This window comes from Candidatus Poriferisodalis sp. (genome assembly GCF_965215815.1).
Lineage (GTDB): Bacteria > Actinomycetota > Acidimicrobiia > Acidimicrobiales > Poriferisodalaceae > Poriferisodalis.
The window spans coordinates 1,721,743-1,837,085 of record NZ_CBDCEO010000013.1 but is presented as its reverse complement, the minus strand read 5'-3'; the positions used below and the strand labels follow the sequence as shown (position 1 = coordinate 1,837,085).

The following is a 115,343-nucleotide window of genomic DNA, read 5'->3' as shown; positions in this document are numbered from 1 at the left end:
CAAGAGCACACTGATGAAGATTCTCTACGGGCTCGTGCGCCCTGACCGGGGAACCGTTTCGATTCACGGTCAGCCGATGCGGCTCCGCAGTCCCCGAGACGCCAAGGCAGCCGGAATCGGGATGGTGTCTCAGCACTTCGAGTTGGTGGACAACCTCACGGTCTGCGAGAACGTGGCCCTCGGGATTCCGTGGTGGCGGTCCAGTCGGCTCTCCCGGCTCGCGTCGGAACTCGCGGACTTCTCATCACAGCACAGTTTGGAGGTGAGCCCGCACGCCAGGGTTGGCGACCTCCCCATCGGGCTTCAGCAACGGGTCGAGATCGTCAAGGCCCTCTTCGGGGGGGCAGAGATCCTGATCATGGACGAACCGACCGCGGTGCTGTCACCGGTCGAGTGGACCGGCCTCCAACAGGTGATCAGGTCGCTGGTCACCGACGGCAAGTCCATCGTCTTCACCGATCACAAGCTCCATGAAGCCCTTGCCGTCGCCGACCGCTGCACCGTGCTGCGTCGCGGCCGCAAGATCGGAACCGCCGACGCTTCCGACGCCGATGAGAAGACCATCGCCAGGATGATGGTGGGCCGAGATGTCTCGTTGCTCTCAAGGAACGCCCCCAACACACCCGGAGATCCAGTCCTCGAGCTGAGATCGGTCTCCACCGCCTCAGCTGCGCACGACGCGAATCTCGACGATGTCTCCTTCACCGTGCACCGGGGTGAAATCTTCGGGGTCGCTGGCGTGGAGGGCAATGGCCAGAGCACGCTGGCCGACGTGTTGACTGGGCTGATAGTGCTGACCGAGGGCGAAGTACTGCACTACGCCTCGCCGGAGACGTCAATCCCGGGGGACGAAAAACGCTCAGCCACGGGGCTGATTCCCGCCGACCGGCATGCCATCGGCAGTGCAGTCGATCGCTCGCTTCGGGACAATCTGATGTATCGCGACTTTGCCGCAGCGCCGCTGTCGAAACGGGGGTGGCTGCAGTTCGGCGCTATCGATCAGCACTGCACGAGGCTGTGCGAACAGTTCGACATCCGCGCGCCTGGTTTGCACGCCGCCTTCTCTGACCTCTCGGGAGGGAACCAGCAGAAGGCAGTGATCGCACGCGAGATGCACAACCATCCGGAGTTGCTCGTCGCCGTCCATCCGACCCGAGGCCTCGACGTCGGCGCCATCGAGTTCGTCTACGAGGTCATACGGACCTTCCGGGGCGCGGGCGGCGCCGTAGCGCTCATTTCAGAGGAACTCGACGAGATCCTGGCTCTATCGGACCGGTTCGTCGTGTTGTTCAAGGGCAGGCCGAGCGAGGTGATCCGCCCCGACGAAGCGGACCTCACCGACATTGGCCTGAAGATGACAGGCGCGTCGGCGTGAGTTGGCAGCCGACTCGATCCGCAGCCTTTCGACCGGTCCTGGCCTCCGGCGTCGCGCTTTGTCTAGCGCTGTTGATATCGGCGATCATCCTGGTTCTCAACGACCACGATCTCGGCACAGTGGTCAACGCGGTGTTCCAAGGGGCCTACGGCGGGACTCGCCCGGCCGCGTCGACTCTGAGCAAACTCATCCCGATCATGCTCTGTGCCACCGGCTGGATCGTGGCCTTCCGGGTGAGGCGCATCAATATCGGTCTCGAGGGGCAGATCATCGCAGGAGGTCTGGCGGCGGGGTGGGTCGGCATCAATATCGAGGTGCCCTGGGGGCCGGCCCACCTGCTGATGGCCGTGGCGGCCGGACTCGTCGGCGGAGCGCTCTATGCCGGCATCGCTGCATGGATGTGGGCGCGAGCCGGCGCGAGCGAGATCCTCACCACTCTGATGCTCAACCTCATCGCCATCCAGGTGCTCGCCTGGGTCATCCGGGGTCCCATGCAGGACAAGGGCAGCGGGTTTGCCCGCAGCGAGAGCGTCAGGGACTCGGCCCAGTGGCCCGAGATGTTCGGAGGCACCGCACTCCATTGGGATGTCATCGGGGTGGTCGCGCTGATCGGCCTCACCTGGCTCGTGCTGGCCAGGACCACGTTGGGCTTCCGCTTCGACATGGTCGGCGCCAATCCCGAAATGTCCCGCCACATGGACGTGTCTCCGACTCGCTTCGGAGTGCTGGCCCTGCTCATCTCGGGCGCGCTGGCAGGCCTCGCCGGCAGCTCCCGGATTCTGGCTGGCGAAGTCACCACGGTGTCCGACAACTTCAGCGCGAACTATGGATATGACGGCATCGTCGTCGCTCTGCTCGCACGCAACTCGATTCCAGGCCTGCTTCCCGCTGCGCTCCTCATTGCCACCTTGCGCCAAGGCGGGGGTGCGCTGCAATCTCGAGCAGGGGTCTCCTCGGAGATCGTGCTGGTGGTGCAGGGTCTGATCATCCTCGCCGTGGCGGCCAGCGTTCTGCTCGAGCATCGCTGGGGACGCCAGCGGTCAGGCGTACCTGTACCCGAGGCGGTCGGTCATCCGACGGGAGGGTTGTGATGGAGCCCTTCGACGCGCTGTGGCTAGCAGCCACCATCCGCCTGGCGATCCCGTTGCTCTTGGCCGCGACTGGCGAGCTCATCTCCGAACGCTCTGGCGTGCTGAATCTGGGACTCGAAGGCATGATGCTGTCAGGCGCGTTCGTCGGCTATTGGGCCGCAGAAGGCAGTGGGAGCATCACCGCGGGCATTCTGGCCGCCGTTCTGGCCGGCGCTTTCGGGGGCCTCCTCATGGCTGCGGTGGCAATAGGTCTGCGTGGAGACCAGGTAGTCGTCGGGATCGGGCTCAACATCCTCGCCTTGGGCGCTACCAACTACGCGCTGGAGCGAGCCTTTCCCGGCGGTTCTCTGCCGATCGACCGGCTTGACCCGATCGCCATTCCCGTTCTCAGCGAGATCCCCTGGATCGGCGGGGCGCTCTTCGAGCAGAATCTGCTCGGGTATGTCGCATTCGGTCTGATCGGGGTGGTTGCCCTGATGCTCGGTCGAACCGGCCTCGGACTCGGGATCCGAGCGACGGGACAGAACCCGTCGGCCGCGAGCGCCGCTGGAGTGAGTCCCCTTCGCACACAGTGGGTGTCGACGACGATTGCGGGAGCCTTCGCCGGCCTAGCCGGCGCGTACCTGTCCATCGGCTCGGTCGGCGTCTTCAGAGAGGCCATGACCTCAGGACGGGGCTTCATCGCGATCGCGATCCTGGTGTTCGGCCGATGGCGGCCAGCGGGCGTGCTGGTTGGCGCACTGCTCTTTGGCGCGGCCGACGCCCTCCAGCTGAGACTCCAGGCCGAGTCAGCTGTTCCGGCGTCGGTGTGGATGTTGATCGGCATCATCGCCGCACTGCTGTTCTGGCGCAGTCTCAGACGCACCGAGGTGGTCGGGCTGCGAACCCTCGGCCCGCTGGCGGCAGTGTTTGTGGCCTCACTCGTTCTTCTTGTGGTCCGTCCTGAGGTCTCCATACCCAGCCAGATCTTGCTCGCTGCGCAATATGTCGTGGCGCTCGTGGCACTCCTTGCGAGCCGCCGTGAGACCAACATGCCGAGATTCCTCGCCACCCCTGTACCCCGCAACTGAAGGAACACAATCGATGCATAAGACAAGGAATGATGCCGGGTCGAGCGAAAGCGATTCTGTCGACATCGTGCTGCTAGGGCAGAGGATCCGCCTCGTCCGCACCGATCAGGGCATGACTCTCGCAGACGTAGCTCGGGAGACGGGGTTGTCGACTGGCTTCTTGAGCCAAGTCGAGAACGGGTTGACGAACGTCAGTCTGGGCGCGCTCTACAGAATCGCTGGCGCGCTCAAGATCACCGCACCCGAACTCCTAGCCCAGGGCGCGGAACCAATTGTGAGCGTTGTCCGGCGTGACGAGGGCGTGTGGAGGAGCGCTGACGAAGCGGATCCTCCGCAGCTTGCTCGGATGCTCACATCGACGCCACGTCGACGAATGGAGCTACGTGAATGTGTCGTGCCCCCCGGCTTCAGAAGTGATCCTGCATGGACACATGCTGGTGACGAGATCCTCTATGTCCTTGAGGGCACTGTTTCGGTTGAGCTTGAGGGTCATGGAGTTGAAACTCTAGAAACTGGAGACACCATGGTATTCGAGGCGAGCGTGCCTCACCGATGGATCGGTGGGGATTCTGAGGCCCGACTTCTCAATATTGTCGTTCTGCTTCCGGGGTTGTCGCCGACCCTCTCGCAGGATGTCCCGGACCACTTGGCCTGAGAATGTGTCGGGCACGAGTCGAAGAAAGAGAAACTTAATCCGATGAGTCTAGAGTTCTTTGGTTCCCCGCTCACCGATCGACTGTTTGCCTGCAGTCCCTTTACTGCTGCGGCTCGAAGGGCGAATGTGCAGGGCGCTTGGGCGACTTGGGGTGATAATGCGCTACCCGAGTTCTTTTCCAGTATCGCCCTAGAAACTGCTGCAATCCGCAATGCAGCAATGCTGGAGGACAAGTCACCTCTGGCCAAGATTCATGTTCATGGGCCCGATGCAGCACGTTTCATCAATCGACTCATTCCGAGAGATGCAACGCAGATTGCCATCAACCATGCGTACTACACACCATGGTGTGATGATCTTGGGAAAGTCATCGTTGAAGGCATGTTGCTTCGACTGAGCGAGACTGACTTCATCGTCACAGCAGGTTTGATGAATCGATGGCTATCGAGGCAGCGCGGACGCCTTGACGTTGTTTGCGAAGACGTCACAGATCTGTTTGGGATTCTCGCATTGCAAGGACCGAACGCTCTGTCGATTCTACAAGAAGCGACCGGACACGACTGGTCCGATCTAGGGTTCTCACGGGGACGCCGAGCAGAATTCTCCTCGGTGCCAGTACACGTTTGGCGTACGGGATTCACGGGAGTCAAGGGCTACGAACTCTGGGTTCCCCCGGAAGCCGGAAACAACGTTTGGGAGGCACTTGTATCTACGCCTTCTGGGGCCTCGATCGAGCCGTGTGGGCACGCGTCTCAAGACATCGTTCGCGTCGAGGCTGGTATGGTGCTTCCCGCCATCGATTATGCACGAGCGGGTCCAGATTCCGTACAAGCGCATAGCTATGGCTTGGTAGATGATGCGTACCATGCTTCGCCGTACGAGCTCAATCTCGGACGCTTTGTTGACTTCAGCAAGGGTGACTTTGCCGGAAGAAGCGCACTCTTTGCTGAGAGTCAAGCTGGAGGCATCGGACGTCGTATTTGGGCCATGAGAGTTGATTGGCGTCAGCTTGTGTCGTCATACTTGGAGCGCGACGAGATGCCCATCGTCAACGGAAAAATTCGGCGTATCCCCCCTATGGAGCTGCTCAGCGGGGGTGACGTGACTGGATTCGCGACAAGCATCGGGTGGAGTTCGAACCTGAAGGAAGTAATCGGATTCGCCCACTTGCCAGCTCACCTGGATCCTCATGAAGTTGTGTTCTTGAGGTGGGATGAGAGCGAACACCCGATCGATGTTCCGGTTTCGCTCTCGACACTGCCATTCGTGAAGCCGTCACGAAAATAGGAGACACGGTGTGAGAGACGCGCCGGTGTCCTCCGAAGACAGCCAAGACCGGTCGCTGAGCGGCGTCGCGATCAGCTTGCTCTGCGATGTCCAGATTGGCAGCGACCACCCGGGGACGGCTGTGGATGGCCGCATGAACCGCCACGGCTCGTCGAAGCTCCGCATGTGCCCGACGTCGGTGCAGTAAGGGCCGTGTGGGGTGTTGAAAGCGTCAGATTCTGAGGCTGAATCGCTTCGGTCAATCTCAAGGAGCACGAATGACTACAGAATCACCGTTCGGCACGTCTCCGATCGAAGTGGTGGACCAGTTCATCGCCGACATCAATGCCCAAGACCTCGACTCGGCACTGGGGCGCGTTGCCGAGGACTGCTACTACGACAGTCCCGATCAGCGATATGACCGGCCGCGACAAGATGCGGGAGTGGCTCGAGCCGACGTTTCGGATCGGCGGCAACGTCAAGTTCGAGGTGCTCCGTCAGACTGCGTCGGGCAATACGGTCATGAGCGAGCGAGTCGACCGCTTCAACACCCGCTCCGAGCGTCTCATTGAACTGCAGGTCATGGGCGTGTTCGAGATCAACGACGGGCTGATCACGTTCTGGCGTGACTACTTCGACAATGACGGCTACATGCGCCAGGTCCGCGGCAGTTGAGTGATCCGCTAGGGCTCGGCGGTCACGAGTCGCCGCGTCAGGGCACCGAGCGCAAAGTCCACGTTGGCGATGCCGTCACCCTGAAGCGAGCAGCGACGCGGTAGCGACATGGCCATCATCCGCACCGCTCGACGGCCAGCCGTGCGCACGGCTGCCGGCGAGAGCTGATTGTCGGCTAACGCTCGCCATTGTCGTACGTGTAACCGGGCACGCTCGTGACTCATGCCCTCATATCGCAGGAAATGACCTCGTCAGCCCACGCCAGTTCGGTGGCGCTGAACTCGCCGTGCTCGCACTACCCGCTCACGGGCCGGTTCCGTGATGAACTTCGTAGCCTCGCCGCCAGATGGCCGAGTTGGCACGGATCGTTGGTGCGGCATTGGTCGCAGGGCTGGTCCTGGGTTGCACCGGCAGCACTGCCGAACATCCCGAGGCGACAGATCAGCCCCCTCACCAGGTCGTCAAGTGCCTCGGCGTCATCGATGCGATCCCTGAGCCCGTTCCCGGCTACACGGCATACGGTTCGGGCGGCGGGTTCGTCGCGCTGCCCTCAGGGGTGTTGCAGCTCGGGCGATCCTGGTCGGGGGTCCCGGGCCATGCGGACTATCGGTTCGCGAAGTTCGGGCTGCTCGTGCGTCGCTCCCGCCAGGCATCGCTCGAGATCGTGAGAGCCCCGGACGACGCATTCCTTGACTACGGGCAGATCGAAATGGGGTCTGCCAGTGCACTGACGGTCGGTCCTTGCGACACGCACGGTCCCCTCTGCGAGGCCGACTCGGCCGGGAACACGAGCGGATGGCCGTGCGGGGCCGCTCGCGGTGAGTGGCTCGTCTGGGCGGGTGGCATCTGGGTGAACGAGCCCGGCTGCGTCGAGGTGCTGGCCCCCTCGGGTGACGAGGAGATTTCCGTATGGCTGGCCGCCGGCGCATCCTGCGACGGGCGGGCCTAGTTGTCCGATCAATCCTCGACGGGCTCCGCCGGCACCAGCGGAATCCAACGCGGCGTGATCTCTCGCCTGCCCATTCCCGGCCGACCGATTTCTGCGAGGCGCCACCGTGGTGACGACCTGAGAGACTTGGAGTGGGCAGACCTCAACGACCTCGAGGCCCACCGCTTCAGCGGCGACCCAGTCTGATCCGCGCACCGCAGACGCTCGAAAAACCAATGGCGGCCGCGGGCGTGTCGCCATAGATTGCATCTCAGCCTCGCCGCCGGGCTGAAACGGCGTGCCTGCCTCATCACACTGCCCACGAGACCGCTCCCCTGCCGAGCCTTGCCGACTCGCTCACAGTGGTCCAAGGGCGCCCGTCGGGGGGGCTGCCCGGCCCCGCGCCTGCACATGCTTACACTTGAGGAGAAACCCGTGGCCATCGACGAGATCGAACGGAATGCACTGGTGAACACGCTCATTACCACACTCGGCGAAGATCCCGCTGCCACCCTCATGAAGACCGTCTGGCCCCAAGGCACCGACAATCTCGCCACCAAAGACGACCTGCGCAAATTCGCCACCAAAGACGACCTGCACAATCTCGCCACCAAAGACGACCTGCGCAAATTCGCCACCAAGGACGACCTGCGCGCGCTCGAGGAACGCATGCGCGCCTACGTCGACAGCGCAATCGCCAGGCAAACCCGCACGATCATGCTGACCATGGCAGGGTTCATGACGGCCCTGATGGCGCCGCTGTACGCAGGGCTGCTCGCCTAGACCTTCCTATCGGGACTTCTTGAGGAAATGGGCCCCTCGGGCGGCGAGGGTGCTGCCACAGGATCTTGCGAGACCTGAGAGACTGGGCGCCGTGGCCCACAACGTTCTCGGCAGTGAGCTGCAGCCCTGCTCATATGACCCGCTCACCGGTTGGTTTCGGGATGGCTGCTGCAACACAGACTCCGGCGACCACGGAGTCCACACTGTGTGCGTCGTGATGACCGCTGAGTTCCTCGAGTTCTCCTCAGCGGCTGGCAACGACCTGTCTACGCCGCAGCCGGCGGGCGGCTTCGGTGGACTGTCCCCCGGCGATCACTGGTGCCTGTGCGCGGCCCGCTGGACCGAAGCACTCACCGCGGGAGCCGCACCCCAGGTCGTGCTGGAAGCGACCCATGCCCGCACCCTGGAGTGGGCTGACCTCAGCGACCTCGAGGCCCACCGCTTCAGCGGCGACTCAGTCTGATCCGAGCGCCGCGAACATCTTGCGCTGCGTTCTGTGCGCCGCGCCGCGGCAGTGGCAACGCCCGCAGGAACGTCGCTATCAGAAATGTTGCCAAACGGGTTTGTTGCGGTATATCTCGCGGTAGTAGTCGGCATGTCTCAGTTGCTGGCCGGCAGCTTCGTCGACGATGACCGTGGTGTGGGGGTGTAGCTGTAGAGCCGATGCTGGCATCATCGCAGTCACCGGTCCCTCCACAGCCTTGGCGATCGGTTCGCTCTTGGCCTCACCGGTGGCGATCAACACAACATGTCGAGCCTCGAGAATGGTGCCGATGCCCTGGGTGATCCCATGGTGGGGGACCATGTCCGGATCGTTGCCGAAGAATCGGGCATTGTCTTCGCGGGTTGCCGTGGTGAGTGTCTTCAGGCGTGTTCTCGACACCAGCGAGGACGGCGGCTCGTTGAATCCGATATGGCCGTTGCGGCCGATGCCGAGCAGCTGCAAATCGATTCCACCGGCGTTTGCGATGCGCCGCTCGTAGGTCTCTGCCGCCGTGGCGAGATCCGCTGGGGCGCATTGCGGAACGACCAGAGCGTTCGCTGGAACGTCCACCTGGTCGATGAACTCGCGCTCGATAAAGCTTCGGAGCAACTGTGGATGTTCGGGGTCAAGGCCCACGTACTCATCGAGCAGGAACATTCGCGTGCGAGCGAAGCTCACTCGCCCATTGCCGTGACGCTCGATGAGCTCGTGGTAGGTGGGAAGTGGGGAGCTGCCCGTGGCCAGCCCGATGACCGCACGATCGGCGCCCCAGAGCAGACGCTCGAAAGCGTCGGCCGCGATGATCGCAGCCTCCCGGGCGGAACCAGTGATGACGATCTCCATTGCGGCTACGAGACCTTTGCGAGCGATCCTCGGAGACGCTGCTGAGCTGCATCGTCGACGTATGAGACTTGACCACCTGGCGGTGGCGACAAGGTAGAGGATCTTCATGGCTGCTTGTTCGTTGGGGAAGTGTCCTCGATGGCGCACTGCTCTGCGGAAGCGGGCGTTGAGGCTCTCGACGGCGTTGGTATCGGGTATGAAATCTGGTGCTCCGTGTTCGGCGGCGGTCGGGTCTTCTAGGTTCGGGGTTGTCGGGTTCGGGGTGTTTTGGAGGAACAGCTAGGGCAGGCCGATCTACACGTTGAGCTGCGAGCTCGTGTTAGTACTTGGCCGCCCCTGCGACCGGCCCGATTGCGCTGTGAGCGCGAATCCGTTTTTGTCGTGTCCGCCCGGTGGTTCCTCGATCCGATGCTGGAGAGGAGACCTAGCTGTGGTGCGTCATATCGGGATGGATGTGCATCGTTCGTTCGCGCAGATCGCCGTTGTCGAGGACGGGCTGGTGCGCGACGAGGGCAGGATCGGGGTGCGTCCCGAGGACCTGCGCCAGTGGGCAGCGGAGTTCTGCGAGCCCGGCGACGAGGTCGCCTTGGAGGCAACGACGAACTCTGATGCGATCGCGGTGATGCTGCGCGACGTCGTGGCCAGGGTTGTGGTGTCGAACCCGCGCAAGACCAGAGCGATCGCTGAGGCGAAGGTCAAGACCGACAAGGTCGACGCCCGCATCCTCGCGCAGCTCCTCGCGGCCGATTTCTTGCCCGAGACGTGGGTGGCTGACGAGCGGACCAGGATGCGGCGCCGGCTGGTGGCGCGCCGGACCCATCTGGTGCGCCAGCGGACCCGGCTCAAGAACCAGGTGCACGCCATCTTGTCGCGCAACCTGGTGCCGACATGCCCGCACGCGGACATGTTCGGCGGCGTCGGCGGTCGCTGGCTCGCCCGACAGGCGCTGCCCGCTGATGAGCAGCGCAGCGTCGACGCGTTGTTGCGCCAGCTCGACTTCGCCGGCGACGAGCTCGCCCTGGTCGAGCGCGACATCGCTGCCGACGCCGTCGGGGACCCGGTGGTCGCCAGGCTGATGACCGTTCCGGGCATCAACGTCACCGTGGCCGCCTCGATCGTGGCCGCGGTCGGGGACTTCTCCCGCTTCGAGTCCGCGGACCGCCTCGTGTCCTACCTGGGCCTGAACCCCAAGGTCCACCAGTCCGGCAACGGCCCCGCCCGCCACGGCCGGATCACCAAAGCCGGCCGGGCACAGGCCCGAGGGATGCTCGTCGAAGCCGCCTTCAGCGCGTCGCGGGCCCCCGGTCCGCTGCGGGCGTTCCATCGCCGCATCAAGACCCGGCGCGGGTTCCAGATCGCGACCGTCGCGACCGCCCGCAAGATGACCGTGCTGTGCTGGCATCTCGTCACAAAGCAACAGGACTACGCGTTCGCCCGCCCCAGCCTGGTCGCCCACAAGCGCCGATCCCTCGAGCTCGCCGCGGGCGCCCCGTCGCGCCGGGGCCCCGCCGCCGGGCCCTCGCGGGACTACCACAACAAACCGCTGCGAGACGCCGAGAAGGCCATCGTCGAGCAGCAAGAACACGCCTACGAAGTCCTCGTCGCCCACTGGCAGCCCCAACGCCCCCACACCACGACTTGACAATTTCATCCGTGGTATAGACGACGCGGCGCAGCTCGGGCGGGAACTCCAGGAACGGGACGAACTCGTCCCAGGCCTGGCGCCAGGAGCCGATCATGGCGGGGTAGGTGCCTTCCCAGTCGCCGGCGAAGGCCTCGAAGCGTGCCTCGGCGGCCTCGACGGTGGGAGACGTGTAGATGTCGCGCATGGCCTTGGTGATGGGCCCCCAGTGCTTGGTGGATGCGTAGCGCAGGCTGTTGCGCACCATGTGCACCACGCAGGTCTGCACCGTCGCGTCGGGCCAGGTCGCCCGGATCGAGGAAGGCAGTCCTTTGAGTCCGTCGCAGCACACGATCAGCGCGTCGGCCAGACCTCGGTTGCGCAGCTCGGTGAGCATCGTCGCCCATTGCTTGGCGCCCTCGCCGCCGGCGGGGCCCAGCCACAGGCCCAGCACGTCGCGTTCGCCTTGAAGATCCACGCCGATGGCCACATACACGGGCCGGTTGGCGACCTGGGAGTCGCGGACCTTGATCACGATCGCGTCGAACCCAGCACCGCGTAGACCGCGTCGAGGGGCCGGTTCTGCCACACCGCCATGTCCGCGACGATCCCCTCGGTGATCTTCGAGATCGTCTCCCGGCTCACCGAGGTGTCATAGATCTCTTCAAGATGCGCCTGGATCTCCCCGGTCGTGAGCCCCTTCGCATAGAGGCTGATCACGTTGCCCGACAGCCCGTCGAGACGGCGCCGATGCTTGGGCACCGTCACCGGCTCGAAGGACCCAGCACGGTCACGCGGCACCGCCAGATCGACCTCGCCGATCTCGGTGGTCACCCGCTTGGGGGTCGACCCATTACGAGAGTTCGGGGTCCCGCGGCCCTCGACCGCATGGCGCTCGTAGCCCAGATGCTCAGTCATCTCGACCTCGAGACCGGTCTGGAGCACCTGGCGCACCAGCCCGGTCAACAAGCCGCCGTCGCCGGTCAGCTCCACGCCCTCGGCGCGTGCCTGGGCCACCAGCCGCTCGGCCCAGTCCTTCATCGCTGCCTCGTCGCCAGCTTCGCTTGCCGGCACAGCCGGCATGTCATGATCAGTCACAGACATGATCCTTCCTGTTGTGCGTCTGAGTTTGCCGCGGAGGGTCCACCGTGGAATGAACCAAGTCTGATCGTGTTCTCGCTGACGCGTGAAGGAGCATCAGATGACTGTCAGCGAGGGTCGGCGTCGACCGAAGAAGCTGTCCGCGGAGACGAAGTGGGAGATCTACTTGCAGGTCACGGGCGGAGAGATCACCCAGGCCGACGCGGCCCGGAAGTGGGGGGTCGATGTGTCGACGATCATCTCCATCCGCCGGACGGTGAAGGACGCGGCGCTGGCTGCGCTGGCCCGCAAGCCGGGTCGCCCGGCCACCGAACGGAACTGGGAGCTCGAAGCGGCCCGGGCAGAGATCGGTCAGCTCACCGAGGCGATCAAGGTCCAAGCGATCGAGTTGGCCATCGTCCGGGGAAAATCCGGCTGGGACTGAACGGACCGGTCCCGGCGAGAGTCCCCGCCGAGGCCAAAGAGCTGGTCCTCAACACCGTCGACGACGCCGTTGCCGCCGGGTTCTGGCACACATGGGCCACCGGTGTGTGGCAGGTCTCCGACGACCGGGTGCACCGCTGGCGGGCCCGCCGACGCGAGCTGGGCACGCTCAGCGACCTCGCCCCGGGCGGCGCGCCGGTGCATGCCTTGCTGGCCGACGAAGTCGCGGAGGTCCTCGCTGTCGCTGAAGAGTGGGGACCGGTCGACCGGTCGCACCGCAAGCTCGCCCACCGCGGTTCCTATGTGGGCCGGGTGTGGGTGGCCCCCTCGACGTTCCGGCGCGTTCTGGCTGCCCACGGGCTTGTGCTGCCCGAACAGCCGCCGACACCACGGCGGCCCCGCACGCCGTGGCCGCACTGGCTGGTCTGGGAACCGAACAGGATCTGGATCTGGGACGTCACCCACTTCGGGCAGGCCCGGCGCTGCGTGTTCGCCATCGTCGACATGGTCTCGCGCTACTGGATCACCAGCCTGGTCTCGACCGAGGAGACCTCCACCCAAGTGCGTGTCATCTTCGACCAGGCGTTGCTAGCCCAAGATCTCGACGAGCTGCTCACCGACGACCGCCTCGATCTCGACATCGACGACCCCGACCGGCCGATCCTGCTCGCCGTGTCCGACAACGGCCCGGCCATGACCAGCCCCCACACCCGCGCCTACATGGCGATGATGGCCATCGCCCAACACCACGGCCGACCCCGCACCCCCACCGACCAAGCCTGGATCGAGAGCTTCTTCGGGCACATCAAGCACGAATGGCCCCACCTCGACGAGATCACCGACCCGGCGTTGCTCGACACAGAGCTGGCACGCATCCGGATCGACTACAACGAAGTCCGGCTGCACGAAGCGATCGGCTACCTCACCCCCGACGACGAACACCACCAACGAGGAGAACCGATCCGCGAGGCCCGCCGGCAAGGCCTCCAACGAGCCCGCACACGACGGCTCCACCACAACCGCCGGACCACCACCAACAACCCCGAGAACACAGCATGACTTGGTTCATTTCTCAGCCGATCTCCGCGGAAGACTCAGACACACCTCACTTCCCAGCCCACAGCCCTCAGCTGCGGACCCTCAGATCACGCCCGATACACAAAAATTCCGACAGTCCCGCGGTCCACGATGCCCGCATAGGCGACACGCCTTTGATGTTCGTTGATTCACCCTGGGTTTCGCGCAGGCGTGTGACCTAGGCGTTTGCGCTCGCATGTGGGGGTCGTTGTCGCTAGTCCTGGAATAGTAGTTGCTATTACTGCAGCTCATAGCATTGGCGTGTATGTGGCGTCGTGTGTTTGTCTCGTTGGCGGTGGTGTGTCTGGCGGGTGTGGCGCCGGTGGGCGCGGTGGGTGCGTCTGAGCATTTGGGCGCGGTGGAGGTGGTGCGTTTGGGGGGTGCGGATCGGTATGGCACGTCGTTGTTGGTGGCCGAGGCGGTGGCTGCTGATGCGGGCGGTTCGCTGGAGTGGGTGGTGGTGGTTTCGGGCGAGAGCTGGCCTGATGCGGTGGTGGCGGCGGCGGCGGCGGGCGAGCTGGGCGCCGCGGTGGTGCTGACGCCTTCTGGCGGTGTGCGCGCGGACGCGTTGGAATTCTTGTCCGAGGCTGGTGTGTCGCGTGCGTTGGTGATCTCGACGGGCGATGCGGTGTCGTCGGGGGTGGACGCGCAGCTGGGGGCTGCGGGTGTGTCGGTGGAGCGTGTGGGGGGCGCGGACCGCTATGAGACGTCGGTGGCGGTGGCTCGCCGTTTGGGGGCGCCCGGTGTGTTGGGGACCCAGGGCCGCACGGTGCTGGTGGCCAGCGGCGAGGTGTTCGCCGATGCGCTGGTGGCAGGGCCGCTGTCGGCTCATGGGGGCCATCCGGTGCTGTTGAGCCCCCAGGACGCGTTGCATCCGTCGGTGAGCTCGTATCTGGGCCGGTCGGGGGCTGATCACGCGGTGGTGCTGGGCGGCACCGCGGCGTTGGCCGCGCAGGTGTCCGACGCTGTGGCGGCGCTGGGGATCGGTGTGCAGCGCGTGGCGGGCGCGACGCGTGTGGGCACCGCGACGCGCACGGCTGCGTTGACCGCCGCCCAGATGGTCGATGGCTGCCCGCGGCGCGCGCAGCTGGGCCTGGCACGTGCCGATGTGCCCTTCGACGCGTTCGCGGCGGGACCGCTGCTGGCGGGGCGCTGCGCGGCGCTGGTGCTCTCGGGGACCCACGAAGTGCCCAACCTGACCGCGAGCTACATCAACCGGGTCCGCTCAAAGAACCTCGACGGCGTCACCGTGTACGTGTTCGGCGGCAACGCCGCCATCGCACAGACCGCCGTCGACGACTACCTCGAAACCACCGAACAACCCGACAACGGAGGCGGCGGCGGAGGCGGAGGCGGAGGCGGCAGCAGCAGCGGCGGCAGCAGCAGCGGCGGCAGCAGCAGCAGCGGCGGAGGCGGCGGCGGCGGAGGCGGCGGAACCGTCGTCAACACCGATTTGCCCGGGGTGCCGTTGGCACCGACAGAGTCCACGGCGACGGCGACGTCGCTGACGATGATCTGGGCCGAGCCCACCAACACCGGCCCGCCGATCACTGGGTACAACGTGCGATACCGCCTCTTGGGCGCCACAACCTGGACCGAGAACGACTTGGGTACGACGAGCATCGAGGTCACAAGCCTCAGCCAGGACACCTGGTATGAGTTCCAGGTAAGAGCAATCAACGCAGAGGGGCAAAGCGGCTGGTCCAGCAGCGGCACGGCCAAGACACTGGAAACATCGGGACCGGTAAACAACTCGCCGGTTTTCGACACTCTCGCCGCCGGTCTCTTTCACGTGTGTGCCATCGCGACCGACGGCACCGTCTCCTGCTGGGGCAACAACGGCGAAGGCCGGGGCGACCCGCCGGCGGGGACCTACAAGCACCTCGACGCGGGAGCCCGCTACACGTGCGCCATCGCGACCGACGACACCATCGACTGCTGGGGCAGCAACGACATCGAGCAGATCGCCGCGCCGGCGGGCACTTACCAGACCCTCATCGCCGGAGACCGTCACGCCTGCGCCATCGCGACCGACGGCACCGTGGCCTGCTGGGGATACGACGCCTTCGGGCAAAGCGTCCCGCCGGCGGGCACTTTCACGGCTCTCGACATCGGCTGGGAGCACACGTGCGCCATCAAGAGCGACGGAACCATCGCCTGCTGGGGATACCCCCCGTCGCTGTCGCCACCGAGCGGCACATACAAGGCCCTGGCCGCCGGCGAGGTTCACACGTGCGCCATCGCGACCGACGACACCATCGCCTGCTGGGGAGTGAACTACCAGAGACGCGGAGCGACCAGAGCGCCCACCGGCACCTACAAAGCCGTCGACGCGGGTGCCTATCACGCGTGCGCCATCAAGAGCGACGACACCATCGCCTGCTGGGGATACAACCGCTACGGGCAAAGCGACCCGCCCGCAGGCACTTACAAGACGCTCGCTGTCGACGACGATCTCAGTTGTGCCGTCAGCACCGACGACACCATCGCCTGCTGGGGAGCCAACTCCTACGGGCAGGCCGACGCGCCCACAGGCACCTATGAGGCCATCACCGTGGCCGTCGAGCAGACCTGCGCCATCGCAACTGACGGCACCGTGGCCTGCTGGGGATACCACTACCTCGGGCAGACCGAACCGCTAGTAGGCACCTACCGATCCTTCGACGCGGGCTACAACCACACCTGCGCCATCAACAGCAACGGCACCGTGGCCTGCTGGGGATACGACGACGAAGGCGAGACTGACGGCCCCGAAGGCACCTACGAGGCTCTCACCTCGGGCTATGTCCACACCTGCGCCATCGCAACCGACGACACCGTCGCCTGCTGGGGCGGCAACTACGCCGGGCAGACCGACGCGCCAGCAGGCACCTACAAGGCCCTCGACGCGGGCTACGACCACACCTGCGCCATCAACAGCGACGACACCATCGCCTGCTGGGGATACAACCGACTCGACCAGACCGACGCGCCAGCAGGCACCTTCAAAGCCCTCACCGCAGGCACAGACCACACCTGCGCCATCAACAGCGACGACACCATCGCCTGCTGGGGATACGACTACCTCGGCCAGACCGACGCGCCAGCAGGCACCTTCAAGACACTTGCTGTCAACACCGATCACAGTTGTGCCATCAGCACCGACGCCACCATCGCCTGCTGGGGCAGCAACGATGCCGGGCAGACCGACGCGCCAGCAGGCACCTTCAAAGCCCTCACCGCAGGCACAGACCACACCTGCGCCATCAAGATCGACGACACCATCGCCTGCTGGGGCAGCAACGATGTCGGGCAGATCGACGCGCCAGCAGGCACCTTCAAAGCCCTCACCGCAGGCGCAGACCACACCTGCGCCATCAAGATCGACGACACCGTCGCCTGCTGGGGACAAAACGCCAACAGGCAGAGCGACGCGCCCGCAGGCACCTTCAAAGCTCTCTCGTTGGGCGAAACTCACACCTGCGCCATCAAGATCGACGACACCATCGTCTGCTGGTCACAGATGCCGGACGGGGTGCACTGGGTGTCTTGAACGCCGACCGTGCGACCTGTTGGCTCCCAAGACTCGGTCGTGGGCGTTGACCCCCCCCCCCCCCGTTGACCGGTCGGCACGGCCGTGGGGATCGTGACAGCCAACGCCTGGACGGCAGACACATGGGTGGTGATCGGCATGTCGTCATGCTTTGTGAATCCGAGCATCACGCACCCTGGCATTGCCCCGCGATAGTCCGGGATCTGCTGAAGATGTAGACCCTCTGGCGTCTCAGGCCTGCCGTGTGTTCAAAGTCACGCCGAGGGCCGCTGCGATGCGCCCAAGATCGCGCTCGTCGCTGGTGATCACGACGTCGCCCCGAGCGGAGGCCCCGACCACAACTGCGGCATCGACTACGTCATTGGTGCCCGCTGAGGCGCAGGCCGCGCCCGCAGAGCGAGCCCGAGTCTCATTGAGCGATTCGATCCGGCAGCCCGACAGCAGCCTCGACATCTGCGCCTGTGAACCGCCGCGCCAGCCCTGAGCCAACACTGCAGCGGGAACCGTCGGCATGATGCCATTCTCGAGCGCCCTCCGATGCATCGCCCAAAGGCGCCGCTCGCTGCGTTCAGCAGCAATCAGCGCGCCTGTGTCGTAGGTGAATCCGGGCACCACTAGGACTCATCCGGCCTCGTGACCGACGCGAGCACTTCGTCAGCCCACGCGAGTTCTTCGGCAGTCAACTCGCCGTGCTCGAGTTCCCACTCGCGCACCGCAGCAAGCCCTTCCTCGATACGGATCGCACGCTCCGCAGCATCATTCAGCCATGCAGACAGGCTGAGCCCACTCGCCGCTGCGGCACTGGCCGCGTTCTCGGCGACGGATTCGTCCAGTGCAATCGACAGCTTCTTCACGGCCACGAAACTGACGGTAGCACCGCATTCCTACCAAGCCGATTTCTGGCCGGTCGGGTTCGACTCCACGAGGTTGGCCGGGCCGGCGGCGGCGTGGTGGGTTGGGCCGCTAGCCGGAGCCCGGTTCTACGGGCAGGCCGGAGCCGGTGGCAATTTCCCACAGGAAGCCGTCGGGATCGGCGAAGTACCCGGAGTAGCCGCCCCAGAATGCGTCGGCGGCGGGCTTGACGATGCTCGCTCCGGCCGCCTCCGCCGCCCGCAGCACGGAGTCCACCTCGGCGCGTGTGGCCACGTTGTGGGCGATGGTGAATCCGTGCATCGCGGGCTGTGGTGTGCCCTTTTGGTCGGGCCATCCGATGTCGTCGGCCAGAGCGTCCCTCGGGTAGAGCCCCAGCAGTTGGTTGGCGAGCGCGAGGAAGGTGATCTCATCGCCTCCCGCCTCGTGCTCGGGGAATCCGAGCCCGTCGCGGTAGAACCGGGTGGACCGGTCGAGGTCCGAAACCCCGAGGGTGACGATGCTGATGCGGGGTTCCATCAGGTTGCTCCTCCGTGCGGTGCCTGTCAGCAACGGGCCGGCGGGACCCAAGGACCGCACGCGTTGCATGGCACCTAGTCGGCGGCGGTGGCCTCGACTTCGAACATGAGCGAGGGGATGGCGAGCCGGGTGACACCGACCAAGGTCATGGGAGGGGCGGCGTTTGTCGACCCGAGTCGGGCGCCGAGGACGTCGAAGTTCTTGAGGGATTCGTCCACGTCTGTGGTGTAGATGGTGAGCCGTGTGACGTTGGCGAGACCCATGTCGGCGGCGCTCAGGACGGCTTCGAGGTTGTCGAGGGAGAGCGTCATCTGGCCCCGCATGTCGCCTGCGTGCTGCGGCTTGCCTTCGGCATCGACCGAGGTCTGGCCTGCGCAGACCAGTTGCCGACTGGCTCCTTCGATGATTTCGGCTTGGTTGAAGCCGAAATTCAGCGACCAGGGCCATGGGTTGACTGGTGTTCTGTTCATTCGGTGTGTCTCCTTCTCGTCAATTTGCTTGTTGCGATTGATTTGGAGCCGCTCTTGTGGTCCTGCACGAACGAGACCGTCATTTTCGGGCCCTCATCCGCGCAGCGCATGACCCCACCGCGAGGCGACGCCAAGCAGCGACGCTCTAGCGGAGACATACCGTCGGACACCCAGACCGGGCGTACACCGACAGAACCACCACTCGTGCGGCAAAGGGTAACCGTGCACCCACTATCGGCGCGACGCTGACGGTCCCGGCGGGCTGTGTCGCCCAAGCGTGGCGCAACCCACGCCGTCAAGCACGACTCGCAGCACTGCTTCGCACGCCCGAGATCGACATCGTCCCGCTGGATGCGAGCGACGCGCGTCTGGTCGGCGTTCTGCTGGCATCGACGCAGACCACCGACACCGTCGACGCGCACGTTGCCATCTGCGCCCTGCGCTTGAGCCTGCCGGTGCTCACCAGCGACCCGGGCGACCTGTCACGCCTATCGGCTGAGATCCAGACTGTCCGCGTGTAGCCACCGAGTCACCCGGTGAGCCGCCGGGGTTCACTCTGCCTTCGGGTTCGTATTCGGCCTGGGTCTTGAGCGGAAGGAGTCGGCGCAGGTCCTTGGCGACTGCATTGCCGTCGGCGAACTCTTGAGCTTTGCGGGCGTATGCACGCACTTGGGCAGCTGACACGGGTCTTGTCCGAGACGACCTAGACATCGGCCATGTCCTGGAGCTCGTCGAGGGACGCACCGAAGACAGCTACGCCATCGCGTGCGATTTCTTCCCACACATGGCCGCCGTCCGACAGCTTCTCGACGGCTGCGGTCAGCCCGACCTCAATGACCTCGATGCCGTTCCCCGCGATCGCTCCGGCGTTCTCGCGCCACCGGTCCATCGCTTCGGTCCATGCGTCATCGTCGGGGTCCACCTCGTCGGGGCGCACCACGACGACATCGATGTCGCTTGTCCGGTCAGCCTCGCGGCGGGCGAATGACCCGAAGATGATGATGCTCGCAGGCGGCTGGGGCAGATTCCCTGCAGCGGTGCCGATTCGGTCGAGCACGCTGTCTCGCAATCGAGCCAGCTCGACGACGACTCGAGCGGCCTCGTTGTGGCGATTGAGGCGGAACAACGACGACGGCGGCACCTCTCGTCGCTCCACCAAGCCGAGTTCCACGAGGCCGGGAATCACACGCGACGCCTGTGATGCGCTCACGCCGGCCAGCCGAGCCACGGCGCGCAGGTTGAGTTCAGCAGATGTCTCCGCGAGCACAGCGAGCACTTGTCCTTGCGCTCCTGGGATCACGGCACTGACCGGATGCACGAAATCCATGCCGACACCCTAGTTCTATAGCCAGCACATATGCAACAATCGTTGCATATTTGAATCACCCCGGGTTTGGTAGAGGCTCGGGTTGTTGTGTCATGGCCGGGGTGGCTGTGGCGGTTTGACGGTAGTAGGCGGTTTCGTGTTCGGCGGGTGTGGTGTAGGTGCGTCGGCCGGGCAGGATGCTGCCGTGGCGTCGTCGCTGGTTGTACCAGTCGACGTATTCGAGGGTGGCGAACTCGACGTCGCTGAGTCCGTGCCAGGGCCCGTGGGGGTAGATGAGCTCCCATTTGTAGAGGCCGTTGAACGACTCGATCATCGCGTTGTCGTAGCTGTCGCCCTTCGAGCCGACGGATGCGACGATGTCGTTGTCCGCCAGCCGCTGCGAGTACCGGATCGACAGGTACTGCACTCCCATGTCGCTGTGATGTGTGAGCCCGGAGAGGTCTGCGCCGGCGCGGCGTCGGGTGAAGATGGCCATCTCGAGCGCGTCGAGGGCCAGGTCGGTGCGCAGCGAGACCGAGGCCTGCCAGCCCACGACCGTCCGTGAGAACGCGTCGATCACGAACGACACGTACACCCAGCCGCTGTGGGTGCGCACGTAGGTGAGGTCCGCGAGCCACAGCCGGTTCGGGGCCGAAGCAGTGAAGTCCCGCTTCACCAGGTCGGCGGGCCGGCAGGCGTCGGTGCCCGCGATGGTGGTGCGCACTGCCTGGCGGCGGGGGCGCACACCTTGAAGGCCCAACTGGCGCATCAGGCGCTCGGTGGTGCAGCGAGCCACCCCGATGCCCTCGACGTTGTTGAGGTGGTCCCAGACCTTGGCCGCCCCGTACGCGGAATAGTTCTCTGCGTGCACCCGGGCGATCACCCCACACAGGAAAGCGTCGCGCACAGCCCGGGCCGAAGGCTGCCGGGTCTTGGCCGCGTAATAAGTGGACGGGGCGATCCCGACGCCGTGCCCGCAAAGCACAGCGCAGATCGGCTCGACCCCGAACCGGTCCCTGTGGCCGTCGATGAACGCCACTACCTCGCCGACTGGCGGTCGAGCCCCTTACCCGAAAAAAGCCGACGCCGCCTTGAGGATCTCGTTCGCGCGGCGCAGCTCGGCGGGATATCTCCCATGTCCTGGCAAAGCTCCATCCTCTCAAGGAACAGAGCCTCCACGAAACTCGGGGCGATTCACTTCACAGACGAGAGCAGCCGTTAGCACGTACTCGGTGCTGTGAGTCAGGCTGAGGATGTCGAGCTTGACACCTTGATCGGTGACGGGGAAGAGATAGATCTCGTAGGTGGTATCGGGCTGCAGCCGATCGACGGTTCGTCTGCTGGCAGTGGTGGCGATCTCGGTCTCGAACCGATCGTCGACTGGCCCGTCGCCGGACTCGAACACGAACACGCGGTAGTGGTTTGGATCGATGCCGTCGGGCGGATCCCAATCCAGCGCGATGGTCGTGCTGGATTGGCCGGTGACCTGGAAGTTCTGTGCCGCGACATCTGGAACCGCGGTCTCCAAGGCCGCGGCTTCGGGAACATCGACACGCAGATTCCGCGAACGCCGGCTCAGCCCATTCGCGTTGCGCGCCTTGACCCGGTAGCCGTAGAAACCTGCTGGCTCCGCAGAACCGCTGTGTTCTCTGGCGTTTCGCAACCCACGATCAGAGCGCCCAATACGACTACGGCCAATTCAGCGGGAGGCGGAACAGGCACAGCTTGCTGGCGTGGGACCTTCGTATGGGGTGCTCTGAACGAATAGTCGCCAACTTTACCGATGACTGAATAATACGTATTATCATTGATCGCTTACGTCTCTGGAACGGGGCGGGTGGAGGTCAATCCTTGGGTGTCTGATGCGCGTGCGTCGAGTGGTTTCGGCAGGCGGCAAGCGAGTGACCAGGAGACGTGGCCGCCGCGATGGCGCAGGTTCTTCAAGGCTCCATTCGGGGGGGCTCATAGGTCTGTGCTAACCGTCGCATCGGCGTGCGCGATCCTCGGGGTTCTGTGGATGAGTGGGGCGGCAGCGACAAGCGCGCAAACGCTGCCGGAGGAGTCGGTGACCAGCAGTGCGGGCGCCACCGAGGCCGAGATCCGCGTGGCCACCGCGGACAGCGATGGCCTGCCAGCGTTGTCGTGGGTTCAGACCGCAGTGGATGTGGACGAGGGCGACGACGCATCCTTGACGGTGCTGCTGTCGTCGGCGAGCTCGTCTGAGGTGACGGTGGTGTACGCGACGTCGGTGGAGCCGGGTGACTCGGCGGTGTCGGGCGATTTCGCGGCGGCGAGCGGAACGTTGACACTTGCGGCTGGCGTGATGTCCACGACGGTGACGGTGGCCACCGCGCACGACAATGTGGACGAGTTCAGTGAGACGTTCACGGTGACGTTGGGCATGGCGACGAATGCGACAGTGAACTCGGGTACGACGTCGGCGACAGTGACGATCGTGGATGATGATCCTGTGCCGAAGCTGCGTATCGGTGATGTGCAGGCCGGCGAGTGCAATTGCGGTGTGACGTTCTCCGTGTCGTTGTTCGATGTGGACGATGCGCCGGTGGTGAGCGGCAAGACGGTGACGGTGGACTACTCCACTGCGGAGCTGTCGGATTCGCGTCTGATGGCGCTGTTGCCGTCGGATCTCGATGGTCGCTTCAGGGCGGACCACGCGGCTCGCGGCGATGTCGATTTCGTGGCGGTGCCGCCTGAGACATTGACGATCCGGCCCGGCAACGACACTGCGACGTTCACGGTCACGTTGCTCGAGGACGCACTCGACGAGTTCGACGAGTTGTTCGAGGTGGTGCTGTCTCTTGCGGTGGAGGCGTCCGTCGATGATGGTGCGGCGCTGGTGGAGATCCTGGACGATGATGCTTTGCCGCAGTTGGTGGTGGGGTTACCGGAACCGGTTGTGGCTGAGGGTGATGGCTCGTTGGCGGTGAATGTGGGGTTGTCGGCTGTCAGCGGGCGGACGGTGGTGGTGGGCTATGCCACGTCGAACATGACCGACGCCGAGTTGGAATCTGTGACGGGGTTGTCAGGGGTGGCGGCCCGTGAGCACGGCGCGGTCGGCGGTACGGACTTCACGGCGGCCTCCGGCAGCGTGGAGTTCGCTCCGGGGGAGGCCTCGGCGAGTGTGAGTGTGGCGTTGGCTGATGATGTGCTCGACGAGTACGACGAGTTGTTTGCGTTGGACCTGGACCCGGTCCCCTATCCCGATGGCACTGGTGTGGCCGCTGCCCAGGTGTTCGTGCCGGTGGGCGACGACGACGAGTTGCCGACGCTGTATCTCGGACCGGACTATCAGGACGCGAGCCCGTTCGAAATATTTGTCACTACTGCGCCGGAGAGCGCGGGGGCGCTGGCGTACCCGGTGACGCTGTCCGTGGTGAGCGGCCGGTCGGTGAGTGTGCATTACCGGGCGGACGGCTCCAATCCCTATCGGGCGCGGCCGTACGAGGATTTCGTGCCGGTTGCCGATCGGTGGGTGCTGGCGCCGGGCAACGACACTGGCAGCATCGTGGTGGAACTCGTCGACGATGTGCGGGAGGAGCCAGGCAACGCCGACGCTCTGGTCCTGTTCGTGAGCGACGCGGAGCACGCGGTGATCGTCGACGGCAACGGCGTAGAGATCACTGGAGGTTCGGTGAACGTGCTGGGCAACATCACCGACGACGACGAAGATCCGCTGTTGAGCATGGACGACATCGAGGTGACCGAGGGAGGCACGGCGCTGGCGACAGTGCAGGTGCTTGACACGCTCACTGAGGAGATCACGGTGCGCTGCACCACCCGCGACGGCACCGCCGTTGCAGGCTCGGATTACAGCGCGTACACCGAGGCGATCATGTTGGGCGCGGGCGATACCAGCTACGAGATCAACGTGGCCACCGCGAGCGACAGCATTGACGAGGACGACGAGACGCTCTCGGTCACATGTAGGCCCAAAAATGTGGGCAACCGCGGTGCTGCCGCCGCGACGGTAACGGTCCTCGACGACGACGACGCGCCGAGCGTGTCGTTCGCGTCGGGCTCTTACAGCGTGAGCGAGGCCACAGCGGCGGAGCGGTTGACGGTTCAGCTCTCTGAGGCCAGCGGACGCGATGTGGCTGTCGCCTACTCCACTGGCGACGGCACCGCGACCGCAGGCGACGACTACAGCGCCGCCGCCGAGTCGGTGGTGTTCGCCGCCGGGGAAACGTCTCGGACCTTCTCAGTGGCGATAATTGACGACGAGGTCGCCGAGGACGACGAGACCTTCACCGTGTCACTGGCCGTCGACGCCGACAACGCCGGCAAGGTCACGCTGCGCTCGCTGAGCACCGTCACGGTGACCGTCACCGACAACGAGGGCGACCCGGCCCTGTCGATCAGCGGTGGCGGTGGTGGCGGCGGTGGGGGCGGCGGCGGCGGTGGGGGCGGCGGCGGCGGTGGGGGACTTTCCGAGAGCACAGCGACATTGATTGTGGCGAATGGGTGGAGTCCGTCCGATATTGGTGTGGCTGCGGCGTTGGCGGCGCGCATGCCGGACTCTGCGGTGGTGTACACCGCTGGTGATCGTTTGTCGGTCGGGGCTCGCGAGTTGCTGGTCGATTATCTGCCTGCGGGCGTGATCGTGATCGGCGGCGAGGCCGCGGTGAGCGACGCGGTGCTGGTGTCGGCGCGTCGCGCGGCGGAGTCCGATTCGGTGGAGCGGATCACCGGCGCGACACGCGCGGACACCGCCGTGGCAGTAGCGCGGCGAATCTTGGGTGGGTCCTCGGCAGGCGGAGCGACAGTGATCGTGGCGAACGGCTGGAGTCCTGCTGACATCGGTGTGGCTGCGGCGCTGTCAGCGCGCACGCCTCGCTCGGCGGTGGTTTATGCGCGGGCGGACGTGTTGTCGGTGGCGACTGCTCAGCTGTTGCGTGACGAGCAGCCGACTCGGGTGGTCATCGTCGGCGGCACAGCCGCAGTGCATCCTGCAGTGGAATCGGAGATCCGCGCTGCTGTGCCCGGCGTTGCTGTCGAGCGCGTCAGCGGAGCCACACGCGCGGGAACAGCCGCCGTGGTGGCGCGCCGTTTCTTGGGTCCGCCGGAGTCGGGTGTGTTCGACGAGTTGACGATCATCGTGGCGAACGGGTGGAGCCCGCCTGACATTGGGGTGGCGGCGGCGCTGTCGGCGCGTACCGAGGGCTCGGTGGTGCTCTACACCGAAGCGGGGCAGCTGTCGCCGGAGGCCGAGGCGGTGTTGCGCGACTATCAGCCGGCGCGGGTGGTGTTCGTCGGTGGCCCGGCGGCGATCACCAGCATTGCCAAGAACCAGACCCGTTCGGTGGTGCCTGATGCCGCTGCGCCGCGCTACAGCGGGTCGACACGAAGCCAGACCGCCGCGTTCGTCGCCCGCCGCATCCTCGGCAACCCCTAAGAAGGCACTTCCCCCGTGGGCCGGTCAGTTGGCTAAGACGGGGGTGGTTCCTGCGGAGTGAACGCCACCTCACCCATCGTCGCAGCACCCCCAGGCCCCGTGGTCCCGCCGGTGGGTTGCGGACAGCGACTGGAGGTCATCGTGTCTGAGGAAGATCGGTCCCGGCTCTACGCTTGGTTCCGTGAACACACCGATGAGCCGCTCGCTGAATACCTGATGTCGTGCTTGGCCCCAGCGCCGCTCTCGGATCTGGTCACCAAGGCCGATCTGCGCTCGGTCAAGGCCCACCACTACACGGTGGTCGGCTTCATCGTGGCACTGTTCGTGGCAAATCTCACCATCTTGTAGATCTTTGTAACAAGTCTGATCGTGTTCTCGTTGACGCCATCGTCACCGGTAAGCCTGAATTCACCGATTGGTGGGTGTGTGGGGGTGGTCGCGTCCGCGAAAAAGGCTTCCTGATCTGCGGCGATTGTGATGTTGGAAGTCACGTTCGTCTCAAACACAGGAGGCACTTTTTGTGTCTGGATCATCGCGCAGGCTGGACCGGTTCGCAACGACGGTTGATCATGAGGGCCTAGTGGCCAACGCGGGCCTGATCCTGGCGGGAACGCTGATCGCCCGTTTGGGCCTGTCGGCGCTGATCGAGCGGTGGGTGCGCACGGGTTCGGCGAACCCGGGCCCCAAGATCCTCGACGCGGTGCTGTCGCGCACGCTCGCTCGTGCATGGGGGCTGGGCGCGGAGAGCGTCTGACACTCCCTCCCGTTCGAAGACATATACGGAATCCGCGAGAACGCCGAATCTGGCAACAACCACATCAAGGACGAACTCCGCGATCGCCGAGCAAACGTGGTCGGACGAACCAACTTCCTCTTCAAACTGTTGTGCGTCTGAGTTTGCCGCGGAGGGTCCACCGTGGAATGAACCAAGTCTGATCGTGTTCTCGCTGACGCGTGAAGGAGCATCAGATGACTGTCAGCGAGGGTCGGCGTCGACCGAAGAAGCTGTCCGCGGAGACGAAGTGGGAGATCTACTTGCAGGTCACGGGCGGAGAGATCACCCAGGCCGACGCGGCCCGGAAGTGGGGGGTCGATGTGTCGACGATCATCTCCATCCGCCGGACGGTGAAGGACTGTGATCGAAGACCTCATCGACGCCGACCCGGTCCCGGTCGCCGAGATCATCGCCGACACCCACTACGGATCGGGGCCCACCCGTCAAGCGATGGCCGACCGAGGCATCGACCTCGTCGCCCCCGCCCAGCCGATCCCGACCCGCGGCGACAAGCTCACCAAAGCCGACTTCGACATCGACCTCGAAGCAGCGACGGTCACCTGCCCGCAAGGAAACACCGCACCCATCCCGCCGCCGAACGGCGCCAAACGGCGCCAGGTGCGGTTCGCGGCAACGGATTGTTCAGCATGCGAGCTCAAGCCCCGATGCACCACACGCGACGGCGGCCGCATCATCGAGATCAACCCCCACGAAGAACTCCTCGCCCCCGCAAGAGCACAACGCCACGAACCCGAGTTTCTCGCCAGATACCGATTGCGATCCCAGGCCGAACGCAAGATCGCCCAGATCAAGTCCCGCACCAAAAACGTCCCCTGGCGCGGCCTCGACAAGGCCAACCTGTGGCTCGACCTGCGCATCGCCGCCCTCAACCTCGACCGCGCCGGCCGCCTCGGCATCATCAGGTAAAACACCCGCCCCGACCGGCGACCCCGGGCCCCACTGGCCGACCGACGATGTGCCTGGGCATCATCAGGCAGAACACCCGCGCCCAACCCACCCCGAACCACCAACCAGACAACCGCGCACGCTCAACAAACAACACACACCACACCCCAATTGCCGACCACCCTCCTAGGCCGCCAACCACCCGAACTAAGCTCCAAATCTCTCCAAGTGCCCGAATTTCGCACAGAATTTCGCACACTCGCCCCGCCCTCGAGCGGCTGTGCGAAATTGGGTTTCCCCAGGTCAGCGAGTTTCGCACATGGCTCCACAGAACGCGTTTGGCCTGTTTGCAGAACGCGTTATTGACAAAACCGCAGGTCAGGGTGGCGCGGAGGGCGAGATTCCGGTCGGTTTCGCTTGATTCCAGAGCATGGCCCGGGTGGCACGGCACCTGTGGGTGCCCGATATTCGGACGTGAGTGCTGACCAGGCACGATGTGCTGCGATTCTCGTGCCTCGTGTTTCGCATTCTGTGCCGCTTCCTCGCGGCGCTGGCCGGTCTGGCCGTGCGCTCGGGCCGTTCCAAGGATCTTGAGATCATCGTGTTGCGCCACCAACTGACGGTGCTGCGCCGGCAAGACAATCGGCCCCAGCTCAACCACAACGACCGGACCCTGCTGGGCGCGATCGCCGCTGAGGTTCGCCGGCTGGTCATCGACATGGCCACCGACAACCCCACCTGGCGACAACGCCGCATCCACGGCGAACTCACCGGTCTCGGCCACCAGGCGGGAGCATCCACCGTCTGGCGGATTCTCAAGTCCCACGGCATCCATCCCGCCCCGCAACGCGCCAACGTGAGCTGGAACCAGTTCCCACGATCCCAAGCCGCGGTCGCCTGCGACCTCGCGACCATCGACACAGCCCTACTGCGCCGCTACTACCTGCTGTTCTTCATCGACGCCTTCGACGAGATCTTCCGAACCGAAGGCCTCAAGATCCTCAAGACCCCCGCCCACACCGCCATAGGCGGACCACCCGCCGGCCGCGTCAACACTCATGCTGTTGGGGCTCTGACGTCGAGGATTCGGGACATCGGCCGTGTGGATGTCCAACCTCTGCGGCCTGCAAATGGCACTGCGGGTTTGCTGGCGCGGATTCCCGACTCTGTTGTCGGGCTAGCTGTCGGTACTGTGAGTCAGGCTGAGGATGTCGAGCTTGACACCTTGATCGGTGACGGGGAAGAGATAGATCTCGTAGGTGGTATCGGGCTGCAGCCGATCGACGGTTCGTCTGCTGGCAGTGGTGGCGATCTCGGCCTCGAACCGATCGTCGACTGGCCCGTCGCCGGACTCGAACACGAACACGCGGTAGTGGTTTGGATCGATGCCGTCGGGCGGATCCCAATCCAGAGCGATGGTCGTGCTGGATTGGCCGGTGACCTGGAAGTTCTGTGCCGCGCCCTCGGTGATGTCGACGACCACGATCTCAATTGTCTGATCGATGGAGACTTCACGGCCTTGGGAGGTCGCGGTGATCCGGATGCCGAGGGCGAACGAGCGTGGCGGGGGTCGTTCCTCGTAGTCGAGGCGATCGTAGGACACGATGAGACCGCCCGAGCTGGCGTCGAGGTAGTCCCAGTCGGTGTTGTAGCCCGCGCCGTCGCCCTCGTAGTCGAGAGGTTCGAAATCGTAGGTGACAGTGCCTGTGGCGCCAGTGTCCAGAGCTTCGATCTGATGGGAAAGGCTCGTGTTCTCATTGATGTAGACCGTCGTGGAATTCGTGACGCTCAACGCGCTGAGGGGCTCACCCTGTGCCGCGACATCTGGAACCGCGGTCTCCAAGACCGCGGCTTCGGGAACATCGACACGCAGATTCCGCGAACGCCGGCTCAGCCCATTCGCGTTGCGCGCCTTGACCCGGTAGCCGTAGGAACCTGCTGGCTCCACTGTCTCGTCGGTATAGGTGGTCCCGGAGACACCGCTCGCTATGAGGTGGAACACCCCGAGCGCGTCCTCGCTCCGGTCGCGGCGCAGCACGGCGTACCCGGTGACCGAGGAGTCCCCGGCGTCTGCCCACGAGATCGTGACCGAATTCGACGAGACCGAGTCGAGCACGGGCCGCGCCGGGCGATCCGGCGCGCCCGGGGCGGCCATCGCCGAAGATGCCGGCACCAGCAGCACCGCCGACACGCTCAGAAACCCAAACACGGCGATCCGACGCCGCAGACGCACCATGCGCATTGACCTGCACCTCCCCGAAGCGGGTGACACGCCGTCATTCCAGAGACGTGCCAATAATCATTACTACTTGACAGGGCGCACGTTACATCCCGCCCACCGTGATAGTACTAGTGACTATTCACCGGGCCGCGGCGGGGCCATGACGTATCTTGTAGCGACTACTCGCATTCGTAGTCTTGTTCTCAGATGACACGGAGCTTGCGATCCTCCACGGTGGCGCGAATTGTGTCGACTGTCGCCGTCGCGCTCATTCTCGCGGGCGTCCTGTATTGGCGTTCGCAGGCGTCGCAGCCTCCGGGCGAAGCCTCCGAGGGAGCCATCGTGCGGGCCGGCGCCCCACACGTCGCTGATGATCTCGAGGCGTTCGAGAGCCAAAGCACGACACTTGGGGCCGCCGATTCAGCCGAATTGCCGGTTCTCGCGACCACGAACCCCGCAGCAGCGCCTGGTGGGACATTGCCTGAGACAGACCTCCGTGACGAATCACGTGCCGTGCCTGACGCGGTTTCTTCGGGGTTGACCGATGCGAAAGACGACAAATTCGAGCCGCTCGATGCCGAGTCTGACGGCGCCGAGTCCAGGTCGCCTAAGCAGGAATTGGCGCCGTCTGCGCAATTGGAGACCTACACCTGGCATGACGGCGCCCGGACCATCAAGGTGTGGCTCGATCCGAACCTGGCCGTGGTGCCCGGCGGCGACGACGTGTCACGAGACGACATCGTCGCCAGCGTCGGTGAAGACGTCGTGGTGCGTGGCGAAGCCGCTGCGGCTGCGCCGGTGAAGGGCGACCCGGTGTTCTGGTCCGACTCGGGAGAGCTGATGGCACTGCCTGGGGGGGCCGTGGTAGTGCTCGATGCGAGCTGGGACACTGCTGCAGTCGATGGGTTCTTTGAGCGCAACGGCGTCGACACGGGTCGTCTCTCCGAATTGGACTTCGTTGCGAACGGCTTCTACATCACGACCGACCCGGGTCTCGCGTCGCTGGAACTCGCGAACGCACTGGCCTCCCATCCCGGCGTCGAGCTGTCGAGCCCCGACTGGTGGATCGAACGCGTCGCCAAGTGATGGTCACCAAGTGGTGCCAGTCCCCCGCCTGACAACAATGATTGCCCGATGCACCACCCTCGCCGACGGTTGACGTCGGGATGGTGCTGGGCTCTGGCCGAGGGTCGATACTGATAGTTACTACTATTTAAGTGTGACAGGCGCAGTTCAACTGTTCGCGTCCGCGCGCACACTGCGCAGACGCCGTCGGATGCTCGTGCTTGCCGCCGTGGTGGCAGTGGCGTGCTTGGCGAGTGTCACGCACTTGGCGGGCGCGCAAACGCAGACCGCGCCGAGCATCACTTCGGTCACCGCCGGCGACACAGCGCTGACCGTCAGCTGGAGCGCTCCGAGCGGCGTCGCCGAAGCCGACATCGTCGCCTACGACCTGCGATACATCGAGACCTCAGCAGACGAAACCGTCGATGCGAACTGGTCGACGCTCTTTCGCGCATGGACCGAAGGCCCGCTGCACTATGTGCTCACCGACCTGACGAATCAGGTCGAATACCAAGTCCAGGTCCGCGCAATCACCCCGACCACTGGCGAATGGTCCACGAGCGAGACCGGGCAACCGGCCGATCACGGCGACATTCGTGCCGACGCGACCACCATCGAACTCGAGGTGCCCGTCGGCGGCCGCATCGCCACGTCGACCGATGTCGAGTACTTCCGCATCAGAGTGAACAGCCAGATCAGCCTGCATATGTACTCGACCGGCACGACCGAGCTGGACGGAACGCTGCTGAGCTCTTCGGGCTCTGTGATCGCGTCCGGCATCCCGGCCGAGCATCTCAGCGGCGCCAACAACTTTCTTGTCGGCAGAACGCTGTCGTCAGGCACGTACTACCTCAAGGTGGAAAGCCGAGACGGCGACACAGGGGCGTACGTGGTGCACACGAGCCTCGTCACCCGCGGTGCCGATTTCGACAATGCCGTACCCGTCGAAGTCAACAGCGTCACCTACGGCGTGCTCGGGCCCAGCGGCACCACCCGCGACTACTACGAACTGAAGCTTGAGCGCTCGACGGATCTGCTCATCCGCGCTCCAGGACCTGCCTACGACACCTTCGGAGAGGTGTACAACAGCGACGAGGAACTCGTCGTCGACAACGACGACGGGGAGCTGACCGAACGCTTCGCATTCGCGATCCGCGTTCGACTCGACGCCGGAACTCATTTCCTTGCGGTACGCGGCTACGGCGACAACTACATCGGCACCTACGTGATGCATGTGCACGAAGTGGACGAGCCTGGCTCGACTCCCGACACTGCCAAATCTCTGGCACTCGGCGACGCCGCTGGGGGGACGATCGCATCGGCCACCGACGAGGACTACTTCCGCGTCGTGGTGCCGGAGACCACGATTGTGGAGTTCCGAGCCTTCAGCGAGGGCGTTGCCCTCAACGGCGCTGTCTTTGACGCCAGTCTCAACGTCGTGCCGGGCAGCACCTCTCAGATCTACTTCGGTTACGAAGACCGCCGGGGCGTGAGCATGAATCGCGAACTGAAGGCGGGCACGTACTACTTCCGTGTCGACACGCGGGGGTGGGAACCCGACGGCCGCGGTCAGAGCACAGGTGCCTACGCGGCCTCAGTATCCGAGAGCCTCAACTACCGAGCACTCCGCACGCGCTGCGGTTCGCCGCCGTCGGGTGTTTCCGATCCCCTCGTTGGGTGCCAGTGGCATCTGGACAACACAGGCCAATTCAGCGACACAGCAGGCGAGGACATCAACGTGCTCGATGCCTGGTCGGAGACGACCGGTTCGCAGGTGAACGTGGCGATTGTGGATTCCCGGGTCGACTTCGACCACCAGGACCTCTTCGCCAACGTCGACACGTCGGGGAGCCACGACTACGTCTCGACTGTCGGCGGCACGAGCAGTGCGGGCTACCACGGCACCGCTGTCGCCGGCATCGTCGCGGCACGTGACAACAGTTTCGGGGTGCGCGGGGTCGCGCCCAGAGCGAGTATCCGCGGTTTCAACCTGCTCAACGCGTTCTCCCTTCGCAACGAAGCCGATGCGATGTCCCGCAATGCCAGCACCACCCATGTGTCCAACAACAGCTGGGGGCCTAGCGACGACGGACTGCACCACCGGGCTTCGCGTTTGTGGGAATTGGCGGTCGAGTCCGCGCTGACGACCGGTGCAGGGGGACGAGGCACGTTCTACGCGTGGGCCGGCGGGAACGGCGAGGACAGCGACAACTCGAACCTCGACGAGTACGCGAACTTCTGGGGCGTCACCGCAGTGTGCGCAGTCAGCCACCGAGGCAAACAGACGTGGTACTCCGAATCGGGCGCGAATCTCTGGGTCTGCGCACCGTCAAGTGACGGCTACGGGGATCCGGGAATCACCTCGACGAGCACCGACGGGCTCTACACCACCGGATTCGGCGGGACGAGCGCCGCCGCCCCCCAAGTCTCCGGAGTGGCGGCGCTCGTGCGCAGCGTCAACCCGCAGCTGACGTGGCGAGACGTGAAACTGATTCTTGCTGGATCTGCACGCCACAACGATGCAGCCGACACAGGCTGGCTGGCCGGCGCAACCAAGTACGAGGCATCGGCCGACAGCTACGAGTTCAACCATCGCTACGGATTCGGCGTCGTCAACGCAGCCGCAGCGGTGACGCTTGCGCAGGACTGGGTCAATGTGCCCGAACTGGCCACCGAGTCAGGCGATTCGACAGGCGCGGCGCTCAGTCTCGGGGACCGTGGCACCGTCGAGTCAAGCATCGAGCTCGGTTCGGGGGTGCAATTCACCGAGTTCGTCGAAGTCAACATCGTCATGGACGCTCCGAACTTCAGAAGCCTCGAACTCGAACTGGTCTCGCCCACTGGCACGGTGTCGGATCTGCTCGTCGCCGACACGGGTCGCTCGTACGGGGTGCGACTGCAGGCCGACGACGGCGCCTTCCGGCTGGGCTCGGCACGGCATCTCGGCGAAGACCCCAGCGGCACATGGACCCTGCGTGTGCACGACCGGGAATCAGGAGGCGGTGTCGCTCGCCTGTGGTCGTGGTCCATCACGGCGTACGGGCATCGCCAGACGCCCGGCCCGCCGGCCATAACCGCTATTGACGGCGTGACCGACCCGCTCACCGTGACGTGGCAGGCGCCACTGCGCGCCGGGCGTTCGACAATCACGAGCTACGACCTGCGCCACATCTCCAGCGACTCCGCCGACGAGGCCGACGACGCTGCGTGGACGCTGATCACCGGCGCATGGACATCGGGCACGCTGGACTACACCATTTCCGGGCTGGCCCAGGGCGACACGGTTGACATCGAGGTCCGAGCTGTCAGCGCCGACGGGGCGGGCGCATGGTCGCCGACAGCGCAAGGGCAAGTGGGCGGCGACGCCTCGGCACCGCGCTTCGACCCGGGAGAGAACGGCGTGCGCACCGTCACGGAGAACACCCCGTTGGCCACCGGGGTCGGCACCCCTATTCAGGCGAGCGACGACGACGGCGACGTTCTGACGTATGCGCTCAGCGGCGTCGACGCCGCTGCTTTCAGCATCGATGACGACGGCCAACTGCGCACCAGCCGCGAGATCAACTACGAGTCGCAGCCTCGCTACTCCTTCGAGGTGAACGTCGTTGACGAAGACGGCTTCAGCGACCAGCTCCAGGCGACCGTCAGCGTGATCGATGTCAACGAATCGCCTCGGCTCCTGGGGTTCCCGTCCCATACTCACCCAGAGGAATCCGTCGCTGCCATCGGCATTTACCGCGCGGCAGATCCAGAGGACGATGATCTGACCTGGTCAGTCTCGGGGCCGGATGCGGATCGTTTCGCCATTGATGACACCGATCTCGACCCTTTCAGACTCTTTCTGTTCGGTTCTCACGCGGAACTGAAGTTCGCCGACCCTCGCGACTTCGAGCGCCCCGGCGATACCGACGAGGACAACGTCTATGAGGTCACCGTCGAACTCTCCGACGCAGAGCACACAGCGACGCTGGATGTGCAGGTGACCCTCTACGACATCGACGAGCCGACCGAGCTGAGCGGCCCCACCGCAGTCATCCACTCTGAGAACGACACGACAGACGTTGCCCAGTTCACTGCGACCGATCCCGAAGGCGACCGCATCCGCTGGAGCCTGTCAGGCACTGACGAGGATCTGTTCTCCATTGTCAGCGGCACCTTGGCATTCCTTGAACCGCCTGACTTCGAAGAACCCGATGACCAGGATTCGTCCAGCGATCTCGACACCAGCATCAAGGGCGACAACGTCTACGACATCGAGGTGTGGGCCTGGGACGACCTGAGGGCGACCGTTCTGCCGGTGACCGTCGTGGTGACGAACGTCGACGAGCCCCCGACAGTGACGCTCACGTCGCGCCAGCCCGTGGTGGGCAGCGCCATCACCGCAGCACTCGCCGACCCCGACGGGGACATCACCGGACTCGATTGGAGCTGGCAGTCATCGACCGATCGCGCCGTGTGGGGATCCATCTTGGGTACCGACGCGACCTATACGCCGGTCATCGCCGACACCGGGCGCTATCTGCGGGTCAGCGCGTCGTACGCCGACGGTCACGGGCCTTCTGCCAAGACCGCTCGGCGGGCCACAGCCGACGTCGTTCGCTCCACTGCGCCGACGAATCTGTTCGCATTCTTCGAGCCCAGCGAGACTGGAGGCCGCAGCGTGGCAGAAAACGCTGCTGCGGGCGCGAGCGTGGGAACCCCCGTAGCTGCCTCCGACGCTGACGGCGACAGCTTGACCTATTCGCTCAGCGGCACTGATGCGGAGGTGTTCGACATCGTGACCACGACAGGCCAGCTTCGCACCACCGTCGTTCACGACTATGAAGCCGCCAAGCGGCGCTACTCGCTGACGGTCTCGGTCAGCGACGGCAAGGACGCCGACGGGAACGCCGACCCAGCGATCGACGACTCGATCCCGGTCACGGTGGTGATCGCCGATGTGAACGAGGCACCGACGCTGAGCGGCCCCGCCGCCTCCGAGAGCGTCGAAGGAGACCGTTATGCCGCCCAGTTCGTCGCGACTGATCCCGAGAACCGTTACCTGCGCTGGGAGCTGAGCGGTGCCGATGAACGAGAATTCTGGATCAGCTCCGGCGGGGAGCTGACGTTCCGATTCACGTCCGATCATGAGAGGCCCTACGACTCGAATCGGGACAACGTGTACGTGCTGCAGGTCTCGGTCTCCGACGGCGTCCACACAAGACGCCTCAATGTCACCGTCACCGTCACCGACGTGAACGAGAGACCCGCCCTGTTCTTGTATCCGGCGAGCGTGCGCGAGAACACCACCGACGTACAGGCCTTGTATGTCTGGGAACCTGAGGGCGACGAGCTGACCTGGACGCTGTCGGGTCCGGATGGGTCGGCACTGCTCGTCCACGGTGAGAACCTCCTGAGCTTCCGTTCGCCGCCTGACTTCGAGGCTCGCGGTGACAGCAACAGCGACAACGTCTACGAGATCACGCTCTCGGTCAGCGACGGGGAACACACTGTCGTGCGCGACCACACGGTGACCGTGAGAGATGTCGATGAGGTGCCCGAGATTTCGGGCGAGACCAGTCCCACGTTCAACGAGGGTCGCACCGGTCTGGTGGCCAGCTACAGCGCAACCGATCCCGAGGGCGTCACGGCAGCCTGGACGCTCGGAGGCGTCGACGCCGGCGCATTCGCGTTGTCGTCCCAAGGCAACCTCAGCTTCGTCGTGACGCCTGACTTCGAGGCTCCCGGCGACGCTGACCGCAAGAACGACTACCGCGTGCAGCTCACTGCTTCGGACGGGGCGAACACCACAACCGAAGATGTGACAGTCAGCATCGTCAATGTCGATGAGCCAGGCACGCTGGCGCTGTCCTCGATTCATCCTCAGTCCAGCGTCGAGCTGACGGCAACGCTGAGCGACCCCGACGGCGCAGTCGCGGAAGTGACATGGTCATGGGAGCGCAGTTCGACGGGCCTGGCGCCGTGGAGCACGATCATCGGCGCCGATGACTCGACGTACACGCCGACAACTGTCGGCGACTGGCTGAGAGCGACGGCTTCGTACCGTGATGCGCAGAGCGCCAACAAGAAGTCGGCCAGCGCCACGTCAGCCGACGAAACACGAGCTGCTCCGCCGATAAACCATGCGCCGGTGTTCCCTGGCTCGGAGACGGGGGCTCGCGAGGTGACGGAGAACTCGGCCCCAGGCCAATTCGGCGCTGCGGTCACCGCAGTCGACCAAAACAACGACCCGTTGACGTACTCGCTGGTCAACGCAGACACTGCGGTGTTCGCCGTCGATCCCTCGTCAGGCCAGCTGCGGACACTCCTGCCCCTCGATCGCGAGGCGAAGGCGTCGTATTCGTTCAAAGTCCGAGCCGAGGATCCCGCCGGCAAATTCGACGAGATCAACGTCACTGTCGTTGTGGTGAACGTGGACGAGCCTCCGTCGCTGCGCGGCCCCACGACCGCCAACGTGGCCGAGGAGGGCAGCCGGGAGGTTGCCCGCTACTTCGCCGACGACCCTGAGCGCAATGCGGTGACTTGGTCCCTCGCCGGAACCGATGCCGACCCGTTCAACATTTCAGGCGGCACGCTCCGCTTCGATGACCTGCCCGACCACGAAGCACCTGCCGACGACAACGGCGACAACCTCTATGTCGTGACGATCGTGGCTTCCGATGGAGATCTTCAGACACAGCAGAACGTCATAGTCACGGTCGTCGCTGTCGATGAGGCGCCGTTGATCACCGGCGACTTCGACGTCGAGCACGCCGAGAACTCGGCGGCTGTGGGCGTCTATCGAGCGTCCGACCCTGAGGGCGGCGATGTCGAGATTTCGCTCGAGGGCGACGACAGCGATGTGCTGGCCCTCACCGAGGCCGGGACGCTGGCCTTTGTGCAGGTCCCCGATTTCGAGGATCCCGTTGATGCAAACGGCGACAACCGGCTGCAGTTCGCGCTCGTTGCGACCGACGGCCACAACGTCGCGAGACAGCCGATGACGATCAGGATCACCAACGCTGACGATCCGGGCGCGGTGACGCTGTCGACCCAGGAGCCACAGGTCGGTACTTCGGTCGGTGCAGTTCTGGAGGATCCCGACGGCTCGCTGTCGTCTGTCTCGTGGCAGTGGAGCACCTCGGCGGACCGTACCGACTGGATCGACATTGCCGGGGCGACCTCGTCGCGCTACACGCCGGCGGACGACGATGAAGGCCTCTATCTGAGGGCAGCCACGACCTATACCGACCATCACGGTCCCCAGAACACCGCGCACGATGACTCTGCCGAGCCAGTGCTCAAGCCTGCCGGACCTGTGATTCAAACGGGGACTGGCGGCGGCGGCGGCGGTGGTGGTGGTGGTGGCGGCGGCGGCGGCGGCGGCGGTGGCGGTGGCGGTGGCGGTGGCGGCGGCGGCGGCGGGTTCGCTGAGAGCACGGCGACGCTGATTGTGGCCAGTGGCTGGAGCCCGTCCGACATCGGCGTGGCCGCGGCTCTCGCGGCCCGAACCGCGGACTCTGCGGTGATCTATACCGCCGGAGACCGGTTGTCGACGGCGGCGCGCGAGGTGTTGTCTGACTACCTGCCGGCGGCGGTGGTGGTCATCGGCGGTGAATCGGCGGTGTCGGCTGGGGCAGTGACGGCGATGCGGCGTGCCTCGCAGGTGGACGCGGTGACTCGTATCACTGGTGCGACGCGTGTCGACACTGCCGCGGAGGTGGCGCGGACGATCCTGGAGGTTTCAAAGGCGGGTCCCGGCGGTGCGACGGTCATCGTCGCGAACGGGTGGAGCCCGCCCGACATCGGCGTGGCCGCTGCACTGTCGGCGCGCACGCCGCGTTCGGCGGTGGCCTACACCGATCGGCGCAAGCTGTCGGACCCGACGCGAGAACTGCTGAGCCGTCATCGCCCCGACCGCGTGGTGATCGTGGGCGGCACCGCTGCGGTGTCCGACGACGTCGAGGCAGCGATCCGCAGTGTCGTGCCAGCAGCGCTCATCGAGCGTGTCAGCGGTCAGACCCGCACCGGCACCGCAGCAGACGTGGCGCGCCGCTTTTTGGGGCCGCCCGCCTCGGGTGGGTTCGACGAGCTGACCATCATCGTGGCGAACGGGTGGAGCCCGCCCGACATCGGCGTGGCCGCTGCGCTGTCGGCGCGCACGGCGGGCTCAGCGGTGCTCTACACCGAAGCAGGGCGGCTCTCGCCCGAGGCCGAGGCGGTGCTGCGCGACTATCAGCCTGCACGTCTTGTGTTCATCGGCGGGCCCGCGGCGATCACCACCGGCACCAAGAACCAGGGCCGCGCTGTGGTGCCCGACGCCACAGCACCGCGTTACAGCGGAGCGACACGCACCCAAACAGCAGCATTCGTCGCCCGCCGCATCCTCGGCAACCCCTAAGAATCACCCGATCTGGAGGCGGCTGTCGGCCCATTCCTCACCCGACAGCCAACTGACCAAGCCAACTGGACCAGCGCTCAAGTCACTGTCACTTTGACGGACTCATGAACTGTGTTGGTGAATCGCCCCGGGCGTCTCCGGCGGCTCGTCCACATCGACGACCTCGATAGTCATGAGCTGCGTGGTGATGAGTGCTCGCGTCCCGGTGCCGCTGGTCACCTCGACGTTGATCCAGTACTTCGACTGGGCCTCGAAGTCCAGACTCGCACCCGGCGCCAGCGTCAGAAGACCCGAGTTGTCGATCACGAAGCTGTGCCTGTCCTCGCCGATCCCGCCGATCACCGCGAAGCCCACCACGTTGTCGAGGGAATCGGCATCTTCCGCGGTGACCGTGTAATTGAGCGCAGCGTTCTCATCCACGAGCACGAATGGCGAGTTCGTGAACCTGGGTGGCGTGTTGGCCGCGAGCGTGGTGACCGATTTCGACGCGGACCACGAGCCGGTTCCCTCTGCGTTGCTGGCGCGAACCTGGAACTCATACCTCGAGAGCTCGACGAGGCCGGTGATATCAGCCGTGTGGGTGTCGTCGTTGTGCGGCCACGGCGCGAACGGGCCGGAGCCGCCCTGACGGTATTGCACGTCGTAGTCGGTGATCTGCGGGCCGGTGTTGTCAGGCTCGGCCCAATTGATCGTCACAGACGTGGCCGTCACGTCCGACACCGTCGGCCGCGACGGCGCGGCGGGAGCCTCGTTATCGACGTCATTCACCGTCACTTGGACTACGCCGTTGTCCGTCGTCAGCTCCCTTGTGCCGGTGCCGCTGGTGACCGCAATCTCCAAGCTCCAAGCGTCTTCTTCCTCATAGTTCAATGGATCGACCGAGGTCAGCCGGCCGGCGTTGGTGATCGAGAACTTGTCCGTGTGATTCAGCAGCTCGAAACGCACGATGCGGTCGCGGTCAGCATCGACCGCGGTGACCAAATGCGACAGCCTGGTGTTCTCCGGGACCGTCACGGGGCCCAAGACCTCGTATTGCGGCGGTTCGTTCAGCCCGCTCCCCGTCACGGTCGTCCCGCCGCCGCCGCTTCCTCCACCGCCTCTGCTGCCTCCGCCGCCGCGGCTGCCGCTGCCGCCGCTGCCGCCTCCGCCGCCGGTTTCTGGTTCGTCGACGATGGCGAGGTACGCGTCCACTGCGGCCTGTGACACCGCGGCGTCGCCGCCGAACACGTACAGCGTCACCGTCCCGGTTGTTCGCGCTCGCACACGATCAACGAAGCTCGCCGTGATAGTGGGCACCCCGTCAGTCTCAGCGAGCACCAACGGCGCGCACTGACGCGCCAGCAGCGGCGCGGCGCCCAACGAGTCGAACGGCACCCGCGCACGCGCCAAACTCACACGATCCCCGCCGAAACACCCGCCCCCGAAACGCTCCCCGGCAAACGCAGCGAACTTCGTCGCAGTCCCAAACCGCGTCGCGCCTGCTATGCGATCCACCGAGATGCCCAACCCGGCGATCGCGTTCTCCACCTCAGCGCTCAAAGCAGCAGTCCCGCCCATCAGCACCACACGCCGCACCCCAGCAGACGCCAGATACCCAGCCACCCCAGCATGCAGACCATCGGGCGGCGTCAACAGCACCGGCAAAGTGCCACGCGCCGACAACGGCCCCGCCACCAACGCATCAGCGAACACCTCACCGCTGGCCACGATCGCCGTCGCACCCGAAATGCCCAACACACCCGGCGCGCCCAAACGACGCGCCACCGCCACACCCGTCAGATACTGATCCGCGCCGCCCACACGCTCCACCACAACACCCGCAGCACCCAACTGCTCATCCACCGCAGCATCCACACTGGCGCCCGTCGAGACCACCAACGCCCGCGACACACCCACACGAGCCAAAAAACCCAACGCATCCGCCCGCACACCGCCAGGCGGCGTCAACAACACCGGCGCACCCAAACGGCCCGCCACCGACAACGCCACCACCGCGTCATGCCAACCCAACCCCGACACCAACACCACCCACTCCAACGACCCACCCGCATCAGCAGCCACCGCCTCAGCCACCAACAACGACGTCGCATACCGATCCGCACCCCCATACCGCACCACCTCAACCGACCCCGCCGACTGAGCCGACACCCCAGACACCGGCACCACACCCACCAAACAGCACACCACCAACACAACAAACAAACGCCGCCACATCCGCAGCATGCTAGATAGTCCAGCAATAACAACTACTACTAGATCTGTCGGACGGCACTTCCCCCCGCTGTCGAGCAACCCGCATGTGTGGTTACGGCCCGCCTCGGCTGGTGCAGCGAGGCGCGCTGCAGTTGCCGTGCGGTCGGCGCCTTCGATTCAGGTAGCGCCGTTCCGGCTGCCAATCTGCAGACGCTGCGGACCTACTGCCCCGCGTCATCCCCGCCCGTGTGAGCAGGTCCGCCGGCACGCCGGCTTCGCGCCAGGTGGCGTACGCGATGCCTTTTCGGGTGCCGAAATTCTTGGCGTGAGTGACAAACACGTCTTCGACAGCGATCATGTCGGGCCCAGCTTGGAGGTGAGCGAGATGCTCGTCGATATCGCGGCGGTCTTGCATCAGTTCGAGTCGCCTAATCGGCTTCAGGGGATCGGCGGCAAGCTGAGCATCGACACAAGTGCATACCGGAGGAGTCACGCTGATGGGTTCACGCCGGATTGACAACGACGAGACAGGCACGAGAAGCGCCGCACGCGCCTGAGGGCGGATCGAGATTGTCGTCCCTCCTTGTGGCCCTGGCCGGCGGCATCGCCGCCATGCTCGGCAACGATGGTTGCTCTTGTCATAAGAACCGCTATTGTCGTACCTCATGCTTATTTTTTCTCGTTTTGTCCGCGTCGTCGTAGCGGCCGCCTTGGCGGCAGCGTTCTTGCTCGCCACTCCGCAGGTCGCGTCCGCTGACCACGCTGACGGCCACAAGAGCCCCGTCGCTAGCCAACTCGGCGATATTTGCGGTGCGGCCGAGACCGACCAGTACGACGCCGACGGCGACCTCATAGTGGATGCCGACGGCAACCCCGTAACTGTCACCCATCTGATGACGTACCAATTGGTGAAGGTCCTAGGTGAACGAGACCCGATTGTTGCGTGTGCGGCCTCGAACACGGTTGCACGTCCAGATTCGACGCTCCAGGACAACCTCGGCCTGTCGCCGCGCAGCAACGAATCATTCAAGGACTATCAGCGGCGCTGCTCGGAGAAGTTTTTCAACAACAGGTACGCGTTCGAGCTCGATGACGCTGTCACCACCCTGATTGGGTGCGTCGCCCTTCACTATCGATAGAGCGAGGGGCTGTATCTAGTCATCGCTTCGCGGTCGGATGCGGGGAACGCGTGCGATTGACATTGAACTGTCGCTCCTCGAACACGGCGGTGCGATTGCGTTTCCTGCTTGCGGTGTTGATCTTGGCGACGGCGTTGCCTCTGATGCCTGCGGCGGCGGGGGCGCATTCTGGCGAGGCCGGCGCGGGACTGCGCCTGTGGGGCCAGGACCGGTACGAGACGTCGTTGGCGGTGGCGCAGCGATTTGTGCTGGAGTCCGGCGGCAGCATCGACGCGGCTGTGGTGGTCTCGGGTGTGTCGTGGCAGGACGCGGTGATCGCTTCGGGTCTCGCGGGTTCGCTCGACGCTCCGGTGCTGCTGTCCCGCCCCGACGGGCTGTCGCGCGAGGCGAAAGCACTGTTGGTCGATGCGGGCGTGTCACGGGTGGTCGTCGTGGGCGACGCCGACTCGGTTTCCGACGATGCTCTGGCCGACTTTGCAAGCCTCGGCTCGGTCGAGCGGGTGACGGCCGCTGATCCGTCGGCCGCGTCGGTTGCCGTGGCCCGGCGACTGGGAGCGCCTGGCGAGATGGCGACTCATGGCCGCACGGTTGTGGTGGCCAGCTCGGAGGTGTTCGCGGACTCGTTGGTGGCAGGCGGCTTCTCGGCCCGAGGCCGGCACCCGGTGCTGCTCACAGCGCCTGACGCACTCGATGTCGGCGTGATGTCCTATGTTGCGAGCAGCGGCGTTCAGCATGCGGTCGTCATGGGCGGCACCGAGGCGGTGTCTGCGCAGGTGCAGGCCGATCTCGAAGCGTCGGGCGTCGCGGTGACTCGTCTGGGCGGTGACGACCGCTTCCATACCGCTCGGTTGGCGGCAGAGTTCCTCGAAGGCAAGTATTCGGCCACAGCTACGCCAAGATGCTTCGATCGATCCACCGTGGGTCTGGCGACGGCGCGGGTTCCATTCGATGCGTTGAGCGCAGGGCCATTGCTCGCCAAGCTGTGCGCGCCGTTGCTGCTGAGCGATCCTGGCGAGATCGACCCGGCGACCGCCCAGTGGATCAACGCGCGCACCCACACGGTGGTCGCCTTCGGCGGTACGGCGGCAGTGTCGGCCGAAGCGCTTGCCGCTGTCAGCTTCGAGGCGGCGCTGTCGAACGTGCGCGCCGCCGCGGCGGACCAGCGTGACCGGATTGTGGCGGAGCTGGCCGCCAACATCGGCGACGGCACCTACGGCGTCGGCGACGACGGCGTCCTGCGTGGTCCCGCAGGATTCCAGGTCGATCTCGGCGAGTGCCCCGACGGTTGGGATGACGACGCGGGCATCACCGACGCCCAGATCCGCATCGGCTACCCCGCTGCGCTGTCGGGCGACATCCCCGCATATGCCGGTATCGCTGCTGGCATGGCGGCCTACTTCGACTGGGTGAACGAGAACGATCCCGTCGCGGGCAGGCACGTCACGCTCGTCGACGCTGCGAGCCCCGATGCGAACACCCAAGATCCCGAAACGGCCGTCGACAGCATTCTTGCTGGCACGAATGTGTTGTCCCTGCTCACGCTTCGATCATCGACCGCGTTAGCGGTGTACGACCGGATCAACGACCTGTGCGTCCCCCATCCATTCGTGCAGTCGGCTCTCGCGGCGTGGGGCGACCCGCAGCTGCGCCCATGGACCACCGGTTCCAGGATGTCCTACCCGACCGAAGCGCTCCTGTGGGGCGCCTGGATCGAAACCAACCTCAGCGCCGAGCTGCCCGTGAGAGTCGGGGCCGTGGTGATGGACAACAGCTTCGGCCGGGTCTACGAGGACAGCTTCGCGGCGTGGGCGGAGGCCAACCCAGCCGTCGTGTCCGAGTTCGTAGCGGTCAGGCATCGCCCCGCAGAGATCACTGCCGAGCACATGAGGACGATCGCGAACGCCGAGCCCGACGTGATCATCGCGATGACTGCCGGCACGACATGCGCCTCGGCGATGCGGCTCGCCGACAGCACCGGGCTCGCCAGCGCCATCCGTTCACGCGAAGGCGCAATGCTCACATCGTCGATCTGCGACAACATCGAAGCGTTCGTAGCTCCGGCAGGCAGGACAGCCGACGGTTGGTGGATCGTCGACGGCGGCGTCAAGCCCCACCTCGACCCGTACTTCGCCAGCGAACCGTTCATCAGGCTCGCCTACAACAGCATCGAAGCCACCGGGCTCGACGTGACCGACCCGCGGCACTACGACGGCTACCTGCTCGCATACCCCTACGTGGAAGCGCTGCGCATCGCCGAGGCTCTGCCCGGCGGCCTGAGTCGCACCAATCTCATGCTGGCCGTACGCGCATTGGACATCGATCATCCGCTGCTGCGAGAAGGCGTCCGGTTCCGGCTGAACGGCGCCGCCGACGCCTACCCCGTCGAAGCTTCGGCACTCAGCCGATTCGACGCCGATTCACAGCGGTGGATCGTCACCGGACCGGTCATCGACGTCGATGGGCAAACGCCGCCATGCCATTGGAGCAGCAGCACGTTCGGTGACACGATTCCCAGCTGCGGGACAACGACACTCGACCGGCTGACCGAGCTTGAAGCCAGCGGCGCAGCCGGCCCTCTTCGCTTGACGTACTCGCAGGCACAGACGCATCGCACCGACCGGCTCAGCCCCCAGCATCAGCTCAAGCCCGGCTACTGGCAACCGACCCAGGAATCCTCCTGCGCCTACTGGGACATCGCTGCAAGTGAACTCAAAGAAGGCGACGAACCCGGCGTCGGCGTCGTGCGCGTCAACGGCGAAGAAATCCCATTCGACCAGATGACCCGCATCAGGCTCGAACACGGCGACACGCTGACGATCGGCACACTCAGCGGCGCCGACAACGGCGCGACATCCTGCCACTGGCAATGGACCGCCGAACTCGGCTGATTCGCAGCCCAGCGTGATGTCGATGCGCAAGCCTTCGCCAATGGAGCGACATTCAGGTCCCTGTAACTAGACATAATAACCATTATTGTCCGATCCAATCGGTTCGATAGTTTTACTGGGAATTGCCGCTCGTGCGCTACTTCAAATCAACGTCCAACTGGGACTTATGACACCGGGGCATCCGATTGATAATAATAGGAACTGTTACCAGTAGGCAATGTCGTGGTATCTCGTGGCAGCTTGAGCCACAATTCGTGCGCAGCATGTAGCTATCGTCTTAGGTATGTTGGATGAGGAAGATTCGGAAAACACCCGAGTCAGAGCTCAAACACGTGAACTCACGACTCGCCTCCTGGACGCAGCAGTCAGTGCTTTCAGCGAGCGAGGATTTGAAGCCGCCAGAGTCGCAGATATCGCGCGTCGCTGCAAGCTGACCACAGGTGCCATCTATAGCCGCTGGCAAACCAAGCGCGACCTGTTTCTCGATGCGGTTGAATACGCCACAACCAACACCGCTCTGGTGAACGTTGCCTCCAGCGACATGAACATCATGGACAAATTCGAAGTCCTAGGCGCAGATCATCTGTCATCGATCGGCGACAAATTCCGAAGCCTGGTGCTTGAGGCGTGCGTTCTCGCGCGTCGCGATGAAACGCTCAAATCCCAGGTCTCCCGAGCACTCGATACCGAAACGCAAGCCTACTCCGCCTTGATCGAGGCAGCCAAGGCCGAGGGCTACGTCAACGCTGAGCTAGACACACAATGCATGCTCCTGTGCTATCAAGCTCTCAACCTGGGCCTGGAACTCATCTTGTCACTCGAGACCAGACCTGAGCGCAGGCCCAGCCTCGAAGACTGGCGAGCCGTCATAGCCAGCTACATGAGCGGTGCCTACAACGCAAGCGAGGACACCTAGTGGTGTGTCGCGGTTTTGTTGAGGGCGGTTCGGGCTCGTTTGACTTTGGCGATGATCTGGTCGGCTGTCTTGGTCCATTTCAGGGGCTGGGGGTCGTGGTTCCAGTGCGCGGCCCAGTGCTCGATGACGTCTTTGAGGTGTTCGACTGATGTGAACGCTTGTGTCTTGAGGGCTTTGCGGGTCAGGATCGAGAACCAGCGGTCGACGAGGTTCGCCCAGCTGGAGCTGGTGGGGGTGAAGTGCAGGTGCCAGCGCTTGCGGCGGGGGTGGGAGAGCCAGGTGCGCACGGGCTCGGACTTGTGGGCGGAGACGTTGTCCAAGATGACGTGGACGTCGAGATGGCGCGGCGTGTGCAGGTCGATCCACTTGAAGAACGCCAGCACGTCGTTGGCGGTGTGGCGCTTGCGGGTCTGGGTGAGGACCTCGCCGGTGGCGACGTCGAGGGCGGCGAACAGGTCGATGGTGCCGTTTCTCTTGTAGTCGTGGGTGAGGGTGCGGTTGCGGCCCGGGCGCATCGGCAGCGACGGCTGGGTGCGGTCCAGCGCCTGGATCTGGGTCTTCTCGTCGAAGCTGAACACCACAGCGCGCTCGCCGGCCGCACCCGACGCCACGGCTCGCACCCCGAGCGCGCCACCCCCTCCAACGACAAACGATCCGCATCCGACACGACAAATCCAGCAGTCATGCCCCCACCATACGCGCCCCAACCATTTCAACGACGAACCACTAGGTCCGCGACCGCTGAGCCAACGACGGCAACAGCAGCAGCGTTGCGCCCGAACACTGCGATATTCGTCTCGGACAGCACGGCTATCGGACGACGAGTGGAGCGCCCTTCTGGCGCCGCTCGTCGGAGCGCTCTGCCCGGATTGCAACGGCGAGGAGGCGAGGAGGCAAGCACGGAATGTGCAAGGGTCTCAAGGTCCCGAAGGGGCACGTGTCACGACGCGCGCCTCATACACCAGAACACCGAGCGGCTCTGTCTCTGCATAGTTGCCAGTGAGCGACGGACCCGTGCATCCGACCCGGAGATCGAGCGGCGGGCAACGCGTGCTCAAGCCGTTCGCGCCCGATTGCATCCCATTGCTCTCGTAGAGTTCCGCTCTGTCTTGACCTGTGGGATTGCCATTAGAATCAAGCGGGTGCGACAGCAATCCATCGAGGCTATCGTTGAAGCCAAAGTCTCTGGGTGCATGACCCCAACTCAAGATTGTGCTTGCAAGGTCAGCCCGATCTGAATCGGTGAGATTCACCAGTCGAGTATTCAGGTTAACAATCGGGTTGGTAGTCGGAGCGATCCATAAGCGATCACCGTAGAAATGAAGCGCCCAAGCACCGGCAGCGGACAAACGGTAATATCCTGATCTCAACGGAGTCCATCGACACCAAATCTCATCGTCTTGCCTATTGTCGCAGCGAACAGTCACTCTCAATGAATCTACCCGTGCACGCTGTTGCTCTGGGGTCGTCAAGTCGTCCCAAAAGGTGAGCCCTCGGCTCTCAGTCCACTTCCTTCGTTCAGCAATCTCGGTGGCGTCCGGCCACCAATCTAAAGCATTGCTACCAAAAAGCCTTGGTATAAGGACCTCATCAGCCGGATTATCGGGCCACAACTCCTGAACTTCGACGACAAATCGCGGCAAATATTGCGCAACACACTCAACGGTAGCGCTTCCAATCTCTACAACGTCCGCGTATGCCCTATCCACGGCGGGTTCTTGTCGGATCCTGAGCAGGCCGTTATTCTGTCCTTGGATTCCCTCGGGAAACATGACAAATGTGCGAGTCTTCCCCAGCAGCCCTCGCGTCAAGTAGTTTGCGTCGACAAATACCGGCGCAATATCACGAATGACGACAGTGACCGGCGTATTGACAACCGCTAGCTGCGAAACATGATTCGAATGCCACTCAAGCCGACCGCTAGCCGGACTCGTACACGGGGATGACCGGCGCGCACAACCAGAGTGATCGGAGAGCGGCTCCATAGCACTGTACACCACGGGAAAGCACTCAGGTCTGCCAATATACAGATCGCGGCGTTCTCGAATAAGGGCCTCCATCGCGTTGACTAAATCACCGGGTCTCTTGGAAGCATACCGGGGCGGTTCCGATAATTCCCCGGGACAAACATCAGGGATTGGTTGAAATGGCAATGGCACACATGGCTCGCAACGAGTCGTCCGAAAATCACGTGCTTCAATGGTTCCGGCCGCAAATTGCGCTTGCAGAGCGCGGCAACCGATCACATTACCAACGGAGTCACATCCCCCGGTTCCGGTTGCACGTTTGAGACACGAAGCGTCAATCGGAGCACAAGACGCACCGATGAGATGGCAATCGACATTTACAAGTGACGAATCATACGTGCACCAATACGAATTGGTGAGGATTACACGAAACAACAGTGGCGCTGCTGTCGGATCAAAACTGCTGCAAGCGACCGAGCTCGGGTCGGCTATGACATCAAATCCGACGTATACATCGCAGCTTGAGACCGCAAATGCCGGTGCGCCAGCACCGCATGCAGGATGGTCCGTTACGCTGCCGACAGGCAGCAGCGGAGCACAAGTATTGAATTCGTTTCTCGGAACGGTGCCGGCAATGCAGCTCCACGTCCGACGTTCCACGAGCCGGCACGTATCGTCGCTGACTTGTACACCAAACGGGCACCTCGAAAACGTCATATACGTACAGTCACCTGCAGTATCTATCGTCACCAGTGCACCAGTTGCTAATGTACAATCGGCGTAATCGTACGTTCCAGGTCCGGTAATGAATTCACAGAACTCCGGATATGCGGTTGACGGAGTGAGAAACTCATACTGGCTCCACGGTAGCGGAGGACAAGGCACCGTTTCCAACACACACAGCGAGCTGTCAGTGGCGCTTACGCCCCACCCCAGCCTCAAATCAGAGAGATCGCTCGGGCACGAGTCCGGATCACCTTGCGTGATGCCAATCGATTGTGCGTAGGCACTCGGATGATCGAACAGTCCATCGATTTCGTCCGGCGCGAAGGTGGATGCGAATGGCGAGATGAATTGCGCGAGGAGTACGACGATCCCTACAACTGGCTTGGCGTATCGGCGTGTGCGAGGAGTTCGTTTGCCGGCTGTCATTGCAACCACGCCTCAGAGCACCACGGGGATTTTTCTTCAGCATTGTCAGCGCACATAGTTGCTCTGCTGAACTCGATGTCTACTGGAATCCACACTTGGCCTTGGGAAAGCCATTCATTCACGTATTCTTGCCACGCTGCGATCCATGAGCTTCTCTCCGTGCAACCAACCGACGTATCGCGCTCCTTGCCAGAAACTCGATACGAAACATCGACTGCGGCGTCCTCGAGTCCTTGACTGACGACCAGCAAGTAGGCAGCAAGATGTCCCGATGCATCGTCGGAGTCGTCAGCGTGGTCAGAGTCGGTGGCCGCCGGCTGACGGGCCGGCCGGAGGCACGCCGTGGCAAGAGCGGCAGTCGGACTCATTGCGACTATCGAAACCTCGGTCGGGTGCTCGTTGTACGCCGCTATCGGCTCGTCGGCGTCGAGCAGGGAATTGAAGTCTTCCAAGGCTTCACCGCGTGCTGGGTCCACTGTTCCGACGGCGATGCAGAGCTGCGCCAACGGCGTCGGATCGGCGAACGCACGTGACAAGAAATACTCGAACCGCATCACGGCGAGCGCGGCCATGGTTGCCGGGTCGCCGTAGGTGGCGACGTTGACGCCTGCTACGGGCACCGCAATGCCGTCAAGCTCCCATGCGCTGTCGCACACATCAGGAGGGAACGCCCAGTCGAAATCCGATGTCCATACCGGGAAGTACTGCGATCTCAGCCGACCGAGCGGTGTCTGGGGATCGGCGCTGGGATCAAGCGGCGTGAATTGATTCTCCGCTCGTGGAATGAGCTCCACGGCGGGGCCGTCCCGAGGCGTGGCTGTGCTCTGCGTGCTGTGACCGATGTCGGTGAGGGTCACGTCCTCACCGTCAAACAGCGAACAGGCGACTGCAGCCATAATGAGAACTGCAGCCATAGTGAGAGGAGCCGACCAAGCGAGCTTTCGCAGGACTCGTGTCTTGCGACCCCTTGCACGGCCCCGCACTCTCACCGTGCGTTCGCGAACGGTCCATGACTCAGGGCCGCTGGTCTCCGAAACGGACCGCTGCTTCCATTGAGTCGAATCGTCGCAGCACTTCGGATTCCACCGCGCGCACGGCAGGATCGTCGGCCCGTCGGGGCCGGGGCAGGCTGATGGGAATGTCGTCGAAGACGACGCCGCCGGGCCGCAGCATCATGATGCGGTCGGCCAACTCGACGGCCTCGCCGACATCGTGGGTCACGAAGATCGCGGTCTTGCGCGTGTGCAGCCAGATTCTCTGCAGGTAGTCCCGCAGCGATCGTCCTGTCAGTGCATCCATATGGCTGAACGGCTCGTCCATGAGCAACACGTCGGGATTCACCAGGAACGCCCGAGCAATGCCCACGCGCTGCTGCATGCCCGCCGACAGCTGGGCGGGATAGAGATGCGCGACATCGCTCAGTCCCACCATGGACAGGTAGAACTCTGCCTCGCGCTTGGACCGGTCCGACTTGCGATTCTGCACGTACAGCATGTTGTTGAGCACGGTCCGCCACGGCAGCAGCCTCGGCTCCTGGAACACGTAGCCGATCTGTGCCGGCACGCCGTCCTGCACGACCCTCACCGCTCCCGCGGTGGGCTCCTCGACGCCCGCCACGATGTTCAGCAGCGTCGTCTTGCCGCTGCCGGAGGGTCCCAGCACCGCCACGAAGACGTTGCCGGTCACCGACAGGGAGACGCCTCCCAGCGCCTGCACCTGCTGGGGGTACTTCGGCGTCGGCGGGTACACCTTGGTGAGATTCTCGATCAGGATAGTGGCCATCTCGTCTTTCCTTCGTCGGCAATGCCAAGACTCCGCTTGCAGCGGGTCGTCATATGTCGTCGCCCTCGCCGAACGTCAGCGTCGGCTGCTGCTGCCAGCCCATCGATCGTCGCTCCAGCCGTCGCAGCACCAGCCAGTCGAGCAGGGTGATGAACACAACGAACAGGAAGACCCAAGCCACGAAGCCCTCGTAGCGCAGGGCGTCGTACCAGAAGCGGGACCGCCAGCCCACGCCGGAGGTCGCTCCGAACCACTCGACGATGAGCAGGCTGTTCCAGCTGGTCATGAAGGCCAGCCGAATGCCGGTGATGGCGCTGGGAACTGCGCCGCCGATCAGCAGCTGAGTGAGTCTTCGCTTCGCAGGAACGTGGAACGACCGAGACATCTCAGCGAGACCGGGTTCGATCGCTGAGATGCCTGACCGAAGGTTGAACGCCATGAACGGCGCCGCAGAAAGCACGACCGCAACAATGGGCGCTGTGTCGCTGAAGCCGAACCACAGCGAAGCAGCGAACGCCCACACCACCGACGGCAGCGCCAGCATCACGAGCACCGTGTCGTTCAGCAGCGCACGGAAACGCGACGAGGCGCCGATCAGCACGCCCAGCACCGTGCCCAGCGGAATACCGATCACGAGACCGATCGCATAGCGCCGCAGGCTCACGGACAAGGGCGGCCAGAACTCGCCGGTGATCGCTCCGCCGTGCGATGTGCCACGCAGTTCGACGAGCAAGAACGAACCGATGTCCTCAATCGCGGGGACACGGCTGTTGGTTGCGCTGAGGTACTGCCAGATGCCGAGCAGCACCGCGACAGCGAGCAGGTTGATGAACCATGGCCGTCGCGTCAAACTCGACGCTCGGCGGGGCACTGGTCGCTGAGGTCCCGGGATGCCGTAATCGCCGGGCGGAACCGGGTAACCCGATGAGATGCTCACTGTTGCCGCCCCGTGCCGCCGACTGCGTGCGCGCCTCCGAAGGCACGGCGTTCCAGCTGTCGAAAGACGAAGTTCTCAAACAGCAGCATGATCCCGATGAACAGCACGGTCCACGCCAACAGACCGCGGACGTCGTAGCTCTCGAAACTGCGCTTGATCTGGAAGCCCACGCCGTCAGACGCGGCGAAGACTTCGGTCAACAGCACGATGCGCCAAGCCAGGGCAAACGCCTGCCGGGCACCGCCAATCACCGACAGCACCGAGGACGGCAGCAGCACCCCGGTGATGATCTGCGCCCGGGTCCGGCCGAACGACTCGCTCATCACGATCAGCCGGCGATCCACGCCGGTGAGCCCCTGCGCGACACTCGACATGACATACGGCGTAGCGACAAGGGTTGCTGTCAGCGTCGGGCCCAGGCCAGAGACGCCGAACACGATGAGCGCCAAGATCGCGAGCGCAACCGATGGGATGCTGACGAAGAAGCGTGTAAGAGCGCGCAGCAAGTTGCGCCACCAGTTGCTGTAGGCGATCACCATCCCAAACAGGACGCTGACGATGAGCGCCAAGGTGCAACCGACCAGGACACGCAGCAGGCTCGCCCACACCGTGGCACCGAAGCCTTCGTCGCTGAGCACTTCCCATGCCTCTTGCGCAACGACATGGGGAGGGGGCAACTGCTGGGCACCGAGCACGAACTCCGTCACGAGGTACCACGCACCGATGAAGGAGAGCCACCCCACTACGACACCGATGCGGAATCCCCAACGGCTAAGAACCGATCGACGCACCTCGCGCGCTGAAAGCTCGGCCACGGCATCGGGCGTAACGGAGGTATCCATGGACATGCTCATTGCCCTCCATTCGTCGCAACTGCCCCGAGAGCGGCGAGTTGAGGAGCCGACGCGTCATCAAGATCGTCCTGCTGACTGCCCGCGGCTGCTCCTGTCCGCCGGAGACCGAGCTGAGGAACCGGCGCATGCGCAGGGAGATGGCCTGCGTCCATCAGGAGTGACACCGCGTCGATGTACAACTGCCGGTCCTCGGAATCGGTGTACGCCGATGGGGCAACCCAGTTGTGCAACTCGACGTAGGCGCTGAGCCACTGAACCTCGTCGTCGGTCTGCACGGACAGCAATTCCGGATACTGGGCGATGACCGTAGGGAAGCTCCGATGCCAGTGCTGTATCGCCGTCTCCCACAGTTCCACGAAGAGGTTCACCGCAATCGGGTTGCGCTGCCGCCACGCACCGTCAGCCAGGAACACCTGCCCCAGCGGCGGTCGGGAAGCATCGCCGAGCGTCTCTGCGTACAGCTCCGCTGCGGATTTGCCGCCGTACAGCGCGCGCAACGAGCCTGTGCCTAGCGCCTGGACGCTCTCCTCAGGCTGACAGATGCAAGCATCCGCCTCGCCGCGTTCCACAGCGTCAGCAACCCCGAACGTGGCGATCATGAATTCGAAGTCCGGACCGCCATAGATCAGCTCCAGATCGTGACGCGAATCAGCGATCAGCGCCCACAGCAGCGTCGACCCAATCTGGCTCTTCATCGCGATCCGGCCCTCGACCACACCAGCGAGATCTGTCGCCAACGACGTCCGCTTCGTCGCTGTTATCGACCGATCCCACGTGTACTTGCCGATGATCACGGGCGTGTGCTCAAGGTCGGGGGTGAACAAAGGAATTTCCAACGCGTTCACAACGATGATGTCGGCACTGCCGCTGACGATCGCCGTGAACGGACGGAACGGATGACTCGCCTCAATCCGGACGCCGTGCTCTTGCTCCCACGCAGCCAGCGTGCCCGAATCGATCAGCCACTGCCACAACGGATCAGGCGCAAGCGCGAAACGGATGACCATGCCTTCTGCCATCGGTTCGGGCACAACGGCGGGAGCCGCGCGCGGTTCGGTGCGCACCGGCGCCACCTCGCTCGCTGCACCGCCGCATGCGCCGAGCGCCATGATCGCGATCACCAACAGCACCGCGGCCGCCACGCCCGTCCGTTTGCGAGTCACCGAACACCGTCTCATTCGTCGTGGTCCACGTGCTCTTCGCCCAACGGCTCAAGCCACTCGCTAATGGCCCGCATGCATCCCCAATCGTCGAGGACGCAGCCGGGATCGGCACGAAGCACTCGGAACCGGTCAGAGCCGGAGAAATCATCAGGCCCGAAGCTGAGGTGGCCGCCGGACATCCCCTCATATTCGGTGTTGGCAAGCTGCTCCAAGAATGCGCCTGTCGAGAACGGTCCTGAGATGCGCGACAGTGCGCTCAACGTCACATCGAGCGCGTCGCACGTCGCAACCAGCAGGCCCCACGCGTCGGTGTGGTGACGGTGGGGGAAGGGCGGTGCGTCGGCGGCCGCGCTTCGCAAGCCGACGCAGCCACGGTCGAGGTCCGCGAGCGGGTCGCCGGCTGCGGGGCGAGCGCTGACCAAGTAGAAGTTGTCTGCCTGGGCGCGGGGCGCGTCTGTCAGCGTCAGGGTCGCGCCCTGTATGTCGGAGGCGATCCAGTCCGGGTGCCAACCAATGCGCTCCGCAGCGCGCATCATCCGGCGCAACTCGAACCAGGGCACGGTGGCATAGATGGCGGCGACGCCGCTGTCACGGTGCTCCATTGCTGCGTCGAGGTAGAACTGTTCGATCTCGCCCAAGAGCGCACGCTGCTCGGTGGACATCTCATCGAGCGCCGCCGATACATCGACCATCTCCGATGCGGTCAGACCTGACTGGAGAAGCCGTACGCGGCCTTCGGGTCCAAGGTTGGCGAGCTGCCCGAATGCCGACGAGACATGGGTGATGACGCCTGGAATCAGATTGGCGCTGCCGGTGAGGTTCACCAGCTCTTCGAAGTCGGCGCCGATGTTGTATTCCCGTCCCGACGGCGTGACTCCCACGGGCGGCCCATACAGCAGACCCACCTGGGCGTTATGATCGACAGTGCCCGTTTGATGCGACACCTCGATGCTGCTCGCAAGGAGATAGCCGACTGTCCCATCGTCAAGGAAGAGACGGCCACGGGAACTCCGCTGCACCGTTGCGGGCACCGATGCATACAGGCCGTACACCGGCAGCTCGGCATCAACGGTGAGGCACCTCACGCCGCGCACATCGCCGTACAGGCTGATGACGACGATCGGTTCGCCGGCTGGCACCTCGGCACAGATGCGCGCGAAGGAGTCGGTCGGGTTTGCCCAGCTCCACAGATGAATGCTCGATTGCACGCATCGACCGTGAATGCCGCCGTGAGCGTTGACCTCCGTGAGGTACGCCCCGATGATGTGCGCTGGTTCCTCGATGACGAGTGAAGCGAGGCCGACAGCTTCGAGTTCGCTGACGTCCGGGCCGACGTAGGCGATGCGGATGGCTCGTGTCAGATCGCACTCGTCGGCACTGAATGCTGCAAGATTGCCTCCGGCGGCCCCGATCCCCGCTCCGGACCGCGTCGAAGCGACATCGTCAACGATCGACGGGGCCTCTACAGGAGCGTCGTCGGGTGCGGTCCCCGGTTCGCTCGTACCGCTTCCGCAGGCTGCCGTCAGCATTGCTGCTGCGATCAGGACCGCGAGCAACCCTTTCCATCGTGTGCGGTGACCTCCCCGGCCTTCGGGGCAGCAGTGAGGCCGCGAGGTTTTCATCGGACTTGGGCGGGATCGATGCCGCCAGCGGTCATCCCGCCAAGCTGGGCAAGCATTTCAGGCGGCAGGACACGTGCGGCAGTCATGGTGATCGCGATGGGGTGCACCAACGCAGTGCCGGTGTCATCGACATGGATGCGCCACGGCCAACGTGCGCTCACCGCTGAGGTGGCGCCGACGAGCGAGAGCCGCGAGCCCGGCGCAGTGGCGACTTGGCCGGCTCGTTGGATCACGAGATCATTTCCGGGTCCGATGACCAGCATCTCGCCGACGCCGTCCTCGGGCGACGACGCGGTTGTCAGCAGGTCTTCGAGCTCGGTGGAGTCGTAGCTGACGAAGCGCACCGTTTCCCAGCCGACTGAGCCTGCTGCGTTGTCCAGACCGACCGCAGTGATGCGCAGGTCGCCCACCATCGGCGACGATCCGAGCGTGGCGACGATTGCGCTGAGCAGGCTCGCTGCCGCGGCGCTCGGTCCGGACACTGCGAGACATCCCATCTGTTCAAGGTTGAGCAGCAGTGGTCCCTCGTAGGTGTTGCCCACCGGGACCAGTGCGGGACACAGCGACGGGCCGTCAGCGACGGCGCCGAGGTCGCGTGCAGTGATGCCTGGCGGCAGCTCGAGCACATAGCCGCCCGATGCCTCCCGCCACCCTGGCGGCGCCTCGAACGGTTCGTCGAGCAGCACCTCGAATCCGTAGGTGCCGGTTCGTACAGCGAGCACCTGGGGCGCGGGGCGTTGCTGGCCGACGGTGACGGCATACAGGTGCCGCATGGCGGCCTCGATCAGCTCGAGCGACTCGTTGCCCTCGGAGAACTGCAGTGACGGATCGACGCCATCTGGCATCCCCGAACCGCGCCGGCTCTGCCTGCGGCGGCGAGCGATCTGCCACAGCATCATCGCGTCGCCGACGGCGGTTCCGGCAAGACCGCGAGTCACCGGTGAGGCTCGGGGCGGAGTGGCCGGCGCTCCTGGTGTCGCGCCGGTGACCGAAGGCAGGAAGTGGGGAACCCTCGGCGCCTCGGCTTCTGGCGGGCGCTCCTGCGTCTCGGGATCCTCAGCCGTTGGAAGCCCCGCATAGGGCGCCGACGAGTCGGCGCCTGGGAATACTGCTGCGGGGTCCCCCAGCCATTCCTCGAGCGAGGGGGGTGGCTCAAGCGTTGGGGCGTGCGGCTCGACTGAGGGGTCGAAGTCGGGAGCAATTGGCGGAGCTGGCTGCGCTGTATCGAACTCGGCCACGAAGGGCTCGTCGTCGACGATGACCGCATCGACGATGTCCGCATCGACGTAGGTATCGGCATCGGCGAAATCGGTGTCAGCAAATTCAGCATCAACGATGTCGGTATCGGCATAGTCACTGCCGAACCTGTCGTGTTCGACAGTGACATCTGCGATCTCGACGTCCGCGATGCCGACTTCGTCAATGGTGATCTCTTCGATGCCGACGTCTTCGATGCCGACTTCGTCAATGGTGATCTCTTCGATGCCGACGTCTTCGATGCCGACGTCTTCGATGCCGACGTCTTCGATGCCGACGTCTTCGATCGCTTCCTCGACAGCCCCGACAAGTTCTGCAATTGCCTCGGCATCTTCGACAGCGAGCGGATCGTCGCCAAACGCGAACTCGGTGGCGGCCGGCTCAGGAGCAACCGGTTCAGCGGCAAATGGTTCAGCAGCAACCGGCTCAGCAGCGAGTGTCGAGGTGCCCTCGGCTGTGTCCTCCTCCGGCGCAACTGCAGCGTCGATCGGCGAGATCGCGAATGTCGGCTGCTCGGTCGGGGGCTGTTCCGCCGTGGTGACCGGACCATCGGGGACGCCGACGGCCGGCTCGGACTCAACGTCAGCCTCGATGTCGGTGTCAGCAGTGGTGTCTAGGACTGTGTCGGCCTCCGCGGCAATGCCAACTTGCGCTTCGGGGGCATCGGGCGCTTCGGGCTCGGGTGGGAGACGCGGCTCGAACGCCTCAGGCACCGGCGGCACACGCGGCTCGGGCGCTTCGGGCACCGGCGGCACACGCGGCTCGAACGCCTCAGGCACCGGCGGCACACGCGGCTCGAACGCCTCAGGCACCGCGGGTGACGGCTCATCGTCCGCCCGTTCGGATTCGTCCCCAGCGGGCATCTCTAACTCAGCGGGCACCCCCGTCTGCTCGGTGCCCTCCTGTGTCGGCGGTGCCGCGGTCGAGAAGCTGCGCGCCGCTATCTCAGCGATGCCGGGAAGCTCGGTGCCTGTGGGCGGCTGCTCGCCTTCTGGCACCGTGCCTCGGGTCAGCCCTCGCCAGAAGGGCGCTACCTCGTCGGGAGTCGGTTCGCGACCCCACGCCGTAAAGAGGAATGTCTCAGCGAGCGTCCACAGGTAGACCGGATCGGGCCGGCCCCACGGCAGGGGATCCCCAGGCAGGGCAAGAGCGGTCCCTTCGGCAAGCAGCGCATCAGGGTCAGCGTCAGCGATGCCGGGGTAGGCCCCATTCAGTGCACGCAGCTCGGCCCAGCGCTCTGGAGCGTTCATGAATTGCGCGGCGACGCTGCGCAGCGTGTCCTGGGATCGAGTGAAGTAGTAGCCGCGAATCGGCACCACCATCGGGGGTTCGTTCTGCGCTACCTCGCTTGGCGGCGATGTTGCCGGCAAGGCGCTCGCGGCGACAGGTCCACCACCCGCCGGGCCAGCGCCGCCACGCGCGTGGACCTCTTCTCGGTGAGGCTGCGGATCAGGTCCCAGATCGGACACGGGCGGCGCTTGCGGAGGCGGCGCGTGGGTCCGAACTTCTTCGGCGCCCGCATGCGGCGTGTTGTCACCGGCGCGTGTGAGCTGCTGGGCGGGCGGCGGGCCTTGGGCAGCAGACGACTGCGGGCCGAAGACATCGAATTGTTCGCTGGGCAGCGGACCGGGGTTCGGTGCCGGTGACGGATCGGGCGGCGGTGCCGGGTCGTCCCGGGGCACGTTGGCTTGGATTCTTGGAATCGGCGGCGGAAGCACACTTGCCGCCGTCAGTACCTCCGACGGGGGCAACAACGCTGCGTCGCCTCTTTGGCGCAGCACGGCGGGAACGCCGTCGTTGAACGACTCGTCGAACAGCGGACCGGTGTGCTTGTACCAAGGCTCACCCGATGGCGACTCGGCTTGCGCCTGCGGTGAAGGGTCCAGCGCCCAGTCCGCAGGCGGTGCATCCTTTTTCTTGCGGCCGCGCGGCGTGGGGTCCGCGCCCGCGTTGGGCTCAAATGCCGGCTTAGGGCGCCGGCGGAAGATCCGGGAAAAGAGGCCGCGTCGACTCACAGCGCTCCTAAGAGTAATCGTTACTACGGAGATACGCGCCCAGCGGTGTGCCGGCGTGCATGGCTCCGCTGACGAACTTCATGGAGCACCGGCCGACAGCAGCGGGCACTCGGGCAAGTACCCGAACAAGCTGGGCTCACCATTCGGCCCGACCAGCTGCGCCTCGGCTGCCCCAGTCGCAGTGATCCGCAGTTCTTCCCGGAAGACCGCCAGCGCGGACACGTTTATGTACGAGGTGAGCACTGTCACCTCAACTCGGGTTCCGACGCACGACATGGCTGCAACCACGGTCGGCGAGCCGTACAGCGGCGGCAACGAGGTAACACGATTGTCGGCGGCCGCGCGTGCTTGGGTAATCGTGCCCCCAGCAGCCACGGTGGCGGCAGCGACACGGGCAGCTTCAGCAGCGTTGTGAACGGCATGTTGTCGCGCTGCGATCAGCCGCGGTGCGTCGTACGCGATGCCGCCGAACAGCAGCAGCGTCGAGGCCATTACGGCGATGAAGATCGCATAGTCGCCCCGCTGGTCTTCGCAGCGGGCACCGCGCTCGCGCCAGGCCTCACTCAGTGACGACCATCGATGGAGCCGTCTCACGACACCCCAGTCGGCGCGAACCGATGGCGATACGGATCGACTGTCGCGACCCCAACGGCACGACGGTGGACATCTGATGCGAGCAGCGTGAATGTACCGAGTCGGCTCGGCAGCAGTTGGCAGTCCACCGAGACGATGACCTGACCTCCGGCTGGCACGAGATTGGGATTGTCATCGGCATCGAGCTCTGGGACATTGGCATGGTTGACATCTTCGAAGAACACCAATACGTCCGCAGTCACGTCGTTCGAGCACTCAAGTCGGCTCCCCAGCGCACTGTTCGCGTGCACTGCGATGCTCGCCGAGACTGCCGTACGCGCATCGCCGACGTGCAGGCAGCACAGGGAGCCGACATGTGCCGCTCGGTCGGCGACCACCTGCAGCGCCTGTTCGGAACGCGTTGCGTAAGTGATGCCGTGCAGTGTCACGATGACCAGCATCAGTGCCGGAAACATGATCGCGACACCGATGGCGGTGCCCGAGCCCGACTCAGACCTCGCTGTGGAGTTCTCACCCGGACGAGTGCGCAGCACGACGGGTGCGGACTTTCTCAGCACGCCGACGCGTCGGCTCGGGTCGGTGCGACGCCCTCGACCAGGTCCAGCGGGCCGCAGGCGTAACCGATCACTTCGAGCGCCCCGAGCACCGGCGAGATCACAATGCCGAACGCGGCGACACCGACGACGCCGGCGTTCTCGTTGACCGAGACAACGGGCGGTCGAGCCGGGCCCACCATGCTCCCAGAGGCGATCAGTGCCGACCACGCACCGACCACGCCTTGGCACTCGCGTTCACTTTCCGGAGTGACGACGCCGTACTGCCCTCCGAACGTTCCGCATGTGGACGGTCCGATCGGTGCCGCCTGCGCACTTGAGACACCGCGATCAGCCGCCGCCTGCACCGCAGTAGTGGCCACCGAAACCAGCACCACGTGCAAGCCGATCAGGATGGTGAGCATCACGCCGCCGAACAGGATTGCAACGGGGAACACCTCGCCGCGCTGATCGTCACAACGCGAGATGACTGTCCTCGAGACAGACGCAGTTTTCGCACCCGGTCGTGACGAAGAGTGACTGCGGTAAACGAGCACCTCTCCTCTTCTCGCTGGCCGGTGCGCTCGGCGTAGCTGCAATTCAGTCGGTCATGCCAACGGAACTGCAGCTACGCCAAGTGGGCGTCAATGAGCTCAATCAGCTGCCGTTACGACGAGATCGTCTTCTGACACACGCCGTGGTTGTTGTTTGCCGCAGTTATCGAGGAATGACTGCCAGCGCTGGTTACCATGCCACCGAAATAACTGCCGCCATAGTTAACGCACGCTGCTTGCGACACTGTGTTCCCGGAGGTCCCGACCCACCTGCAAACGGTCCCTTGTGTGTTCATTAGTCCGAGTTCGCCGATCTTGATCGTCGGGCAGTTGGTGGCTGACACGGAGCCGACATCTTGGCTCTCCAGATCACCGATCACATCGCCGCCGCGCGACAGCAGCACGCCGGAGACGCCGCCGGCGATCACCAGCATCACCACGATGACGATGACGGTCTGCAGGGCGATGCCGCGATTGTCTGCGACCGAAGGCGACCAATCTCGGCGCGACGCCAGCCACGCCGCTCCGAGTGCCATCGGCACCCCAAGTGCTAGTACCAGCGTCTCAGCCATCTTGTGCCTTTCGTTGTCTGAATTGGTGGATCGTCAGCAACTCCTTGCTGCCCTTGGGCAACAACTACATCGGGGTCAACGACGTTGTTTGCAATAGTAGCCGTTGTTACTCATGATCGAAGACGGAATTCTCATCGGCCGAATGCCTGCGCACGCATCGATGCGGCCCCGACCCGAGCGCGGCGGCTGCGAAATCGTTGGGCCAGCGGGCCTAGAAACCGGTGGGAATCGTGGAGGAATCCATGATGCTGGCCAGCGGCGGGTAGCCCATCAGCATCATGAACGCACCGCCGATGAGGGCCAGCGGGGCGCCCATCTTCTCGCTCGCCGACGCAGCCTTCGCGTCGGCCTCGGCAAGCGATTTCGACCGCGCCGCGTCGACCTGGCTCAAGATGGACTGACGCGCTCCCGCACCGGTGGTGCCGGCAAGCTCAAGCGCGGCAATGAACGGATCCATGAATCGCAGACGCCGCGACGCCGCCAGTCGGCGAAGGCCCAGCCAGGGCGCCTCGCCCATGGCCGAGGCTTCGACGAGCGACTCGCGAATCGCTGCAAATGCCGGCTGGCTGCTGTAGCCCGACGCGATATGCAAGGCGGCATGGGCGTCGGACCCCGCTGTCACCAGCTGCGCCACCAGTTCCAGCCAAGCCTCGGACGACTCCTTGAAGCGGACGCGTTCGTTCTCGGCTTCGGTCTTGAGCATCGAGTCTGGCAGCCACCATCCCAGCAATGCACCGCCCGCCGCAGAGGTGAGGGTCATCAGCAGCGGAATCGACAAGCCGAACGCCAGCGAGAGCAGCATCACGCCGACAATCATCACCACGGCTCCGCCCACGAATCCGCCCAGCTTCGCCAACGCGTGACTCTCGAGTGTGCGGCCCACCATCGTTGCGTCCTGGCCCAGATGCTGTTTGCGCTCAAGATCCTTTTGGAGACGGCCCGTTGCGCGCTTGGTTGCCCCGCGCACTCCGGCGGCCTGCGCGTCCACGCCCGGCAACTGGAGCGGACGTCGTCGCCGGAACATGCCCACAATCATGAGCATCACGCCAACGGAAGCGCTGACGGCGAGCGCGATCACCTGCGTCATGATTGGCGCGTTCGGTGTGAGGTGGTGATCAGCTTCGCGACCTCGGCTTCGAGCACTTGCTGGTCGAGCAGGCGCACCGGGACCCCCGAAGCCGACATCTTCAGCACCCACAAGATGTTGCCGAAGATCATGACTCCCACCATCAGCAGGACGACCTGGCCCACGAGGCTGCCGAAGGGGTCGAAGAAACCGCGGTTGAACACGAACATCAACAGCACTGACACCACCGTGATCCCCACGATCGAGATGACCTGGGTCCACGTGCGAGCGTTCGCCACTTCGTTACGGCGCCGCATCTCGACCTCGGTTCGCATCGCACGCGACACGCTCTCGAACGCCTCAGTGACCCGGGCGCCGGAATCCCACGCAATGTTCAGCCCGAGTACAAGACGGTCGGCGTAGGGCGATTTCATCTCGGCGGCGAACCAGTCCAGCGCCGGCTTCAGGCCGACCGTGCCCGCCAATTGCCCCAATTGCGTCACCTGGGAGCGCAACATTGGCGGTGCGCTTGGCGCCGACAGCGTGACCGCCTCGAACAGCGAGCCGCTGGCCGACACGAGGTCGCGGATCTGCTCGGTCCACTGGGAATAGGCCTCGATCTCATCGGCCACCGCTTGGCGTCGCCGGGGTGTCACCACCATCTTGGGCGTGATGACGCCGGCGCCGGCGCCGATCAGCGCCGCAACCGGCCACCCCGTCGCAGCCCAGGCACCAAAGGCAAGCGCCGCAGCCAATCCGAGCGAGATGAGCACCTGTGTGTCGAGATTGGCGGTGCGCTCCCTCAGATTCTTGGCCTGGAAGTCGCGCAGCCTCTGTCGATCTACTTTGACCGGTGCCTTTTTCAAGCCGATCACCATCGCAACCAAGCCCAGGCCTGCGAGCGCACCGCAGACGATCGCGGCGAGGCCCACCACAGCTCAGGACCCCTGGACTGGGAATCTGAGCACTGGTTCAGACCCGCCGCTGCTCCGCCGCGGTATGGGCGGGGGCGCCTCCTGACCTGCCGACGCGGTCATGGCGGGACGCTGCGCAGGGGCAGGGTTGGGCGCCGGGGCAGGACGCTGCGCAGGGGCAGGGTTGGGCGCAGGCGCTGAGGTGCGGCTCGGCGGCGCGGCTCGGCGGCGCGGCGACGGCGTTTCGGGACGTCGCTGCGGCGGTGGAGCGGGCTGCTGCCGGTAGCCGCGCTGGGGCTGGGGCTGGGGGTACTCGGCGGCCGGGGCTTGTGGCGGCACAGACGGGTATCGCGGCGGGGCTTGGGCAGGCGGGCGAGCCGGACGCGGCTGCTGCGGCGGCTGGCCTGCCCCGGGCTGGGCGGGCGCCACCGGCCCGAGCATGGACGGCTCGAAACCCGATGCTCGCAGCCGAGACAGCGCCTCACCGTCGGGCTTGAACGGTTGGCTGTACACCCCCGTGCCGTCGGGGCCTGGCGAGAACACCTCGTTCGTGAGCACCTCGCCGTCGGAATAGCCGGTGACCTCGCGAATCGACGTGATGGCACGCCGGCCGTCCGGGAGCTTCTTGATGAACACCAGCAGGTGCAGCACCTCAGCGATCTCCCGCAGCACCGAATCGGGCGTCGGCGCGTCGGGCGAGCGCTGCGCGTAGATCAGGATCTTGTTGATTGCCGCCTCGGTGCTGCCTGCGTGGATCGTGCCGAGCGAGCCATCGACGCCGATGCCCATCGACTGCAGCAGCTGCATCACCTCTCCGCCGCGGACCTCGCCGACGATCACGCGATCAGGCGACATCCGCAGCGCCGCCCGCAGCAGGTCATACATCGCGATCTCGCCCGTGCCCTCGGTGTTGGCAGTACGGGTCTCCAACGCGAGGGTCCGCACGTGCAGGCCCGAAGACCGCAGATGCAATTCGAGCGTGTCCTCGACGGTGACGATGAGGTCGGACTGGGGCACTTCGGACAGCAACGAGCGCAGGAGCGTCGTCTTGCCGGCCCCCGTGCCGCCGACGACCAGCATGTTGATTGGATCGGGCGGCCTGATTGCGGCGCGCAGCACCGGGATCATCTGCGGAGTGACCGTCCCCGCCTCCAAGAGCAAGTCGAGCGAGGCGGTCAGCATGCGGTGGCGGCGGATCACCATGGAGGTGCGCTCGGCCACTGCGGTGACCGCAAAGAGCCGGTGGCCCGATGCCAGACGCAGGTCGAGGATGGGCGACGCGGTGTCGAAACGGCGCGAGGTGTGCCCAGCGGTTGCGGCAAGGTGACGGATCATCATCACCAGCTCCTCCTCGCTCTCAGCGAGCGGAGGCGCCATGATCCGGCGGCCGTCGGCCAGGGACAGAATGACCGTGTCGTGGCCGAGCACGTGAATGTTCTCGACATCGGGTCGTTCGAGCAGCGGCACCAGTGCACCGCCGCCCATGAGCCCTCTCACGCTCGCGCGGAATTCGCGGCGGTCATCTGCATCGAGCTGTGCCTTGCCGCTCATCACGGCTGCGGTGTCGCTCTGTTCGAGAATCCGATCCGCTAGCGCCATCAGCCGCTCGTCGATGACGGGGGCAGCGAGGCGTTGACGCTGCAGCTCCATGTAGTTGCGCAGCAGATCTTCACGCGATCGGTTGAAGAGTTCGAAACCGGGTCGACTCTCGACGGATTCGCTCATATCGGTACGATAGTCGCCGTGATTATCTACCGCGCATACGATTCCTGCGAAACACCCTGAGTTGCCTCCCGTGCGCAGCCGGTTCGGCGAACGTCGATCAGGCGGTCACGCCCTCATCGGGACGAGGCCAGTCGTCGTCGGCATCGCTACCGGCCGATTTGCCGTGCAAATGTGCCGCCCACGAGCGGAACGATCCTGTCGGCACCTCCGGTGCCTCAAAGACCGACTCTGTGTGCTGGGGCTCAGCGTGTCGTGATGCGGGGAGCGGTTCGGCGACAGGAGGCGGTGAGTACGCCGCCCCACCCGACGGCGGGTACGCGTGCGATGGCGCGCCCTCGGGGTAGCCCGAGCGGCCAAACGCCGGATCGAACTGTTCATGCTGGGGATACGGGGTCTGCCGGTAGGCGTCGTCGCCGTGCTCTGAGGTGGGGTAGGCGGGCGGATACTGGCCCGACTGTTCGTAGCCGCCTGGGGGATACTGGCCCGGCGGATACTGGCCCGGCGGATACTGGCCCGGCGGATACTGGCCCGGCGGATACTGGCCCGGCGGATACTGGCCCGGCGGATACTGACCCGACGGATACTGGTCTTGTTGGTGCTGACCCGACTGTTCGTAGCCGCCTGGGGGATACTGGCCCGGCGGATACTGGCCCGGCGGATACTGGCCCGGCGGATACTGACCCGGCGGATACTGGTCTTGTTGGTGCTGACCCGGCTGTTCGTAGCCGCCTGGGGGATACTGGCCCGGCGGATACTGGCCCGGCGGATACTGACCCGACGGATACTGGTCTTGTTGGTGCTGACCCGGCTGTTCGTAGCCGCCCGGCGGATACTGGCCCGGCGGATACTGGCCCGGCGGATACTGGTCTTGTTGGTGCTGGCCCGGCGGATACTGGCCCGGCGGATACTGGTCTTGTTGGTGCTGACCCGGCTGTTCGTAGCCGCTTGGGGGGTACTGGTCTTGTCGGTGCTGGCCGGGTTGTTCGTAGCCTTGGCCGGCATAGCCGCCGGGTGCCTGTGGCACCTGCTCATACTCGTGTTCTTGCGTGGCTGGGGCCGCATTCTGGTCGGGCGCAGCGACTCCAGGCGGCTCGGCAACTGGCTCGTCTGGCTCGACGGTGAGGGGTGCCTCTTCGGGGGACGCTTCGGACTCGACGACCTCTGGCCGTGCCGCCGGCACTCGCACTCGAGGTGACGACGCTCCACCCGGAAACGCGTACTCAACGAGGGCATCCGCCAGCTTCTCGAGGCTGCCTCGTATCTTGCGCGACTTGCGCTTGCCGCGAGCCACGAAAATGGACAGATCGGTGCCATTCTCGGAGGACAGATCGACGCTGCCAACGAAGATCAAGCCGTGCTGGCTGAGCCACTCGGATTCCTTCAGGGACGAAGGACCAACCGTGGCCACAAAGCCCAGCGGTCCGGGCTGGGCGGGATCTTCGACAAGAACGCCGTTGAGGTGCTCGAGGCTGTTCAGCTGGTTTGCGTCACGGGTGACCACCAGCACCGCGGCAGCACTCGTGGTCAGTTCCGACGTGGAGACCTCGGCGGTGAGGCGTCCGCCGTCGACGATGACCGCCATCTCGCTCTCTGAGACGTCGCGCAGCTCTTCGCCTTGCCGTGCGAACTTCTCAGCCACAGTCCTGGCCCCCGACGGACTCGACGGGGTCGGCATGACGTGGAGGTCGTTAAAGAGGACGTCCTGCGCGTGGTCGATCAGGTTTGCAGACGTGACGGGCTTGTCGGAGGCCACGAATGAGGCGGTTCCTGGCGTGAACTGCACACCCAGCCTTTGGCTCAGCGAGCCAGCGGCCGGGTCGGTCTCGATCAGCAGCGTCTGACGGCCTGTCGAAGCCCATTGTGCCGCAAGATAAATCGCGGTTGCGGACGCTCCCGGCGATCCATGCGTGCTGTAAACGGTCAACATTTCGCATTGGAGCGGTCAACCTGGCTGGCTGCGCCAAGCCTGTCCGCTCGCTCTTCCCTTGCTCCCAGAGTGCTGTCTTCGCTGCGGTACGTCTCGCGCGTGTCGCTCCTCTTCGCTCAATTCGGTTGAACTCTTCTCGACTTCTTGTGTCCCTCTGCGTCGGGTTGGAGTAGTCACGACTACTCACTGCCAATATCAGTGCCAACCGTAGCAGTCTCACCTTGAAGCGCAAGCATGAGTTGCTCGGCTGTGACATCGATGCCGATTCGCCAAATCTTGTTGTCTTGGGCGCGTTCGAAGCGCTCCAGCAGCTCCAGCAGCTCCAGCGCCCCAAGGGGATCGCCGACATAGAAGATCTGGTTGTCCCGCACATCTTCGAGTTGCAAGATTCCGATGAGCGTCAGCGGCGGCTGCTCCGGTGCTGCCGCAACGGAATCGCCCAAGGCATCCGCAAGCGGATCAGCCTCGTCTGGCTCGCGTCCGATGAGCGCTATTCGGTCGCCGGTCGCCAGTGCGCCGAATGCCACCTCCCCGGAGGGCAACGGCAAGGCGGTGACCACCGATTTGGATTCCGATTCGCTGGACATCGGCGGCACCTGGAACATGCCCGGGGTGATCAGCGTGCCGACCGGGATGTTGCCCGTAGACCACTGGCCATAGATCGGGCCCATCTCATTTGGCGTCATAGCGACCGCTTCGCCGACGTTCGCCTCGATGATTGCGAAGTCCGACGAGCCGACACGGTCCCATCGCACGATGTCACGTGAGGCCACGACGTAGCCCTGGCGCTCATCAATGGTTTGCAGCACGTACCAGAATCCGAATGCCGTGCCGACCACGAGCACCAAGCCGACGAGGACCAAGCCCAAGCGACGCTTCTCGTTGCCGCCGGGCATCGCGACCGGCCGCGACGGGCTCGCAGAATCGTCAGCTTGCCTTCGGGATGAACCAGACGGATCAGACACAGTGCAGCAAACTTAGTCACCAATAGTTGCAACTACTCGCTCGTGGGCAAAGATGGCCGTGCGACGACGGACTCGCCGAGCACGGCACGAGGTCGACAATGAAGGAGATCTCCACATTGGCTTACCCCTGCATGCCGGGCCCAGACGAGGTCAGTCGCCGCTGATGCCCCGTCTCCGACTGGGGCCGACGCCGTGAGCTGGCCTGCTGTGTTCGTGCTTGGGGCTGGCGTGGCATGGCTCGCCGCAGCGACGAAATTGGCGATTGTCGACATACGGACTCGGACGCTGCCCACAAAGCTGATCTGGTCCACAGCGGCGGCAGTGTGGGTGCTGTACGCCGTGGCATCACTGCTGCGGGGCGACCCTTCGGGATTGCTGGGCGCGCTCGCCGGAGCAGTCGCCTTCAGCGCACCGGTGTTCTTGATCCACTTCATCCATCCGCCGTCGATGGGCTTCGGCGACGTTCGTCTCTGTGTGCTCAATGGGCTCGTGTGCGGCTGGTGGGGCTGGCGTGTCGCACTGCTCGCTGTGTCCTTGAGCTTTCTCGTGGCGCTGCCCGAGGCGCTGGTGGTCATGGTGCGGCACGGAGCGCGCTCGAGCCGGCCCCTGGGGCCGTACTTGGCGGTCGGCACGGCCGCGGGGGTGGTGTGGGCCATGACGACATGGGGGATCGTGCCTGCGGGCTCATCGTGACTGCGGGCTGGTTGTGACGCGCGTGGCCGAGCCACCGCGCGGAGCCCCGCGACTGCGGTTGGGCGAATAAGGATAGGAACGGCTACTACTATTCCTTCTACTCACGATCCGGCAGGTCCACACGCACCCAAGCGCACGGACCGCAACCGGATGAACTGAGGAGAAGGGAAAATAGATGACCCGCAGCAGATGGATACGAGGCCTCGCGCTCCTCATGGCGTTCGGCTTGGCAGCAACCGCATGCGGCAGCGACGAACGCGGCACGCTCGTCCCGCCGGCCATCGTCGACAACGCCGGTGACAGCGACGATGCCGCGCCGACGCCCGGCGAAGACGAGCCGGACGAGCCGACCGTCGAAACAACGCCCGAGGAGCCCGAACAGGCCGAACAGGCCGAGCTCGGTCAAGTCGTCGTGGCCGAGAGCGCCAGCTGCGCTGCCGACACCCCGCCGCTCGAACCCGGCACGTTCGCCCCGAGCGGCGATTTCTCCTATGCGATCTCGCTCGCGCTCAACTCGTTGAATCCGCATGACGATCAGACGCCTGCGACGTTCGCCTACTACAGCTGGATCTACGAAGGCCTCGTGCGCCAAGAGGCCGACGGCAGCGTCGGGCCATGGCTCGCAAGGTGCTGGGAGACCAGCGACGACGGCAGCGAAGTGACGTTCTACCTTCACGAAGGCGTCACATTCCACGACGGAACTCCGCTCAACGCAGCGGCGGTGGTCGCGAACGTCGAATTCGTCAAGACCGCTGGCCCACCCCAGGTCATTCCGCCCGTTGCCGGCCAGTTGGGCATCGTGGACACCGTGGAAGCAGTCGACGAGCACACAGTGAAGTTCAACCTGGCGGCCGCGGGCGAAATCCTGCTCCTGAGCGGTCTCATCCGCAACTCGGGTCTCATGGTCTCCCCGGCCGCCCTCGGTGACGCTGCAGCCAATCCGATCGGCACCGGGCCGTACATGTGGAGCAGTTCGAACCCTGACTTCACCGAGAACGACCTGGCCGCGTTTGCCGACTACTGGCAGCCGGGTCTCGTGGGGCTCGAGACCGTCCGGCTCGAAGTCGCGATCGACCAAGTAGCGCGTCTCGACGCGTTCAATGCAGGGCAGTACGACGTGGCGGTCGTGCGACTCAATGACCTCGACTTGTTGGTGACCGGAGGCGTCGCAAGCAACTTCACGGTGCGCATCGGCTTCGTCGTCGCCGACTGGACCGGCGAGCAGATCCCCCAGTTGGCCAACCGTGAAGTCCGCTGCGCGATGGCCCAGGCACTGAACCGCCAAGGCATCGCGGCGCAGTTGAACGACCCCGAATCGGTGAACCACCAGTTCGCAACCGGCCCATCGGACTATGCGTACATCGACGACCTCGATGTCCCCGAATTCGACATTGAGGCCGCCAAGGCACGATTCGCCGCCACCGGCGAAGAGGGATTCACCTTCACTAATGGCCACCTGCCCGGCGGCTTTTGGCCGGTGCTTTCTTCGGCTTGGGGCACCGCATTGTCCGAGTTGGGCATCACCATGCAAAACGAGGCGTTGGATCCTCCGACTGGCGGCGAGATGTTCGGTCGCCTCGCTCGAGGCGTCCACCCGGTTCAGATCATCCCCTTCAATGAACCGAACGCACTGATGTCGCTTGTCGCTCGGACGGGCACCGCCGGGTTCAATCCGTCCGGTTCCAGCCCCGACGGGGTGATCGAGCTTGTCAATGCAGCGAGAGGCAAGGACTTCACGGATGGCGAAAACGACGTCGCTGCAGCCTGGAAGATCCTGCTCGAAGAGTGCATCTTCATCGTCAACAACACGCTGACGACGGTGGTGGCCTATCAGGACGGCATCGAGGGAGTGCACCACACCCAAGGACTGCCCATTCACTTCTGGCCACATGGCGTCACCAAGAACTGAGTTCGAGGCTGAACGCGTACTCGACCGCTCGACCGCTCGCCTCTCCGGGAGAGGCGGGGTCCCCGGCAGCACACCGGGGACCCCGCCGTATCGCGGCGCACTAGGCAGCCTCAGAGGGAGAAATGGCTCGATACATTGGCATCCGCCTGTTGGCGATGATTCCGCTGCTGTTCGCGATCGCGGTTGTCGCCTTCGCCATTGCAGTGGCGATGGAGGCCCGCGGGTCCATCGCCGGCTCCATTTGCGGTGAGGGCGCCACGTTCGAGTGCATCGCTCAGGTAGAGAGCCAACTCGGCCTCGACGAGCCGATGCCGATTCGATTCGTCCGCTGGCTGGGAAATGCGGCCACCGGCGACCTCGGCACATCGCTCACGAACGACAGCGTCTCGGTCAGCAGCCTCATCGCCGACCGCCTCGGTCCGACGCTCAGCATTGTGATCTACAGCCTCGTCATCGGGGTCGTAGCCGGCATGGCGATGGGCATCGTGTCGGGCGTGCGACCCGGCGGCAACGCCGACCGAGTTCTCTCGATCGTGTCGGCAGCACTCATTGCGGCCCCCGGATTCCTCCTCGCGATGCTGCTCTCGTGGTGGCTCGCCGTGAAGTGGGGCTGGCTCAGTCCCGCCGGCTACACCCGTCCATCGGAGAGCCTCTGGGGATGGTTCCGCAGCATCACATTGCCGGCGTTCGGGCTTGCGCTGCCGACCGTGGCGCTGGTGCAACGTCAGCTGCGCAGTTCCATGAGCAATGCCCTGCAGTCCCGCTACGTGCTCGCTGCCCGCGCCCGTGGCGTGGGGCGGACCTCGCTCATCGGGCAGCATGCACTGCCCAACGCGATGATCCCGACGGTTACCGCCATCGGCTTTCGTGCTGCCGCCGCGCTCGGTCTGACGTTCACCGTCGAAGTCGTGTTCAACATCAACGGCATGGGAACGCTGCTCACCAACGCCATCCAGACCCGCAACGTCACCGTGCTCCAAGGCTCCATGCTGGTCGTCGGCATCGTTGTGCTCATCGTCAACTTGCTCGTGGACATCAGCTACGGCTACCTGAACCCCAAAGTCAGGCTTGAGTCATGAGCGATGTCTTGGCGGCCGCAACCCCAAAGGTGCCCACTCCGCGCGCGCGCTTTTGGCTGCGCATGTTCCGCAATCCGTTGACGGTGATCTCCATGGTGTGGATCACGATGCTGCTGCTGGCGTGGCTGTGGCCCGGGTTGCTGGCGCCGCACGATCCCTACGCCGGCGACGTGTCACTGACACGGACCTTCGAGGGGCCCAGCTGGGATCACTGGCTCGGAACCGACGGGGTCGGTCGGGACTACTACAGCCGCGTCATCTATGGCGCCCGATTCGCCGTCAAGTCGATTCTGGTCGCGATGATCGTCGCCGTCGGGATCGGTGTGCCGGTCGGTCTGTATTCCGGCTGGCGAGGCGGCCGCGCCGACCGCATCATCATGTGGCTCAACGACGTGCTGTTCTCCTTGCCGATCGTGCTGCTGGCGATGGCGGTCATCATCATCCTCGAGCCGAGCCTCACCTCGGCGATGCTCGGCGTCGGCATCGCCATGGCGACGCGTTTCGCCCGCCTGACGCGCGCAGTCACATTGGCGGAGAAAGAGGAGCTCTACGTCGATGCGGCGCGCATCACCGGTTTGTCGCCCGCGACAATTCTGCGGCGCTACATCACTCCGAATCTGCTGCCGTCGCTCATCGTGCAGATCGCCATCATCTCCGGGGCAGTCATCCTCATCGGCGCCACATTGAGCTTCTTGGGCATCGGGGCAAAGCTCGATGATCCCGACTGGGGCGTCATGCTCGCGCGTGCACGCTTCGACTTTCGCCTCGAAGGAATCTGGCAGATCATCCCGCCCGGCGGAGCTCTCGTGCTCACCGTTCTGGCATTCAATTTGTTCGGCGACGCGATCCGCGATTCGCTCGGCCGCGACGTTGCGAATAACGCATTGACCGCTGTCAAGCACATGGCGCTCCAGCCGGCGGACCAACCGCACGCGGCCGGTGCCGTGCTGTCCATCCGCGACCTCGACGTTGAGTTCCCCGGCCCCGGCGGCACCGCCAGCCAGGTGCTTTCGGGGGTGTCGCTTGAGGTGTACCCCGGCGAGACGCTGGGTGTGGTGGGCGAGTCCGGATCGGGCAAGAGCATGACGATGCTGTCCGCACTCGGGCTCACCCCGGCACCCGGATATCTGACGCGAGGAAGCGTCTCGTTCGACGGCCGCGACGTCACCCACCTGTCGGAGCAGGAGTGGCAACAGATCCGTGGCCGTGACATCGGCGTGATCTTCCAAGAGCCCGTCGCGGCACTCAACCCGGCGCTCAAGGTCGGCCGTCAGTTGATGCAGGCGCTGCTGATCCACACCGACATCTCCAAGCCCGAAGCGCGCATACGAGCCGCCGAGCTGCTCGCCGAGGTGCGAGTGCCGGATCCCGAATGGCGACTTGATCAGTACCCGCACGAATTCTCGGGAGGCATGGCGCAGCGTGTCGGGATCGCCATGGCGCTCGCCTGCGAACCGAGGCTGCTCATCGCCGACGAGCCCACGACAGCGCTCGACGTGACGGTGCAGGGCGAGATCCTGGACCTGCTCGCTGACATTCAGGATCGTCACCACATGGCGGTGATCTTGATCACTCACGATCTCGGGGTGATCGCGGACGCTGCCGATCGCGTGCTGGTGATGTACGCCGGCCAAGTCGTGGAAACCGCGGCCCTGGCGTCGGTGTTCGCGCGACCCAAGCACCCCTACAGCCGAGCTCTGCTCGACACCATGCCTCAGAGCCACGGCGGTCACGGTGACCTGCCGGTGATCCCGGGGACCGTGCCGTCCGCGACGGCATGGCCGGCGGGCTGCCGGTTCGCTCAGCGCTGTGAGTTCGCGACCGAGCAGTGCCGCGAGTCTGTGCCGCCGCTGGAGTCATTCGGCGCCGAGACGGTGCGCTGTATCCGACATTCCGAATTCGCGTTCGGACCCGGCACCAAGTCGCACACATGACGGCGCCATTCTTCGAAGTCGAGAACCTGTACGTGTCCTTCGCGGGCCGTCAGCGGCTCTTTCAGCCGACGATGCCCTCGACCAAGGCCGTCAACGGCATCAGCTTCACGATCGAGCCGCGGCGAACCTTCGGTCTTGTCGGCGAATCCGGCTCGGGCAAGTCCACGGTCGCACGAGCCATCCTGCAACTGACCCCAATCTCAGCCGGCAGAATTCGCCTCGACGGCGTCGACGTCACTCGTGTGCAATCCGATGACGAACTGGCATTCCGCAAACGCGTCCAGGCGGTTCTTCAAGATCCGTTCTCGTCGCTGAACCAGGTGCATCAGGTCCGCACCATCGTCGGCGACGGCATCACCCGGCACTTCGGCATCAAGCCAGGACCAGAACGAGAGCAGCGCATCCTCGGTCTCCTCGACGAAGTCGGACTCACCGGCGAATTCCTAGACCGCTACCCCTACGAGATGTCCGGAGGACAGCGTCAACGCGTTTCGATCGCGCGCTCCCTCGCCGTGGAGCCGGACCTCATCATCGCAGACGAAGCCACCAGCGCCCTCGACGTCTCGATCCAGAGCCAGGTCATCAACGTGCTGCGGCGTGTGCAAGCCGACACCGGCGTGGGAATCTTGTTCATCGGACACGACCTCGAAGTCGTCCGGCACATGAGCGACGACGTGGGCGTCATGTACTTGGGGTTCCTCGTCGAGGCGGGTGCCGCCGAAGGCGTCTATGAGTCGCCATCGCATCCCTACACGGAGATGCTGATCGCGTCGGCCCCGGTTCCGGACCCGGAGGCTCAAGAAGAGCGAAGGCGGCTGCGGCGCACATTCAGGCGAGACACTGAGCCTCCGAGTCCTTCTGATCTGCCCCCGGGCTGCCCGTTCGAGAGCAGGTGCCCTGTCTCGATGGACATTTGCAGCCGGGAAATGCCCACGGCGACCGTTGCTCGCCACGGCGGCTACGTGCGATGCCACCTCCACACGAGCGGCCCAATTCTCGCCGGCGAGTCGGTCGTGGACTTTATTCGGTCAGCTACCACGAGAAAGTGATTTTGGTGCCCTCATGACACATCTTGACGAAGTGCAACCAGCTAGTCCCAATGTGCTGTTCATCATCACCGATCAGCAGCGCGCCGACCATGTGGGTTTCGCGGGCAACGACACGGTCCGAACCCCGCACTTGGACTCGATCGCCGCCCGAGGAACGGTGTTCGACAACGCGTGGGTGGCGAATCCTGTGTGCATGCCGAACCGTTCTTCGATCATGACGGGTCGGATGCCTTCGGTGCACGGCGTCATCTTCAATGATCGCTCGCTCGAGTGGGGCGCCAACACCCACGTACGGCAGTTTCGCCAAGCCGGGTACCGGACAGCGCTCATCGGCAAGTCGCACCTCCAGCATGGCATGAGCCGCACCGCTGCGGTTGAGAGCGACCTGGGCCCGGCCGTGTTCAACCCGCATCCGCGCGGATGGAACACGCTGGAGGATGCCGAGCGCTACCTCGACTACGCGCCGGAGTTTCCCGACAGCTTCTATGGCTTCGAGCACGTCGAGTTGGCGATCGATCACGGCTCGCGCATTTCCGGGCACCACATGCGCTGGGCGCTCGACAAGGGTGCAGATATTGAGGAACTGGTCGTTCCGATGAATGACCAGTGCCCAGGGGACAGGCGTCACCGCGACTGGTGGCAGATCTTCCGGCCGCGATATGACGCAGACCTGCACTCGAGCCGATTCGTCGCTGAGCGCACCGCTGCGTTCATCGAGGACGCCAGCCGCGGTGCGCAGCCTTGGCTGGCGTGGGCATCGTTTCCCGATCCTCACCATCCTCTGTGCCCTCCGGGTGAATGGTTCGACCGCCATCGCCCTGCCGAGGTTGAGCTGCCGCGCACCGTCGATGACCCGCTCGACGGAGCACCCGAACACATCAGGCGCTTCGCGAACATGCATCCGTCGCGCCAGCGCATGTGGGTGGAGCCGTGCGGCGTCGCCGGCGACCACGGCCTCGCCCGTGCCGCGATCGCGGCCACCTACGGGATGGTCGAGCTGATCGACGACTGCGTCGGTCAGATCGTCGACACGGTGGATCGTGCCGGCGTTGCGGACAACACGATCATCGTGTTCACGTCCGATCACGGCGACATGATGGGCGACCACGGGCTGCTCTTGAAGGGCTGCATGCACTATCGCGGGACGCTGCAAGTCCCAATGGTGATCGCCGAACCCGGCCAGATCCCGATACGCACTGCCGCACTCGCAAGTTCCATCGACCTCGGCCCGACCTTGCTGGACATGGCGAACTTGGAACCGTATGAGGGGCTACAAGGCATCAGCCTCATGTCACAGCTCGAAGATCCGACCGCGTCCATCCGTGACTACGTGCTCATCGAGGACGACATTCCCAACGCGGCCCGGTCATGGGGAGACATGCCCAATCGGACACGCACGCTCATTGCGGCCGATCTGAAGTACACGCGCCACTCCACCGGCGAAGAGCAGCTGTACAACCTCGCAAGAGACCCGGACGAACTCGTGCGACTGAGCACAGGCCACTCTGCACAGCGCGCCGAGATGGTCGAGCTCCTCGCTGATGCGCTCATCGCCGCCGACGACAATGCCCGCGGAGCGCCAGTCAGTTCCGAGTAGCTCCTCCAGCTGGCGCCGGTCGGGCCGGCGTTGCCCCGACCGGCATCGAGAGGGATCACGTCGAGGACGGCCTCGACGATGACCCTGGGTCGATCGCTGCCTCTCTGCGCCGCCACATTGAGTCGAAGTTGCGGCATAGTAATGGATACTAGCGATCCAGGATTTTCTTGCTTCGTCGCGGACCCATCGGCAACGACGCTGTCGGTGAACGGTTCGGCGCCAGGAGAGGGCAGTTCTCAATCGCTCGGACAACGTGTTCAAGCGTCGCATGAGCTCGAGAGGACTCTTGAGGCCACCCGAGCGCGACGGTAGTAACGCGAATGGACTCACTTGCCGCAACAAGCCGGAACCCCGTGGGGGCGCGATCCCTCGAGAAGTGACCATTTCGCTCGCTTGAGATTCCTCGCCGCCTTCTTGCTGATCGCAGGAAGCTGTACCCCTGCTGCGACAATTGTCAGGCGAGTGGAGACAGCGTCGATCGCCCCGGCTGCGGTGCCTGCGGTGCCTGTCCCGGCTGGGGAAACGGCGCAGACAGCATCAAGCTCCGCCGGATGCTGGCCGGCGCTGATCGCATGGACTAGGGCGAGCGAGTCTTCCGAAACGGCGCCCGCCGAACTTGATGCGCGATCTGAGATCGTGATCAGCCGGTGCCGTGTCGAGCAACTCGGCCCGCCGCTGTACGCCGACATCGTCGAGAGCCGCCGACATGCTCGCTTGCAGCGGCTCCGTGCCGACGCCACACGGACCCCCTACGAGACTGCCGACGAAACGACCGCCGCCGAGCAGCGGCTGCGTGTTCAAAGCCCAGCGAACTCGGACTCGAACTCGAACTCGAACTCGAACTCGAACTCGAACTCGAACTCGGACTCGGACTCGGACTCGGACTCGGACAGTGCTGCGACAGCACCGCTCAACACACGCACGACACTCCTTTGCACCGCCGAGACCGAATCGCTCGAGTGGACGATCGAGGCCATCTACGGTCGCATCGACGACGTCGCCACCGAATTGCGCCGCGGCAACCTCAGGAGTGCCCAGATTGCCTATGACACCGTCATCTGGGCCTCAGACGACCTCAGCATCAGCCTCGACTACATCATGCAACGCTGCAGAGACGCCACACCGGACCTCGCCGCGAGTGCACAGACCGCAGTGACCTGGGCGCAGCTTGCATCGCGGGCATATCAGCGCAAATGCCATCAGGAGTTCGCACCGCTGGGACTTGACTGCAACTGAAGATGCATCAGCCAGGCGTCGCCACGGGGCGCTTCGATTGCCGAGATGGGCACGTTCTCTGCTTGATTGCGACTCCGTGGGTTCGGCTGTTGCGGCCCGCTTAGGACGCATTTGACGGAAGTCAAGGGCGCTGTTGGAGCGTGTCTTACGTCTTGGGCCGGCACTCGGCGATGCGCTCAAGTTCAGTGCGCCAGCCTTCGAGCACTGAGACCCGTGACTCCAACTCCCTGACTTCGTCGGAGTCGCTGCTCACCGCGGACACGATCTTCACCGCCACGCGTGTGGCAGTGCGCATCGCCACCCACACACCAACGATGCCGCCAAGCAAGCAAGCGGCACCGACAGCCAGCGCCAGCACGGTCACCGCGTCCATACAAATGCATAGTAACTGGTACTACAAATTGAAATTCTCGCGACGGCAACGGCCTGGAGTTCGATGGTCCGCCTTCCACGCGTCTGACCTAGACACGCTGTCGTCAGTGACTCGCGCACAATTGCGGCGGCCGGATCGATCGCGGCGCTAGCAAGGTCGCGCCAGACCGAGGACTATGGGTCACGCCGTTCGGTGCCCGCACATGTCGATCGTGTGCTCCCTTCACGGCCGGTTCGGCGCATGGACGCAAAAGTAGTGCCAGTTACTATCGCAGGCTGTGAGCGACCGCGGAGACCCAGGACAAGCAGCCTCAGTTTGGCGATGCGTCGCAGCCATCCGGCCAAGCAGACCATCGAAGGATCCTGGGATGATATTCGCCGCATCAGCGGCCTTGGTGTGCGTGGCCGGTCTACTTGGCCGGACGCTCCGATGACAGGATCGTCGCCGGCTCAGGCATCGATGTCATCTACGGCGGCTCGGGTTTGGATTACGTCTACAGCCTCGATTTCGCCGACACAGTTCATGACGATCCGGGCGGCTGGGAGCTGAGGGTTTCCCCAAAGGTCGTGGTAATGCAATCTGGCCCCGAACCAGTCGACGACTGGGTGTGGATCGGTGCGACGACCTCATTATCGGCGGCACCGGCGACGACACGCTCTACGGAGGCGATGCATCCCGCATCGACGGATCCGACGGCGAGGACCTGCTGTGGGGCGGAGTCGGAAATGACACGCTCTATGGCGGCACCGGTCAGGACATGCTCTACGGAGGCGCCGGCGACGACATTCTGTTCGGAAGCCTGGGCGATGACAAGCTTCATGGCGGCAGCGGCAAAGACCACCTCGACGCCGGCCCCGACGAGGACAACGATCAACTTGATGGCGGAGTGGACGCGGACACCTGCACCGGAGGCGACATCGTGACTGGATGCGAAGTCGAAACCGGTCGGCGCTGACCCGAGTCGAGGCCAACATCGTTTGCGTTGTTCCCCGACGCTGACATAGCCGTGCAGGGAGCCACATTGCCGACTACGGCCCCATATGCCGTCGGCGTCGGTGCCCTCTCGAGGCGGCACTCCGACCCGGCAGAATTTGTCGAACGAAGCAGGAGACGATCGCTCTGCTGGATCCCAAATTGAACAAATACCTGGTGGCGCGGCGGGTCGTGGTGTGAAGGGGTTTAGGCGCCAGCAACCTCTTGTGGTTGCTGGAGCGATAACGGGGTTGTCGGTTTCAGATCTACGGAGCACGTGTTTGGGCGCCGCATTGCACGCGCCCGTCCAGCGGGCTCTGGTCTACGGAACTTCGCATTGCACCTGAACAGCGTTCGCGGCGCTAGCCGTGGTTGCGGCCTGGAGTAGTTCACCGGTCAGGGTCGCTGTAGTGGTCGGCTCGTTGAAGTCGGACGTCATCTCCGAAATACCGGCATCGCTGTACACGATGGCAATTCGATCGCACTTGGAAGTGAAATAGTTCTCCCATTTGGCCCAATTGTCGTAGAGATCGTCGGTGATGTCAGCATTCTTGGCTTCCTGTTCGACCTGAGCCGCGGCCACCTCCGCTGCCGTCCTTCGGGCGCTGGAGCCGGCGATCTGCTCGGAGGTGTCGCTGACGACCGTCTGGACGAGCACTACAGCCAGGGCGGCGAGGCCGGCGACGGCGGCGACGATGAGCAGCCATTCCAGGGTGGTGAGGCCTCGCTCGTCGGCGCGGGCCTTGGGGAGCCGGCGCTTGATGGCGTGCAGCTTGGAGGTGGCAGCTGGCTGAGTTGTCTTGGTCATGTGCTGAGCCTTCTGGGACCGATTTCTTGTGCCGCCGATTACGGCACGTACAACGACGGACCCAACGTCGGGTCCGTCGAATTGGTCGGCGGCTAACGATAGTCGTCGCTATTGCTAATTCAACACCGCTATTGTGCCGCCGGTCCCGGTGGCATCGAATGCCACTCGGCTCCAAGGAGCATGCGCGTGGCCGAGCACTTCGAGACGGTGCCGGCCTCGTGGGGGCAGCCCGCTGAACCACCGGCGGCCGACCGCGACCAATCGGGTCTGACCACCCTCGGATGGCTGCTCATCACCGCCGCTGTCGCGGGGCTTGCCGCGCTGGCGGTGGTGCTGGTGAGCGGCGCCGTGAGCGAGACGGGTGAACAGCTCGCCAATCACGATCCGCGCATCACCGCCGCACAGCACCTCGCGTTTGAGATCAACCTCGACGCCGGTTCGGCGGGCGCTGACGACTTCGACACTTGGGGCGACTGGGAACGGAACTTCAGCCGGCGCTGCTCGCAGATCGAGATCCTCTACGGAGACGCTGACGCCACCGTCACTGCCAACCTCTTTGTGCGGGCGACAGGCGGCACCGACTTCGACGCAGCGGCCGCCGGCTACGCAGCAGCTGCCGACGAGCTGACCCCAACACAGATCAAGGCTCAAGCCCACTGCTCCGTCCGCTGAACACGGCACCGACGCTTTCGGGCAGACGAATCCTGCGTGGACCCGGTGGCTCGCTCGTCGTACACAGTCCTGAAGGCTCAGGCATTGTGCTCAGTCGCTTAGTTGTCGTCGTCGATGATGGTGCCGACGCCGACGAGCTTGCGGCCTTCTCTTGCGAGCAGCTCGACGAGGAACGACTCGCGCCCCTCGCCTACCGCGTCGTCGCAGAGGGCCAACGAGATCGTGACCTGCGTCTGGGCGGGCTGCACCAGTACCGAGCCTGACGGTGTGACGTAGTCGACCCCCGCCGTGCATGCGGTTCCGCCCACCGCAGAAGCGCCTGTCACTGAGTACGACAGCGTCACCGCGGCGGCGCTCGTGTGGTCGCGGTTCACCGTGAACTGCATGGTCCCGGCGTGTTCCCAGACGCTGCGGTCGTCGATCCACCAGCCCGGGTCGTCGTCGGTGATGGTGCCAACGGCCACGCTGTCGCGCAGCGACAGCAGGTGAGGTGCGCTCAACACGAACAAGAACGCCTCGTCGGGTTCGTCGCGGCTGTCGTTGGTGATCGGCACCGTCACCGTCACCGAGGTGACGCCGACCCCGAAGGTGGCCTCCCCGGCAGTGTGGACGTAGTCCTGGTCCGGTGTTGCGGACTCGTCGGTCGACTGGCTGTGCACCACTGTCGAGTAGCTCACCGTGGCAGGCTCGATGGGCGGCGCATGCAGCTGCAGCGTGAACGTCATGACCCCCGCGCTCTCTGCGACGGAGACGTCGTCGACGGAGACGACGGGATGGTCGTTGTCCTGGATGGTTGCCAACGCGCTGGAGTTCTCGAACGCAACCCCCATCGGGTTGCTGAGCACGACCAGGAACTGCTCGTCGTTCTCGGGGATGTCGTCTTGGGTGATGAGGACGCAGATCTTGCCGTTGGTGCCCGACGTGGCGTCGATTTCGACGAGCCCCGGGGAGTCGAGGATCTGGAAGTCGTCGTCGGGTGTGGCTGCAGCGTCGCCGAGCCAAGGTGCCGCCAAGAAGTCGTACTGGAAACTGACGATGCCGGTGCCGTCTCCGTCGGACGCGGTGATCGGCCGGTTGAGTCTCCACACGGCGTCGAGACAGACGTCGCCGGTGTGGCCGTCCTCGACCTGGCGGTTGGCGGTGATGCTGAGCACAGGTGGATCGCCCGTGTCGTCGTCGAGAATCGTCGCTGTGGCTGTGCCTTTGCCTTGGGCAACGTTGGCGCCGACAACGGCACTCAATGTCAAGCTGAATGTCTCGTCGGTTTCGGCGTCGGCGTCGTCGACCAGCGGAACGTCGACAAAGGCGACAGTGCTGCCCGCAACAATGCGCAGTGAGCCCGACATCGCGGTGTAATCGGCAGGCGCAACAGCAGGCGCGACGCCACTTCCGTCAGCGGTCGCATACGCCAGCGTGACGTCCTGCGTGCTCGCATGGTCCAGACGCACCTGGAATTGTGCGAACTCAGCAGACTCGATGACCTCGAAATCATCCACCGAAACCTGAACAGCATCGTTGTCGATGATCACGCCCCGAGTTCTGTCCTTATCGGTCGAGTAGCCGATCTTGTCAGCAGACTCAAGATGAACCACAAACGACTCCGTCGGTTCTTGGAGATTGTCGTCGACGATCGGAACCGAGAAAGAAGCAAACCGGCTGCCTGCCGGAATGGTGACACTGCCCGAGGCAACCTCGGTGAAGTCATCTCCTGCCGTTGCCAAGGCAAAACTGCGGTAGTTGTCGATGATGACCTGGGTGAACGTATCCGTCGCAACGAAACCATCGAGGTCGTCGACACGGTATGGCACCGTGACGTCGAGGTCATTGTGAATGTCCATCACGAGCGTGACGACAACTTCGCCCTCGTGTTCAGCAGCCCACTGCGACGTAAAAGCGTTCAGAATCTCGACGTTCGGATAAGCCTCGTTGTCGTAGATGTACCCATCTGCGAAGCGGTTGACCACTCGGGCATTCGGAGAGGGGTCAAAGAGTCGAATCTTGACTCGCCATGTGCTGATGAAATGATCACTGTCCACACAATGGGTGTCGTTGTCTCTCAATGGGAGGCTGACCGTCATTCGTGTTGAGCCGGGAGGGAAGACGAGCCTGCCGCTCACGTGCGGGCCGTGCGGAGCTGCATCGTCACAGCTCTCGAAGCGAAGGCTCGTCTGATAGTCGACGCTCACTTCCTCATTGCTCACATGGTCGAGAATCACCGTCCATGTGATGAAGTCCTCGTCTTCGCGTGCCCTCGTATCCACAACCTGAAAACCCGGCTTGCCGTCATCGTTCACAATGACGCCCAGAGCCTCGTCGACATCAGTCTCTGCGCCGGTGGGATTGCTCAGCCGCACAAGGAACGACTCGGTGGACTCCACGAAATCGTCGTCGGTGAGAGGCACCGCAATGGTGCCGCTGCGATCCCCGGCGGTGATCGTCAGCGTGCCTGCGGTGGCGACGTAGTCGTCGGGCTGAGTGGCTGTCCCGTCAAAGGTTGCGTAGCGCACCGTGACGTCGTTCGTGCTGGCGTGGTTGAGCGTGACGGCGAACTCGATGGTGCCGTCGGACTCCTGCGCCTCCGCGTCGCCGATGCTGACACGCAATTGCTCGTTGTCGTAGATATAGCCCGTGGCCCTCCCCTGCCCTGCGGCGATGACAGCCCCCACAGGGTTGCTGAGGCTGACATGGAAGGTCTCGACCTCCTCGTCGACATCGTCGTCGACGACGTAGATCGAGATCTCTCCCTCGGTGAACCCCGCAGGGATGGTGAGCGTGCGGGCGTCATGCTCATAGTCGCCGGGCTCTTCGGCCGCCTCGCCGATGGTGCCGTCAGCGGTCTCATAGTCGACCGTCACCGCTTGGCTGCTGGGACGGCTGAGGGTCACCGTGAATGTGGCCGGGCTCTCCGATTCGAGCAATTCGGTATCAGCGATCGAGATTCTCGGCAAGCTGTCATTGTCGAAGATGGTGCCAACAGCTTCGTTGTCGTCCAGCGCAGCGTTGGCGGGCTCGCCGAGCAGCACATTGAACGTCTCGTCGGTCTCGTGGATGTCGTCGTCGACGGTGGTGACCTCCACTTCGAGGGAGTCGGTGCCCGAGGCGAACGTCAGCGTGCCCGACGCCTCGACGTAGTCGTCGCCGGGAGCGGCGGGGTCGGTGTCGGCGCGGCCCAAGGTCGACCACGGCACGGTGACGGTGCGGCCGCTGGCCGTGTCGAGGCGCACCGTGAAGGCCAGCTCTTCCCCTTCTGTGTCGGCGGTGTCGTCGATGCTCACCTGCGGCAGCGGGTCGTCGTCGGTAATGGTGCCGACCGCGGTGGCGTCAAGCAGCGTTGCGCCGTCGGGGTCGGCGAGCTGCAGCCAGAACGTCTCGGTGTGCTCGTCGAGTTGGTCATCGGCCAGCGGGACGGTGACCGTCGCAGTCTCGGCGCGAGCAGGCACGGTGAGCGTGCCCGAGACGATGTCGAAGTCGAGTCCTGGCACCGCAGCGGTGCCTCCGGCGCTGGCGTCGGCTACAGCGGCGTAGTCGACAGTCACCGCCTGAGCCGACGACTGGCTGAGGCTGATCCGGAAAGTCGCGACGCCGCCTTCGACGCCCGAAGCAGCGTCGACGGACATCTTCGGCAGGTCGTCGTCGTCGAGCACGGTCGCGGTCGCCGTGTCATCCTCGAGCGTGGCAGTCGACGTGCTGACGTTGCTGAGCCTGAGGTGGAACGTCTCGGTGTCCTCGGGAGCATCGTCGTTCACCAGCGGCACCGTCACGACCTTCTGGATCTGGCCCAACGAGAACGTGAGCGTGCCCGATTGGGTCACGAAGTCGTCGGCCGCGACGGCCGAGGCGCTCTCGCTGGCGTAGGCGACGGTGACCACGCCAGCGGCGTCGGCACCACCGAGACGCACAACGAAGCTCACCACTGCTCCGGGCTCCTCGCGCACCGGAGCCGGATCGTCAACGACGACCTGCGGCAAGCCGTCATCGTCGAACACCGTGGCGCTGCCTTGTGGGTCGCCAAGCTGGGCATTCTGCCCGCCACTCAGAACCAGGAAGAACCGCTCGATGTCCTCATCGGCGTCGTCGTCGGTCAACGTCACATCGACCGTGGCGCTCGTGTCGCCTGCATCGAGGGTCAGCGTTCCCGAGGCGGCCGTGTAGTCGCCGGGCGCGGCGGCAGTGCCGGCCAGGGTGCTGTAGTCGACCGTCACGGTACGCCCGCTCGCCTCGCTGAGCTGCACGGTGAACGTCGCCGGCGTGCCGTCGTCGTTCTCGGTGGCTTCCACATCGTCCACCGAAAGCGACGGCTCGGGATCGTCGTCGAGGATCACGCCCATGGCGTCAGGATCGATCAGCGTCGCGCCGACGGGATTCGAGAGCACCAGCCGGAGCCGTTCGATGTCCTCGTCGAGAGGATCCTGCAGCGTCGGGATCCCCACGATGGCCGAGGCCTGGCCCGCAAGGATCCGCAGCGTGCCGGACTGGGTCTCGAAGGTGCTGTCGTAGTCGTCGCCCGCGACCGCCGAGCCGGCCTCGGTGCGGTAGTCGATGGTGATGTCCCTGCCGCGGAGCGGGCCGTCGAAGCTGACCTCGAAGCTCAGCACGTCGCCCTCGGCGGCGAACGCATCAGCCACGCTCACCTGCCGATCGCTGACGTCCCGAATGGTTCCGGCACCGGTCGCCTTGTCGATGATCAAGCCGCCGTCAGATCTGACCGTCAGATCCACGAAGAACAGCTCGTCGGATTCGGGCTCGTCGTCGGCGAGTGCCGCCACGTCCACAGTCGCTCGGGTCTGACCCGTCGCAAACGAGACCATTCCGGAGCGTGGCCCATAGTCGTCGTTCGCGACAGCGCTGTCGTCACGAGTCCCAAAATCGATCGAGGCCGGGCGTCCGCTGGGGCTGTCGAGCTCAATCACGAACGTCAGCGTCCCTCCCTCGTCGGCGTCGGCGTTCGCGATCCGCACCCCAGGCGGTTCGTCGTCGTCCACGATCAGCCCGACAGCGGAGTTGCCTCGCACCGTGTCCAGCTCGGCGCTGACATCGCTGACAATGTTGCTGATCGTGAGCAGCACCTCTTCGTCGAACTCGTCGAGCGAGTCGTGCAGCGTCCTCACCGTCACCGTGACCGACAGCTCCCCCGCCGCGATCGTCTCGGTGCCGCTGTGCGCGATGTAATCGACTCCCGCCGTGGCTGACGGGTCCCCGAGCCCGTCGGCGATGACGTAATCGAACGAGATCGGCTCGGAAGCGGGTCGATCCAGCCGGACCACGAAGCTCAGGAAACCCCCCTCGTCGGTCTGGACATCGCCCGCAGCCGGCAACTGCACCTTCGCCACGTCGTTGTCGATGATCTGCGGGTATTCCGAACGAAACGCAAGGTGGCGCATGCCGGTGACGGGCGGAGTCCCAGACCAGACCCTCAACCTGAACTGCTCGGTCTGTTCGGCGATTTCGTCGTCGATCAGCTCGACGTCAACACTCGCCTGGGTGTCGAGAGCGGCGAGCGTCACCGACGTCGGCTGCAAGAAATCGGCATTGAATGTCGCCGTGCTGTCGCGGTGCCAGACCGGGTTGTCTGACGATACTTGGAACAAGAACTCGTAGTTCTGGCACAGCGGCTCATCGAGCGTGATGGTCAGTTCCATCGGGCCGGCGTTCTCAGGAGTTCCCTCGGCTCCGCTGAGACTCCAGTGCGGCATCGGCTCAGTGCCGCTCCGGTCGATGCACGGCACGTCGCTGGCGATGGTGCCCACAGCGCTCGGATCCGCCAGCGACACACCGGCCGTCTGGTTGGAGAGCTCGACAAGAAACGTCTCGGGCACCTCGGTGATCCCGTCGTCGATCGTCGCGACGTCGATGATCTTTGCGTCTTCGTTGATGTCGAATGTCAGCGTGCCGTCCCTGGGGGTGTAGTCATCGACCTCGGTGGCGACACCGTCGCCGACGGGCTGCGCGACAGTCGCGAACTGCACGGTGATTGGCTGCGTTGCCGGTTCGCTCAGTTCCACCCGAAACTCCATGAGGTCGCCCTCGTCGGCTGTTGCATCGTGGATGCTCAGCAGCGGCCCCGCCCCGGCGAGGATGGTGCCGACGCCGATGCCGTCGTCGATCCGGGCGTTGACCGCGCTATTGGCCGCGTTGCGAAACTCGATCAGAAAGGTCTCGTCAGTCTCATCGGGGGCATTCGCAGCGGTCTGCACCTCCACAAATGCACTCGTGACAAGGGGATCAAAGGTGAGCGAGGTCCAGTTCTGCTCGCCGGTGTAGTCCGGGTTCGCTCCCACGCTGAGGGCAGTGATGTCCACGGTGCGGTACTCGACCTCGATCGGCAGTTCGCTCTCGCTGGCGAGCGTCACCTCGAACCTGATCGGGTCACCCGCCTGCGCGGCAGCGTCGGTCACACGCAGGCTCGGCGGTTCGTCGTCGTCGATGATTGTGTACTTGGCGCTCACCCAATCGACCAACCTGTAGCGCCTCCGCATACTTGGGTCCCACTTGACCTCGACGTAGAAGTACTCGTCGTTCTCGTATCGGTCGTCGTCGTCGAGCCCTCCGACACTTCCCCAAGGATCATTGAATTCGAACACCGGTTTCTCGGAGACAGCAGCAGCATGCTCGACACTCACAGTTGGGTCCACGAAGTACTTCTCCGAGACGGTGTCGAAGTCATCATCGGGGTCTGCGGGCGTTCCGGTATTGCCGTCGGCATCAGTCCCGGCTACGAGCCGCAGCTCCAGCCGGAAGGAGCCGCACAGCGGCCTGCTGAGGGACACACGGCCGAGTATCTGGAGCGTCGATTCGGGTCCTGACTCGGGATACACGGTGATGACGGGCGGATCCTGGGGGCCGCTGTCGGCGTCAATGCAGTCAGCTCGGATGGTGCCGATGGCTGTGGGATGGTACGTGACGGCGTTCACGGGATTGCTGAGGTCGACTCTGAAGCGCTCCGGCAGTTCCCAGATGTCGTCCATGAGCGTCGTCACTCTCAGCGTGGTGCGGTCGTCGCCTGCCAGAAAGGTCACGTCACCTGATTGAGACACGTAGTCCTGCGAGGCTTGCGCGTCGATGTCGCCGGTGGTGTAGCTGAAGGTGATATTTTCGGTGCTGGTGGCCGAAACGCCGCTGCAGCCGTCTCTCTCGAGCGTCACGGTGAACACGGCGTCCCGGCCCTCACGTACGGGCCGTGCGTCCGAGATGCAGATGGTCGGCGGAGGCGCGTCGATGATGGTGCCGATTCCCAGCGTGTCGTTGGAGGTTGCGTAATCGGTATCAGTGCGGATCACAAGCGCGAGGGTCTCGTCGCCCTCTGCCGACCCGTCGGTCGTGGTGTCCACCCTGACCGTGTACTTGTCGGTTCCGTTCGGTTGGAACGTGAAGATGCCCGGTGACGGCGGGACTGTCGTGGGGTCGTAGTCGTCGTTCGGCGTTGCGGCGTCATCGGTGCTTCGTTCCTGCACCTCGTAATCGACGACGACGTTTCCTTGAAGCTTGCTCATGTCGAATTCGGAGCCGTCGTCGTTCTGCAAAGCAATCGTGAACACCAGCGGGTCGCCCTCGACGGCGGTCGGGTCGTTGACGCGCAGCGTGGGCACGTTCACGTTGGTGATGCTGCCGGTTCCGGACGTGTCGTCGAGTGCAGAAATGCCTACCGAATTGGCCGTGTCCAGAGTCAAGTTGACCGCGAATGTCTCGGCGACCTGCTCGCTGATCTCGTCGAACAGGGTCTGCACAGAAACTGTTATGACCGGATCCGATTCGGTGAGCGTGAAACGACCAGAGGCGGGCTCGTAGTCGAAATTGCAGTTCTCCGTCAGCGGGTCGCACGGTGACCTCGCCTGTCTCGCTGTGCGGGGCGACGTCTCCCACGCGAGCACTGCGACGGTGTCGCTGCGAGCATTCACGAGAGTGATGGTGAACTCCAATTGCGACCCTTCGGGACCGATTGGGTCGTCGATCGTGATGTCGAGCGGACTGATGTCGTCGATGGTGCCGGTGGCTGGAAGGTTCGGGTTGCCGTCCAACAAATCGGGCAGGCTGGGATTGCTCAGTACGAGCAGGAACGTCTCAGAGCCCTGTTCCAAGACGCCGTCGTCACACACCGTGACCTCCACGTCGTGGCCCGTCGCGGGGGCGGATTCGTCGATGTCAGGCGTGGTGGGATCGTCAGCTCTGATCCCGGAGAACGTCAGCGTCGTTGCCGCCACCGACAGGTAGTCGGTCCCCGCGACGCTGCACGCGGGTCCGTCGACCGCCTGAGTGTCGGGTTGCGCGCCCTCATCGGTTTGGGTCTCGTAGTCGACGGTGACGTCCTCGGCGAGCTGCGCCGGCTGACCGTCAACCTTCAAGCTGATATTGAAGGTCAAGGCGCCCTCGGTCTCTTCGGCTGTCGGGTTGGTGACCTCCACGACGGGGATGTCGTCGTTGACGATGGTGCCGAATGCGCCGTATGGATCCGGCACGACCGCCTCGCCGCTGACGACTGAAACGTTGAGCCAGAAGCTCTCGTCGAGTTCGACGAGCGAGTCCTCGCAGGTCGCCACCGTGATCGTCTTGGAGGTCTCGCCGCTGGCGAAGGTCACTGTGCCAGCGTCGGTGAACTCACCTGGAGTGGACGCCGGCCATCGGGGATAATCGGGTCCGACGGCGTCGCATGCGTCCCCGCGGGTTGCCGTCGGGTTCCGCGAACCCGGATCGATGTCGGTCAGCTCGTAGGACACGACGACATCTGCGGCCGGTGCCGGCGAGAGCGTGATGGTGAAATCGATGTCGTCGCCCTCAAATGCCGACGCGTCGGTGACCGACAGAAGCGCCTCGTCATCGAGGATCTTGCCGGTGGCGGCGCCTCGGCTGACGTGGATCGGCGCGCCCGCCGGGGCGCTCAATTCGACGAGCACGTACTCATCGGTCTCGCCTTCAGGCGAAGTGTCGTCGTCGAGCGTCTGCACCGTGAATGTCTGGGTGAGCGGGTTGGCGGCGCTGTCTCGTTCGAATGTCAACACAACTGATTGCGCCTCGTAGTCGCTGGGCGCGCTCGCCCAGCAATCCGTCGCCGTCAGCGCGCCATCAGGGCATACCGCGGATCTGCCCGCCGGGTCGTCGACGGTGGACACCGTCACCATCACTGTCTCGGCGCTCGCCGCTTCCATTCCGTCGGCGGCGCCGAGGCGCACCTCGAACGCCAGAGGTCCGCCTTCAACGGTTTCGCCTGAAGAGACTGGACGGATCTGCAGGAACGGTTCGCGGTCGTTCTCGACGATCGTGCCGGTCGCTACCAGGTTCGCGTCGTCGAGACTGAACTCGAGCGGCACTGCGCCGGTGATCTGCAAAGTCAGGCCTTCGTCACCCTCGAAGAAGTCGTCGTCGACCACTGGCACGCTGATCTGCGTCGAGGTCGCACCTGCAGCGATCACCACGCGCCCAGTCAGGTAACCGTCAATATTCATCGTCAAATCGTCGAAGCTGGTGACATGCTCGAAATCGGCCAACTCGACCGTCGACACCAACGAAATGCCGTTCACCTCAACCGGGCGGTCAACGGTCGCGACCCGATAGGACAGGGTCACTTCCTCTTCGGGCGCCGGGTGGGCGACCACTTCGAACACCAGCGGCTGGCCGGCGTCCTCCTCCACTGAGAAGGCGGTCAGGCTGAAGCCGACGGTGTTGCGGGGCTCACGGGGAACCACCTCGGTGGCCTGACCCCAGACGGTCACCGTCGGGAACAGCCCTCGCAGCGGCGCGACCGCACCGTCGGTCTCGCAGGCGAAGCCGATATCGAGAACGCCGACACCGCCAGTCTCATGACCAGGTTCGAACGCGAGCCATTGCTCGCGCACCAGCTCCGGGTCGGTGCTGCCGTCCCGTTTGAGCGCCCTTGCGCCGCCGATGCACAGAAAGCCAAGATTCGGTCGGGCGTCGAGCAGTTCGCCGACGACCTGCTCTCGTTCGCTTGCGCCGGCTTCATCCTCCGCACAGCACAGCGCAGCGACGGTCGCAGCCTCCTCAGCGGCGAGGTCCGCGATCAGCGCGACTTGACCGCCGCGGCCCGCCCACAGCACGAACAGCGTGAGCAGCACCAGCACCGGAACGAGCAGCACGATCTCCAGCGACACCGATCCCGACTCGTTGCGCATGCGGGAGCCCGACAGACACCGACACATCACGCCCTGCGGCACGTCGACACCGCTGTCGGAACGCAAGACGTCACGGCCACCGAACGCACGTCGACGAACCGTCTGCGCCGGGGAGTGACGGCGATGCCGATGCCTGGTCACCATGCTGACCGCTCAGCCCGACACCGCAGTGCGCGGCACCGACTCCACGAGGGTGCGCCATGGCGACCCTGGCTCCAGTATCAGCCGACCCTGCTCGTCGAACAGCCGGAGCGATTCCGGGCACACTGGCAGCCCCGCGTCGGCGTTGGAGTCGGTGGCGCGGGAGGCTCGGCCGATCGACGCAGCAGCCACCCGCATCCCACCGGGCCAGACCTGCGCACTCGCCCAGCCGGCATTGGCCCAGTCGGCGGCCAATGCCACATAGACCGCGTCGAGCACCACGACCGACCCCGCTCTGCAGGGCAGTTCCTCTGCCGACAGCAGCGAGTCGCTGTAGAAGCCCCGCACAGAACCCACTTCGACTCCGAGGTAGCCCAGGTCGCGCACGACGCTCTCGAAGAACATGTCGCACATGGCTTCCACGTCATCCCAGCGAGCGTCCCAATTCGTCAGCTTGGCGACCTCAGCGTCTCGGTCCGCTTCGAGCTGGGGCACATTGTTCGGATCCGTTAAAGGATTCTCGACGAGGCCCTGCAGACGGTCGATCTCGTCTTGCACGACCTGCCTTTGGCTCTCGTCGCGTGCGCACTCGGGCGGGAATGCCGGCAACGCGCCACCGGCCTGGTCGTTGCCGATTCGCCACACAGCGGCGAATTCGGCAAGATCGTCGGTGGCCTCCTGCATGGTGGACTCGGCCGCAATCCGCTGCGGGCCCGCCAAAGCCACCAAGGCGGCGAACGCGGACACCGGCACCATTAGCACCACCCACAGGCTCATCGCACCGCCAGCGCAGCCGCGACGCCACAACCGGCCGCGACAGCGCGCCAGACCACGACGCGCCAACCGGCCACCACGGCGCGCCAAGCCACGACCCGCAGTCGCGACCGTGTGGGCAACCTGCTGCGCTGTCACAGAGCCTCCGGCTCGCGTGCTCGTGGGCCGACCTGCGACGCTCCAGAACCGTCGCTACCGGTTCTCCGACTGGGTCCAGTCGATCTCGTCAACGTTGTCGCGTGTGACCGCGACCGGATCCACGATGAACGTCGCGGTCTGGTGCTCACCCGCGAGCAAGAAGCCACCGCAGGCAGTGCCCGCTTGTCGGGCCTGCTCTGCATTGCCGGGAATCATCGCGGCGACCACGACCCGCTGTCGGATGTAGTCGGCCACCGCCTCGTTCATGTGGAAACCGACGGCGTACATGTCGCCGTACAGCAGTCGGTCTGCGATGACCTTTGCCACAGTCTCGAGGCCCGAGTCGGGATGGAACACGATGTCGACATCGATGTTGTCGAGCACCCAGGCCTCCGACGCGTCATACACGGCGACCGACTCGAAGCCTTGCGAGACGACCGTGGTGGGGTCGTTCACCCACTCGACGCTCGAATGCGTTTGCACAAGCCCAGCCACGAAGCCTCTCATCCGTTCGACCGAGCGCCGGTCGCCGCCGTCGCCGGCCTGCAGCCCAGCGCGGCGCACGAGAATGCCGCCGTCGAGGGCCCATTTGCCCACCAGCGATCCGGCCATCTCGCCCGAGGCGAAGTCGTCGGAGCCGTAGAACGCGAACCGTTTCGATTCGGGGCTGTCCCCGCCCACGGTGTAGGTGGGGATGCCGGCATCGACGGCCGTGCCGATGATGGGACGCATCACGCCGGGCGCGGACGCCTCCACCGCGAGACAGTCGATGTCGCCCGATGCGATGAGCGCTTCGATAGTCTCCGCCTGCGCCTCAGCGTCAGCGGTGTACGGACCGACGACTCGGGCATCGATGCCGACGCCGTGTGCTGCTGCGACATCGGCACCTGCCTGGAACCAACCCGCCTCGAACGGTGCGGCCCCGCCAGCGGGACCCGTCGAGGTCAGCGAGATGACGAAGTTCAGGTCGTCGCCGTTGCTGAGCTTGTCGGCGATGCGCGGCGACAGCACAAAGTTGCCCCACGCCAGCGGAGCGACGTGCGGCGGCTCACTAGGCGCCGGAGTCGTCGTTGTCACCGTGGTCGCCGGGGCCTGCGTTGGCGTCGGCTGCGATTCGTCGGCTTCAGGTGCTGCGGTGGTGCTCGACGCCGCTTCCTGCTCGTCGCTGTCACCGCTCGCGCAAGCGCCGACCACCAGCGCGAGAGCAAGCACTGCTGTAAGCGTCCGCACGGGATGCGGCCGCTTCGCCTTCGTTGCCTTCGTTGGCGTCATGGGTTGTGCCTCCAAGATTTCGCTCCGATAATGGTCATGACTTGTGTCAACCTCACGACGACGTACCGTTCCGGCTCTGGATGCCGTCGTCCTTCGCTCGATCCGCGCCATAGCGCCACGTGGACGCAGCGTGAGCGGTCAGGCCGGCGGACGCGGTGCGCGCGGCCAGTTCGGCGGACGCGACGACAGCGGGGAGACGCTGGCGCTGCTGATTCTGTGGCCTGCGATCATCATGGCGATCCTGGTGATGCTCGTGCATGCGTTCATCGTGAGCAACGCACGGGCAGAAGCCGAGACGGCCGCTTCGGAGGGCCTGCGCACTGCGTGGCGCTACACCGCCGACGCCGACTTCCTCGCCGACTCGGACGACCCAGCCGAACCGTACCTGGGCATCCCAACGCACCCTGAGGTGCTCGAGATGGTCGAGCAGGTCAAGGACACGGTGGCCCGCGTTGCGGGCGAATCCGACGGATGGCGCTGGTGGCGGCCCGGCGTCGCTCAGGTGCATAGCGACTGGTGCTACGACGGTCCGGGCGACGCCGGGTTGCAGTCGGTGGGCGAGCGCCGTCCGGTTGCCGGCGAAACAGGATGGGTGCGTGTGGTGATCTCGGGCGAGGCGTTCGGGCCGATGGCTGCGCTGTGGCCGGATCGCTGGGAACCGGTCTACGCAGCCGCTCAAGGGCCGGCGATCGTGGTGCGCAGAGGACTCGACGGCGGAAGCAGTCTGATTCCAGCAGAGTTGCCAGTCTGCTGACCTTCGAGTGCTCATTGAATGTTCCCGCTAGCCACGCAGGCCTGCGAGCGGCTCGATGGCGCAAACCGCCGGCGTCTCCAGCACAGGAGGCAATCCGGGGCTCGTGAAGGGAGGCGTCCAGTTCGCGCTGGCGATGACACGGATGAAGTCCGACACAAGCTGCGTCCCGCACCGTTGCGCAAACACGTCGTCGTCGTAGCCAGCCAGTACCGCTGCGGCGTTCGCAGCGTCCGCTATCGAGGCAGCGCGGACATCGGCGTCAATGAACCGGACTGCGGGATCCCCGACGATCTCGACCTCGCTGTCGACGACTCGTTGCACCACGACCGAGGTGACTGCGCCCAGCGTCGCCGTCAAGGCGACGATCAGCAGCCATTCGAGCGTCATCAGGCCCCGCTCGTCGCGGCACGCACCCATCACCACGCTGTTCTCACGGCAGGCCGCCGACCGCTCCGCCGCCAGTCAACGAGGTGAACGGGGGATAGATGAGGATGCCAGCGAGCGCCAACGCGATCCCGGTGGCAGGCAGCACGACGATCTGGGCTCGGCGGGCGGCCTTCTCGCGTTCGCGCGAGGTGGTCTCGCGCCACAGCGTGTCGGCGGCCACCAGCACGGCGGCGGAGAGCCGCGTTCCGCGCTCGGCTGCAAGGCCCAGCGCCGACACCACCGACGAGAGGCTGAGAATGCCGTAACGCCCGACGATGTCGACAAGGCCCTCCCACGCCGCACGGCGCTCCTGCTGAGCTGCCAGCAAGGACCGGTACAGCAGCTGCCACGCATAACGATCGCCGGCGCGTGCCGCGTCGAGCATCGCCACGCTGGGATCGACGCCCGCGGAGACCTGCTGGGCCACCAGTGCAATCCACACGCGGATGACTTGGTCGAGTTCGAGGCGCGCGTTCTTGGCGGTGTCGCGCACGCCCATCATCGGCAGCACCCAGCCGCCGGCCCCGACGACCACGATCAACAGCACCATGCCCAGTGGCCCGCGCCCCGTCAGAACGCTGATCAGGCCGCCGCCGATCAGTCCGAGAACCAGCCCGGCGACGCGCTGAAGCGAGTACGACTCAGGCGTGATACCTGCCAGGCGCAAGTTCTGCTCCTCGCCTTCCTTGATTCTGGGCAGCAGGTCACGCAGCGTTCCGCCAGGCGATTGCGGGTTGTCTCGGCGCCGCGGCGGCCCGACGAAGCCCAATACGACGAGCACGACGCCGGCAAAGAACAGCACACCCGCGACGACAATCAACGGGCTCATGGCAACGCCCCCGAAGCAGCGCAGCGCAGTGCCGGCACTGCGGAGAATCCCAATACCGCCACGGTGGCGCTCACAGCGGATCCTTCGCCCGGTTGCGGCGCTTGGGTGCCACCAGCACCGAGTTCTGCTCGCGGACCACCGAGTGGAACACCAAGAACCCGGTCGACATCAGCAGCATGCCCGAGATCCCCACGAACACCAGCTGACCGGTGCCTTGCGCGTAGGGCTCGAAGTAGGCGGGGTTGTTGCGGTACATCAGCGTCACGACGCCGCCGGCAAGCCCGAGCAGCGCAATCGTCTGGGTCCACAACTGCACAACGGCCTCGGTCTTGGCCCGGTGCAAGTCGACGACGTCGCCGATGCGCCCGCACAGATCCAGCAGCGGGTCGGCCACCGAGCCTCCCGACATGGCAGCCATGCGCAAGCCGGCTGCCACCTCGGGCTCCCACACGGTGCCCATCTGGGACAGCTCTTCGAGCGCAGCAGGCAGCCCGTTGAGCGCCGCCGACGCCGACACGCGCTCGACCGTGGGCCGGATCTCGACGGGAGCGTGGTCAACGCTGCCCGTCAGGGAATCGCTGAGACCTGAACCGGCACGTGCCAGCTCGGCCAGCTGGCGACTCCACAGCGACCAGGCAAGCGCGATACGGGTCTGGCGCCTGCGCCGGGCGGGGGCAGCCATGAACGGCGGCAGCAGCACTCCCAGGCCGCCCAGCAGCATCGCCATGCCCGCCAATCCGGTCGCGAACCAGCCCACTGCGCCGCCTGCGGTGGCGGCGATGATCTGCACCACCCGCACCGAGTTGAGCCGAGCGCCAGAATCCGATCTCGGCGCCGGCACCGGTGCTCGCCGGGCGCGCACCCCAGCTGCAGCGCTGGCTGCGTGGCGCTCTTGTGAACCGGACCGGCTCAGTGGGCGTGACACTGCGACGGCGCCCAGCCCGCCCGTGAACAGCACCCCGAACACGACGGCTATCAGCACGTCAGATGGCATCTGGCCAATCGGAGATGTCGAGCCCGCCCTCGACGATCCGCTCGATCACCTCAGCGTTGCGGGGCCGGCCCAACAGTTCGAGCGGCCCGCCACGCTTGCGACGGCCGAAGATGTCATGCATCTCGAACCGGTCTCCCTCGGAGCCGATCACCTCAGAGATGGTGTTCACGCCACGGAAGCCGGTGCGAGGATCGCCGCGCAGGTGCACCACGAGGTGGATCACCTCGGCGGCTTCCTGGATCAACGCGGACTGCACGCCCGAGCCGACCGAGGCCAGGCAATAACGCACCAGCCGGGCCAACGCCTGGCGGGTGGACGATGCGTGGATCGTGGCCATCGAACCGTCCGAGCCTGTACCGCAGGCAGACAGGAACGTGGCGGCCTCCGAGCCGCGCAGCTCGCCCACGATCACCCGGTCGGCGCCCGAGCGCAGCGAACGCTTGGCCAGCTCGTCCATCGTGATCTCGCCTGAGCCGTCGCTGTTGGACTCGCGGGTCTCCACTGCGAACGTCAGCGGGTGCGTCTGGTCCAAGAACAGCTCGAAGGTCTGCTCGAGGGTGCACACGATCTCCGACGGTCCCACCTCGGACAGCAGGGCACGCAGCAGGGTGGTCTTGCCAGACCCCAAGGCGCCGCAGACGAGCACGTTGGAGGGCGCCGGCGGCCGCACAGCGGCTCGCAGGAAACCGGCGGCCTGCTCCGACAGCGACTCGCCGGCCACCAGATTTTCGAGCCGGACAGCGCGGTGACGGTGGCAGCGGACCGTCAAGAACGGAGTGCCGCACACGGCCATGGCGGCGAAAATGCGTTCACCGGTGCGCAGGCGCAGGTCGAGCAGCGGCGCCGACTGGTCGAACCGGCGGCCGGTCTGGCCGTGCGTGGTCGCCAGATGGGCGATGTAGCGGACCATGTCGCCTTCGTCGGCGAACACCGCCTCGTGGATGTGCTCTTGACGACCTCCGGTGAGCGACAACACCGCCCGGTTGGGGCCGAACACGTAAATGTTCTCGACATCGTTTCGCCGCAGGAAGCGCTCCATCGGACCGGCGCCGAGCAGCGCGCACAACTGGTCCCACATCCAGTCCAGGTCGGCATCGACCAGCATCTGACCGGTGTCGTTGAGCGCCTCGGCCTCGCGCGAGCGCACAGCAACAGAGGCGAGGTCGTGGCAGCGCTCGTTGACGGTTTCGCCGTCGTCAACCGCGTTCAGACGGAACTGCTGCACCTCGGGCTTGACCGCTTCCCAGATCTCTTCGCGCAGCGACATGGTCAGCTGATGCCTTCGAACGCGGATTGCAGGTCGGCGAGGCGATCGTGCCTGGGCCTCGCTGATCCATCGGCCCCTAACCCTGCGCTGGGCGCAGCACCATTGGCCGCAGCAGCGCCAGCCACAGCAGTCACGCCGTTCGTCTTCTCAGCAGCCGGCGGGTGCGCAGCCGGCGGGTGCAGCGGGGCCAGATGGTCGGCTTCGGCGGCGTAAATGTTCATAAGCGCCGCGATCCGGGCGGCGATTTCGTCGAGCTGCGAAGCAAACGCCCGCTCCTTGCGTCCGCCTTGGGAGCGCAGCACTCGGCTGTCGTCGATCATCGACAGGCTGCCGGCAAAATGCAGTCCGGTCTCAAGCAGGATCGCATCGGCGTCGAGCGGGCAGTCGCCTTCGGCAATGAGGAGCCGGTGGTTGCGCTCGAAGCCCAACAGGCCGGCCTCGCGGCAGCTGGCGCGCAACATGCGGGCGGCATCGACGCTCGGCACCGGAGCGATGACCGCAACGGCGTGGGATGCCTGCAGCACCGGGGCGAGCCGAAGAGCGCCGTCGTCCATTGCCATCGCGGTGACGAGGCTGCGCTCTTTGTCCACGGCCATCAGGTCGACGACCCGCTCTGAGAGCCAATCGGCTGCGAGCTGAGCGCCGACCGGGCTGTAGGGAGCGAACAGCGCCCACAGCGATCCCGCCGGGGTGTCGAGGCTGTAGCAGTGCTCTGCGAGCAGATGCAGCGTGAGCCGCGAGCGGGCCACGATCAGCGACGGCATGCCGCGAACGGCCGGCGAGAAGTCGGCCCGCAGCTCGATGCCCAGCCGTTCGGCGAGTCGCGAACCCGACACGTCAGCGTCGATGAGCAGCACCTGATCGCCCTCGGCACTCCAGCGGCGGGCAAGCGCCAGACTGATCGAGCCCGCATCGAGCTGGCCGCGGGAGGCCCGAAGGACGGCTAGCACTGCGGCCTGCCAGTCGTGACAACGGCGTCGGAGCCGGGACAGCGTGCCAGTCGCACGCCAGGGGGCGCGACGGCAACGCTGGTCACAGGCATAGCGATCATGGGCCCGTCACCTGCGCCCGACCCGCGGCTTCGTGCGCTTGGAGCCAGAGCTCGTTGAGCCGCTGAATCATGTCGTCGACATCGGTGCCATCGGCCACGGGCAGCACCATCGGACTTGCGCCGAGCCGATCGGGCATCAAGCGCCAGTGCAGCCACTCCTCGGGCGGGACGAACAGGCGGATCTGACCGCCTTCGAAGTTCTCGAGTTGCAACGTTCCGATCACCGAGCGCGCACGGCCCGCGTTATTTCCGAGGGGCGATACGCCGGGATCGATGAGCAGAACGAGTTCGCCGTCGGACACGCCCGATGGAACGAGGCTGGCATCGAGCGACACGACCACTTCGAGTTCGCCGGGCCCGGCACTGGGCTTGATGGCAATTGCAACACGTTCGACTGCGACGACGGCCGCTTTCCATTGCGCCTCCCACACCGCGTTGAGCCTCTGGGTTGTCTCATCGGCGTCGCCTCCGATGCCAATGGGCACGACCATGAGCGAGCCGCCGACGTCGTCGAGCAATTGACTCCATTCGGCCCATTCCTCAGGAGCGAGGAACAGCCGCATCCGCGAGCCGTCGAAGTTGGTGAGCGTGAACTGGCGCACCACCTTGCGTGGCCTGCCCGGGTCGGACTCGGCGGGTTCGGCACCCCGATCGACGAGCAGCGCGTCATCGCCTTCGAGGACGCCGTCGGTGGCCAATGATGTGTCGAGCGGCACGATGACTTCGAGTTCGACACCGACGGGCACGGTCTCGGCATCCGTTACGTGATCGTCGAGTATCAGCGCCCCGGCGGGAATGGCCTGCAGCGTGACCTTGCCATCGAAATCCAACCGAGTGAACGGATTCCATGGGACATACGGAATCGGACCCACCACGACGAGCGCCGGGCTCAGGTCGTCACTCGTAAGGATCTCGCCGGCCTGGAGATCTCGGGCCGCAATGAGTACCGCGACGCGGTCGTCGAACGCGTCAGATGTGAGGTAGAAGCCGAGCACGCTACCGACGAGCACTATGAGCCCCAGCACGATGAAGAGCACGCGCCGACCGGATTCTGAGAGCTTGCGACGGGTTTTCTCCGCTCGGGCGGCAGTCGGCGCCTCGGGGCCGTCACCGTTCATTTCAGGTTCAGCGCTGTCCGCTTCCGCCACCACCGAACCTCACCTGCTTGTTTCGTAACTGCAACGTGCAAGCTGCGAACCGACTCACGAACAAGGGACAGGATAGTAGCGATTATTCGCAATCACGACCAGCGGAGAGCGGCGATGGACGTCGCGGCGCACCGCGACAAGTCCCGCGCTGAACCATCGGATGACGTGGAACCGGTCCAGGACATGGCGTGCGTGGCCCAGGCGGGCGTCGATGGCTGCCTTGTACGCCTCTTCGAGCCGTCAAGCACACCCCCACCCATCGAGGCCCTCCTGGATCGTGGCTCAATCACCACCGATCCCAGCAGGGCCTCGACCCCTACAAGCGGACCCTCAACCCCTCACATCCCACGTTTTCGCGAAGGCTCCGCTTTTTCAGCCGACGGCACCGATGAACAGCAGCCGGTTCGCCACCACCGCAGCGGTGCCTAGCCCAAGACCGGGCGCCCATCGCACTGTGGCTTGACGACCGTGGCGGATCACGGCCACGAGTGCAATCGGCAGCTCCGCTACGGCACCGGCGCACAGTGCCCACCATGACCACTCGATGCCCCACCAGCCTGCCAGCAAGCTGTTCACGATGATGAGGCGCACGTCGCCGAATCCGATGCGGCCAGGCCACAGGCGATACACGATCTCCAGGAACGCGCCGATCGACCCGGCCCCAAGGAACGCCCACCCAACCCGGCCAAGATCGCCCAGCACGATCGAGGCCGCGACAAGCAACACGGCGATCACCATTCCGACGATCCACACTGCACGGCGGGGAATCACGCCCCTGCGCAGATCCGTGACCGATGCGTAGGCGCTCAACAAACTCCAAGCGCCCGCTGACGCCCACGCCAGCCCCGCCGCGATCTGCGCATTCTCAGTCATGAGGCCGGAGTGAGCTGGCCGGCTTCGCCCACCATCCGCCTCTAGCTTGAGTCTCCGCTCGCCGATTCGTCTGGCATCGTCGAACCCATCGTCCGGATGATTCGCGAAACGATTTCGGCCCACGCCTCGCCGTGGGGCCGAACTCGGTCCTGAGCCTGGTCACGCACGACAAGATTCATCCCGAGGCCGAGAGATTGAAAAAAGAACACGACTGCTTCAGTGCTCAAAGAAGGGTCGATGACACCGGTGGACTTGCACTCGTTCACGATCTCCGCCAGCTCATCGGCCTCCGCACCGAAGGACTCGACAACCGCTGGGAGGAGTACCGGGTCGCGCCTCGCGCTCACACACGCCTCGATCCAGAGGCTCTGTGTCTCGTTTCGTGTCGATGTGAGCATGTACGAGCCCAGCATCTCGAGCTTCTCGGCTGCCGTTGCCTCAGCATTCGGGAGCGAGCGCGACATGCGCTGCGTTACGGCGTGTTCGATGACGGCGGTGAACAATTCACGCTTATTGGGCCATCGGGCATGGAGGGCGTCGGGCGTCGAGCCGGATGCTCGGGCGATTTCGGAAATCGTGGCGGACTCATAGCCACGCGCGCCGAACTCGGTCGTCGCAGCGTCCAACAACCTGCGTGTGGCATCGTCGGAATCGGTTTCGCGCCCCACGGCACGACTTCGGGACCCGGGCATAACGTCACCGCTTTCTTGCACGGGCGCATACTAGTAAGAACGGCAACTATTCACGAAACGGACGGCGTTCGGCAACTGATCGCAGACAGCGTCAGTGGGCGAAATCGCGCGAAACTCCGCTCCCAACGAAAATGCTCTGACGAAATAGGGTCAAGCCGTTTACCGCCTTTTTGATCCTATATCGTGCATCTGTATTAGTTTCGTGCTGTTGACGGCATCCATATGATTTCTCAGCTCAACCAGACCGCTTCCCATGTGACCCGAATGCATAGGTCTGGGCCAGGAACATGAGCCGTCGCTCATGGACCCGGGAACGATAGCCATAATCACGATGAAAATCACCCTTCCTATTTGTGCAATCAGTAATCTGATGAAACTCTTGCGCTTTGAAAGAGAGTAACGTGAACTATTAATGAGACGCACATCAAGGGCTGACCTGCTGGACTTGCCACCTACCAATGCTATATCGAGAGGATCTGAGGAGATCACTCGGCGCCTACTAGAAACTGCCGTCAAGGTGTTCGGCGAACGAGGCTTCGAGTCAGCCAAGGTCGCTGACATCGCTCGGCGGTGCGAACTCACGACAGGCGCGATCTACGCGCGATGGACCAACAAGGCCGAGCTGTTTCTCACCACCGTCGAATACGTCAGATCTCGAGACGCGCTATTTGCGGTCCGCTACATCCACAGCTCGCCGCAAGAACAATTCACGGCGCTTGGAGCAGCCCTGCTTCTGTTGCCTGATGCCGACGGGCCTCGCGATCTGATGCTCGAAGCGTTCGTCATCGCAAGGCGCGACAGGACGTTCAGCGAGGATGTTGCGCGCATACTCCAACAAGAGGCAAACGCCCTGTCGGAGCTGGTCGACGGCGGTAAGGGATCCGGTTTGATCAAACAATCACTGAGTACCGACGCCATCGTCTTGTTCTGCCAAGCCCTGGAAATCGGTACCTATCTCGCCGTCAACGTAGACGACGAACATCGGCGCACACCCAGCGTCGACGAATGGAAAACATTCGTCACCTGCTTTCTCGAATCGCTGGCGCCGGACCAGCCAAGCGAATCACCCAACGCCAACTGAGGTCGACTGAAGTCGAGCCGTACTTTCGCAGACGGCGCCGAGGCGCCGACCGCACTCATGCCTGCTGCGTTACCGGACCCAGCTCTACCGCTCGACCGGCGTGGCCAGTGCGGGGCTGACGGGCGGGCGTGACGGCTTGGCGTTCTCGGCACCAGCGCCTGGCGCGTCGCTGCGGGTTGATGGCGCTGCGGTGGTGCAGCTCCAGGTACCGCCGCTCTCGGTGCAGGTAACTTCGTCGTAGGTGCTCACGCCGATCTCGTTGACGGCGCGCACCCGGAGGGTCACATTGCCGCTGCCGCTCGCGGTGATCGTGGTGGTGAGCACACCGGCGTCGACAGTATTGCGACGTGTGTCGTTGTAGGCCTCAGTGCCGCGCTTCCACTGCACCTCATAACCGCTGAGGGTGGCGCCGCCAGCCGATGCAGGAGCGGTCCAGGACACTTCGAACGTATTGGTGCCGGCACCTTCGGTGACGGTCACCGTGGCTGGCACGCCAGGTTCGCAGCCGCCGGCGACCCACGGATTGAAGATCGTCGTGTCGGCATCGAACATCGCGTTGTTGGCGGTCTTGGGGTCGCAGTACCCGCTGAATTCTGATTCGAACCCCTGCAGGAGAACGATCTTCGTCGTTCGGGCCGCCGTCGCCAGGCGTGCCCCGTCAAAGGTGGTGTAGGAGATGATGTCGGACCAGAGCCCAGCGGGATCGTCGGTGTAGCGGTCGATGTACCACTGCGGCACTTCGTTGCGCATCATCGACCTCATGGCTTCGCAGCGTGCTGACACCGCGCTGTTCTGGCATGTCGTCGGCGTGTTCCCGTCGATGCCCAGGCAGTCGGTGATGTAGGGCGAGACGTCACTGCCGAGCACGACGATCTCGGCGGTGACCGCCAAGACCTCGACCGCGCACGCCTCGACGGCCCGCATCCAGGTGGAGCGGTTGGCAGACAGCGAATGCAGCATGGCCGCCCCGATGGGCGTCGGACTCGTGCCGACATCAGTTGTCATTTCTCGGACGCTGCCTTGGTACGCGTGCATCAGCTCGTGCACGACAGTGTGCGCGAGCTGCTCGTTCTCGGCGAGGGCAGCCGGATCGAGATCTGCGGCCGTCTCGCTGTCCAAGCACGCTTCGTAGACGGAGCGTTCGACATTGTCGCCGCAGAACAGGTGCAGGCTGATGCTGAGATTGGGAGCGTGGCACCACGGCAATTCCGTTCTTGGGTCCACGACTGAGCTGTCGGTGCACAAGAAGGCAACGCTGCCCAAAGCATTGGCGTCGGGATCCAGGCTCGTGGCGTAGTAGCGCCAGTACAGATTCGGGTTGTGGAACTGCCCGTCGTAGCCGACCGACACCCAGTCCCATGCCTGCCGCAGCCAGCCGGCCACAGCGGGATCTGCGGTCTCCTCGATCCCGGCGACAATGTGCTCGATCGTGTCGCGCAAGACCGCGTGGCGGAAGTCGTCTTCTGGCAACTCGAAACCGGTCGGTGTGGTCGTGTCCACTCCGAGGTTGTTCGGAGTGCCAGCCGCGCTCGCTGTCGGCCCGGTGGCGATCGGTATTTGGCCGACCGCCGGGTACAGGTACGCGATGACCTCCACCTGGTACTCAGTGCCGTTGGTGAGCAGCGCACCTTGTGATGTCTGGGCGATGCGCAGATACGTGTCGTCAATGAGCCAGCCGCCCAATGGACCGGTTTCCCCAGACGCCCGCAGCGAGACGAAATACCTGACCCGAAGGCCGTTCGCCGTGAGCGCATCGTGGTTCGCCGGCGCATCCCAATAGGCATACAGACCGATGTCGCCCGGCTTCGCTTCGAGCCCCACGACGGCACTGGGCAGTCCGATCGTCGTCTCGACCTTGGGCGTGAAGTAGGCCCCTTCGCTGGTGTCCGCGCTGACCACGACTTCGTAGTCCTGGTTGTTGCGCCCCGACAAACCGGTGACGGCATGCGAAGTGGCCGAAGCACTGACGCGGATGCGGTTCAGGATGCCGCCTGGGCGGTTGTGCCACACGCTGTAGCCGGTGATCGAGGTGTCGGCGCGGAACACAGCGGGCGACCATTCCACGCGGAATGACTCGTCGCCGGGCGTCACCGTGACCGCCGCGGGCGGCTCGACCGGATCGGCGACCGTCACCAGCACCGACGGCGCCGCGACGGCGTTGTAGCCGCCGCCCGAAACCGCGTGGGTGATGACCGCAATGGCGTCGCTTGCGTCGTCGTCGGCGAACGCTGTCACCATGACGGTCTGCGAATTGCTCCAGTTGCCGGTCGTGAACGTCAGCGTCGAATGCGACAGCGTGATGCCGCTGCCGGCGGTGCTCAGCGTCACCGTCACCGTGCTCGATGGCACCGCGTCGAGCACCACCGTGTAGTCGAATGAGGTGGTCCGATTGTTAGTGAGTGAGCTCGGCTCGTCGAGGCTGATCGTCGTCGGCGTCACCGTGACGCCCAGCGTCTGGCTGTCGCTGACGTTGACCGTCACGCTGTCGGCGACTGCTGAGCCGTAGTCGGCGCCAGAGACGGTGTGGCTGATCGTCGCAGTGTCCTGGGCGGTGTCGCTGTCGGCAGCGGCGGTCACCGTCACCGTCTGGAACACATTCCAATTCGACGCGTCGAACGTCAGCGTCGACGACGACACCGTGATGTCGCTGTCCCCCGTCGTCGTCGCGGTCACCGTCACCGTGCCGGTCGGCTCGGTGTCGAGCGCCAACGCGTAGTCGGCCGTTCCGCCTTCGCTCAGGTTCACCGTCGTGGGCAGAATCGTGACGCCGACATCGTCATCGTCGCTGACTGCCACGGCCACCGTGGCGACGTTCACCGAGTCGTAGCCGCCCCCGGCGATGGTGTGCGTCAGCGTGGCGTTGTCGTCTGCGCTGTCACCGTCATCGCGGGCCGTCACGGTGACTGCCTGGGGAACGTTCCAGTCGTAGTCGGTGAAACGCAGCGTCGACGGCGACACGACCACATCGCTGCTGCCGCCGACACTGATCGTGACCGTGACGTCCGCCGACGGCCGAGTGTCCAGCTTGATCGTGTAGGAGCCTGACCCGTTCTCGTCGATGTCGAGGCTCGTGGCGTCCATCGTGACGCTGTTGGTGTCGGCATCGGTGACAGTCACGACCACGTCGTCGCCGGTCACGGCCGCGTACTCGCCGCCGACAGCACGATGCTGCAGAGTCGCCGTCTGGTCCTGGGCGTCGCTGTCGTCGTTGCCGGTCACCGTGACCGTCTGCGCGACGTTCCAATCAGTGGGAGTGAACTTCAGCCTCGACGACAACAGTGAAACGCCTCGGCCCGCACGGGTGATCCTGACCTCCACATCGGTCGTCGGCGGCGTGTCCAGGTGCACGCTGTAGGTGGCACCGTCACCCTCGGCGACGTCGAGCTGTGTCTTCGACACGGTCACGCCGGGGGTCTCGTCGTCATCGACGGAGGCAACCACGGTTGCGGTGAGCCCCTCGTAGTCGCCGCCCGCAGCCGAGTGGCTGATCACAGCGCCGACCACGTCGGCAGCGTCGGTGTCCTCGGTGCCGGTCACCGTGACGGTCTGGGGCGTTCCCCAGTCGCTCGTCGTGAAGCTCAGCGTCGTCGGATTGACCGTCACCCCGCTGTCGCCGGCGGTGCTCACCGTGACGGTGACCGCTGCGGTGGGTTGGGTCGCGAGCGTGACTTCGTAGGTGGCGGTATCGCCCTCGCCAAGCGAGACAGTCGGCGCAGAGACCATCACCCCGGTTGCAGTGATGTCCGTCACCGCGACCGTGTAGGTGCCCGTCGCGCCGTTCGCCGCGTCGACGCTGTGCATCGCCGACACGTAGTAGACGCCGCTCTCGAAGACCTGGACGTCCAGCGATGCGTTGTCACAGTCGCCGCTGTCGTCATCGGAGAACGCCGTCGTCTCGATGTCGCTGACGTGCTCCATCTGCGTCGCGGAGGGCGTGGCTCCAGCGATCGTGCGAAGCCGCAGCGCGGGATTGGCGAGGTCGCCGCCGTCGTCGGCGGCACATTCGCCCTTGACCTCGATGCGGTACTCCCTGTGGTGAGTGAGCGCCACGCCGTAGCCGTCGTTGTCAGTGCCCGATTCCAGCTCGCCGGTCGCCGAGCCGCCGACGATGACGTGACCGGACGTTCCGGCGTGCCAGGGGAAGTCGCTGGTGGGTTCCGAGACGCTCGCGGCGGGCCGCTGATCGGCAACCCACAAGCGGTAGTCGCCCCCGTCGCCGTTACGGCCAGCGGCCGCGTAGTGCTTCGCCGTGGCGTTCGGCGTGAATTCGAGATAGCTCGACGACGACGCGCCCGTCCCGGGTGCATCGGTGCCGGCGATGAGGTGTCCGTTCGCGCCATAGACGCCCTCGATCACCGGCGCCGCCAACGCGCTCCCGTTGCGGCTGTGACCTTCGAGGTACAGCACATAGTGCGCGTTCGCCACCAGGTCGACGCCGAACCAGTCGATTTCGGGCTGCACGCCCTGCCTGCCCGACGTCGAGTCGCCGACCGTGGCCGCGCACGTTGTCGACGTGTCCGCAGCGCAGTCGTCGGCGATGTCGGTGGAGGCCGTGAACTCAGCGGACCAGGAGTTGGGGCCGTCCGCATTGAGGAGACCGAGCCTGAACACATACTCCGTGTCGACATCGAGCCCGGTGATCTGGATGAGTCCGGAGCGCTGCGTGTCCGGCGCGACGGTCACGAGATCCTGCGACGAGTACACCCCATTGGATAGGCGGTATTGGACGGTGACCGCTGTGATCGGCGGCCCGAAATGCTCCTGGACGCTCCACGACAGCGTTACGAAATCAGTGCCGTGGGTATGCAGCTGCGCAACGTCGGCTACCGGCGGCAGCTCCCGAATGTTGTGAACCGTGATCGTGATGGTCTGGTCGGCGCTCAGCTCGCGCTCGCCGGTGCCGCTGGTCGCGGTGACGATGACGGTGTATTGAAGCTGACCGGTCTCGTGGTCGAACTCGACACCGCCCGCTTGGGTCAGCGCCCCACTCGACGGGTCGATCCGGAACGATGCCTGGTCGGCACCGCCAGTGATGCCGTAGGTCACCGTGTCCTCAGGGTTGTTGTCAGTCGCGACGACTGAGTGGGACACCACGTCGTGCTCGTCCACGTTGACGGTGGCCGAGCTGGTGAAGACAGGGCCGGGGTTTCCCAGCGGCAATGTCGAGGGCGGCGTGGAGCGGTCGTCGGCGTCGCTGCCCCAGCACAACACCTCGCTTGAGTTGGTGAGGGCACATGCATGGTCGGTACCGACGGCGATGTCGACGAAGCTGCCCGTGTCGGGCGCGCCCGATACCCGGCCTTCAGCGGAGTCGACGCCCCAGCACACCACGCTGGCGTCGTTGCCGATGCCGCAGGTGAACTGCGCGATGGTGTCGATCGCGGTGAACTGCCCGGCCGGTGCAGCGATGCGGTCACCGTCGCTGCGGCCCCAGCACGTCACCGTGCCGTCAGTGGCAATGGCGCATGCGTGTTGCGCGCCCGCAGCCACCGCGGTGTAGCTGCCGGTGGTCGGCGGAACGGTGCGGTCGCTCCCCGCCAGGCCCCAGCACGCCAGGCCGCCGTCGTCGGCGCGGATGCCGCACGTGAATTGGCCGCCCACCGAGATTGCGCTGAATTCAATGTCGTCGCCGGCGTTGTCGGTGGGCGGCGTGGTGCGTCCGCCGCCGCTGTCGCCCCAGCATTCGACCTCGCCGCTTCGACGCAGACCGCAACCATGCCGGACCCCGACGCCGGCCCATATGTAGGGGGTGTCCGTGGGAGCGTGGTTGACGTTGTCGTTGTTGTTGAGGCCCCAGCATTCGATGCCGGCTTCTTTGGTCGTCCCGCATGTCGCCGCAGATCCGAGCTCGATCTGGGAGAACAACACGTTCGACGGCGCTGTGGTGCGGCTGTTGTCCGAGAGGCCCCAGCACGCCACGCTGCCGTCCTCGATCAATGCGCAGGTGTGCTGTGACCCCGCAGCGATCGTCTCGATCAGATAGTCGGTGACGTCAACGACCGACACGGAGTAGTCGCCGTAGTCGCCCGCGCCCGATGCAGCCGCCGGGCTCACCGTGATGTAGTACACGCCGTCGGCAAGCACCTCGATCTCGATGCGGGCATTGCTGCACTCGCCGCTGTTGTCGTCACGGAACTGCGATGACGCTTGCGCATTGACAGCGTTGAGGTGGGTCGCGATGGTCGCGTCCAGCCGTGACCCGTCGGATTGAAGCAGCTCGACCACCGAATCTGCGAGCGTGCCGCCGTCTTCGGCAGCGTCAGAGGTGCACTCGCCGCGCACGTCGATCGTGTAGGTCGAGCCGGCTTCGAGCTGTACTGAGAACGCGTCGACGTCGGAGCCCTGTCCGATCTCACCAGTCGCCTCGCCGCCGACGGTGACGTGCCCCGGGGTGCCGGCATGGGCTGGCAGGTCGCTGCTCGCCGGTTCGCTCGTGTCTGCTGCGGGCGTGTGGGTAGCGATCCACAGTCGGTACGCGCCTTTCGCACCGCTCTCGACGTTCGCAGCGACGAAGAACGTGGCAGCCGCAGTCTCACTGTGCTCGAACAGCACGAGCGCATCCTGCGACGTGCCCGAATCCGTGTCGGCGGAGCCGGCGACGATCGTCCCGGTCCCGTCGTAGATGCCCCCGATCTGCAGGTCCTCGGCATCGCCGTTCGCTGCGTCGCCCGACTCGAGGTAGACCCGGTACGTCACGTCGGGATCGAACTCGACTGCGAACCAGTCCTCGTCGTCGGTCACCTCGGTCACCGCGGCGACGGCGCCGTCGATGACCCCTGTGCAGTCCGTGCTGTCGTCAGCCGCGCAGTCGTCGATGACGAGCGCTGGCGGCGCGTCCGTCTGGCCCTCGGCGTTGTCGCCCCAGCAGGTCACCATGCCATCCCTGCTCAAGGCGCAGGCATGCGAGCCGCCCACGCCCACGCGGTCCCATGACGTGCCGTCGGGGGCGTCGTCCACCCGGCCGGTGTCGTCGTCGTCGCCCCAGCACGCCACAGACTTGTCCTGGGTGATGCCACAGGTGAAGTCGCCAAGACTGTCGATCGAACGGAACGAACCTGACGGCGGTGACGTCTTGCCATTGGTGCTCTGGCCCCAACAGGTCACGCGGTTGTTCGTCTTGATCCCGCAGGCATGGTTGCCGCCGGTCGCCACCGAAAAGAAGAATTCCGAAGGAGGCGATGCACGGCCGTTCGCGTCGTTCCCCCAGCAATTCGCCGAGCCGCCTGACGTATGGACACCGCAGTTGTAGTTGGGGCCGACCGAGATCGACCCGAACGTTACGCCCGAAGGTGGGTCGCCGTCGTTGAGGCCCCAACAGTTAACGGTGCCGTCCGAGGTCAGTGCGCAGCCATGGCTTTCGCCCACGCCGGCCCACACGAAATTCTGCGCCGGCGGAAGGTGCTCGGTATTGAACGTGTCGTCCTTGCCCCAGCACCTGATGGCGCCGTTGGTCTTGACGCCGCACGCTGCGTTGGGGCCAAGCTCGATCTGGTCAAAGAACGTGGCGGCGGGCGGCGCGGTGCGCCCATCGGCTGAGTTGCCCCAGCACTCCACGCTGCGGTCGCTGAACCGCACGCAGGAGAACTGCGTGCCTGCGTGTATTTCCACCGCTCGCGCGATTTCTTCGACAGCAACGGTGTAGCTGCCTTCGTCGCCGCTGCTTGCGCCCAACACCGTGACGTAGTGCACGCCGTCAGCCAGCGCCTCGAGTTCGAGCTGCGCGTTGCTGCATGTCCCGCTGTCGGCGTCAGCGAACTTCGATGCCGCCCCGCCGCCGACAACCTTGTTGACATGAACGACCAGGCCGGGGAACAGCCGTGTGCCGTCGGGGCGTCGCAGTTGAACGCTGGGATCGGCCAGCGAGCCGCCGTCCTGGGACCGGTCAGCAGCGCAGTCACCGAGAACGTCGATGCGGTAGAAGCGTCCCGACCCGAACGCCACGCCGAAGGCATCTTCGTCGGCAATGCCCGCCTGCGGTGTGATTGTGCCGGTCGCCTGTCCCCCCACGGTGACGAACCCCGGCGTGCCGGCGTGGGACGGCAGATCGAACGAATCTTCGGAGACATCGCTGCCAGGCGTGCGTCGCGACACCCACAGCCAGTAGTCGCCGACCCCGCCGTCCTGCGAGGAGACCCCGACAGAGAACTTCGCCGCGGATGTCTCGCTGTGCTCAAACAGCGTCATGGCGTCGGTCAAGACGCCGGAGTCGGCGTCGGCGGTGTTGGCCTGCAGCACACCCGACTCGTCGTACACGCCGACGATGCTCGGATCATCGACGGCGTCGGCGTCCATGGCGCCTTCGAGATACACCTTGTAGCTGACCCCAGGTTCCAACTCGACGCTGAACCAGTCCACGTCGTCGGCCGCTTCGAGATTGCCGTGCGCATGCTCGTCGACCTCGATGACGCAGAACGAGGAGGTGTCGGCCGTGCAGTCGTCCGCAGCCAGCTCGGCCGGCAGGTCGATCTCGCCGTTTTCGTTCGCGCCCCAGCAGAACAGGTCGCCGTCCACCCGCTGAGCGCACACATGCGCCGAGCCTGTTGCGACCCGTTGGAACGGGCCCGACACGGCCAAGCTGGCTATCTCGGACGCATCGCCCCAGCACTGGATCTGCGAGTCATCCTGCCGAATACCGCACGTGTAGTGCTGTCCGGCTGAGATTGCCGAGAACTCCACCGCGTTGCCGGCGTCCGTCGGCGGTTGGGTACGTCTTTTGGCCGAGTTGCCCCAGCACGCCACCGTGCCGTCTGAGCGCAGCGCGCACGCATGTTGGTCGCCGAGCACGACCGCGTCGAACGCACCTGCCGGCGGTGTCGTGACGTTGTAGGTGCCCGGCCTCCCCCAGCACTCCAGTTGTGAGTCGGTCGAAGTGATGCCGCAGGCGTAGTACCAGTTGACAGCGATCAGCGAGAACAGCACCTCGTCGCCGTCGGCATCGGTCGGCGGCGTGGTGTTGCCGTCGCTGTCAAAGCCCCAGCACGCCACCGTGCCGTCTGAGCGCAATGCGCACGCGTGGAGGGTGCCGACATCGACCGCGACGAAGTCTGTGCCTGCCGCAGGTGTGGTCAGCCCGCCGGTCTGTTTGCCCCAGCACGCGATGGTTCCCTCGGGGGTGATCCCGCACGATGTCTGCGCTCCGGTGGCGATCGAATCGAAGCTCACGTTCGACGGCGCAACGGTCCTCCCATCAGCGCTGTCACCCCAGCATCCGACCGCGCCGTCATCCCACAGCGCACACGTGTGCTGAACACCCGCTTTGAGGTCGGTGACCAGCTTGGGCGTGACATCGGTAACCGTCAAGACATAGCCGCCGACCGCATTGGCGAGCCCCGAGACCTCCACGAAGTACGTCGCGGTGGCGTCGGGCTCGAAATCGACGCTGGCGGTGCCGTCGTTGTCTGCGTCGCTGTCGGACACGCCCGTGACCGCCGTCCCCGATGCGTCATAGAGCGTCACGACGGGGTCGGCGAGGCCGCTGCCGGCAGCTCCGGTGACTTCGAATCGGTGCATCCGCTCCGCCGCAAGCTCGACGCCAAACCAGTCCTGATCCCCGCTGGTTGCGACGCGGCCGGTGACCTCATCGCCCACGAGCACCAGGCCGGTGGTGGAGTCGGCGGCAGGCAGGTCCCCACCGGACGGCTCGGACACTGATCGTTCGGTGACATCGGTTACCGACACGACATAATCACCGGTGGCGTCGTCGCCGTTCTCGGCCACCACGACGAAGTAGGTCACCGTGGAGCTGCCTTCGACAACGAGGGTGACGCTGGCAACGTTGTCGGTGCCGTCATCGCTGTCGGCTGCCGCCGGCGACAGGTCAGCGCCGGTGTCGTCGAGGATCGTCACCGTCGGCGACACCAACTCTGGGGTGCCGCTGCCACCCGTCACGTCGACTTGGTAGGTCGCGCCCGCCGCCACAGTGAGCACGAACCAGTCGACGTCGGCTGCGGTGCCGATGGACTCGGCATTGGACGCCGCAAGCGTGACCGAGCACTCGGTGGTGTCGTCAGCGGCGCACTCGACATCAGTCACGGTCACCGTGATGGCTTGTGCGGCGCTCTTGGCGCGGGCGCCGGCGCCGGAAGTGGCCGTGACCTTCACCTCATAGCTGGACTTGGTCTCGAAGTCGAGCACGACTCCGGAGGCCAGTGTCAGCGCACCGGAGTTCGCGTCAATCTCGAATGAGGCGTAGTCGGCGCCGCCGCCGGTTGCATTTTGCGCAATGGAGAATTCGACGGTCTGGTCAGACACGTCGGTGTCGCTGGCGTTGACGGTCTGCGACAGCGTGGCGCCCTCGGCCACCGACAGCGTCCGAGCGCCGCCCTCGTCGAAGCTTGGCGGCGCGTTGAGTACGACCACATCGACGGTGTAGGTGCCGATTGCGTCGTCGCCGTTCTCAGCCACCTGAATGAAGTACGTGTTGTCGGCTTCGGGAGTGAACTTCACCCTGACGTTGCGCGGACCCGACACCCAGAGGTCTTCGACGGGCGATCCGCCCACGACGACCGCGCTCCCGTCGGCTTTGAGCAGACGCAGCGCAGGCTCGGCAAGCTCGTCGTTGCCGACGCCACCTACGACGCGCAAGCGGTACTCGGTGTCTGCGACGAACTGCACCCCGTAGGCGTCGCGGTCCGGCGTGGTCGTATCGATGTTGATGCGGCCGGACTCTTCGCCGCCCACCGCGACCGTGCACAGCGAGGCCGTCGTCGCGGAGCAGTCGTCGGCATGCGCGGTGATGGTCGGATTGTTGAGCGAGTCGCCGGCGGCCGACAGCGCCACCACTGTGATCGTGTACTGCGCGCCGCTCGACAAGTTCGTCTGCAGGTATTGGGTGCTGGTCGTCACACCGGTCGTATCGGCGCCGTTCGTGTCGGTGAAGGTGTAGCGATAGCCGGTGACGGTGGCGTCGTCGATGTTGGCAGGCGTCGTCCAGCCGATCCTGATCGCATTGGTGAATTCAGCGATCACCTGGAGCGACTGCGGTGCGTCAGGCCGATCGGTGCTCACGTCGATGACCGTGACAGTGACATCGGCGGACGTAGTCATCACCCGGTCGCCCGTGCCGCTGGTGACCGAGACCTGCACCTCATAGACGTTGTCGGGCGGGGTGCTGGCGTCCTGGGGATCCTCGAAATCGGGTGCGAACGCTGTGCCGTTGCGTTCCATCGACAGCACGCCCGAGCTGCTGATCGTGAACAGCGCCATGTCCGTGCCGCCCATGACCGAGTAGCCGGTGATGGAATCCTCGCTGTCGTCGTCGGTCGCGACGATCTGCACGTTCAACAAGTCGTTCTCGTCCAGATCGAGGCTGAGGTCGCTGTTGGTGATGCTCGGCGCGTTGTTGGCAACGAAAATCGCCGCTTCGACGGTGTAGGTGCCGACAGCGTCGTCGCCATCCTCGGAAACTTCGATGTAGTAGTTCCCAGCGGTGCTCGGTGTGAACGTGACTTCGGCGATCCCGTTGCTGTCAGAGTCGCTATTGGACACTGCGACGCCTGCAACGGCTGCCGCATCGCCGTCGGCGTCGTACAGCGTCACCACCGGATCGACCAGCGTGCCGCCGTCGGGAGTGGCGTCGCTGCCTCGGACCGCGAAGCGGTACTCCGTGTCGGCGACGAGCGACACCTCGAACCAGTCCGCGTCCGCATCGAACTCGATGTCACCTGTGGCATCGCTGCCCAGGGTCACCGAGCACGTCGTGTCCTCGTCGGCGGCGCAGTCGTCCTCGGCTCTGATCTCGACGGTGTAGGTGCCAAGAATGTTGCCGCGCAACGCAGACGCGACGATGTACACGATTCCCGACGTGCTTGGCGTGTAGCTCAGCTGGGCGTTCGCCCCCTCGCCGCTGTCTTCGTCGTTCTGCTGGGGGATCCCGCCGCCGGTGGCGTTCTTCAGCGCCAGATGGGGGTCGTCCAAAGTGCCGCCGTAGGCGTTCGTCTCATCGCCCTTGATGTCGATGACGTAGGTGACCCCGCTCTCGAGCGTCACGGAGAACCAGTCGGTGTCGTTGTTGTTTGCCCGCTGGCTGAGGCGGCCCTGCGTGGCGCCTCCCACAAGCACGGTGCAGGTCGTGGACGTGGCAGCGCCGCAGTCGTCGGACCAATCGCTCACCGCCGAAGTCCATGCGCCGTCGCCCTCTGCATTGCTGGCGCGCACCTGCGCCTGGTACTCGGTGCCCGCAGCCAGCGAAGTCGCTTCGCCGGTGAGCCCGCTGACGGTCCCGGCGGTCCACGCGGTGTCGCCCATGCGCCGGTACTGCAGCGTGTAGCTCACTGGATCGGGTCCGGTGTTGTCGGGCGCAGCCCAGCTGAACTCGATCGAGCCGAGTGCGGTGTTGGTCACATTCAGCGTGGTCGGCACGCCCGGCGCCTCGCCGTCGACGTCGGTGACGGTGACGGTGATGTGTGCCGTCCCGGTGCGTCGTCGCACACCAGTGCCGCTGGTGACCTCGACATCGACTTCGTACACGTTGTCGCCGATTGCCGAGCCGATCGGTGTGTCGCCGGGACGCTCGAAGTCAGGCAGGTACGCCGCCCCGTCTGAGACCATCGACAGTACGCCGGCAGTGGTGACAGCGAAGAAGCGTTGGTCGTAGCCGCCCGCGATGCGGAAGCCGGTGATCGAGTCTTCGGTGTCGGCGTCGGCCGCGGTGAGCTGCAGGCTCAGCGCTGCGTTCTCCGCAACGGACACATCGAGGCTGGTGTTGGTGATCTGCGGCTGCGCATTGGCCGCCTGCCCGATCGTGAGCGTGTAGGTGCCGATGGCGTCGGCGCCGTCCTCGCTCACCGCTATATAGAACGTGCCGGTCGAGCTGGGCGTGAACATGATCGTGGCGATGCCGTCGGCGTCAGCGTCGGCATCGGTGATCGCGACATCGGAAGCCGTCACCGGATCGCCGTCGGCGTCGAGGAGCGCTACGACGGGATCCGCCAAGGTGCCGCCGCTGGGAGTGGCGTCGGCGCCGGCTGCCTCGATGACGTACGACGTGCCCCCGGTGAGCCTCGTGGAGAACCAGTCGACATCGGTGCCGTTGGTGCCGATGTCCTCGATCTCGGGCACGTCCTGCAGCGGTTCGCACGTGGTGGTGTCATCGGCGGCGCATTCGACGTCGGTGGCGTTGACGGTGATCGTCAGCACCGAGCTCTTGATGCGTGTGCCGCTGCCGGTGGTCGCGGTGATCTTCAGCTCATACGCGGTGCGAGCCTCGAAGTCGAGCTTCGACGTGGAGTTGAGAGTCACGAAGCCGATCGCGTCAATCGTGAACGTGGCGTAGTCGGCGCCGCCATCTGTCGCATTCTGAGCGATCGAGAGCGTTGCGTTGCCGTCTTCGAGATCGGCGTCTTCAGCTTCGACGATGACGGTGAAACTCCGGTTGTCCTCGTCGTAGGTGACCGTTTTGGTGTCGCCGCCAACAAATGCCGGGGGAACGTTGACCGCGGCGATTTTCACTCGATACGCGCCGGTCGCGTCCCCGCCTGACTCGGAGACTGCGATGTAGAAGGTGCCGCTGACGTCGGGCGTGAAGATCAGCTGCGCTTCGTTGTCGGTGCCGCCATTGTCGTCGGTGGCACCGGCGATGGCGGTGCCCCGGTCGTCGTACATCGCAATGTAGGAATCGGCGAGCGCTTGGGAGCCTTGCGGCGAGACGCCGACCACATCGATCTGGTAGTCGGTGTTGGCGACAAGACTGATGCTGAACCAGTCGGTGTCGGCCGTCGTGTCATGGACGTTGATGCGGCCCAGCTTCCCGTTATTGCTGGACAACGAGGCGTTGCACGCGCCGTCGGCCGTTGCATCGCACTCATCGGTGCGAGCCGCAATCGTCGATGACTCCGTTCCCTGGCCTTCCGCATTCGTGGCCACGACGTAAACG

At 64.9% G+C, this 115,343-nt stretch carries 79 protein-coding genes, 5 pseudogenes and 1 other annotated feature (2 of these 85 only partly in view); of the genes and pseudogenes, 38 read left to right on the top strand and 46 right to left on the bottom strand.

The window, feature by feature from the left end; genetic code table 11:
• The 10 genes from ACOOHB_RS18205 to ACOOHB_RS18160 form a co-directional block, all read left to right on the top strand.
• Positions 1-1,375, top strand: partial view of an ABC transporter ATP-binding protein gene (locus ACOOHB_RS18205; RefSeq protein WP_420446205.1) — the 3' portion only. The gene continues 164 nt to the left of window position 1, outside the view; only the last 1,375 of its 1,539 coding nucleotides appear in the window; the start codon falls outside the window, past its left edge; the stop codon is at positions 1,373-1,375.
• Positions 1,376-1,446: 71 nt separating this feature from the next.
• Entirely contained in the window at positions 1,447-2,466 is a 1,020-nt protein-coding gene (locus ACOOHB_RS18200; RefSeq protein WP_420446204.1) for an ABC transporter permease, read from the top strand.
• A complete protein-coding gene (locus ACOOHB_RS18195; RefSeq protein WP_420446203.1) occupies positions 2,466-3,536 on the top strand; it encodes an ABC transporter permease in 1,071 nt (356 codons plus the stop codon). The genes ACOOHB_RS18200 and ACOOHB_RS18195 overlap by 1 nt, the downstream gene beginning before the upstream one ends.
• Positions 3,537-3,549: 13 nt before the next feature.
• On the top strand, positions 3,550-4,191 hold the full coding sequence (locus ACOOHB_RS18190) for a helix-turn-helix domain-containing protein (RefSeq protein ID WP_420446202.1): 642 nt from the start codon (positions 3,550-3,552) through the stop codon (positions 4,189-4,191).
• Positions 4,192-4,233: 42 nt separating this feature from the next.
• Positions 4,234-5,478 carry an aminomethyltransferase family protein gene (locus ACOOHB_RS18185; protein WP_420446201.1) on the top strand — a complete coding sequence of 415 codons (1,245 nt, stop codon included), beginning with the start codon at positions 4,234-4,236 and terminating at the stop codon, positions 5,476-5,478.
• A 10-nt stretch (positions 5,479-5,488) separates the two neighbouring features.
• Complete coding sequence (locus tag ACOOHB_RS18180; protein ID WP_420446200.1) at positions 5,489-5,665, top strand: hypothetical protein; 177 nt, start codon at positions 5,489-5,491, stop codon at positions 5,663-5,665.
• Between the two features lie 137 nt (positions 5,666-5,802).
• The gene (locus ACOOHB_RS18175; RefSeq protein ID WP_420446199.1) at positions 5,803-6,132 is read left to right on the top strand and encodes a limonene-1,2-epoxide hydrolase family protein; all 330 of its coding nucleotides are present in this window, start codon (positions 5,803-5,805) and stop codon (positions 6,130-6,132) included.
• Positions 6,133-6,478: 346 nt separating this feature from the next.
• Positions 6,479-7,081: a hypothetical protein gene (locus tag ACOOHB_RS18170; RefSeq protein ID WP_420446198.1), complete on the top strand. Its 603-nt coding sequence runs from the start codon at positions 6,479-6,481 to the stop codon at positions 7,079-7,081.
• Between the two features lie 414 nt (positions 7,082-7,495).
• Positions 7,496-7,843 carry a hypothetical protein gene (locus ACOOHB_RS18165; RefSeq protein ID WP_420446197.1) on the top strand — a complete coding sequence of 116 codons (348 nt, stop codon included), beginning with the start codon at positions 7,496-7,498 and terminating at the stop codon, positions 7,841-7,843.
• 91 nt (positions 7,844-7,934) lie between these two features.
• Positions 7,935-8,306 (top strand): DUF2237 family protein, encoded by a 372-nt coding sequence (locus ACOOHB_RS18160; RefSeq protein WP_420446079.1) that lies wholly within the window; start codon positions 7,935-7,937, stop codon positions 8,304-8,306.
• A gap of 78 nt (positions 8,307-8,384) precedes the next feature.
• Here the strand turns inward: ACOOHB_RS18160 and nagB are convergent, their stop codons facing one another.
• Together nagB and ACOOHB_RS18150 are read right to left on the bottom strand one after the other, a co-directional pair.
• Complete coding sequence (nagB, locus tag ACOOHB_RS18155; RefSeq protein WP_420446080.1) at positions 8,385-9,170, bottom strand: glucosamine-6-phosphate deaminase; 786 nt, start codon at positions 9,168-9,170, stop codon at positions 8,385-8,387.
• 87 nt (positions 9,171-9,257) lie between these two features.
• Positions 9,258-9,359 (bottom strand): annotated as a pseudogene (locus ACOOHB_RS18150) (transposase); the annotation flags it as partial.
• A gap of 244 nt (positions 9,360-9,603) precedes the next feature.
• On the opposite strand from ACOOHB_RS18150, the gene ACOOHB_RS18145 reads away from it, so the two are divergent.
• On the top strand, positions 9,604-10,812 hold the full coding sequence (locus ACOOHB_RS18145) for an IS110 family transposase (protein ID WP_420446937.1): 1,209 nt from the start codon (positions 9,604-9,606) through the stop codon (positions 10,810-10,812).
• Position 10,813: 1 nt separating this feature from the next.
• Here the strand turns inward: ACOOHB_RS18145 and ACOOHB_RS18140 are convergent.
• A pseudogene (locus tag ACOOHB_RS18140) lies at positions 10,814-11,874 on the bottom strand (IS256 family transposase); the annotation flags it as partial.
• 118 nt (positions 11,875-11,992) lie between these two features.
• Between ACOOHB_RS18140 and ACOOHB_RS18135 the strand changes: the two are divergent.
• The 3 genes from ACOOHB_RS18135 to ACOOHB_RS18125 all read left to right on the top strand — a co-directional run bounded on the left by ACOOHB_RS18135 (position 11,993) and on the right by ACOOHB_RS18125 (position 16,924).
• A complete protein-coding gene (locus ACOOHB_RS18135; protein WP_420443611.1) occupies positions 11,993-12,316 on the top strand; it encodes a hypothetical protein in 324 nt (107 codons plus the stop codon).
• 104 nt (positions 12,317-12,420) lie between these two features.
• The gene (locus tag ACOOHB_RS18130) at positions 12,421-13,374 is read left to right on the top strand and encodes a transposase (protein WP_420446196.1); all 954 of its coding nucleotides are present in this window, start codon (positions 12,421-12,423) and stop codon (positions 13,372-13,374) included.
• 283 nt (positions 13,375-13,657) lie between these two features.
• Positions 13,658-16,924, top strand: a complete 3,267-nt coding sequence (locus ACOOHB_RS18125) for a cell wall-binding repeat-containing protein (protein WP_420446195.1) — start codon at positions 13,658-13,660, stop codon at positions 16,922-16,924.
• A 231-nt stretch (positions 16,925-17,155) separates the two neighbouring features.
• Here the strand turns inward: ACOOHB_RS18125 and ACOOHB_RS18120 are convergent, their stop codons facing one another.
• From ACOOHB_RS18120 to ACOOHB_RS18105, 4 genes are all read right to left on the bottom strand, one after another.
• Positions 17,156-17,536 (bottom strand): twitching motility protein PilT, encoded by a 381-nt coding sequence (locus ACOOHB_RS18120; RefSeq protein WP_420446102.1) that lies wholly within the window; start codon positions 17,534-17,536, stop codon positions 17,156-17,158.
• A 2-nt stretch (positions 17,537-17,538) separates the two neighbouring features.
• The gene (locus tag ACOOHB_RS18115) at positions 17,539-17,784 is read right to left on the bottom strand and encodes a hypothetical protein (RefSeq protein ID WP_420446103.1); all 246 of its coding nucleotides are present in this window, start codon (positions 17,782-17,784) and stop codon (positions 17,539-17,541) included.
• Positions 17,785-17,887: 103 nt separating this feature from the next.
• Positions 17,888-18,313 carry a VOC family protein gene (locus ACOOHB_RS18110; protein ID WP_420446194.1) on the bottom strand — a complete coding sequence of 142 codons (426 nt, stop codon included), beginning with the start codon at positions 18,311-18,313 and terminating at the stop codon, positions 17,888-17,890.
• Positions 18,314-18,387: 74 nt separating this feature from the next.
• Positions 18,388-18,783, bottom strand: a complete 396-nt coding sequence (locus ACOOHB_RS18105) for a RidA family protein (RefSeq protein ID WP_420446193.1) — start codon at positions 18,781-18,783, stop codon at positions 18,388-18,390.
• Positions 18,784-19,016: 233 nt separating this feature from the next.
• Here ACOOHB_RS18105 and ACOOHB_RS18100 point away from each other — a divergent pair, with 233 nt between their 5' ends.
• A complete protein-coding gene (locus ACOOHB_RS18100; RefSeq protein ID WP_420446936.1) occupies positions 19,017-19,304 on the top strand; it encodes a PIN domain-containing protein in 288 nt (95 codons plus the stop codon).
• A 182-nt stretch (positions 19,305-19,486) separates the two neighbouring features.
• On the opposite strand, the gene ACOOHB_RS18095 is transcribed toward ACOOHB_RS18100, so the two are convergent.
• The 3 genes from ACOOHB_RS18095 to ACOOHB_RS18085 form a co-directional block, all read right to left on the bottom strand.
• Complete coding sequence (locus ACOOHB_RS18095) at positions 19,487-20,110, bottom strand: helix-turn-helix domain-containing protein (protein WP_420446192.1); 624 nt, start codon at positions 20,108-20,110, stop codon at positions 19,487-19,489.
• 55 nt (positions 20,111-20,165) lie between these two features.
• Entirely contained in the window at positions 20,166-21,128 is a 963-nt protein-coding gene (locus tag ACOOHB_RS18090; RefSeq protein ID WP_420446191.1) for an IS3 family transposase, read from the bottom strand.
• Positions 21,042-21,171, bottom strand: a sequence feature (AL1L pseudoknot). Its footprint overlaps the gene before it by 87 nt.
• A 77-nt stretch (positions 21,172-21,248) precedes the next feature.
• Positions 21,249-21,752, bottom strand: a complete 504-nt coding sequence (locus ACOOHB_RS18085; RefSeq protein WP_420446190.1) for a fibronectin type III domain-containing protein — start codon at positions 21,750-21,752, stop codon at positions 21,249-21,251.
• A 354-nt stretch (positions 21,753-22,106) separates the two neighbouring features.
• Here ACOOHB_RS18085 and ACOOHB_RS18080 point away from each other — a divergent pair, with 354 nt between their 5' ends.
• The 4 genes from ACOOHB_RS18080 to ACOOHB_RS18065 all read left to right on the top strand — a co-directional run bounded on the left by ACOOHB_RS18080 (position 22,107) and on the right by ACOOHB_RS18065 (position 27,204).
• A complete protein-coding gene (locus ACOOHB_RS18080; protein ID WP_420446189.1) occupies positions 22,107-25,502 on the top strand; it encodes a Calx-beta domain-containing protein in 3,396 nt (1,131 codons plus the stop codon).
• Positions 25,503-25,643: 141 nt separating this feature from the next.
• Positions 25,644-25,850 (top strand): hypothetical protein, encoded by a 207-nt coding sequence (locus tag ACOOHB_RS18075; protein WP_420446188.1) that lies wholly within the window; start codon positions 25,644-25,646, stop codon positions 25,848-25,850.
• 172 nt (positions 25,851-26,022) lie between these two features.
• The gene (locus tag ACOOHB_RS18070) at positions 26,023-26,256 is read left to right on the top strand and encodes a hypothetical protein (protein WP_420446187.1); all 234 of its coding nucleotides are present in this window, start codon (positions 26,023-26,025) and stop codon (positions 26,254-26,256) included.
• Between the two features lie 381 nt (positions 26,257-26,637).
• The gene (locus ACOOHB_RS18065; protein WP_420446186.1) at positions 26,638-27,204 is read left to right on the top strand and encodes a transposase; all 567 of its coding nucleotides are present in this window, start codon (positions 26,638-26,640) and stop codon (positions 27,202-27,204) included.
• On the opposite strand, the gene ACOOHB_RS18060 is transcribed toward ACOOHB_RS18065, so the two are convergent.
• The 3 genes from ACOOHB_RS18060 to ACOOHB_RS18050 all read right to left on the bottom strand — a co-directional run bounded on the left by ACOOHB_RS18060 (position 27,197) and on the right by ACOOHB_RS18050 (position 29,425).
• Positions 27,197-27,967 carry a hypothetical protein gene (locus ACOOHB_RS18060; RefSeq protein ID WP_420446185.1) on the bottom strand — a complete coding sequence of 257 codons (771 nt, stop codon included), beginning with the start codon at positions 27,965-27,967 and terminating at the stop codon, positions 27,197-27,199. The two genes, ACOOHB_RS18065 and ACOOHB_RS18060, sit on opposite strands and share 8 nt — an antisense overlap.
• A gap of 141 nt (positions 27,968-28,108) precedes the next feature.
• Positions 28,109-28,243: a hypothetical protein gene (locus ACOOHB_RS18055; RefSeq protein WP_420446184.1), complete on the bottom strand. Its 135-nt coding sequence runs from the start codon at positions 28,241-28,243 to the stop codon at positions 28,109-28,111.
• 117 nt (positions 28,244-28,360) lie between these two features.
• On the bottom strand, positions 28,361-29,425 hold the full coding sequence (locus tag ACOOHB_RS18050; protein WP_420446183.1) for a fibronectin type III domain-containing protein: 1,065 nt from the start codon (positions 29,423-29,425) through the stop codon (positions 28,361-28,363).
• Positions 29,426-29,611: 186 nt separating this feature from the next.
• On the opposite strand from ACOOHB_RS18050, the gene ACOOHB_RS18045 reads away from it, so the two are divergent.
• Together ACOOHB_RS18045 and ACOOHB_RS18040 are read left to right on the top strand one after the other, a co-directional pair.
• Positions 29,612-30,490 (top strand): hypothetical protein, encoded by an 879-nt coding sequence (locus tag ACOOHB_RS18045; protein WP_420446182.1) that lies wholly within the window; start codon positions 29,612-29,614, stop codon positions 30,488-30,490.
• Positions 30,491-30,623: 133 nt separating this feature from the next.
• Entirely contained in the window at positions 30,624-38,849 is an 8,226-nt protein-coding gene (locus tag ACOOHB_RS18040; protein ID WP_420446181.1) for a S8 family serine peptidase, read from the top strand.
• A 102-nt stretch (positions 38,850-38,951) separates the two neighbouring features.
• Here ACOOHB_RS18040 and ACOOHB_RS18035 read toward each other — a convergent pair whose 3' ends face one another.
• Positions 38,952-41,063, bottom strand: a complete 2,112-nt coding sequence (locus ACOOHB_RS18035) for a cell wall-binding repeat-containing protein (RefSeq protein ID WP_420446180.1) — start codon at positions 41,061-41,063, stop codon at positions 38,952-38,954.
• Positions 41,064-41,367: 304 nt separating this feature from the next.
• Here ACOOHB_RS18035 and ACOOHB_RS18030 point away from each other — a divergent pair, with 304 nt between their 5' ends.
• From ACOOHB_RS18030 to ACOOHB_RS18015, 4 genes are all read left to right on the top strand, one after another.
• Positions 41,368-41,559, top strand: coding sequence for a hypothetical protein (locus tag ACOOHB_RS18030; RefSeq protein ID WP_420446179.1), 192 nt, complete (start codon positions 41,368-41,370; stop codon positions 41,557-41,559).
• A gap of 148 nt (positions 41,560-41,707) precedes the next feature.
• Positions 41,708-42,181 (top strand): hypothetical protein, encoded by a 474-nt coding sequence (locus ACOOHB_RS18025; RefSeq protein ID WP_420446178.1) that lies wholly within the window; start codon positions 41,708-41,710, stop codon positions 42,179-42,181.
• Positions 42,182-42,231: 50 nt separating this feature from the next.
• Positions 42,232-45,069 carry a cell wall-binding repeat-containing protein gene (locus ACOOHB_RS18020; protein WP_420446177.1) on the top strand — a complete coding sequence of 946 codons (2,838 nt, stop codon included), beginning with the start codon at positions 42,232-42,234 and terminating at the stop codon, positions 45,067-45,069.
• Positions 45,070-45,352: 283 nt separating this feature from the next.
• Positions 45,353-45,985 (top strand): helix-turn-helix domain-containing protein, encoded by a 633-nt coding sequence (locus tag ACOOHB_RS18015; protein ID WP_420446176.1) that lies wholly within the window; start codon positions 45,353-45,355, stop codon positions 45,983-45,985.
• Here ACOOHB_RS18015 and ACOOHB_RS18010 read toward each other — a convergent pair.
• The 17 genes from ACOOHB_RS18010 to ACOOHB_RS17930 form a co-directional block, all read right to left on the bottom strand.
• Positions 45,982-46,596: an IS630 family transposase gene (locus ACOOHB_RS18010; RefSeq protein WP_420446175.1), complete on the bottom strand. Its 615-nt coding sequence runs from the start codon at positions 46,594-46,596 to the stop codon at positions 45,982-45,984. The genes ACOOHB_RS18015 and ACOOHB_RS18010 overlap by 4 nt on opposite strands.
• A 2,504-nt stretch (positions 46,597-49,100) precedes the next feature.
• Complete coding sequence (locus ACOOHB_RS18005; protein ID WP_420446174.1) at positions 49,101-50,000, bottom strand: hypothetical protein; 900 nt, start codon at positions 49,998-50,000, stop codon at positions 49,101-49,103.
• Positions 50,001-50,118: 118 nt separating this feature from the next.
• Positions 50,119-50,886 carry an ABC transporter ATP-binding protein gene (locus ACOOHB_RS18000; RefSeq protein WP_420446173.1) on the bottom strand — a complete coding sequence of 256 codons (768 nt, stop codon included), beginning with the start codon at positions 50,884-50,886 and terminating at the stop codon, positions 50,119-50,121.
• A gap of 49 nt (positions 50,887-50,935) precedes the next feature.
• Entirely contained in the window at positions 50,936-51,823 is an 888-nt protein-coding gene (locus tag ACOOHB_RS17995; RefSeq protein WP_420446172.1) for an ABC transporter permease, read from the bottom strand.
• Entirely contained in the window at positions 51,820-52,665 is an 846-nt protein-coding gene (locus ACOOHB_RS17990; RefSeq protein ID WP_420446171.1) for an ABC transporter permease, read from the bottom strand. Before ACOOHB_RS17990 ends, ACOOHB_RS17995 begins: the two co-directional genes overlap by 4 nt.
• Before the next feature lie 8 nt (positions 52,666-52,673).
• The gene (locus ACOOHB_RS17985) at positions 52,674-53,840 is read right to left on the bottom strand and encodes a hypothetical protein (RefSeq protein ID WP_420446170.1); all 1,167 of its coding nucleotides are present in this window, start codon (positions 53,838-53,840) and stop codon (positions 52,674-52,676) included.
• A gap of 11 nt (positions 53,841-53,851) precedes the next feature.
• Positions 53,852-55,396 carry a hypothetical protein gene (locus ACOOHB_RS17980; RefSeq protein ID WP_420446169.1) on the bottom strand — a complete coding sequence of 515 codons (1,545 nt, stop codon included), beginning with the start codon at positions 55,394-55,396 and terminating at the stop codon, positions 53,852-53,854.
• A gap of 62 nt (positions 55,397-55,458) precedes the next feature.
• A complete protein-coding gene (locus ACOOHB_RS17975; RefSeq protein ID WP_420446168.1) occupies positions 55,459-58,734 on the bottom strand; it encodes a hypothetical protein in 3,276 nt (1,091 codons plus the stop codon).
• Between the two features lie 78 nt (positions 58,735-58,812).
• On the bottom strand, positions 58,813-59,328 hold the full coding sequence (locus tag ACOOHB_RS17970) for a hypothetical protein (protein WP_420446167.1): 516 nt from the start codon (positions 59,326-59,328) through the stop codon (positions 58,813-58,815).
• On the bottom strand, positions 59,325-59,885 hold the full coding sequence (locus ACOOHB_RS17965; RefSeq protein ID WP_420446166.1) for a hypothetical protein: 561 nt from the start codon (positions 59,883-59,885) through the stop codon (positions 59,325-59,327). The genes ACOOHB_RS17970 and ACOOHB_RS17965 overlap by 4 nt, the downstream gene beginning before the upstream one ends.
• Positions 59,879-60,319 (bottom strand): hypothetical protein, encoded by a 441-nt coding sequence (locus ACOOHB_RS17960; protein ID WP_420446165.1) that lies wholly within the window; start codon positions 60,317-60,319, stop codon positions 59,879-59,881. Before ACOOHB_RS17960 ends, ACOOHB_RS17965 begins: the two co-directional genes overlap by 7 nt.
• Before the next feature lie 209 nt (positions 60,320-60,528).
• The gene (locus ACOOHB_RS17955; RefSeq protein WP_420446164.1) at positions 60,529-60,987 is read right to left on the bottom strand and encodes a hypothetical protein; all 459 of its coding nucleotides are present in this window, start codon (positions 60,985-60,987) and stop codon (positions 60,529-60,531) included.
• Positions 60,988-61,198: 211 nt separating this feature from the next.
• A complete protein-coding gene (locus tag ACOOHB_RS17950; RefSeq protein WP_420446163.1) occupies positions 61,199-62,074 on the bottom strand; it encodes a type II secretion system F family protein in 876 nt (291 codons plus the stop codon).
• Positions 62,071-62,988: a type II secretion system F family protein gene (locus ACOOHB_RS17945; protein WP_420446162.1), complete on the bottom strand. Its 918-nt coding sequence runs from the start codon at positions 62,986-62,988 to the stop codon at positions 62,071-62,073. The genes ACOOHB_RS17950 and ACOOHB_RS17945 overlap by 4 nt, the downstream gene beginning before the upstream one ends.
• Positions 62,989-62,991: 3 nt before the next feature.
• Entirely contained in the window at positions 62,992-64,692 is a 1,701-nt protein-coding gene (locus tag ACOOHB_RS17940) for a CpaF family protein (RefSeq protein WP_420446161.1), read from the bottom strand.
• Positions 64,693-64,789: 97 nt separating this feature from the next.
• A complete protein-coding gene (locus tag ACOOHB_RS17935; RefSeq protein WP_420446160.1) occupies positions 64,790-66,619 on the bottom strand; it encodes a hypothetical protein in 1,830 nt (609 codons plus the stop codon).
• 179 nt (positions 66,620-66,798) lie between these two features.
• Positions 66,799-67,515, bottom strand: a complete 717-nt coding sequence (locus ACOOHB_RS17930) for a hypothetical protein (RefSeq protein ID WP_420446159.1) — start codon at positions 67,513-67,515, stop codon at positions 66,799-66,801.
• Between the two features lie 261 nt (positions 67,516-67,776).
• Here ACOOHB_RS17930 and ACOOHB_RS17925 point away from each other — a divergent pair, with 261 nt between their 5' ends.
• From ACOOHB_RS17925 to ACOOHB_RS17895, 7 genes are all read left to right on the top strand, one after another.
• A complete protein-coding gene (locus ACOOHB_RS17925; protein WP_420446158.1) occupies positions 67,777-68,277 on the top strand; it encodes a prepilin peptidase in 501 nt (166 codons plus the stop codon).
• Between the two features lie 175 nt (positions 68,278-68,452).
• The gene (locus ACOOHB_RS17920; RefSeq protein WP_420446157.1) at positions 68,453-70,186 is read left to right on the top strand and encodes an ABC transporter substrate-binding protein; all 1,734 of its coding nucleotides are present in this window, start codon (positions 68,453-68,455) and stop codon (positions 70,184-70,186) included.
• Between the two features lie 122 nt (positions 70,187-70,308).
• Entirely contained in the window at positions 70,309-71,265 is a 957-nt protein-coding gene (locus ACOOHB_RS17915) for an ABC transporter permease (RefSeq protein ID WP_420446156.1), read from the top strand.
• Complete coding sequence (locus ACOOHB_RS17910) at positions 71,262-73,199, top strand: dipeptide/oligopeptide/nickel ABC transporter permease/ATP-binding protein (protein ID WP_420446155.1); 1,938 nt, start codon at positions 71,262-71,264, stop codon at positions 73,197-73,199. Before ACOOHB_RS17915 ends, ACOOHB_RS17910 begins: the two co-directional genes overlap by 4 nt.
• Complete coding sequence (locus tag ACOOHB_RS17905; RefSeq protein WP_420446154.1) at positions 73,196-74,248, top strand: oligopeptide/dipeptide ABC transporter ATP-binding protein; 1,053 nt, start codon at positions 73,196-73,198, stop codon at positions 74,246-74,248. Before ACOOHB_RS17910 ends, ACOOHB_RS17905 begins: the two co-directional genes overlap by 4 nt.
• Before the next feature lie 13 nt (positions 74,249-74,261).
• Positions 74,262-75,845 (top strand): sulfatase, encoded by a 1,584-nt coding sequence (locus ACOOHB_RS17900; RefSeq protein WP_420446153.1) that lies wholly within the window; start codon positions 74,262-74,264, stop codon positions 75,843-75,845.
• 462 nt (positions 75,846-76,307) lie between these two features.
• Entirely contained in the window at positions 76,308-77,081 is a 774-nt protein-coding gene (locus ACOOHB_RS17895; protein WP_420446152.1) for a hypothetical protein, read from the top strand.
• Positions 77,082-77,226: 145 nt separating this feature from the next.
• On the opposite strand, the gene ACOOHB_RS17890 is transcribed toward ACOOHB_RS17895, so the two are convergent.
• Entirely contained in the window at positions 77,227-77,454 is a 228-nt protein-coding gene (locus ACOOHB_RS17890; RefSeq protein ID WP_420446151.1) for a hypothetical protein, read from the bottom strand.
• Positions 77,455-77,867: 413 nt separating this feature from the next.
• On the opposite strand from ACOOHB_RS17890, the pseudogene ACOOHB_RS17885 reads away from it, so the two are divergent.
• Together ACOOHB_RS17885 and ACOOHB_RS17880 are read left to right on the top strand one after the other, a co-directional pair.
• Positions 77,868-77,963 (top strand): annotated as a pseudogene (locus tag ACOOHB_RS17885) (hypothetical protein); the annotation flags it as partial.
• A gap of 98 nt (positions 77,964-78,061) precedes the next feature.
• Positions 78,062-78,409, top strand: coding sequence for a calcium-binding protein (locus tag ACOOHB_RS17880; RefSeq protein ID WP_420446150.1), 348 nt, complete (start codon positions 78,062-78,064; stop codon positions 78,407-78,409).
• Between the two features lie 339 nt (positions 78,410-78,748).
• Here the strand turns inward: ACOOHB_RS17880 and ACOOHB_RS17875 are convergent, their stop codons facing one another.
• Entirely contained in the window at positions 78,749-79,234 is a 486-nt protein-coding gene (locus ACOOHB_RS17875) for a hypothetical protein (protein ID WP_420446149.1), read from the bottom strand.
• Between the two features lie 186 nt (positions 79,235-79,420).
• On the opposite strand from ACOOHB_RS17875, the gene ACOOHB_RS17870 reads away from it, so the two are divergent.
• Positions 79,421-79,906 (top strand): hypothetical protein, encoded by a 486-nt coding sequence (locus ACOOHB_RS17870; RefSeq protein WP_420446148.1) that lies wholly within the window; start codon positions 79,421-79,423, stop codon positions 79,904-79,906.
• 98 nt (positions 79,907-80,004) lie between these two features.
• Here the strand turns inward: ACOOHB_RS17870 and ACOOHB_RS17865 are convergent, their stop codons facing one another.
• The 3 genes from ACOOHB_RS17865 to ACOOHB_RS17855 form a co-directional block, all read right to left on the bottom strand.
• Complete coding sequence (locus ACOOHB_RS17865) at positions 80,005-90,072, bottom strand: Calx-beta domain-containing protein (RefSeq protein WP_420446147.1); 10,068 nt, start codon at positions 90,070-90,072, stop codon at positions 80,005-80,007.
• 111 nt (positions 90,073-90,183) lie between these two features.
• Entirely contained in the window at positions 90,184-90,948 is a 765-nt protein-coding gene (locus ACOOHB_RS17860) for a hypothetical protein (RefSeq protein ID WP_420446146.1), read from the bottom strand.
• Positions 90,949-91,137: 189 nt separating this feature from the next.
• Positions 91,138-92,355: a substrate-binding domain-containing protein gene (locus ACOOHB_RS17855; protein WP_420446145.1), complete on the bottom strand. Its 1,218-nt coding sequence runs from the start codon at positions 92,353-92,355 to the stop codon at positions 91,138-91,140.
• Between the two features lie 130 nt (positions 92,356-92,485).
• Between ACOOHB_RS17855 and ACOOHB_RS17850 the strand changes: the two genes are divergently transcribed.
• Complete coding sequence (locus ACOOHB_RS17850) at positions 92,486-93,109, top strand: hypothetical protein (RefSeq protein ID WP_420446144.1); 624 nt, start codon at positions 92,486-92,488, stop codon at positions 93,107-93,109.
• 27 nt (positions 93,110-93,136) lie between these two features.
• On the opposite strand, the gene ACOOHB_RS17845 is transcribed toward ACOOHB_RS17850, so the two are convergent.
• The 9 genes and pseudogenes from ACOOHB_RS17845 to ACOOHB_RS17805 form a co-directional block, all read right to left on the bottom strand.
• Positions 93,137-93,532 carry a hypothetical protein gene (locus tag ACOOHB_RS17845; RefSeq protein ID WP_420446143.1) on the bottom strand — a complete coding sequence of 132 codons (396 nt, stop codon included), beginning with the start codon at positions 93,530-93,532 and terminating at the stop codon, positions 93,137-93,139.
• Positions 93,533-93,539: 7 nt separating this feature from the next.
• Complete coding sequence (locus ACOOHB_RS17840) at positions 93,540-94,364, bottom strand: hypothetical protein (RefSeq protein ID WP_420446142.1); 825 nt, start codon at positions 94,362-94,364, stop codon at positions 93,540-93,542.
• A 70-nt stretch (positions 94,365-94,434) separates the two neighbouring features.
• A complete protein-coding gene (locus ACOOHB_RS17835; RefSeq protein WP_420446141.1) occupies positions 94,435-95,358 on the bottom strand; it encodes a type II secretion system F family protein in 924 nt (307 codons plus the stop codon).
• Positions 95,348-96,625 (bottom strand): CpaF family protein, encoded by a 1,278-nt coding sequence (locus tag ACOOHB_RS17830; RefSeq protein WP_420446140.1) that lies wholly within the window; start codon positions 96,623-96,625, stop codon positions 95,348-95,350. The genes ACOOHB_RS17835 and ACOOHB_RS17830 overlap by 11 nt, the downstream gene beginning before the upstream one ends.
• Before the next feature lie 2 nt (positions 96,626-96,627).
• Positions 96,628-97,575, bottom strand: coding sequence for a hypothetical protein (locus ACOOHB_RS17825; RefSeq protein ID WP_420446139.1), 948 nt, complete (start codon positions 97,573-97,575; stop codon positions 96,628-96,630).
• Between the two features lie 97 nt (positions 97,576-97,672).
• Positions 97,673-98,824 (bottom strand): SAF domain-containing protein, encoded by a 1,152-nt coding sequence (locus ACOOHB_RS17820; protein ID WP_420446138.1) that lies wholly within the window; start codon positions 98,822-98,824, stop codon positions 97,673-97,675.
• Positions 98,825-98,878: 54 nt separating this feature from the next.
• Positions 98,879-99,043: pseudogene (locus ACOOHB_RS17815) on the bottom strand (transposase); the annotation flags it as partial.
• A gap of 153 nt (positions 99,044-99,196) precedes the next feature.
• A complete protein-coding gene (locus tag ACOOHB_RS17810; RefSeq protein ID WP_420446137.1) occupies positions 99,197-99,697 on the bottom strand; it encodes a prepilin peptidase in 501 nt (166 codons plus the stop codon).
• A 41-nt stretch (positions 99,698-99,738) separates the two neighbouring features.
• Positions 99,739-100,365, bottom strand: coding sequence for a TetR/AcrR family transcriptional regulator (locus ACOOHB_RS17805; RefSeq protein ID WP_420446136.1), 627 nt, complete (start codon positions 100,363-100,365; stop codon positions 99,739-99,741).
• A gap of 436 nt (positions 100,366-100,801) precedes the next feature.
• Between ACOOHB_RS17805 and ACOOHB_RS17800 the strand changes: the two are divergent.
• Together ACOOHB_RS17800 and ACOOHB_RS17795 are read left to right on the top strand one after the other, a co-directional pair.
• A pseudogene (locus ACOOHB_RS17800) lies at positions 100,802-101,008 on the top strand (helix-turn-helix domain-containing protein); the annotation flags it as partial.
• 117 nt (positions 101,009-101,125) lie between these two features.
• The gene (locus tag ACOOHB_RS17795; protein WP_420446961.1) at positions 101,126-101,470 is read left to right on the top strand and encodes a hypothetical protein; all 345 of its coding nucleotides are present in this window, start codon (positions 101,126-101,128) and stop codon (positions 101,468-101,470) included.
• An 84-nt stretch (positions 101,471-101,554) separates the two neighbouring features.
• Here ACOOHB_RS17795 and ACOOHB_RS17790 read toward each other — a convergent pair whose 3' ends face one another.
• Positions 101,555-115,343, bottom strand: the 3' portion of a protein-coding gene (locus ACOOHB_RS17790; protein ID WP_420446135.1) for a fibronectin type III domain-containing protein. The gene runs 13,478 nt beyond the window's last position; only the last 13,789 of its 27,267 coding nucleotides appear in the window; the start codon falls outside the window, past its right edge — the gene reads right to left on this strand; it ends in the stop codon at positions 101,555-101,557.

What these genes read in the sequence shown, in the direction of transcription:
- ACOOHB_RS17840 (WP_420446142.1), bottom strand. Translation starts at nt 94,364, where the DNA reads ATGAGCCCGTTGATTGTCGTCGCGGGTGTGCTGTTCTTTGCCGGCGTC.
- ACOOHB_RS17835 (WP_420446141.1), bottom strand. Translation starts at nt 95,358, where the DNA reads ATGCCATCTGACGTGCTGATAGCCGTCGTGTTCGGGGTGCTGTTCACG.
- ACOOHB_RS18015 (WP_420446176.1), top strand. Translation starts at nt 45,353, where the DNA reads ATGTTGGATGAGGAAGATTCGGAAAACACCCGAGTCAGAGCTCAAACA.
- ACOOHB_RS17950 (WP_420446163.1), bottom strand. Translation starts at nt 62,074, where the DNA reads ATGACGCAGGTGATCGCGCTCGCCGTCAGCGCTTCCGTTGGCGTGATG.
- ACOOHB_RS17875 (WP_420446149.1), bottom strand. Translation starts at nt 79,234, where the DNA reads ATGACCAAGACAACTCAGCCAGCTGCCACCTCCAAGCTGCACGCCATC.
- ACOOHB_RS18175 (WP_420446199.1), top strand. Translation starts at nt 5,803, where the DNA reads ATGCCCAAGACCTCGACTCGGCACTGGGGCGCGTTGCCGAGGACTGCT.
- ACOOHB_RS17830 (WP_420446140.1), bottom strand. Translation starts at nt 96,625, where the DNA reads ATGTCGCTGCGCGAAGAGATCTGGGAAGCGGTCAAGCCCGAGGTGCAG.
- ACOOHB_RS18005 (WP_420446174.1), bottom strand. Translation starts at nt 50,000, where the DNA reads ATGGCTGCAGTCGCCTGTTCGCTGTTTGACGGTGAGGACGTGACCCTC.
- ACOOHB_RS17935 (WP_420446160.1), bottom strand. Translation starts at nt 66,619, where the DNA reads ATGTTGACCGTTTACAGCACGCATGGATCGCCGGGAGCGTCCGCAACC.
- ACOOHB_RS17810 (WP_420446137.1), bottom strand. Translation starts at nt 99,697, where the DNA reads ATGACTGAGAATGCGCAGATCGCGGCGGGGCTGGCGTGGGCGTCAGCG.
- ACOOHB_RS17905 (WP_420446154.1), top strand. Translation starts at nt 73,196, where the DNA reads ATGACGGCGCCATTCTTCGAAGTCGAGAACCTGTACGTGTCCTTCGCG.
- ACOOHB_RS18195 (WP_420446203.1), top strand. Translation starts at nt 2,466, where the DNA reads ATGGAGCCCTTCGACGCGCTGTGGCTAGCAGCCACCATCCGCCTGGCG.
- ACOOHB_RS18050 (WP_420446183.1), bottom strand. Translation starts at nt 29,425, where the DNA reads ATGCGCATGGTGCGTCTGCGGCGTCGGATCGCCGTGTTTGGGTTTCTG.
- ACOOHB_RS17920 (WP_420446157.1), top strand. Translation starts at nt 68,453, where the DNA reads ATGACCCGCAGCAGATGGATACGAGGCCTCGCGCTCCTCATGGCGTTC.
- ACOOHB_RS17990 (WP_420446171.1), bottom strand. Translation starts at nt 52,665, where the DNA reads ATGGATACCTCCGTTACGCCCGATGCCGTGGCCGAGCTTTCAGCGCGC.
- ACOOHB_RS18190 (WP_420446202.1), top strand. Translation starts at nt 3,550, where the DNA reads ATGCATAAGACAAGGAATGATGCCGGGTCGAGCGAAAGCGATTCTGTC.
- ACOOHB_RS17955 (WP_420446164.1), bottom strand. Translation starts at nt 60,987, where the DNA reads ATGGCTGAGACGCTGGTACTAGCACTTGGGGTGCCGATGGCACTCGGA.
- ACOOHB_RS18080 (WP_420446189.1), top strand. Translation starts at nt 22,107, where the DNA reads ATGAGTGGGGCGGCAGCGACAAGCGCGCAAACGCTGCCGGAGGAGTCG.
- ACOOHB_RS18170 (WP_420446198.1), top strand. Translation starts at nt 6,479, where the DNA reads ATGGCCGAGTTGGCACGGATCGTTGGTGCGGCATTGGTCGCAGGGCTG.
- ACOOHB_RS17910 (WP_420446155.1), top strand. Translation starts at nt 71,262, where the DNA reads ATGAGCGATGTCTTGGCGGCCGCAACCCCAAAGGTGCCCACTCCGCGC.
- ACOOHB_RS18110 (WP_420446194.1), bottom strand. Translation starts at nt 18,313, where the DNA reads ATGGAACCCCGCATCAGCATCGTCACCCTCGGGGTTTCGGACCTCGAC.
- ACOOHB_RS18125 (WP_420446195.1), top strand. Translation starts at nt 13,658, where the DNA reads ATGTGGCGTCGTGTGTTTGTCTCGTTGGCGGTGGTGTGTCTGGCGGGT.
- ACOOHB_RS17940 (WP_420446161.1), bottom strand. Translation starts at nt 64,692, where the DNA reads ATGAGCGAATCCGTCGAGAGTCGACCCGGTTTCGAACTCTTCAACCGA.
- ACOOHB_RS18025 (WP_420446178.1), top strand. Translation starts at nt 41,708, where the DNA reads ATGCTTATTTTTTCTCGTTTTGTCCGCGTCGTCGTAGCGGCCGCCTTG.
- ACOOHB_RS17890 (WP_420446151.1), bottom strand. Translation starts at nt 77,454, where the DNA reads ATGGACGCGGTGACCGTGCTGGCGCTGGCTGTCGGTGCCGCTTGCTTG.
- ACOOHB_RS18185 (WP_420446201.1), top strand. Translation starts at nt 4,234, where the DNA reads ATGAGTCTAGAGTTCTTTGGTTCCCCGCTCACCGATCGACTGTTTGCC.
- ACOOHB_RS18045 (WP_420446182.1), top strand. Translation starts at nt 29,612, where the DNA reads ATGACACGGAGCTTGCGATCCTCCACGGTGGCGCGAATTGTGTCGACT.
- nagB (WP_420446080.1), bottom strand. Translation starts at nt 9,170, where the DNA reads ATGGAGATCGTCATCACTGGTTCCGCCCGGGAGGCTGCGATCATCGCG.
- ACOOHB_RS17855 (WP_420446145.1), bottom strand. Translation starts at nt 92,355, where the DNA reads ATGACGCCAACGAAGGCAACGAAGGCGAAGCGGCCGCATCCCGTGCGG.
- ACOOHB_RS17915 (WP_420446156.1), top strand. Translation starts at nt 70,309, where the DNA reads ATGGCTCGATACATTGGCATCCGCCTGTTGGCGATGATTCCGCTGCTG.
- ACOOHB_RS18055 (WP_420446184.1), bottom strand. Translation starts at nt 28,243, where the DNA reads ATGAGTGTTGACGCGGCCGGCGGGTGGTCCGCCTATGGCGGTGTGGGC.
- ACOOHB_RS18035 (WP_420446180.1), bottom strand. Translation starts at nt 41,063, where the DNA reads ATGTGGCGGCGTTTGTTTGTTGTGTTGGTGGTGTGCTGTTTGGTGGGT.
- ACOOHB_RS17900 (WP_420446153.1), top strand. Translation starts at nt 74,262, where the DNA reads ATGACACATCTTGACGAAGTGCAACCAGCTAGTCCCAATGTGCTGTTC.
- ACOOHB_RS18095 (WP_420446192.1), bottom strand. Translation starts at nt 20,110, where the DNA reads ATGGATTTCGTGCATCCGGTCAGTGCCGTGATCCCAGGAGCGCAAGGA.
- ACOOHB_RS18105 (WP_420446193.1), bottom strand. Translation starts at nt 18,783, where the DNA reads ATGAACAGAACACCAGTCAACCCATGGCCCTGGTCGCTGAATTTCGGC.
- ACOOHB_RS18135 (WP_420443611.1), top strand. Translation starts at nt 11,993, where the DNA reads ATGACTGTCAGCGAGGGTCGGCGTCGACCGAAGAAGCTGTCCGCGGAG.
- ACOOHB_RS18000 (WP_420446173.1), bottom strand. Translation starts at nt 50,886, where the DNA reads ATGGCCACTATCCTGATCGAGAATCTCACCAAGGTGTACCCGCCGACG.
- ACOOHB_RS17930 (WP_420446159.1), bottom strand. Translation starts at nt 67,515, where the DNA reads ATGCCCGGCGGCAACGAGAAGCGTCGCTTGGGCTTGGTCCTCGTCGGC.
- ACOOHB_RS17860 (WP_420446146.1), bottom strand. Translation starts at nt 90,948, where the DNA reads ATGAGCCTGTGGGTGGTGCTAATGGTGCCGGTGTCCGCGTTCGCCGCC.